At 46.1% G+C, this 111,482-nt stretch carries 88 protein-coding genes, 2 tRNA genes, 6 pseudogenes and 1 riboswitch; of the genes and pseudogenes, 63 read left to right on the forward strand and 33 right to left on the reverse strand.

The window, feature by feature from the left end; all coding sequences use genetic code 11:
• Positions 1-72: 72 nt before the first annotated feature.
• Both ACTTKA_RS02855 and ACTTKA_RS02860 read right to left on the reverse strand, forming a co-directional pair.
• Positions 73-3,330 (reverse strand): TonB-dependent receptor, encoded by a 3,258-nt coding sequence (locus ACTTKA_RS02855; protein ID WP_442723895.1) that lies wholly within the window; start codon positions 3,328-3,330, stop codon positions 73-75.
• Between the two features lie 95 nt (positions 3,331-3,425).
• A complete protein-coding gene (locus ACTTKA_RS02860) occupies positions 3,426-4,862 on the reverse strand; it encodes a bifunctional metallophosphatase/5'-nucleotidase (protein WP_442723896.1) in 1,437 nt (478 codons plus the stop codon).
• A gap of 145 nt (positions 4,863-5,007) precedes the next feature.
• Between ACTTKA_RS02860 and ACTTKA_RS02865 the strand changes: the two genes are divergently transcribed.
• Entirely contained in the window at positions 5,008-6,018 is a 1,011-nt protein-coding gene (locus tag ACTTKA_RS02865) for an ATP-dependent 6-phosphofructokinase (protein WP_442723897.1), read from the forward strand.
• A gap of 131 nt (positions 6,019-6,149) precedes the next feature.
• On the opposite strand, the pseudogene ACTTKA_RS02870 reads toward ACTTKA_RS02865, so the two are convergent.
• From ACTTKA_RS02870 to ACTTKA_RS02880, 3 genes and pseudogenes are all read right to left on the reverse strand, one after another.
• Positions 6,150-6,411: pseudogene (locus tag ACTTKA_RS02870) on the reverse strand (transposase); the annotation flags it as partial.
• A 142-nt stretch (positions 6,412-6,553) separates the two neighbouring features.
• The gene (locus ACTTKA_RS02875; RefSeq protein ID WP_442723898.1) at positions 6,554-7,855 is read right to left on the reverse strand and encodes a retropepsin-like aspartic protease; all 1,302 of its coding nucleotides are present in this window, start codon (positions 7,853-7,855) and stop codon (positions 6,554-6,556) included.
• A gap of 184 nt (positions 7,856-8,039) precedes the next feature.
• A tRNA-Lys gene (locus ACTTKA_RS02880) sits at positions 8,040-8,112 on the reverse strand.
• Between the two features lie 127 nt (positions 8,113-8,239).
• Here ACTTKA_RS02880 and dacB point away from each other — a divergent pair.
• From dacB to ACTTKA_RS03020, 28 genes and pseudogenes are all read left to right on the forward strand, one after another.
• Entirely contained in the window at positions 8,240-9,733 is a 1,494-nt protein-coding gene (gene dacB / locus ACTTKA_RS02885) for a D-alanyl-D-alanine carboxypeptidase/D-alanyl-D-alanine endopeptidase (RefSeq protein ID WP_442723899.1), read from the forward strand.
• A gap of 59 nt (positions 9,734-9,792) precedes the next feature.
• A complete protein-coding gene (locus tag ACTTKA_RS02890; protein WP_442714896.1) occupies positions 9,793-10,923 on the forward strand; it encodes a hypothetical protein in 1,131 nt (376 codons plus the stop codon).
• Positions 10,924-10,926: 3 nt separating this feature from the next.
• Entirely contained in the window at positions 10,927-12,792 is a 1,866-nt protein-coding gene (locus tag ACTTKA_RS02895; protein WP_442723900.1) for a DNA topoisomerase IV subunit B, read from the forward strand.
• Between the two features lie 10 nt (positions 12,793-12,802).
• The gene (coaD, locus tag ACTTKA_RS02900; protein WP_442714894.1) at positions 12,803-13,282 is read left to right on the forward strand and encodes a pantetheine-phosphate adenylyltransferase; all 480 of its coding nucleotides are present in this window, start codon (positions 12,803-12,805) and stop codon (positions 13,280-13,282) included.
• Positions 13,279-14,877 carry a S41 family peptidase gene (locus ACTTKA_RS02905; protein ID WP_442723901.1) on the forward strand — a complete coding sequence of 533 codons (1,599 nt, stop codon included), beginning with the start codon at positions 13,279-13,281 and terminating at the stop codon, positions 14,875-14,877. The genes coaD and ACTTKA_RS02905 overlap by 4 nt, the downstream gene beginning before the upstream one ends.
• 38 nt (positions 14,878-14,915) lie before the next feature.
• On the forward strand, positions 14,916-16,172 hold the full coding sequence (locus tag ACTTKA_RS02910; protein WP_060827582.1) for an SO_0444 family Cu/Zn efflux transporter: 1,257 nt from the start codon (positions 14,916-14,918) through the stop codon (positions 16,170-16,172).
• 202 nt (positions 16,173-16,374) lie between these two features.
• Positions 16,375-17,418, forward strand: a complete 1,044-nt coding sequence (locus ACTTKA_RS02915) for a Gfo/Idh/MocA family protein (RefSeq protein WP_442723961.1) — start codon at positions 16,375-16,377, stop codon at positions 17,416-17,418.
• A 19-nt stretch (positions 17,419-17,437) separates the two neighbouring features.
• Positions 17,438-18,412 (forward strand): hypothetical protein, encoded by a 975-nt coding sequence (locus tag ACTTKA_RS02920; protein WP_442723902.1) that lies wholly within the window; start codon positions 17,438-17,440, stop codon positions 18,410-18,412.
• A gap of 9 nt (positions 18,413-18,421) precedes the next feature.
• Positions 18,422-19,873, forward strand: coding sequence for a lipopolysaccharide biosynthesis protein (locus ACTTKA_RS02925; RefSeq protein ID WP_442723903.1), 1,452 nt, complete (start codon positions 18,422-18,424; stop codon positions 19,871-19,873).
• Positions 19,870-20,850, forward strand: coding sequence for an NAD-dependent 4,6-dehydratase LegB (locus ACTTKA_RS02930; protein WP_442723904.1), 981 nt, complete (start codon positions 19,870-19,872; stop codon positions 20,848-20,850). The genes ACTTKA_RS02925 and ACTTKA_RS02930 overlap by 4 nt, the downstream gene beginning before the upstream one ends.
• 5 nt (positions 20,851-20,855) lie before the next feature.
• Entirely contained in the window at positions 20,856-22,007 is a 1,152-nt protein-coding gene (locus tag ACTTKA_RS02935) for a LegC family aminotransferase (protein WP_442723905.1), read from the forward strand.
• Positions 22,004-22,645: an acetyltransferase gene (locus ACTTKA_RS02940; protein WP_442713533.1), complete on the forward strand. Its 642-nt coding sequence runs from the start codon at positions 22,004-22,006 to the stop codon at positions 22,643-22,645. The genes ACTTKA_RS02935 and ACTTKA_RS02940 overlap by 4 nt, the downstream gene beginning before the upstream one ends.
• Positions 22,642-23,652 carry an N-acetylneuraminate synthase gene (gene neuB, locus ACTTKA_RS02945; protein WP_442723906.1) on the forward strand — a complete coding sequence of 337 codons (1,011 nt, stop codon included), beginning with the start codon at positions 22,642-22,644 and terminating at the stop codon, positions 23,650-23,652. Before ACTTKA_RS02940 ends, neuB begins: the two co-directional genes overlap by 4 nt.
• Positions 23,649-24,803: a UDP-N-acetylglucosamine 2-epimerase gene (gene neuC / locus ACTTKA_RS02950; protein ID WP_442723907.1), complete on the forward strand. Its 1,155-nt coding sequence runs from the start codon at positions 23,649-23,651 to the stop codon at positions 24,801-24,803. Before neuB ends, neuC begins: the two co-directional genes overlap by 4 nt.
• 1 nt (position 24,804) lies before the next feature.
• Positions 24,805-25,842, forward strand: a complete 1,038-nt coding sequence (locus tag ACTTKA_RS02955; RefSeq protein WP_442723908.1) for a nucleotidyltransferase family protein — start codon at positions 24,805-24,807, stop codon at positions 25,840-25,842.
• Positions 25,839-26,531, forward strand: a complete 693-nt coding sequence (locus ACTTKA_RS02960) for an acylneuraminate cytidylyltransferase family protein (RefSeq protein WP_442723909.1) — start codon at positions 25,839-25,841, stop codon at positions 26,529-26,531. Before ACTTKA_RS02955 ends, ACTTKA_RS02960 begins: the two co-directional genes overlap by 4 nt.
• Positions 26,521-27,852 carry a hypothetical protein gene (locus tag ACTTKA_RS02965; protein WP_442723910.1) on the forward strand — a complete coding sequence of 444 codons (1,332 nt, stop codon included), beginning with the start codon at positions 26,521-26,523 and terminating at the stop codon, positions 27,850-27,852. Before ACTTKA_RS02960 ends, ACTTKA_RS02965 begins: the two co-directional genes overlap by 11 nt.
• A gap of 19 nt (positions 27,853-27,871) precedes the next feature.
• A complete protein-coding gene (locus ACTTKA_RS02970) occupies positions 27,872-28,696 on the forward strand; it encodes a class I SAM-dependent methyltransferase (protein ID WP_442713527.1) in 825 nt (274 codons plus the stop codon).
• Positions 28,686-29,993 carry a BFO_1060 family glycosyltransferase gene (locus tag ACTTKA_RS02975; RefSeq protein WP_442723911.1) on the forward strand — a complete coding sequence of 436 codons (1,308 nt, stop codon included), beginning with the start codon at positions 28,686-28,688 and terminating at the stop codon, positions 29,991-29,993. The genes ACTTKA_RS02970 and ACTTKA_RS02975 overlap by 11 nt, the downstream gene beginning before the upstream one ends.
• A gap of 4 nt (positions 29,994-29,997) precedes the next feature.
• Positions 29,998-30,684, forward strand: a complete 687-nt coding sequence (locus ACTTKA_RS02980) for a class I SAM-dependent methyltransferase (RefSeq protein ID WP_442723912.1) — start codon at positions 29,998-30,000, stop codon at positions 30,682-30,684.
• Between the two features lie 2 nt (positions 30,685-30,686).
• Entirely contained in the window at positions 30,687-31,892 is a 1,206-nt protein-coding gene (gene wecC / locus ACTTKA_RS02985) for a UDP-N-acetyl-D-mannosamine dehydrogenase (RefSeq protein WP_442723913.1), read from the forward strand.
• Positions 31,893-31,896: 4 nt separating this feature from the next.
• Positions 31,897-33,054, forward strand: a complete 1,158-nt coding sequence (gene wecB / locus ACTTKA_RS02990; protein ID WP_442723962.1) for a non-hydrolyzing UDP-N-acetylglucosamine 2-epimerase — start codon at positions 31,897-31,899, stop codon at positions 33,052-33,054.
• Entirely contained in the window at positions 33,051-34,253 is a 1,203-nt protein-coding gene (locus tag ACTTKA_RS02995; RefSeq protein WP_442723914.1) for a glycosyltransferase family 4 protein, read from the forward strand. Before wecB ends, ACTTKA_RS02995 begins: the two co-directional genes overlap by 4 nt.
• A gap of 427 nt (positions 34,254-34,680) precedes the next feature.
• Positions 34,681-34,839, forward strand: a pseudogene (locus ACTTKA_RS03000) (DapH/DapD/GlmU-related protein); the annotation flags it as partial.
• A gap of 42 nt (positions 34,840-34,881) precedes the next feature.
• The gene (locus ACTTKA_RS03005) at positions 34,882-35,604 is read left to right on the forward strand and encodes a class I SAM-dependent methyltransferase (protein WP_442723915.1); all 723 of its coding nucleotides are present in this window, start codon (positions 34,882-34,884) and stop codon (positions 35,602-35,604) included.
• A gap of 1 nt (position 35,605) precedes the next feature.
• The gene (locus ACTTKA_RS03010; RefSeq protein ID WP_442723916.1) at positions 35,606-36,868 is read left to right on the forward strand and encodes a glycosyltransferase family 4 protein; all 1,263 of its coding nucleotides are present in this window, start codon (positions 35,606-35,608) and stop codon (positions 36,866-36,868) included.
• Positions 36,869-36,871: 3 nt separating this feature from the next.
• Positions 36,872-37,639 carry a glycosyltransferase family 2 protein gene (locus ACTTKA_RS03015; RefSeq protein WP_442723917.1) on the forward strand — a complete coding sequence of 256 codons (768 nt, stop codon included), beginning with the start codon at positions 36,872-36,874 and terminating at the stop codon, positions 37,637-37,639.
• A 42-nt stretch (positions 37,640-37,681) separates the two neighbouring features.
• A complete protein-coding gene (locus tag ACTTKA_RS03020; RefSeq protein ID WP_442723918.1) occupies positions 37,682-40,144 on the forward strand; it encodes a hypothetical protein in 2,463 nt (820 codons plus the stop codon).
• A gap of 827 nt (positions 40,145-40,971) precedes the next feature.
• On the opposite strand, the gene ACTTKA_RS03025 is transcribed toward ACTTKA_RS03020, so the two are convergent.
• Complete coding sequence (locus tag ACTTKA_RS03025) at positions 40,972-43,197, reverse strand: polyribonucleotide nucleotidyltransferase (RefSeq protein WP_442723919.1); 2,226 nt, start codon at positions 43,195-43,197, stop codon at positions 40,972-40,974.
• A gap of 268 nt (positions 43,198-43,465) precedes the next feature.
• On the opposite strand from ACTTKA_RS03025, the gene ACTTKA_RS03030 reads away from it, so the two are divergent.
• Both ACTTKA_RS03030 and uvrA read left to right on the forward strand, forming a co-directional pair.
• Positions 43,466-44,935, forward strand: a complete 1,470-nt coding sequence (locus ACTTKA_RS03030) for an aminoacyl-histidine dipeptidase (protein WP_442723920.1) — start codon at positions 43,466-43,468, stop codon at positions 44,933-44,935.
• A 69-nt stretch (positions 44,936-45,004) separates the two neighbouring features.
• A complete protein-coding gene (gene uvrA, locus ACTTKA_RS03035; protein WP_442723921.1) occupies positions 45,005-47,821 on the forward strand; it encodes an excinuclease ABC subunit UvrA in 2,817 nt (938 codons plus the stop codon).
• 31 nt (positions 47,822-47,852) lie between these two features.
• Here the strand turns inward: uvrA and ACTTKA_RS03040 are convergent, their stop codons facing one another.
• The gene (locus ACTTKA_RS03040; protein ID WP_442723922.1) at positions 47,853-48,779 is read right to left on the reverse strand and encodes a carbohydrate kinase family protein; all 927 of its coding nucleotides are present in this window, start codon (positions 48,777-48,779) and stop codon (positions 47,853-47,855) included.
• Positions 48,767-49,399, reverse strand: a complete 633-nt coding sequence (locus ACTTKA_RS03045) for an SIS domain-containing protein (RefSeq protein WP_442713515.1) — start codon at positions 49,397-49,399, stop codon at positions 48,767-48,769. Before ACTTKA_RS03045 ends, ACTTKA_RS03040 begins: the two co-directional genes overlap by 13 nt.
• A gap of 84 nt (positions 49,400-49,483) precedes the next feature.
• Here ACTTKA_RS03045 and ACTTKA_RS03050 point away from each other — a divergent pair, with 84 nt between their 5' ends.
• The 11 genes and pseudogenes from ACTTKA_RS03050 to ACTTKA_RS03100 all read left to right on the forward strand — a co-directional run.
• The gene (locus tag ACTTKA_RS03050; RefSeq protein WP_442723923.1) at positions 49,484-50,644 is read left to right on the forward strand and encodes a DUF4369 domain-containing protein; all 1,161 of its coding nucleotides are present in this window, start codon (positions 49,484-49,486) and stop codon (positions 50,642-50,644) included.
• 180 nt (positions 50,645-50,824) lie between these two features.
• Positions 50,825-51,295: a transcription elongation factor GreA gene (greA, locus tag ACTTKA_RS03055; protein ID WP_442723924.1), complete on the forward strand. Its 471-nt coding sequence runs from the start codon at positions 50,825-50,827 to the stop codon at positions 51,293-51,295.
• Between the two features lie 13 nt (positions 51,296-51,308).
• On the forward strand, positions 51,309-51,710 hold the full coding sequence (locus ACTTKA_RS03060; RefSeq protein ID WP_442723925.1) for an HIT family protein: 402 nt from the start codon (positions 51,309-51,311) through the stop codon (positions 51,708-51,710).
• Positions 51,711-51,980: 270 nt separating this feature from the next.
• A riboswitch (cobalamin riboswitch) is annotated at positions 51,981-52,186 on the forward strand.
• Positions 52,187-52,261: 75 nt separating this feature from the next.
• A complete protein-coding gene (gene nrdD, locus ACTTKA_RS03065) occupies positions 52,262-54,397 on the forward strand; it encodes an anaerobic ribonucleoside-triphosphate reductase (RefSeq protein ID WP_442723926.1) in 2,136 nt (711 codons plus the stop codon).
• Positions 54,391-54,849 (forward strand): anaerobic ribonucleoside-triphosphate reductase activating protein, encoded by a 459-nt coding sequence (gene nrdG / locus ACTTKA_RS03070; protein ID WP_442723927.1) that lies wholly within the window; start codon positions 54,391-54,393, stop codon positions 54,847-54,849. The genes nrdD and nrdG overlap by 7 nt, the downstream gene beginning before the upstream one ends.
• Before the next feature lie 386 nt (positions 54,850-55,235).
• Entirely contained in the window at positions 55,236-56,345 is a 1,110-nt protein-coding gene (locus ACTTKA_RS03075) for a DUF4434 domain-containing protein (RefSeq protein ID WP_442723928.1), read from the forward strand.
• Between the two features lie 3 nt (positions 56,346-56,348).
• A complete protein-coding gene (locus ACTTKA_RS03080; protein WP_442723929.1) occupies positions 56,349-57,752 on the forward strand; it encodes a sugar porter family MFS transporter in 1,404 nt (467 codons plus the stop codon).
• Positions 57,753-57,765: 13 nt separating this feature from the next.
• Entirely contained in the window at positions 57,766-59,484 is a 1,719-nt protein-coding gene (locus ACTTKA_RS03085; protein ID WP_442723930.1) for an FAD-dependent oxidoreductase, read from the forward strand.
• A gap of 284 nt (positions 59,485-59,768) precedes the next feature.
• Positions 59,769-62,843, forward strand: a complete 3,075-nt coding sequence (locus tag ACTTKA_RS03090; RefSeq protein ID WP_442723931.1) for a SusC/RagA family TonB-linked outer membrane protein — start codon at positions 59,769-59,771, stop codon at positions 62,841-62,843.
• A 14-nt stretch (positions 62,844-62,857) separates the two neighbouring features.
• Positions 62,858-64,507: a SusD/RagB family nutrient-binding outer membrane lipoprotein gene (locus ACTTKA_RS03095; protein WP_442723932.1), complete on the forward strand. Its 1,650-nt coding sequence runs from the start codon at positions 62,858-62,860 to the stop codon at positions 64,505-64,507.
• Between the two features lie 96 nt (positions 64,508-64,603).
• Positions 64,604-64,729 (forward strand): annotated as a pseudogene (locus ACTTKA_RS03100) (transposase); the annotation flags it as partial.
• A gap of 278 nt (positions 64,730-65,007) precedes the next feature.
• On the opposite strand, the gene ACTTKA_RS03105 reads toward ACTTKA_RS03100, so the two are convergent.
• Positions 65,008-65,715 (reverse strand): DNA alkylation repair protein, encoded by a 708-nt coding sequence (locus ACTTKA_RS03105; protein WP_442723933.1) that lies wholly within the window; start codon positions 65,713-65,715, stop codon positions 65,008-65,010.
• Positions 65,712-66,677 (reverse strand): 2-hydroxyacid dehydrogenase family protein, encoded by a 966-nt coding sequence (locus ACTTKA_RS03110; protein WP_442723934.1) that lies wholly within the window; start codon positions 66,675-66,677, stop codon positions 65,712-65,714. Before ACTTKA_RS03110 ends, ACTTKA_RS03105 begins: the two co-directional genes overlap by 4 nt.
• A 97-nt stretch (positions 66,678-66,774) precedes the next feature.
• On the opposite strand from ACTTKA_RS03110, the gene ACTTKA_RS03115 reads away from it, so the two are divergent.
• On the forward strand, positions 66,775-68,010 hold the full coding sequence (locus ACTTKA_RS03115; RefSeq protein WP_442723935.1) for a nucleoside recognition domain-containing protein: 1,236 nt from the start codon (positions 66,775-66,777) through the stop codon (positions 68,008-68,010).
• On the forward strand, positions 68,007-68,435 hold the full coding sequence (gene ybeY / locus ACTTKA_RS03120; protein ID WP_442713503.1) for an rRNA maturation RNase YbeY: 429 nt from the start codon (positions 68,007-68,009) through the stop codon (positions 68,433-68,435). The genes ACTTKA_RS03115 and ybeY overlap by 4 nt, the downstream gene beginning before the upstream one ends.
• Here the strand turns inward: ybeY and ACTTKA_RS03125 are convergent.
• Positions 68,428-68,985 carry a hypothetical protein gene (locus tag ACTTKA_RS03125; protein ID WP_442723936.1) on the reverse strand — a complete coding sequence of 186 codons (558 nt, stop codon included), beginning with the start codon at positions 68,983-68,985 and terminating at the stop codon, positions 68,428-68,430. The genes ybeY and ACTTKA_RS03125 overlap by 8 nt on opposite strands.
• 514 nt (positions 68,986-69,499) lie before the next feature.
• Between ACTTKA_RS03125 and leuS the strand changes: the two genes are divergently transcribed.
• The 6 genes from leuS to ACTTKA_RS03155 all read left to right on the forward strand — a co-directional run bounded on the left by leuS (position 69,500) and on the right by ACTTKA_RS03155 (position 79,198).
• Positions 69,500-72,337 carry a leucine--tRNA ligase gene (gene leuS, locus ACTTKA_RS03130; protein WP_442723937.1) on the forward strand — a complete coding sequence of 946 codons (2,838 nt, stop codon included), beginning with the start codon at positions 69,500-69,502 and terminating at the stop codon, positions 72,335-72,337.
• Positions 72,334-73,209, forward strand: coding sequence for a YitT family protein (locus ACTTKA_RS03135; protein WP_442713500.1), 876 nt, complete (start codon positions 72,334-72,336; stop codon positions 73,207-73,209). The genes leuS and ACTTKA_RS03135 overlap by 4 nt, the downstream gene beginning before the upstream one ends.
• A gap of 95 nt (positions 73,210-73,304) precedes the next feature.
• A complete protein-coding gene (locus ACTTKA_RS03140) occupies positions 73,305-73,883 on the forward strand; it encodes a non-canonical purine NTP diphosphatase (RefSeq protein WP_442713499.1) in 579 nt (192 codons plus the stop codon).
• A 73-nt stretch (positions 73,884-73,956) separates the two neighbouring features.
• On the forward strand, positions 73,957-76,260 hold the full coding sequence (gene porZ, locus ACTTKA_RS03145; RefSeq protein ID WP_442723938.1) for a type IX secretion system anionic LPS delivery protein PorZ: 2,304 nt from the start codon (positions 73,957-73,959) through the stop codon (positions 76,258-76,260).
• Between the two features lie 408 nt (positions 76,261-76,668).
• Positions 76,669-78,489, forward strand: a complete 1,821-nt coding sequence (locus ACTTKA_RS03150) for an AMP-dependent synthetase/ligase (protein ID WP_442723939.1) — start codon at positions 76,669-76,671, stop codon at positions 78,487-78,489.
• Positions 78,490-78,577: 88 nt separating this feature from the next.
• Positions 78,578-79,198, forward strand: a complete 621-nt coding sequence (locus ACTTKA_RS03155) for a LysE family translocator (RefSeq protein ID WP_442723940.1) — start codon at positions 78,578-78,580, stop codon at positions 79,196-79,198.
• A 164-nt stretch (positions 79,199-79,362) separates the two neighbouring features.
• On the opposite strand, the pseudogene ACTTKA_RS03160 reads toward ACTTKA_RS03155, so the two are convergent.
• The 4 genes and pseudogenes from ACTTKA_RS03160 to porQ all read right to left on the reverse strand — a co-directional run.
• Positions 79,363-79,570, reverse strand: a pseudogene (locus tag ACTTKA_RS03160) (hypothetical protein); the annotation flags it as partial.
• 880 nt (positions 79,571-80,450) lie between these two features.
• Positions 80,451-81,317, reverse strand: a complete 867-nt coding sequence (locus ACTTKA_RS03165) for a 4-hydroxy-3-methylbut-2-enyl diphosphate reductase (protein WP_442723941.1) — start codon at positions 81,315-81,317, stop codon at positions 80,451-80,453.
• A gap of 3 nt (positions 81,318-81,320) precedes the next feature.
• The gene (gene cmk / locus ACTTKA_RS03170; protein WP_442723942.1) at positions 81,321-82,010 is read right to left on the reverse strand and encodes a (d)CMP kinase; all 690 of its coding nucleotides are present in this window, start codon (positions 82,008-82,010) and stop codon (positions 81,321-81,323) included.
• A gap of 28 nt (positions 82,011-82,038) precedes the next feature.
• Entirely contained in the window at positions 82,039-83,052 is a 1,014-nt protein-coding gene (gene porQ, locus ACTTKA_RS03175; RefSeq protein WP_442723943.1) for a type IX secretion system protein PorQ, read from the reverse strand.
• A gap of 239 nt (positions 83,053-83,291) precedes the next feature.
• On the opposite strand from porQ, the gene ACTTKA_RS03180 reads away from it, so the two are divergent.
• The 9 genes from ACTTKA_RS03180 to ACTTKA_RS03220 all read left to right on the forward strand — a co-directional run bounded on the left by ACTTKA_RS03180 (position 83,292) and on the right by ACTTKA_RS03220 (position 89,233).
• Entirely contained in the window at positions 83,292-83,990 is a 699-nt protein-coding gene (locus tag ACTTKA_RS03180) for an energy transducer TonB (protein WP_442713491.1), read from the forward strand.
• A gap of 90 nt (positions 83,991-84,080) precedes the next feature.
• Entirely contained in the window at positions 84,081-85,064 is a 984-nt protein-coding gene (locus tag ACTTKA_RS03185; RefSeq protein WP_442723963.1) for a polyprenyl synthetase family protein, read from the forward strand.
• A gap of 16 nt (positions 85,065-85,080) precedes the next feature.
• Positions 85,081-85,902 carry a TatD family hydrolase gene (locus tag ACTTKA_RS03190; RefSeq protein ID WP_442723964.1) on the forward strand — a complete coding sequence of 274 codons (822 nt, stop codon included), beginning with the start codon at positions 85,081-85,083 and terminating at the stop codon, positions 85,900-85,902.
• Positions 85,903-86,012: 110 nt separating this feature from the next.
• Positions 86,013-86,100 (forward strand) — tRNA-Ser (locus ACTTKA_RS03195).
• 138 nt (positions 86,101-86,238) lie between these two features.
• The gene (locus ACTTKA_RS03200; RefSeq protein ID WP_314749039.1) at positions 86,239-86,982 is read left to right on the forward strand and encodes a MotA/TolQ/ExbB proton channel family protein; all 744 of its coding nucleotides are present in this window, start codon (positions 86,239-86,241) and stop codon (positions 86,980-86,982) included.
• 9 nt (positions 86,983-86,991) lie between these two features.
• Positions 86,992-87,465: a hypothetical protein gene (locus ACTTKA_RS03205; protein ID WP_442723944.1), complete on the forward strand. Its 474-nt coding sequence runs from the start codon at positions 86,992-86,994 to the stop codon at positions 87,463-87,465.
• A 21-nt stretch (positions 87,466-87,486) separates the two neighbouring features.
• Entirely contained in the window at positions 87,487-88,080 is a 594-nt protein-coding gene (locus ACTTKA_RS03210) for a biopolymer transporter ExbD (protein ID WP_442723945.1), read from the forward strand.
• A gap of 14 nt (positions 88,081-88,094) precedes the next feature.
• Positions 88,095-88,562, forward strand: a complete 468-nt coding sequence (locus ACTTKA_RS03215; RefSeq protein ID WP_442628722.1) for an ExbD/TolR family protein — start codon at positions 88,095-88,097, stop codon at positions 88,560-88,562.
• A gap of 179 nt (positions 88,563-88,741) precedes the next feature.
• Positions 88,742-89,233, forward strand: a complete 492-nt coding sequence (locus ACTTKA_RS03220; RefSeq protein ID WP_442723946.1) for an Lrp/AsnC family transcriptional regulator — start codon at positions 88,742-88,744, stop codon at positions 89,231-89,233.
• 117 nt (positions 89,234-89,350) lie between these two features.
• On the opposite strand, the gene ACTTKA_RS03225 is transcribed toward ACTTKA_RS03220, so the two are convergent.
• From ACTTKA_RS03225 to ACTTKA_RS03265, 9 genes are all read right to left on the reverse strand, one after another.
• Positions 89,351-90,514 carry a sodium ion-translocating decarboxylase subunit beta gene (locus tag ACTTKA_RS03225; RefSeq protein WP_442713488.1) on the reverse strand — a complete coding sequence of 388 codons (1,164 nt, stop codon included), beginning with the start codon at positions 90,512-90,514 and terminating at the stop codon, positions 89,351-89,353.
• Positions 90,515-90,522: 8 nt separating this feature from the next.
• Positions 90,523-90,954, reverse strand: coding sequence for an acetyl-CoA carboxylase biotin carboxyl carrier protein (locus tag ACTTKA_RS03230; protein ID WP_442713487.1), 432 nt, complete (start codon positions 90,952-90,954; stop codon positions 90,523-90,525).
• A 44-nt stretch (positions 90,955-90,998) separates the two neighbouring features.
• The gene (locus ACTTKA_RS03235; protein WP_442723947.1) at positions 90,999-91,883 is read right to left on the reverse strand and encodes an OadG family transporter subunit; all 885 of its coding nucleotides are present in this window, start codon (positions 91,881-91,883) and stop codon (positions 90,999-91,001) included.
• A gap of 21 nt (positions 91,884-91,904) precedes the next feature.
• Complete coding sequence (locus ACTTKA_RS03240) at positions 91,905-93,458, reverse strand: acyl-CoA carboxylase subunit beta (RefSeq protein WP_442723948.1); 1,554 nt, start codon at positions 93,456-93,458, stop codon at positions 91,905-91,907.
• Between the two features lie 36 nt (positions 93,459-93,494).
• Positions 93,495-93,896 (reverse strand): methylmalonyl-CoA epimerase, encoded by a 402-nt coding sequence (gene mce / locus ACTTKA_RS03245; RefSeq protein ID WP_124750501.1) that lies wholly within the window; start codon positions 93,894-93,896, stop codon positions 93,495-93,497.
• 281 nt (positions 93,897-94,177) lie between these two features.
• The gene (pyrH, locus tag ACTTKA_RS03250) at positions 94,178-94,885 is read right to left on the reverse strand and encodes a UMP kinase (RefSeq protein WP_442723949.1); all 708 of its coding nucleotides are present in this window, start codon (positions 94,883-94,885) and stop codon (positions 94,178-94,180) included.
• Between the two features lie 196 nt (positions 94,886-95,081).
• Positions 95,082-96,440 (reverse strand): sodium-dependent transporter, encoded by a 1,359-nt coding sequence (locus tag ACTTKA_RS03255; RefSeq protein WP_442723950.1) that lies wholly within the window; start codon positions 96,438-96,440, stop codon positions 95,082-95,084.
• Entirely contained in the window at positions 96,437-97,084 is a 648-nt protein-coding gene (locus ACTTKA_RS03260; protein ID WP_442713481.1) for an ABC transporter ATP-binding protein, read from the reverse strand. The genes ACTTKA_RS03255 and ACTTKA_RS03260 overlap by 4 nt, the downstream gene beginning before the upstream one ends.
• Before the next feature lie 125 nt (positions 97,085-97,209).
• Positions 97,210-97,716 (reverse strand): TraB/GumN family protein, encoded by a 507-nt coding sequence (locus ACTTKA_RS03265; protein ID WP_442723965.1) that lies wholly within the window; start codon positions 97,714-97,716, stop codon positions 97,210-97,212.
• Between the two features lie 29 nt (positions 97,717-97,745).
• On the opposite strand from ACTTKA_RS03265, the pseudogene ACTTKA_RS03270 reads away from it, so the two are divergent.
• Positions 97,746-97,904, forward strand: a pseudogene (locus tag ACTTKA_RS03270) (transposase); the annotation flags it as partial.
• Here ACTTKA_RS03270 and ACTTKA_RS03275 read toward each other — a convergent pair.
• Positions 97,896-98,396 (reverse strand): TraB/GumN family protein, encoded by a 501-nt coding sequence (locus ACTTKA_RS03275; protein ID WP_442723951.1) that lies wholly within the window; start codon positions 98,394-98,396, stop codon positions 97,896-97,898. The pseudogene ACTTKA_RS03270 and the gene ACTTKA_RS03275 sit on opposite strands and share 9 nt — an antisense overlap.
• A gap of 266 nt (positions 98,397-98,662) precedes the next feature.
• On the opposite strand from ACTTKA_RS03275, the gene ACTTKA_RS03280 reads away from it, so the two are divergent.
• Positions 98,663-99,214, forward strand: a complete 552-nt coding sequence (locus ACTTKA_RS03280; RefSeq protein ID WP_442723952.1) for a DUF2179 domain-containing protein — start codon at positions 98,663-98,665, stop codon at positions 99,212-99,214.
• A gap of 3 nt (positions 99,215-99,217) precedes the next feature.
• Here ACTTKA_RS03280 and ACTTKA_RS03285 read toward each other — a convergent pair whose 3' ends face one another.
• Genes ACTTKA_RS03285 through ACTTKA_RS03295 form a run of 3 tightly spaced genes read right to left on the reverse strand, consistent with a single transcriptional unit; the run spans position 99,218 to position 102,493 of the window.
• Positions 99,218-100,504, reverse strand: coding sequence for a histidine-type phosphatase (locus tag ACTTKA_RS03285; protein ID WP_442723953.1), 1,287 nt, complete (start codon positions 100,502-100,504; stop codon positions 99,218-99,220).
• A gap of 48 nt (positions 100,505-100,552) precedes the next feature.
• On the reverse strand, positions 100,553-101,698 hold the full coding sequence (locus ACTTKA_RS03290) for an OprO/OprP family phosphate-selective porin (RefSeq protein ID WP_442723954.1): 1,146 nt from the start codon (positions 101,696-101,698) through the stop codon (positions 100,553-100,555).
• A 15-nt stretch (positions 101,699-101,713) separates the two neighbouring features.
• Entirely contained in the window at positions 101,714-102,493 is a 780-nt protein-coding gene (locus ACTTKA_RS03295; protein ID WP_442723955.1) for an acid phosphatase, read from the reverse strand.
• A gap of 282 nt (positions 102,494-102,775) precedes the next feature.
• Between ACTTKA_RS03295 and ACTTKA_RS03300 the strand changes: the two genes are divergently transcribed.
• A complete protein-coding gene (locus tag ACTTKA_RS03300) occupies positions 102,776-103,768 on the forward strand; it encodes a hypothetical protein (RefSeq protein ID WP_442723956.1) in 993 nt (330 codons plus the stop codon).
• Positions 103,768-106,101: a hypothetical protein gene (locus tag ACTTKA_RS03305; protein WP_442723957.1), complete on the forward strand. Its 2,334-nt coding sequence runs from the start codon at positions 103,768-103,770 to the stop codon at positions 106,099-106,101. The genes ACTTKA_RS03300 and ACTTKA_RS03305 overlap by 1 nt, the downstream gene beginning before the upstream one ends.
• A 77-nt stretch (positions 106,102-106,178) precedes the next feature.
• Here ACTTKA_RS03305 and ACTTKA_RS03310 read toward each other — a convergent pair whose 3' ends face one another.
• From ACTTKA_RS03310 to ACTTKA_RS03330, 5 genes and pseudogenes are all read right to left on the reverse strand, one after another.
• Positions 106,179-106,940, reverse strand: coding sequence for a TIGR03915 family putative DNA repair protein (locus ACTTKA_RS03310; RefSeq protein WP_442723958.1), 762 nt, complete (start codon positions 106,938-106,940; stop codon positions 106,179-106,181).
• A 10-nt stretch (positions 106,941-106,950) separates the two neighbouring features.
• Entirely contained in the window at positions 106,951-108,219 is a 1,269-nt protein-coding gene (locus ACTTKA_RS03315) for a putative DNA modification/repair radical SAM protein (protein WP_442723959.1), read from the reverse strand.
• Positions 108,220-108,328: 109 nt separating this feature from the next.
• Positions 108,329-109,339: a peptide-methionine (R)-S-oxide reductase MsrB gene (gene msrB / locus ACTTKA_RS03320; protein ID WP_442723966.1), complete on the reverse strand. Its 1,011-nt coding sequence runs from the start codon at positions 109,337-109,339 to the stop codon at positions 108,329-108,331.
• 127 nt (positions 109,340-109,466) lie between these two features.
• Positions 109,467-110,174 carry a tRNA (5-methylaminomethyl-2-thiouridine)(34)-methyltransferase MnmD gene (mnmD, locus tag ACTTKA_RS03325; protein ID WP_442723960.1) on the reverse strand — a complete coding sequence of 236 codons (708 nt, stop codon included), beginning with the start codon at positions 110,172-110,174 and terminating at the stop codon, positions 109,467-109,469.
• Between the two features lie 628 nt (positions 110,175-110,802).
• A pseudogene (locus tag ACTTKA_RS03330) lies at positions 110,803-110,961 on the reverse strand (transposase); the annotation flags it as partial.
• Positions 110,962-111,482: the final 521 nt, after the last annotated feature.

Genomic DNA, 111,482 nt, shown 5'->3' on the forward strand with positions numbered 1-111,482 from the left:
AATACAAAAATATACCAATAACCCCTACTTTTCAATAACGTTGCAACAAAGTCCTGTAAATTTATAAGACAATCAATTAAATATATAACGTAAACTTAGTTGCATATAATATGTTGAAGCATATCCTATATTAGGTGTATACGTTTCTTTAAGTGTTTCCTTTCCGTTTTTAAGAAAGTTAAAGGTTGGTTTTACTGACCCATTTCCTTCTGTAACTTCTTTCATATTTGCTACTTCTAAGATGTTATTTTTATTTACGCTATGATGGATTCCCCATTTACTGTTTAAAAGATTTCCCACATTTATGATATCTAAACCTATTTGTATTGTATTACGTTTTCCTCCGGCATGTATAAAGAAATCCTGTAAAATTTTTATATCGAAAGTATTTACCCAAGGCATGAGTGCACCGTTACGCATCGCATATTTTCCTTTGTGATTTCTTAAATAAGCATCTTGTTCGACATAATTCCAAAAGTCAGTTTCTTGTTGTGAAGCTGTATAGATGACCTTACCGTAATTGGGACTTTTTTTATTTGTGTCTAATATATCGGTAAATGTTATTTCAGATTTATCTTTCGGAATATAAAGCATAGCATTGCCTCCTCCGTCATTATTTAAGTTGTTAGCATATAAATAAGAAAAACGACCTGATTCACCACCTTCATAAAATAAGGATACAGTTGTAGCAAAATATTTAGCATACTCTTTTCTGTACGAGACAGAAGCTATTAAGCGATTGGGTAAAATATAGTTCATATAACCTATATCATGAGAGTTTGAACCATAAGTACGAGGATCATTGAACCAAGCAGAACCTAATTGATCACCGATTCCATCGCCTGAGCTTTTTCCATAACTATGTGTGTAGGCTATTGAAGCATCAAAGCCATTTTCAAATGATTTCTGTAATTTTGCCGTAATAGACCAATACTTGTTTTCTCCTGCATTATTAAGTAAATATACATTTTTTAATTTGGATTGATAATATTGTTTTTTGGAAATAGGACGTTGATCCGGATATCCTTCTATTTGGAAAGCGTCAGGTTTTAATCCGACATTAGTTACAGCTACTGAATGAATATCTTTACTATAAATACCTTCTAATGAAGCATTCATATTCCATGGCAACTTAATGTCAATGGCAAGACTACTTTTCCAGTTCTGCGGTAATTTTAAATTATTATCTATTTTTACTATTGCTGAGGGTAATGCTGGTTCTGCTTTTAGTCCACTCGGATAGATTTCATTTAAAATTTCAGAAGTTGTCGGTTTAAATGATGGAATTGATTTACCTGAATAAGTTGTTTGTAATACTCCTGCATCACTTGCTTGAGCTACAATCCAAACAAAAGGAATTGTTCCTGTAAAAAGACCTGTACCTCCTCGTAAAACAATAGAACGATCGCCTTTTATATCGTAATTGAATCCTAAACGAGGAGAAAATAAAACTTTGGCTGACGGTAATTCTCCCGTATCGAATTTTTTACCATCAAAGTCTAATTCTGCAACTTTGGGATTGTATGTATCTATTTTCGGATAAAAAGGTAAATCAGTCCGTATTCCGGCTAATATTTTTAATCGTTCGGATATATTTATTTCATCTTGTGCATATAAGGTGAATTGATTAAATTTAAAAGAAGGAAATACTTGTGAAACAGAAAGATCGTTAGGATGTGTAATTGCAAATGATTTTGCAGGTTTATTTGAAATAAAATCTTCCCATGAATCAAAAGCATAGTATCCTGTTCCAAAACGCTGAAAACCATTTTTTGTATGATTATATTCAAATTGTAATCCGGCGGTAATAGTATGTTTATTTACACCGAATGTAACATCATCATTTAAAGTAAAGGATTCAACTTTTCGTAAATTTCCGTATGAAAAAAGTTCTGTACCGAAACTTACGAATGGAGTTTTATCTTTTAATATATCTACAAAAGGAAATGCTTTGCCAGAAGTAGAACGAGGTTCGTCTTGATTTGTATAAGTAAATCTGAATAAATTGCTTAATTTTCCAAATGAAGAATTTAATTCGGCAGCAACAGATGAAAAATTTTGTTCTTGAAAATATCCGGTATTTTTATACCACATTGCATACATTCCCCTTCTATTATAACTTCTGTCATAAGGTGAGGGGAAAATTTGGGATGATGAAGCGCTTGGGTACAAAGGTTCTTTACTTTTTGTGATGTTATATCGGATATTTAAACGGTGATTATTGTTTATATTCCAATCTACACGAGCTAAAAATTTCATTCCCGGACTTTCGTTTGAGTAGTTTTGATAGGGTCCTGTTTCATAACCGTATTTTTCCGAAAGATATTTACTGATCATATCCATTTCACTGACAAGCGGACGAGCTATATTATTCGATCCGTCAGTATAAGGATCGCTATCTGTTGCAGCTATTCTTGATGGACCGGGAACAATCGTTTTTTCTGTTTCAAAATTAATAAAAAAGAATAATTTATTTTTGATAATAGGACCTCCGAGACGTATACCATATAGATTATATCTACTTTCTGTGCGCTTAAAAGTTTTATCTTTTACTTTATTTCCTTTAAATTTTTCATTGTTCAAATAAGTATAAACTGATCCTCTGAATTCATTATCGCCTGAACGAGTCACCGCATTAATAGAAGCTCCGAGAAATCCGCTTTGTCGAACATCATAAGGAGTTACGCTTACCGATATCTGATCAATCGCATCTAAGGAAATCGGTGAACCGTTTGCAGGCATACTTTGTCCAATACCGAACTTATTGTTAAAAGAAGCTCCATCAATTGTAATATTGTTTTGTCGGTAAGTACCTCCTCCAATAGCTGCTCCATTTGCTTGAGGAGTAAGTTTCGTAAAGTCGGTCAAACTTCTGCTAACAGAAGGTAATGTGCTAATAATTCTTGTATTAATATTGGTTACTGCACCGGCCCTGTCGCTGTTCATATTTGAACCTCCTCCTTTTGCTACAATTTGAATTTCATCTAATCCGACAGCTTCTTCCATAAGTTGAGTGTTTAATACATAATTTTCACTTAATGAAAGTGTTATACTGGTTGTTACTGATTTTTTGTATCCGATATATGATACTTCTACTTTATATGGACCACCTACACGCATTCCATTCAGGTTATATCGTCCATCTACGTTGGTAATTGTTCCATACGTTGTTCCCGAAGGTTCGTGTGTAGCTACAATAGTTGCACCTATCACTGCTCCTCCTTTATCCGTCACGTGTCCGCTCATACTTGCGGTCGTTACTTGCGCTTGTATTGCAGTAGTTGTCATAAGAAGAAATATTACTGCAAGAAATTGAATTTTTTTTACCATAAGTGCTTATATTAATTAGTTAAATAAATTTCTTTTTGATTCTGATAATAATGTTGCTTATACTGTTATTTATTTAATAATTGAGTGATTTATCGTTATTTTTCAATGATTTGCGTACGAGGATGTTGTGGAATTATTTGTTTTTTATTTCGAATATACTCCACAATTGTTTCCTCCGATGTTTTGTCGGTGAATTGCGGCGCTTTTTTATGATCGTATGTATAAGCCGATGCAAGGTAATCATTAATCCCAACGCGGTAATATTTGTTTTCGTCGAGCGGTTTTCCGTTTGTCATTTTCATTTCAATGAGTTCTACTTTATCGTCTTTTGTAAAAATCTTATATGTCATCCCCGAAACGAACAGATCAGCACGTTTGTTTTTGCGTTTATATGAGTTTTTGATAAGCGAACGGATTTCGTCCGGTTTCATTTCGATAATGACGATACGGTTGTTAAACGGGTCCAATTCATAAATTTTACCCATGGTAAGATCACCTTTTTCGATTCTTCCAATGCGTACTCCACCAGCATTTTGAAAGGCGAAATCCGTTTGATGTACGTTTACGATGGCATCAGTCATCAGGTTGCCGAGCGCTTCCTTTCCGTCAAATTGTTTTCCTACTTCTCCAATGATTTCGTTCATCGGTGATTCGTCTTTGTATTTGGTGATTAATGCTTTGATGGATTCATCCTCGTCACGCAGTTTAGCCAGATTAATCAATTCGTTTTTTTTATCGACTACTTTACCATTTCTGACCGTAATTGTTGTTTTGCCGATGTATTTCAAATATTCGTTTGCCTGTGTGATCAGGACATTGTTTACGATGATTCCCGTGTCGAGTTTCGTATGCGTATGTCCTCCTACGATTAAATCAAGTTCGGGCATACGTTCGGCAATTTCTTTATCTGTATCGATACCTATATGTGTCAAAGCGATAAGTATGTTACATTGATTTCGTATCTCACGCAATGCGCAGAGTGCTTCCACAGGATTTGTAAACGTGATACCTTTTACCTTGTCGGGATGTGTAGCAGGAATGAGCTGACCGTTTACGTTTTCGATCTGAATGGCTGAGATGATGCCTATTTTCACCCCATCGATTTCGATCATGGCCGAAGGTTCGGGCTGTTTGATACAAAGGCTGTCGCTCACCGTCATATTGGCGCATAGGAACGGAAATTCGGCTTGGGCTATACGATCGCATAGGATATGCTGACCGTAGTCGAATTCATGGTTCCCGAATACCGTAAAACGATATCCGATACGGTTCATTAGGTCGATTATGGGGAAGCCATTACCGTATTTGGGACAGTAATCGACGATCGGATTGCCCGAGAATAAATCACCTGCGCTTAATACCAATACATTCGGATTTCTTTGTCGTTCTTGTTCGATGTAAGCCGCTACTTTCGCATAATCATCAATATGTGCGTGCATATCGTTTGTTGAAAGTATGACAATCTGCTTGTCCTGTTGTCCGCATGCTACGCAACAGAACAAAATGATCCATGTAGTGAGTTTCTTCAACATAAATTCTGTTTTTTTTGTCTTTGGTGCAAAGGTAATATATTTTATATTACATTAGTGTTGGTTTGCTGTTTTTTGTTGTTTTTGTTTCGTATACTTCCCAAAAAACTTATCTTTGTACAAAGTAGTTTGTTAATGAATAAATTTTATGAAAATCGGTATTCTTTCGTCGGGCGGAGATTGTCCCGGCATCAATGCGACGATTCGCGGAGTAGGTAAAACGGCCATTATGCATTATGGCATGGAGGTGATAGGTATCCATAACGGCTTTACGGGCTTGCTTAATAGAGATACGGAAGTCTTTACGGAACGAGCGCTTTCGGGTATTCTGAATCTGGGAGGCACAATTCTCGGGACTTCGCGTGAGAAACCTTTCAAAAAGATTATTCAGTCTGGTGACAACAAAAAGCCAGAGATCATCTGTCAGAACTATATGGATATGGGACTTGACTGTCTCATCTGCATCGGCGGAAACGGTACGCAGAAGACGGCGAACAAACTTTCTCAAATCGGACTGAATGTAATTGGCGTGCCCAAAACAATCGATAATGATATTTATGGTACAGACATCACGTTCGGGTTTGATACAGCGGTCAATATTGCGACCGAAGCTATTGATCGTCTGCACTCGACGGCCAGTTCGCACAAGCGTGTGATGGTAGTCGAAGTGATGGGACATAGCGCCGGATGGATTGCACTTTATGCCGGTATGGCAGGCGGTGCAGATATTATTCTTATTCCGGAGCTGGGTTTTGATATTCGCAAAGTCAATGAAAAGATATTGCATCGTTTGCATCTTGGCAAACCGTATTCGATTATTGTGACGGCAGAAGGACTGAAGACGGATCTTCCCAGTCCGGCTGATTATATTTCACATGCCGTGGGAGAGGCGACGGGCATTGAGGTGCGTCAGACAGTGCTTGGATATATTCAGCGCGGTGGAAATCCCTCTCCTTTCGACCGCAATTTGGCTACGCTTCTTGGCGGTCATGCGACTGAACTTGTGGCCCAAAAGCAGTTCGGGCGTATGGTTTGTTTTAAAGACGGAAAAATCGGATCCGTGCCGCTCGCCGAAATTGCGGGCAAGACGAAACGCGTATCACCCGATAATGACCTTATTAAACAAGGAGAGCGTATGGGCATTTCGTTCGGAATATAGAAAATTTTCTTAGCATGATTCTATCCCATAAGAGCACGAGTCTGTTCTTCATGTTTGACTCCGGTTACAAGATGTATATCACGTTATTTCGTGTAAGACAGAATGTATGAAGCTTTAAATCCGTGACATCATCCCATGGAATCTTTTCCGTTGGTGGCTATGCCTTTAAACAGTTTGTAGGCATTAACGTCTTTCGGATTGTGACAAATAGGAATCATGGTGCTGTTTACAAAGCTGATACCCGTACATCTTTCGAAGGCGTATAGTTTGAGAGAGCATGAGTTTGAAGAATACACGGCTTTCAAGTTCCACGAATGGATTGGAAGATACAGCCGAAGGAAACTTTGTGCGCAAATGCACTTTGATAAAATGCAAATAATAATACTTGAAATTAGCTTCCTTTGTCCGATAAAATCAATCCTTATTCAGTTGCATTAATAAATAGTTACATTTGCTATTTGAATTTACGATGCCTCTAAACTCCATTTTGAGCGTTGCAAGCATATTTGCAAATCATAGAAAGTTTATGAAATTACTATTCACCTTTAATGAACATATTCTCATAATTGATTGTCAAACGTTTGAACGATGCTACAAAGTCTGCTCCCAATGAACCTGAAAAAAGTTGACTTTTTTCATTCGATTTTATGACTTCCGTATTATAAAGTGTTACAGGGACTTCGGATATTACAAAACGAAATTCAGGCAGTGTTACTCCTTTGGCTTGAGATATGCCATTAAATCCTCCCCTTTTGGTAGTATGTTCAGCCAAATCGGATAAGGCTTCGGGAAACATTTGCGCAAACTTATTTCCAAGGGTTGATTTCACATTGCCTGTGTCAAAAATTACATTGAATGGCTGAGCGTCATATTCAATTTGCACCTTAGGAGTATTGGAAGAAAGGAACATATTGGGTGCTCCGTTTGATATCTGATAAGGAAATATAAATGAATTAGATTCATTGTCAATGATAATCTCTTTGACATCCCTGATAAAATGATATCCCAATACCCCGTCAAACGTAAAAACGGAGTCAATTTCTTTGTTAGGCGGTGCAACCATGAAAACGGGGTTGTGATAGACAATTTCACCGACTTTGAGTGAATCAGCTGTGGCTAATTTTATAAATCCTATATTCATTCCGGACAAAGGTACTGAATCGGCAATAATTCTCAGACCTACTTTTTCTGCATATTTTTCTGAAACGAAATTGCCAAATGAACAACCGGTATCAAGAATGTAATCTTTTGTTGTTCCGTTCACTTCAACAGGTATATAAATATGAAATCCTCGACCAACGGTATCACATTTCATTGGTACTATAATATTATGTGAAGGCCTTTCTAAATAGGGAACGGGTGTATTTGAAAGAGCCTTACCTACTCGCGCTATAAAAACAAAACTGTAAAGATATTCAAATGGAATGGTATCTTTTAGTAAATTTACCAAGTCTTCGCCGGCTTTTCCAGCGTGTGGATATAACCCCAGATTCAAAAGGTTCATAGCCCGAAGTGCCGCCATTTTGATGAAAGTTTCTGTTCCCAGTTCTTCTTGATAAAATTGTAACAAGCTATCCAATGCTGTTGCTGCACTCTCTAAACGATTAAAGCCTATGCCAAGTTGTGCTTCAGCTACAAGATTTAACATTTCTATACTGACTGAATCTTTCAACAGTGGATATTGATCTCTTAATTGAAACAAGTCACCACCGTTTAAGATTTCACCCATTTTTATATCCGCCTGCGTCTGCGAATAGATATAATTGTATCCGAACAGAATAGCAATAATGACAAAAGAGAATCTGTAAATAATCTTCATATCAATGATAAATTTCATATTGACACTGCACAAATATACTAAAAAAGGGCAATCCCCCTAAAAATGACGCGAGCCTTTTTACACTTATGATTTACCACCGTCTCTCTTTGCCATTGGTTGAGAATCACACAGTGCCCTGAATAGAGATTAAATGATTTATTTAGAAAAAGAAAAGATCTTCATTTCTGAAGACCTTTTTGAGTGATCCGCCTGGGGCTCGAACCCAGGACCCCATCCTTAAAAGGGATGTGCTCTACCTGCTGAGCTAGCGAATCTACCTTGAAGTACTTTTTTAATGCGAGTGCAAAGGTAATGCTTTTTTTTAGAAAAACAATTAATGCAGCAATTTTTCCATATTTCTTTTTTCATTTTCATATCTTTGCCTCTAAATATGTATATAAAATGAGAAAAATCATAATTTATCAGCGGATCATCATTTTGGCCGCATATCTCTGCTTCGGTACACAGACAATCTTCTCCCAGTCCGTTCCTGCTCCATTGAAACGTTTCTTGGATAAACCGATGGTTCGAGGAGCATCCGTCGCATTGATGGTGAAAGAAGTAAGGAAAGGTACGGTTATATACGAGTATGAAAGTGAACGCCAGCTGACACCCGCCTCAGTCATGAAAACCGTCACGGCAGCCACAGCTCTCGAAATACTTGGTGAAGACTTCCGTTTCGAGACATCTGTTTCATACGACGGAAAGATTCGCGACGGCATTCTGTACGGCAACTTATACCTCTGCGGAAGTGGAGACCCTACGCTTAACTCGTCTGAACTTGATACCCCGAAAGACAGTGTGCTGATGCTTTGGGCAGCCGGTATCCGCAAGGCCGGCATCCGCGAAGTTGCGGGAGCGCTGATTGCGGACGAAAGCATTTTCGATACCGAAGGCGTATCGATGAAATGGATGCGTGAAGACCTCGGAAGTGAATACGGGCAGGGAAGCTATGGGCTGAACATCTTCGATAATCAGCTCCGTCTGTACCTTGAGAGCGGAGTGGCCGGCACAACTCCAACGATTAAATACTGTGAACCGGACATACCGTCTCTCACGTTTCACAACTATCTCAAAGCTCTTCCCGCATCTACCGACAGTTGCTTTATCACAGGATTTCCCTTCTCCGAAGAACGTTATCTTTACGGTGCGATCCCCACGCGCCGCTCTCACTTCAAGTTGATTGGCGATATCCCTGACCCTGCGCTTTTTTCGGCCCGTTACGTCCATGCTTTTCTTCAGCGCGAAGGCATTCGCATCAAAGAAGCTCCTTCGTGCCATCGCATCCTTTCGCAGACCGGACAGTGGAAAGAGACACAACGTAAAACCCTGATCACAACTTATTCACCACCGCTTAAGGAGCTCACTCGCATATTTTGTTTCGTCAGCCATAACCTGTATGCCGACGCCGTGTTCAAAACGCTCGGGTTGCGTTATGCTCCTTCCTCGAAAGAGGCGATCTCTTCATTCGGGAGGGGAGCACAGGTCATCACACAGTATTGGAAGCAAAAAGGGATCGACACCTCTTCGCTCTGGATGTTCGACGGGAGTGGTCTGGCCATTACCAACAAAGTAACGGCCGAATTCCTGTGCGACGTATATGCCTATATGGCTGTGCGTTCGAAAGCATCGGAGGTCTTCGTGCATTCGTTGCCGCAAGCAGGGATAGACGGTACATTACGAAATATGATGAAAGGTAGTGTGTTGCAAGGTAAAGCACGATTAAAAAGCGGCAGCATGAGTCGTGTCCTGTGTTATGGCGGATACATCGATCACGACGGGAAGCGTTATGCCGTTGTGATCTTAGTCAATAACTTCACCGGAAAGAGTCGCAGGGTGAAAGCCTCTATCGAGGAGTTACTGCTCTCCCTTTTCAAAGAAACAACACAGGTCTAAATTAAAATCACTACATTTGTCGCTTAAAAAACCGAAGAACGTTTACAGCAGGTGCGAATATGAGTGTATCAATTAAAGAAGTAACGACAAAAAAGGATCTGAAGAACTTCGTCAAGTTCAATATTGATTTATACAAAGGTAACCCATATCATGTTCCCGGACTTATCGAGGAAGAAATGATTACCTTATCGAAAGAGAAGAATCCGGCTTTCGAAAACAGCGAAGCGATCTATTTCCTTGCGTATAAGAATGACAAGATCGTGGGACGGATTGCCGGGATGATTGTTCATGCCAGTAACAAGACATGGGGACAGAAGCATGCACGCTTCGGGTTTGTCGACTTTATCGACGATCCGGAAGTCGTCGATGCGCTGTTTCATGCCGTGGAAGCATGGGCCAAGACCAAAGGCATGGATGCCATTCACGGACCGATGGGTTTTACGGATATGGATCACGAGGGGATGCTGATCGAAGGGTTCGACCAGCTCGGCACGATGGCAACGATCTACAACTATCCGTATTATCCCCGACAGATGGAACGGATGGGCTACGTGAAAGATCAGGACTGGCACGAGTTTAAAATTTATATCCCGGACGCGATTCCCGAAAAACATTTGCGCATCGCCGAAATCGTGAAAAAGAAATACGGCCTCAAAGTATTGAAGTTCAAGAAACGAAAAGACATTCAGCCGTATGCGCGCAAAGTCTTCGAAACGCTAAATGCGTCGTTCGCTCCGCTTTACGGGTTTGCCGAACTGACCCCGAAGCAGATTGATTACTATGTAAGGATATATATTCCGATGTTACGTCTTAACCTGATCACGTTGATCGTACGCGAAGAAGACGATACGGTAGTCGGCTTCGGTATCTCGCTCCCCAGCCTTTCGCATGCCTTGCAAAAGGCCAAAGGGCGACTCTTCCCGTTCGGTTTCATTCCGCTGCTCAAAGCGATGCACTCGAAAACGAAGATTGTCGATCTGTATCTGATGGGTATACTTCCCGAATATCAGAACAAAGGCGTGAATGCGCTTCTTTTCTGCGACCTTATCCCCGAATATATCAAGCTGGGAGCGGAGTACGCGGAGAGCAACATCGAGTTGGAGACAAATACGGCCGTACAGGCGCAGTGGGATTATTTCAAGCGTGAGCATCATAAAACACGAAGGGCTTTCATCAAAAAACTGAGTTGATTTATGGACGAATACACGAACCTTTCACAAACGACAGCTTATGACGATAAGGATATCGTTACGCTCGAAGGACTTGACGCCGTTCGTAAGCGTCCTGGTATGTATATCGGCAATACGCACGGTGGCGAAGACCGGCACGACGGTATTTACGTTCTTCTGAAAGAGGTTATCGATAACTCTATCGACGAGTTTCGCATGAAAGCCGGTACCCGGATCGATATCACCATCGACGAAGGGAACGTGTCGGTACGTGATTATGGACGTGGTATTCCGCAAGGCAATCTGGCTAAAACGGTCTCGACGCTTCATACCAGCGGTAAGTTCGGATCCGAGGCATTCAAGAAGTCCATCGGTCTGAACGGAGTCGGTATCAAGGCGGTCAATGCGCTGTCTACCGATTTTACCGTCGTATCGTATCGTGATCAGGTAGAGAAAAAGGTCGAGTTTCAGTGCGGAAAACTTGTTCACGACTGTGAGGCTATTGAAACGAAGGAGAAGAACGGAACACTCATCCAATTCACTCCAGACCCCTCGATTTTTGAGAATTACGCATACCGTCACGAGTTTGTAGAGACATTGATTCGCAACTATTGCTACCTGAACTCAGGACTGTCCATTTATTACAATGGAGAAAAATATATTTCGGAAAAAGGTCTTGAAGATTTGCTCAATGAAAACATCACCGACGAGATTCTCTACCCTATCGTACATCTCAAAGCGAACGATATAGAGATTGCCTTTACGCATGTCAACCAGTCGCGCGACGATTATTATTCGTTTGTGAACGGACAGTACACTTCGCAGGGAGGTACGCATCAGGCTGCATTCAAAGAGTCTTTTGCACGCACGGTGAAGGAGTTTTACAATAAGAACCTCGAAGTGGCCGATATCCGTAGCGGCCTCGTGGCTGCCATATATATCGGTGTGGAGGAGCCGGAGTTCGAATCGCAAACAAAGATCAAGTTAGGCTCGCGAAATATGAGTCCGAAAGGCGATCTGTCGGTGGCCAAATTTATCGGCGATTTTATTAAGAAGGAGGTCGACAATTACCTTCACAAGAATCTGGAAACAGCCGATGCGCTCTATAAAAAGATACAGGAATCTGAAAAGGAGCGGAAGGCCATCGCCGGAGTGGCGAAATTAGCACGGGAGCGGGCTAAGAAGGTGAACCTTCACAACCGTAAACTGCGCGATTGCCGTATCCACCTCAACGACGGGAAGAGCGACAACAAGACCGAGAGCAGTATCTTCATCACCGAGGGCGACTCGGCCAGCGGCTCGATCACGAAAAGCCGTGATCCGAACTTACAGGCCGTATTCAGTCTGCGTGGAAAACCGCTGAACTGTTTCGGTCTGACTAAAAAAGTCGTGTATGAGAACGAAGAATTCAACCTGCTGCAAGCCGCCTTGAACATTGAAGACGGGCTGGACGGATTACGCTATAACCGGGTTATCATCGCCACGGATGCCGATGTGGACGGTATGCATATCCGGCTCTTGCTGATCACGTTCTTTCTCCAGTTCTTCCCCGACTTGGTGAAACAAAAGCATGTATTTATCCTTCAAACCCCGCTCTTCCGGGTCCGTAATAAGCAGAAAACCATCTATTGCTACAACGAAGAAGAGAAAAACGCGGCAATTAATGAACTGGGAAAGAATCCGGAGATTACGCGCTTCAAAGGATTAGGTGAAATTTCTCCCGACGAATTTAAACATTTTATCGGGAAAGAGATGCGCTTGGATCCTGTTTCCATCAAAAAAGAAGACGCGATCAAGGAGATGCTCGAGTTCTATATGGGAAAAAATACGATGGAGAGACAAAATTTTATTATTGACAATCTTGTGGTAGAGGAAGACCTCACCGCCTGAATGCAAACACATGGAAAAAAGAAGAGCTATTTTCCCGGGAACCTTCGATCCTTTCACCATCGGCCATCAGTCGTTGGTCGATCGTGCATTAACGTTAGTCGACGAAATCGTCATTTCCATCGGAATCAATTCGGCCAAAAAAACGTGTTTCTCATTAGAGGAGCGAGTGGCATCCATTGAACAACTCTATCGCAACGAGCCTCGTGTTAAAGTCATGTTGTATGACTCGTTGACCGTCGATTTTGCGAAACGCATAGATGCCCGGTTTATTCTGCGCGGTATCCGCACCATAAGCGATTTTGAGTATGAGAAGTATATGGCGGATGTCAACCGTGAACTCACCGGTATCGAAACGTTCATTCTTTTCACTGAGCCCGAATATACACATATCAGTTCCAGTATCGTGCGCGAGTTGTTACAATATGGCAAAGATATTTCACGATTTGTTCCTCAAGAAGTTCAACACACATTAAAACAACAAAAATCATGAACAGAATTTTATCGATCCTTATAGTCTGTATATTGCTTTATTCATCGGCTCATGCACAGCAGCGATCCGACATGGAAGCCCGGAAGCTCTCCATGGCATTGTATGCCATCAGCAACTTATACGTGGATAAGACGGACGAAAAGAAGCTGGTAGAAGACGCAATCGTCGGGATGCTTGAAAAGTTAGACCCTCACTCCGACTATTCGGATCCGGAGGAAACGAAAGAGCTGACGGAGCCGTTGGACAGTAACTTCGACGGCATCGGTATCCAGTTCAATATGCTTACCGACACGCTCTACGTGATTCAGGTCATCTCCGGAGGTCCTTCGGAGAAAGTGGGACTGATGGCCGGCGACCGGATCATCATGGTAGACGATTCGCTGATTGCCGGTGTGAAGATGAAAACGAGCGACATCATGAAACGGCTGAAAGGTCCGAAAGGTACCGAAGTGCGCGTGAAAGTGAAGCGCGGCATCTCTAACGAGCTACTCGAATTTAAAATTATCCGTGGCAAAATACCCGTTTACAGTTTAGACGCTGCTTATATGGCCGATGCAACGACCGGATACATCCGCTTGAACCGTTTTGCCGCCTCTTCGAACGAAGAATTTAACAAAGCGCTGGACAAACTTCGCAAACAGGGAATGAAGCATCTGATTCTGGACTTGCAGGGCAACGGCGGAGGCTATCTCCATGTGGCATGTGCCTTAGCCGACGAATTTCTCGGAAAAGACAGGCTGATTGTCTATACAAAAGGGAACAGACAGCCACGCGAGGAGGCTGACGCCACCGAAAAAGGTGGATTCGAGAACGGACGACTGATCATCATGGTCGACGAGTCGTCGGCTTCGGCGAGTGAGATTGTTTCCGGGGCTGTGCAGGATTGGGACAGAGGCATCATTCTCGGACGCCGCACGTTCGGCAAGGGACTTGTACAAAAACCGATCCCCATGCCCGACGGATCGATGATTCGCCTCACTATCGCACGTTATTACACGCCTTCGGGACGATATATTCAAAAACCTTATAAGAACGGTCAGGCCAAAGAATATAATCGCGACCTGATCGAACGGTATAACCGTGGTGAGCTGATGAATGCCGACAGTATCCATTTTCCGGATTCTTTGAAATTCAACACTCTGCTGAACAAACGTACGGTCTACGGCGGCGGCGGAATTATGCCCGATATTTTTATTCCTTTCGATTCGACGCGTTACACGGACTATCACCGGAAAGTAGCCGGGATGGGAATCGTGAACCGCGTAGCAATGAACTATCTTGACAGGAACCGCAAGGAAATGAGCAGAAAATATCCGGCATTCAAAACATACAGGGCGAAGTTTGAAGTGACGGACGAAATGCTTCAAGAGCTTCAGAAACTTGCGGCCGACGAGAAGATCGAATTTAACGAGGAGCAATATCATCGGTCCAAGCCGCTGATTTCGCTTCAACTTAAGGCGCTTATCGCACGCGACTTGTTCAATATGAACGAATACTTTCAAACGATCAACGACGACAACGAGAGCCTGAAAGAGGCCCTGCGTATCATCAACGACGAGGCTGCCTATCGCAAGGTGCTCGGACAAAGTCAATGACATGAAGGGAATGATCGGTTAATAAAAGAAATTATCTTATGGAATCATGGAATGCATTTATCAGCCTGTTGAATGAGATGTCGCCCTACCTCTTGCTGGGCTTTCTCTTTGCGGGACTGCTGCACGTGTATGTACCGCGGGGAATTTACATGCGCTATCTTTCGCAGAATGATTTCCGGTCGGTACTGTGGGCGGCCTTATTCGGTATTCCATTGCCTCTGTGCTCCTGCGGAGTGATACCGACAGCCATGTCGTTACGCAACGAAGGGGCAAGTAAGGGAGCAACCACCTCCTTTCTGATCGCTACGCCACAAACAGGGGTCGACTCTATCATGGCAACTTATTCGCTTCTGGGACTTCCGTTTGCTGTTATCCGTCCGTTCGTGGCGTTAGTGACCGCATTTGTTGGCGGAATGGCGGTGAACCGCTTCGCCGTCGGCAGTGAGAAAGAGTCGAACGGATCTTCTCCTTCTCCATGTGAGACCGGATGCTTTGACAATAACGATTCTTCCCGTCCGAGACAACCCAACCGTTTGATTGAAGCGCTGCGCTACGGATATGTGGAAATGCTTCAAGATATCGGCAAATGGTTAGTGATCGGGTTGGTGATTGCGGGACTGATTACCGTCTTCGTGCCTACAACCTTTTTCGAGCAGTACGCTGACACCCCGATAAAGAACATGTTACTCGTACTACTCTTTTCTGTCCCCATGTATCTTTGTGCCACGGGGTCTATCCCGATTGCTGCGGCACTGATGCTGAAAGGCATGTCGCCCGGTGCGGCGCTCGTCCTGCTGATGGCGGGGCCGGCCACGAACATGGCGGCTATTCTCGTTATACGCAAAGTGATGGGCGCAAAGACCCTTATCACTTATCTTGCAGCCATCATGATTGGTGCAGTCGGCTTCGGGCTGGTAATCGATTATCTACTGCCTGCCGAATGGTTTGCGGCTCCGCTCACCGTCACGGCTGCGGCCTGTTGCCAGCCGGATACACCCTGGTTCAAGACCTCGTGCAGCATCCTGCTTGTGCTACTGCTTGTTTATGCTTTTTTCTTGAAATACAAACAAAAACCTGTACAAACAAACGATATGACAGCAAAATATAAAATTACCGGCATGAGTTGCAACCATTGCAAAGAAAGTGTGGAGAAAGGCCTTGGCAAGTTGGCGGGCGTCACTTCCGTAAGCGTTGATTTGAACAGTGGGACGGCCTTTGTCGAAGGCACCGCTACGGAAGCCGAAGTTAAGGCGGTGATCGATGATCTCGGCTTCGGGTACGGCGGAAAAGCATAAGACAGAACGGGCGCAACGTATCATATACAAGCGCCTGTCGGGCGAAGAGAAAGCATACTTTGCCGGGCACGGATGCCGCTTGCAATAAATACTTTTACGACACGTTGTATAGAATAAGTTTTGTATCTTTGCAACGCTTTTTAGGTTGCCCCGCACGATGGGAGTGACGTGGACTTGTTGTATGGAGAAGACAACAAAAGAGATGATCAAACCGGTTCGTTTTGCCGTGGTAGGTTGTGGACATATCGGCAAACGCCACGCGGAAATGATCGCCCGTGAAGAGGGAGCGGAGTTGGTGGCCCTCTGCGATATCCGACCCGAACTCGTATTGGGTATCGAGGCATATAAAGTACCTTTCTTCCGCAGTTTGGATGCTTTATTAGAAAGCGGTATTCCGTTCGACGTATTAAATATCTGCGTGCCGAACGGTCTTCATGCCTCGATGGCTATCCGGGCGATGGAAGCAGGCTGTCACGTGGTTATCGAAAAGCCGATGGCGCTCTCTGTAGCCGATGCCGAGAAGGTCATCTACACCGGTCTGAAACACCATCGACAAGTCTTCTGTGTGATGCAAAACCGCTATTCTCCGCCTTCGGTCTGGATCAAAGAGATGATCGAGTCGGGACGTCTGGGACAGATTTACATGGTGCAGCTCAATTGTTACTGGAATCGCGATGAACGCTATTACAAACCCGGCGGGTGGCACGGAACGGCCGACTTGGACGGCGGCACACTCTTTACACAATTTTCGCATTTTATTGACGTGATGTACTGGCTTTTCGGCGACATTACCGACATACAGGCTCGATTCGATGATTTCAATCACCATGACACAACCGTGTTCGAAGACTCGGGCGTCGTTCACTTCCGTTTTACGAACGGAGGAGGCATGGGCTCGTTGAACTACTCGACTGCTGTTTGGGATAAAAACCTCGAAAGCAGTATGCTGATTGTGGCGGAAAACGGAAGTGTGAAAATCGGCGGACAGTATATGAACGAAGTCGAGTATTGCCATATCCGGGACTACGAGATGCCTGTCCTGCCGCCTACGAATCCGGGCAACGACTACGGCGCCTACAAAGGCTCGGCACAGAACCATCACCTCGTGATCCGCAACGTGGTGAATGTGCTTTCCGGTAACACCTCCGATACGATAACGACGAATGTACTTGAAGGCATGAAAGTCGTCGATATCATCGAGCGGATTTATGCGTTGAAAATATCCGGACAAAAAATGATTAAATAACAAATTAACATTAATAATTATGGCAACCGTCGTATCATCCAAAAACACCAAGACAGAGATTCTCGAAGCATACGAAAATCTTTTGGAAGAAGTGCAGAAAGCCAAAGCCAATCATCCTAAACTGCAACAGGAAGAAAAGCAAAATAAAGAAATAAGTGATCGTGTTTCCGACTTGTCAAAAGACAATATCGGAAAAAGTATCGAAAACCTGAAAGTGACTTTAAACGGTTCGTTAAACGAATTATTGGAAGGTCTTTCCATCGAATATAAGAAATTATCCGATATAAAAACGGCCATTGCAGTTGAGGAGAAGAAACTCGAAGACATGTACTCGCTCACGGCCAATACTGACTCGTTAGCCACAATGCTTCTTGTACAGAAAGAAAAGAAAGAAGCCTTCGAAAAAGAAATGACTGAAGCGAGACTTTTATGGGAGACGGAGAAGCAGAAACACAAAACGGCAGAGGAGGAGTATGTCAACGAGGTAGCCAAGCGACGTAAGCGTGAAGAAGAAGAGTATACGTACCATCTGAAAACAGCAAGGCAAAAGGATACGGACGAGTATAAGTCCAAAGTGCAGCAACTCGAAAGAGAGCTTCAAGAGAGGAAAGCGCAATTCGAGCAGGAAATGATGGAACGTGAAACGAACCTCAAAGCTGCAGAAGCAGAGTTGGTGGAATTGCGCAAATATCACGCCGAGTATCCTCAGATGTTGGAAAAGGCGCTGACGGATAAGGAGACGGAGATCACAAAGAGTTTAAAGACGGAGTATGAGTTTAAAAACAGACTCTCCGAACAGCAGAATGAGGCAGAGATTCGCCTGAAGGATCAGCAATTAACCTCTCTGCAGGAAAAGATAAAAGAACTTCAGGCACAGGTGAAAGAGTATGCCGATAAGGCTCTTCGTGCTGAAACCAGTGTAAAAGATATTGCATTGAAAGCGATTCAGAACTCTTCAATACCTCGCTACATAAAAGAAAAAGAAGGGGAATAGTACTTTTAAATGCCTGAAGCGACACTGAAAGAGAAAACAGCCAAGGGCTTGTTCTGGGGCGGAATCAGCAATTTCGTCCAGCAAGTGATTGGTATGGCTTTTGGTATAGCCATCGCCCGGATCCTTTCGCCCGACGATTACGGATTAGTGGCGATGCTGGCCATCTTCACAGCTGTAGCGAACACCATTATGGACAGTGGCTTTACCACAGCGCTGGTCAATCGAAAAACCATCGAATATAAGGACTACAATGCCGTCTTCTGGTTCAACGTGTTCGTAGCTGTCGGGATATACGTTATCCTTTTCTTTGCCGCGCCATGGATTGCCCGGTTTTATAATCAGCCGGTGCTGATCTCCCTCTCTCGCGTCTTGTTTCTGACATTTATTATTTCGGCGACAGGTGTAGCGCATAACGCACTGCTGCTAAAAAAAATCATGGCCAAGCAACGCGGAATCATCGATATGGCTGCCGTTTTCGGATCGGGGGCTATAGGGTTAATTCTGGCGTTAAACGGCTTGGCCTTTTGGGGGCTGGTCATCCAGCAACTTTCTCAAGTATTGATTGCTGTCTTACTGCGCTGGTATTTCTCCCCGTGGAGGCCGACATTTAAATTTGACTGGGCTCCGCTCAGAGATATGTTCGGATTTTCAGTCAAGGTTTTTTTAGGAGCTATTGTGGGAATGATCTCTGCAAACCTTTTCTCCGTTGTTTTAGGACGTTATTATAGGGAAACAGAAACCGGGTATTACAGTCAAGGGAGAAAATGGGCGATTCTCGGTATTTCCATTTTATCGGGAATGTTTGTGGGCGTAGTGCAGTCGGTTTTAGTGGAAGCGTCTGACAGCCGAGAGCGCCTTGTGAATGTAGTTCGCAGATTATTACGATTTGGCTCTCTAGTCACATTCCCTTTGATGTTAGGTTTGGCATTTGTTGCGAAAGAGTTTATTTTATTGACGATCGGTGCTAAATGGACGGGAAGTATCGTCTATCTGCAATTGTTTTGTTTATGGGGATGCTTTAGTTTCTTGGAAATAATTTATGTATATTTGTTATTATCTATCGAGAAATCGACAGAAAATCTTTATATTGATATCGCAATGTGCATTTTCCAGATAGCGGGTATTATCATTGTATCCCAATTCGGAATACTCGCCATGATCATAACCTATATTTTGATTCGTATACTCAGTATTTGGGCAAGACATTATTTTGCTTATAAATCAATTAAGATACAACTAAGCACAGTTATAAAAGATATATTCCCGTATGCGGCCACCGCTATCTTCTCGATTCTGGTCACCTGGTTTATTACAAAAGGGACAGAAAACATATACCTGTCATTCGGAATAAAGATAGCCCTTGTTGCTCTACTTTATACCGGAATATTATGGATGGCAAACTCCGCGATTCTAAAGGAAAGCGCTAGTTTCATATTCAAAAAAGTCAAACCATTGTCATGAAAAAGAATATATTAGTTACCGGTGCGGATGGATTTATCGGTTCTCACTTAACAGAAATGTTATTGGAGCAAGGCCATCACGTAAAAGCTTTATCCTATTATAACTCATTTAATGACTGGGGATGGCTTGAAGGACTGAATCATCGTGATTTGGAGGTTGTAACGGGTGATGTACGCGACCCGTACTTTTGTAAACACCTATCGAAAGATGTGGACACGATCTTCCATTTGGCAGCGCTCATCGCAATCCCTTATTCGTATATAGCTCCCGACAGCTACGTAGATACAAATATCAAAGGGACATTGAATATCTGTCAGGCAGCAAAAGAAAATGGAGTGAAGAAGGTGCTAATAACTTCGACTTCCGAAACGTACGGCACAGCGCAATATGTGCCGATCGATGAGAAGCATCCGAAGCAACCGCAATCGCCCTATTCGGCAACGAAGATTGCGGCCGATGCCATGGCGATGAGCTTTTACAATACGTTCGAACTGCCGGTGATCGTTGTGCGCCCTTTCAATACGTATGGGCCTCGCCAATCGGCACGAGCCATCATCCCTACTATCATAACGCAGATTATGAGTGGAATGAAAGAGATACGACTGGGTGATCTAAGCCCTACTCGTGACTTTAATTATGTCAAAGATACTTGCAGAGGGTTTATCGAACTTTCGAATTGTGACCAGGCTATCGGACAGGAAATCAATATTTGCAGCAACTATGAGATATCCATGCGTGATACATTTGAGCTGGTAGCCCGACTCATGTTGGCAGATGTAAAATTCATTGAAGATGCACAACGTCTGCGTCCCGCAGGTTCTGAAGTCTTCCGTTTATGGGGAGACAATACGAAATTAAAGTCTCTTACCGGATTTACCCCTTCATACTCGATTGAAGAAGGACTTAAAGAAACGATCGAGTGGTTTAAGAATGACAAGAACTTAGCGAAATATAAATCCGGGATATACAACGTGTAGCGTCTATGGAGAGCAGCTATAAGAAAATAACAGATTTTATTCATGATTTATACGGAGCTCCGGAAGTTCCTCTTCATGCACCTTGTTTTATTGGAAATGAAAAAAAATATTTGGCCGAATGTGTTGACACGACATTTGTATCCAGTGTAGGTCAATTTGTTGATAGATTTGAGGAAAAGATGGCCCAATATACCGGAGCGGCAAGGGCTGTTACTTGTGTGAACGGCACCAATGCCTTGCATCTGGCGCTGTTGCTTGTCGGAGTAGCGCGAGGAGACGAAGTCTTGACTCAAGCGCTTACGTTTATTGCCACATGTAATGCCATACGTTATATCGACGCACATCCGGTCTTTTTAGATGTTGATCAATCGACTATGGGACTTTCGCCGGATGCGATGCGTGAGTGGCTCTCCAGAAACGCGGAGGTAAAGGATTCGCAGTGCTTTAACAAAAACACCCAATGTCGGATAAAAGCCTGCGTGCCGATGCATACATTCGGGCATCCTGCAAGAATCGATGAAATTGCGGATGTTTGTGAAGAGTATCATATCGAATTAGTTGAAGATGCGGCAGAAAGCCTTGGTAGTCTATATAAAGGACAGCATACCGGACTTTTCGGGCGTGTCGGCGTGATTAGTTTTAACGGAAACAAGACGATCACGACCGGTGGTGGCGGAATGTTATTATTGAATAACGAAGAATTGGGAGCTCAAGCCAAGCATCTTACGACACAGGCAAAAGTGCCTCATCGTTGGGAGTTTATTCACGACAGGGTCGGCTATAATTATCGTATGCCTAATATCAATGCGGCATTGGGATGTGCGCAATTAGAGCATTTGGAAGAATTCGTCCTGAATAAACGTGAAACGGCCGAAAAATATCACGCGTTTTTTGCGACAATAGATGATATGGATTATTTCCTCGAACCTGAAAACTGTCGATCGAATTATTGGTTAAACACCATCCTGTTGAAAGACAGACAAGCTCAACAGGATTTTTTGCAGTATACGAACGCCCATGGCATCATGACACGCCCTGCATGGCAGCTTATGAATCGATTAGAAATGTTTAAAGGATGCGAAACCGATGGCTTGAAACATACACAATGGCTCGAAGAACGAATCGTAAATATCCCTAGTAGTGTAAGACGAAAATGAAACGGAACCGGAGCCTAATTCTTATAGGAGGTGGAGGCCATTGCAAATCTGTGATAAATGTTGCTGAATCTGCTGGTTATACTATTTTGGGGATTTTAGATACGGCAGAACATATAGGAAAAGAAGTGTTGAATTATAAAGTTATCGGTACGGACGAAGATATTTGCAGATACATCGATTATGCTTCTTTTATTGTTACTGTCGGTCATATAAAAGATGCTTCTTTGCGGATAAAGTTACATGAAAAGATTATCTGCAAAAATGGAATATTAGCTACCCTCATCTCTCCTACGGCAATTGTCTCTCGGTATGCCGATGTAGGGGAAGGCTCCGTAATAATGCACCAAGCGGTAGTAAATGCAGATGTCTGCATTGGGAAAGGATGTATTATAAATACATTTGCAAACATAGAGCATGATTCTGTAATAGGAGATTACACTCATGTGTCTACGGGAACAATGGTCAATGGAAATTGTTGTGTAGGAAATGCCTCTTTTTTGGGCAGCCAATCAGTAATGGTGAATGGGACAAGTATTACGGATGGATGCGTGATTGCTGCAGGATCTGTCGTGAGAAAAGATATAAAAATAAGAGGTATTTACTCAGGAAATCCCGCTTTATTGAAAGTCAGACTATGAATAAAACGATCATCATTGCAGAAGCTGGTGTAAATCATAATGGCGATATACGGATCGCGAAACAGCTGGTTGATGCCGCAGCAATGGCGGGAGCTGATTATGTAAAGTTCCAGACATTTAAGACTGAGGAACTCGTTTCAAAAGATGCCCGAAAAGCAGCCTATCAACAACGAAATATGTCTTCAACTGAAGATACTTCGCAATATTCGATGTTGAAGAAGTTGGAATTGTCCAGAGAGCATCATTGTGAGTTAGTCACATATTGTAACCGGAAAAGAATAAAATTTCTTTCCACCCCTTTCGATTTGTCAAGTATCGATTTCTTGGCTTCGCTGCATTTAGGTTTATGGAAAATCCCGTCTGGAGAAATAACGAATTATCCGTATTTAAAGAGGATTGCCTTGCGGCATGAACCTGTGATTTTTTCTACAGGTATGTGCGAAATGACAGATATAGAAGAGGCTATGAAGGTCTTATTACGAAACGGATTGACGAAAGAACAACTAACCGTGTTGCATTGTAATACGGAATATCCCACGCCGATGCGCGATGTGCATTTGCACGCAATGAAAACAATCGCGGATCAATTAGGAGTTAAAGTAGGATATTCGGATCATACCTTGGGGATTGAGATACCCATTGCGGCCGTTGCACTTGGAGCATGTGTCGTCGAGAAACATTTTACACTCGACCGAGAGATGGATGGGCCGGATCACAAAGCATCCTTGGAACCGAAAGAACTTGCCCAAATGGTGTCGGCCATTCGGAATGTAGAGAAAGCGTTAGGAGGCACAGAAAAGAAGATCAGTGCGTCGGAAGAGAAAAACAGATGTATTGTTAGAAAGAGCATCGTTGCGGCATGCGACATTAAAAAAGGAGATGTCTTTACAGAAGAGAATCTCACGGTGAAGCGTCCGGGAGACGGCATTTCGCCGATGCAATGGGAGCATGTATTAGGTAAAGAAGCGAAGCAAGACTTTGCGACGGATGATCTAATCGTATTATGAGGAAGGTTTGCGTTGTTACAGGAACCCGTGCCGAATATGGCTTGTTAAGCCGCTTGATGCATCTTATCCAAGCGGATCATGATTTAACGCTTCAGATCATTGCGACCAATATGCATCTGTCTCCGGAGTTTGGCCTAACCTATAAGGAAATAGAAGCTGATGGTTTTACTATTGATAAAAAGGTGCCGATGCCCAAGCTTGCTGACACGAGTAATGGTATTGTAAAGTCTATGGCAGTAGAACTTTCAAGTATCGCAGATGCTTATGAAGAGTTGAGACCTGATTTAATCGTCATACTTGGTGATCGATACGAAATGTTGATTGCGGCTACGGCAGCCTTAGTCTACAAGATACCGATTGCTCATATCCATGGAGGAGAAATTACGGAAGGTGCTTTCGATGATGCTATTCGTCATGCGATTACGAAGATGAGTCATTTGCATTTTACTTCTACGGAGGAATATTGCAGACGTGTCATTCAACTTGGTGAGCAGCCGGATCGTGTCTTTTATGTCGGTTCCCTTGGTGTTGAAAACATCAAGAAGATAACTTTGATGGGTAAAGATGAAATCGAAAAATCATTAGGTTTTGAATTGAATAAAAAGACTGTTATTGCGACGTATCATCCTGTAACAGTAACAAAAGGGAACAATCGAATAGAAATGGACGAATTTCTTACGGCATTGGATGAAGAAAAAAACATACGTATTCTTTTTACAATGCCGAATTCCGACACGGGAGGTGCATACATCTCAGAGAAGATCAATGAGTTTGTTGCCAGAAATAAAGAACGCGCTATCGCTTTCACTTCATTGGGAGTAAAACGATACCTGTCTGCGATGTCCCATGTCGCAGCCGTTATTGGAAACTCATCGAGTGGAATTATTGAAGTTCCTTCATTGGGAATCCCTACGCTGAATATTGGTGACCGTCAGAAAGGTCGGGTGATTTGCGATAGCATTATAAGCTGCCATAGCAATAAAGACTCTATAAGAAATGGACTTAAAAAAGTTTTATCGGAAGAGATGGCTGAAATTGCGAAAGAGGTTCGTAATCCGTATGAGAAAGAAAATACGGCACAATCGATTTTTAATGTGATTAAAAGTTATTCATTAAATAATTTAACCCAAAAATCTTTTTACAATCTTTGAAATGGAAAGATTTGCAAAGTATCTGATTGAAGATACCGCAACAATAAAAGATGCGTTGGTCGCATTGAACAAACTTTCTATTGATCCCCTGACCTTATTTGTTATCAATAACAATAAAGTTATGACCGGGACATTAACTGATGGGGATATTCGCAGGTGGTTAGTTGCAGGCGGCTCTTTAGAGGATTGTGTGCGGGAAGCAATGGAGAAAAAATTCCATTTTCTTGAGAAAAAAATAGATGTCAATCAGGTTAAGTATTTAAGGGAAAATCAAATCACATTAGTCCCATATTTGGATTCTGAAGGAAAGGTCGTAAAAATATATGATCTAAAAATAAAAAGATCAATTTTGCCGATTGACGCTGTGCTTATGGCAGGAGGGAAAGGCGAACGATTGCGCCCTTTAACGGAAAAAGTGCCGAAGCCTCTTCTTCCCGTTGGTGACAAAACCATTATCGACTATAATGTTGAACGTCTTCTTTCTTATGGCGTAGAACATATCTCTATCACTGTAAACTATCTGAGAGAACAAATAGAGTCTCATTTTAAGGAAAAACGAGGGAACATACAGGTGGAATGTGTACGAGAACCAACCTATTTGGGAACGATTGGTTCGGTGAAATTTGTTCCGACTTTTCACCATGATACCATCTTAGTCATGAATTCGGACTTATTCACGAACATCGATTATGAAGAGTTTTATCTGCATTTTCGTAAATATAATGCCGACATGTCTGTTGCAGCCGTTCCGTATTCACATTCCGTCCCTTATGGCGTGTTTGAGTTGGATGGCCATGATATTCTGGGAATAAAAGAGAAACCGGTTTTTAATTACTATGCCAATGCTGGTATATATTTAATCAAGAGATCTCTTATCGGATTAATACCGGATAATGTATACTGTGATGCAACTGATTTGATGGATTTATTGATAAAAAGAAGAAAGAAAATTATCCGTTTTCCTTTAATGGGTTTTTGGGTTGATATTGGTAAAAAAGAAGATTACGCGAAAGTACGAGAGATCGCTAAATATCTATGATAAATACGGATAAAAAGATTTTGGCTGTAATTCCGGCAAGAGGGGGGAGCAAAGGACTACCCGGTAAAAACATCAAACTTTTGCACGGAAAACCTTTGATTTGTTATTCTATTGATGCTGCAAGAGGAGTTTTATCGGATGAGCATATCTGTGTCTCTACGGACGATAAAGAGATCATTCAGATTGTAGAAAATTATGGTTTATCCGTTCCTTTTATTCGTCCGGACGAATTAGCAACTGACAGGTCTTCCGTTAATGATGTGCTCTTACATGCTCTTGATTTTTATAAACAGAGAAGTATCGACTACGATGTTGTTTTATTGCTTCAACCGACTTCTCCTCTAAGAACATCTCAAGATATAGAAAAGGCGTTCAGCTTGTACGACGACTCTATCGATATGGTCGTATCCGTTAGCATATCACACGCTCCTTCTGTTTTATGTAAAGAGAACCAATCTGGTTTTGTGGAGTTGATGCTGAATCCTACCGCAGGCAGACGTCAGAACGTTCCTGTTTATTACGAATATAACGGAGCAATCTATATCATCAATCCGAAGTCTTTACGAGAAAAAAGGATTTCAAACTTTGAAAAAAAAATAAAGTACATTATGCCCAAGCATCGATCTATTGATATTGACGATCAATATGATTTTATGTATGCAGAAACAATTTTAGCTTATGAACGTTAGTCAGAAGAATCCGATCGTATACGTTGTCCATCATGTTGACACTGAGGGTCCTTTGTATGAATCAGTCTCGGAAACATTTAAACGGATAGAAGAAATTATAGGTATCAGTATTCCTCTTTCTCCTACAAAAAACAACCTGATAAAATTACAGAAAGGAGAGGTTGATTTTCTCCGTCCGGATGAAATAGAAAAAATGAAAGTCATCATTTCTCCACATCTGCTTGAATATAAAAGCTCATGGAAAGAGATCGATGAAATGCTTTTTAGAATCCTGACGTCTGATTTCAGGAATAAATATAAGGATAGCTTTGGCAACGGATGGATTTATAATTGGCATATATTGGATCATGCGGGGTTTGAAACAAACCCGAGACATAGAGATATGGGATATCTGAATATCTATGACCATTATATGGAAATATTCAGCCAATTGGAAAATTGTCAGGTTGATGCTGTAGAATGGCATTTTCATCCGATACATTATAAGAAGCAAGCAAACATAAGTGCGACTTCTTATAACAATAATTCGAAAGTATTATATCAGATATTATGTCGTCGATTAATAGAACGAAATTATTTTCCAAGGGTGAACAGGGCCGGATTTCATACAGAGCGTCCTGATTCAAACTGGTTCCTCGAGCAATGGCTTCCATTCGATGCATCCAACCAGTCTGTAGAAAACGATGATTACTACTCCAATGCTCGTTTTGGAGATTGGGCAGGGGCTCCTCACGATTGGAGTATATATCATCCGGATATTTATGATTGGAGGAAAATAGGGAGGTGTAACCGATATATTGCGCGTGTTCTGAATTTAAAGACAAGATTTCGGAATATTACAATTGATGAGATACGGAAGGCCTTTTCAAAAGCCCGAAGAGAACAATGTGATGTATATCTGGGAGTCACAGATCATGATTTTAGAGAAATATCGGTAGAAATTGATGAGTTTTACAAAATGTTACTTGAAGTTTCAAAAGAGTATGGCGATGTTGATTTCTCCTTTGCCCGTTCTACCGATGCGTTTAGAAATGTGATCGGCATTACAGGGCAAGAGGAGAAGATCGATTTGGATTTCAAAATCGAAGAAAATCTGTTGCAATTAGATATTGTTTCAGGAGAGCCTTTTGGCCCTCAACCTTTTCTAGCTATTAAAACCAAAAGCGGAAAATATCTCCATGATAATCTCGACTTCGGAAAATTCAAGCAACAGTACTATTATACATTTGATGTTTATACTGTACCGTTAGATGAAATAGCATCCGTAAAAATAGCATGCAATGATAAATATGGGAATCAATGCATAAAAACAATTATTTAAATAATAAGCAATAGGTGTTATGGATCAATTTAAGTTTGATACATCCTATAATCAGTATTGGAAAGATCGTGTAAAGCATGCTTCTGATGGGACAAAAGTACCTGGATTGGATGTTATAGAAGAGCTTATTGCCGAGCTGAAGATATCCTCTAAAGATAAAGTGTTGGATTTAGGGTGTGGACAAGGTCGTATATTCCCGGTGATAAAACATTATACAAATATTATATTTGGTATTGATATAGACTTATCGATGATTAATGACGCAACGTTATATGATTATACATCATTGCATGTTGCCGCAGCAGAAGATAGTAGATACCCTGATAATTATTTCGATAAAATAATTATGTTAGGGACATTTGATGTAGTAGAACAGGAAAAAAGTTTGGCAGAAATAAACAGGATACTTAAAATTGGAGGAACATGTCTTATTACGGGTAAAAATGATACTTATTGTAAAGACGATGAAAAGGCTTTTATTGCGGAAAGAAATGCCAAACTAAAAAACTTTCCCAATCGTTTTACCGATGTGAAAAAATTAATCGAGCATCTTCCTGTTTTAGGGTATTCATGTGAAAAGCTAAATGTATTTATTCGGAGAGGAGACTTTGGGGATAATAAGAAAGTAGAAGTTGTAGAAGATTGGGTGCCTGAATTTTATGAATATTTTTTTATACTCAAAAAGATTTGTAATGCTTCGCAAACTGATATTCGTTTTGCAAGCGAGTTTTCTAAAACGGTTAAAGATATGGCAAAAGAACAAAAAGAAGATAATATACTTGCCTTCTTTAACGCAAACAAAAATCATCTATTTGTAAATAGAAATTTGGTCAATGATGCATAGGGTGGATATTTTAGATTTAGAATATAGTAGTAAAGGACGTGATGTAGATATAGCAGAACCGATTTTGTCCTATTTAGAACTAAAGTACAATTTAAAGATTGTACGCAAATGTTGCTTCTCAAATTGGCAATACTATTTGTTAAAATATCGGCCTAAAGTAGTCTTTATTGCAAATGGAGTTGGTTCTATACCTCAGTTCTATATTGTGAAAATAGCTCATTTTTTGGGTTGTAAAGTTGTTACGCATTGCTCGGAGGGAGATTATCAAGAAACAAAAAAGGGAGTGATCGACTTTTTTTGGGGATGGAATAAAGATGGAATTTTATACGAAGATTTGCATTTAGAATGGTCACAACGAAATATCGACTTGGTGGAAAAATATATCGGAGATTTTCCTAATATAAAGTTGTCAGGCGCTGTTGGGTTTGACAAGTATAAACTTCTATCAAAAAGATTCTTAAAAAAAACGGAATTCTCAAAGAAATACAAAAAAAACGCATATACTAAAATAGTAGGAATTGCCGGATGGGGGTTCGACCTACTTACGAATAATGAAATAAAAAACAGTATCTCCGATAGGATCTCAGAAGAAGAACGATCTAAAATATTATTATCTAAAGATCGGGTCAAAAAAATATTGGAACAAATAATACAAGCCAACCCCAGTATTCTATTCATCTTGAAATATCATCCATTAGCCGTTAATAAACAAGCATCGGAATTTTATGGTTTACCAGAACTCCCCAATGTTCTTATATTGCAAACGGAAGAAACTATTTTTGATTTGATTAATGTCTGTGATGTTTGGGGGGCTTACGAAAGTACGACGGCGATGGAAGCATGGCTGATAGGCAATAAACCTACTTTTTTAATACAGCCTGTCGACAATGACTTTGTCCGTTCTAAAATATCAGAAGGCAGTTTCAGGGTTAAAAATGCAGAAGATTTACAAGGTTTCTTAGATGAGTATTTCACAACGGGCGAATCTACCTCTTTTAATCAGTTAGAATCCAAACGACAGATGATTATAGAACGTATCATTCAATGGTCTGACGGACGAAACCATCAACGAGCTGCTGAATACATTTATGAACTTTATAAGAATAAAGAAGAGAGGCCTGTAAGAATCAATCGATTTGTATTATATGTCTATTTCAGATTTATTTATAAAAAGATAACCCGACAGATCAGAAGGTTATTAAGATTGCCATTATATGTGGATAGACGTTTTACAGATAAAGAGAGAGAGGAATGGCATCAAATATATTATAAGGCAGTAAAAAAATTTCACGAATAACGATATGGATAAAAAAGGTATTTATCTCAAACTATTAGGTTTCTATGGAAAACAAACCGAGAAAAGAGAAGATAGAGCAATTCTCGATTTCTTGCACAAAATAGACGACAAAGAAAAACTTTATATCGAAATTGGGGCCGGATTGGGACGTTTTATTCGCTTAGTAAAAGAACGATATCAGTTTCAATATTATGCGGTGGAAATCAACAAAGATTTGGCGAATAAGGTAGAGCAGATGGGGATTCAAACATATAATATTAATTTCTTAGACAATAAGTTCCCAGAGAATCACTTTGATGTTGTACATTGCTCTCATGTAATAGAACACGTCGCCTATCCCCAAATTATTCAGTTTTTAGACGAACTTATTCGCATTACTAAACCTGGTGGACATATCATTATCCGAAGCCCATTATTAACCGCAGATTTTTTTACTTGTATTGATCATATCAGGCCTTATCCACCTAAAGCTATTCTTGATTACTATTCGAATCCACAACAACAAGTTACAGGAAAATATTCTATCTCTTCTGTAAAAATAAGGCTGAGACGTGGGGCATATCAAGTCAATCCCTACTCTTATAGTCCATTATTTAGGGCTATTAACTTGCTTTTTAAGCTATCATGGAGTCTTTTCAGATTTCCATTTTCAAAGCCGAATGGCTATACAGCTATTTTTGTAAAAAAATAACAATGAACAAAATTATTTGCATCGGTTTAGGGTATATCGGTTTTCCGACGGCGGCGATGCTGGCCGGAAAGGGACTGACGGTGGTCGGTGTCGATATCAATGAACGGGTGGTCGAATCGGTGAATAAGGGTGAAACGCACATTGTTGAGCCGGGATTGTCGGAAGTGGTTGAACAGGTCGTGCGAAGCGGACATTTGCGTGCAACGATGCGGCCGGAAGAGGGCGACGTATACCTGATTGTCGTTCCGACACCTTTCAGAGGCAATCATGAGCCGGATATTTCGTATGTCGAAACGGCGATACGTTCGGTTATTCCCTTGTTGAAGAAAGGCAGTCTACTGATTATCGAGTCGACCTCACCGGTAGGGACGACCGATAAAATGAAACAGCTCGTTTACGCCGAACGCCCGGAATTGGAAGGAGCTGTTTACATGGCTTATTGTCCGGAAAGAGTACTGCCCGGCAATCTCCTTTATGAGCTGGAATATAACGACCGGGTGATCGGGGGGATTGATGAGGCTTCGACACAAAAGGCCATGGAGTTTTATACGCTCTTCGTGAAAGGTAATCTGCATCAAACGAATGCCAAGACGGCCGAGATGTGTAAGCTGACGGAAAACTCGTCGCGCGATGTACAGATCGCTTTTGCCAACGAACTGTCTCTGATTTGTGACAAGGCCGGAATCAATGTTTGGGAGCTGATCGAGCTGGCCAATAAACATCCTCGGGTGAATATCCTGCAGCCGGGTTGCGGTGTCGGCGGACATTGTATAGCGGTCGATCCGTACTTTCTGACTTCGGAATTTCCGGTAGAGTCACAGTTAATCGCCAAATCGCGCGAGCTCAATAACTATAAAGCTTTCTGGTGTGCGGAAAAAATCAAAAGCACCATGTTGGAATATGAGATGAAACGATCGCGTAAGCCTGTCGTGGCGATTATGGGACTGGCTTTTAAACCGAATATCGACGACCTGCGGGAAAGTCCGGCAAAGTATATTACTCAAAAAGTCATGCAATCCGAGCCGGAAAATCTGCTGATTGTAGAACCCAACATACACGAACACCCGATCTTTAAGCTGACGGACTACCAAGCGGCTTATGAGCGGGCGGACATTGTCGTTTTCCTTGTTGCGCACAAAGAATTCAAGACGTTGTCATGGAACGAAGAGAAAGTGATACTTGATTTCTGCGGGATATTCAAAAAGTAAGATGATGAAAAGAATAATGTTAGTTTTCGGGACACGTCCCGAGGCGATCAAGATGGCTCCGCTTGTGCAGGAGTTCCGAAAACATCCCGATCAATATGAAACGTTGGTCTGCGTAACGGGCCAACATCGGGAGATGCTGGATCAGGTGCTGAACATCTTCGGGATTGTTCCGGACTACGACTTGAACATCATGAAGCCGGGGCAGGATTTGTATGATGTCACAGCCCGAATCCTTTCCGGTATGCGTGATATCTTAACCCGGACCCGACCGGATATGGTGTTGGTACATGGCGATACAACCACTTCGATGGCTGTTGCTTTAGCAGCATTCTATCAGCAAATACCGGTAGGGCATGTGGAAGCAGGACTGCGGACACATAACATTTACAGTCCGTGGCCCGAAGAGATGAACCGGCAGATTACGGGCCGGATTGCAACATACCACTTCTCTCCTACACCGTTAAGCCGGGAGAATTTGCTGCGCGAAGGCATCGACAAGAGCCGTATTCTCGTCACCGGTAATACCGTGATTGATGCGCTCTATGCCGTAGTCAATAAGATGAAAGACGATGTTCCTTTACAATTATCACTCGAGAAAGAGCTGAAGGCCGCAGGCTATGATACAGGCCGATTGGTGACGGAAGAAGGGCGTCGCCTTGTGCTTATCACCGGGCACCGGCGCGAAAACTTCGGTGATGGGTTTCTACATATCTGTCGAGCGATTAAAACGTTGAGCGAGAAATATCCGGATGTCGATTTCGTTTATCCGATGCATCTGAATCCGAATGTTCGGAAACCGATTAAAGAGGTTTTCGGAGAGAATTGTCAATCCAACTTATTCTTTATCGAGCCGCTGGAATACTTGTCGTTCGTATATCTGATGGAGAAAAGCCATATCGTCCTGACCGACAGTGGAGGCATACAGGAGGAAGCCCCCGGGCTGGGTAAACCGGTACTCGTTATGCGCAATACGACGGAGCGTCCTGAAGCGCTGGAAGCCGGAACAGTCAAGTTGGTTGGAACGGATTATGATAAGATTGTCTCGGAAGTTTCGTCTTTGCTGGATGATGCCCAATATTACGGAAAAATGAGTCAGGCTGTCAATCCGTATGGCGACGGAAAGGCTTGTGAGCGGATTGCTCAGTATATTCAAACTTTATGAGAGTATTGTTTGTTAACCCCGGCATAACAAACTATAATCATCCGGTCTTTGAGCGATTGGCAAACGAAGGTTGTGAATTGATCATGATGTTGCCCAAAGACGATGACGGTACTATTGGAGCCGGAGTAGAACGGGCTAAAAATCAGCATCAAAGTTATCGGTTAATCCTTAGTCCGGTCGTGCGAAAGTGGTATGGAAAATCCGCTCTCGTTGATCTTAAAAACACTCTGATTCAAATTGAGCCAAATATTTTGGTTATTTGCTGGCCATATTTCCTTCAACTCTATTTTGATAGAGTATTCATGAGACTATTGAAAGAGAAACATATCCGGCTTATACTCCATGAAATACCATTTCAAGTAGCCCCTTTTAAACAATTGAGCTACTACAAAACTCATCCGATGTACAATGAGAATATGGAGCTTCAAAGTGTTGGGTTGGCATTCAAACTTCGGGCTTTATGGACGATGCATATCCGAAAATTCATTTATAGTCGAGCTACTGCATCATTGAATTATACTACTTTAGCTTATGATATTCTTCCTTCTTACGGGATAAAGAAAGAATCTATCTTTGTAAGATATAATTCGACCGACACAGATACTCTCTTTGCAATCAGGGAAAAAATTGCTCTACTTCCCCCTGTCTTGCCTCCCAAAATACGTCTTTTGCACATCGGAAGACTCGTCAGATGGAAGCGTGTAGATTTACTCCTTGAAGCATACAGGAAAGTTGCAGACCGATATCCGGAGAGCGAACTGGTCATTATTGGGAATGGCCCGGAAAAGGAAAACCTGATCCGGCAATCGGCAGCATTAGGCTTAACTGATAGAACGATCTTTACCGGAGCAATCTATGACCCTCTAACATTAGGGCAATACATGAACGAGTCGACCGTATATGTATTGGCAGGCATGGGGGGGCTGTCGATTAATGACGCCATGTGCTTCTCCCTGCCTGTGATCTGTTCAGTCTGTGATGGAACGGAAAAAGATCTGGTCACTGATGGTGTCAATGGATATTTTTTCAAGGAAGGGGATGCCAACGATCTTGCAGACAAGATCAGCCTTATTCTTTCAGATACGGATGCCGCAAAAAGGATGGGAGTTGCCGGAAGTGAGGTGATTCAACAGAAAATCAACATTCATACCGTTACTCGGCGCTATATGGATGCTTTTAACTACGCGATGCAACAATAGGTAATTCTTCGTCATGATATTCGCTGTTTTCTGTAGAAAGGTATCAAAAATATTCGAGCCTTTACTTCGATTGATTCTTATCATAAAGATCATGCGTCGTAACAAAGGGTCGTATATTGCGATCCGAACAAAACTGCACCTTAAAAGCATCGATGCCATCAAGATTGGAAAAGGAAGTTGTATTAGTGAGTTCTCAACCATCATTATCAATGATGATCAGAATAATTCTTTTCGCGGATCGGAGTTAATTATCGGAGAGAATACGTATATCGGAGAATATAATAATATTAGAGCCGGAGGAGGTAGAATTATCATTGGTGATAAATGTTTGATATCCCAGCACATTACAATTACGGCTGCGAATCATTCCATCCGTCAAGGAATATACATTGCCGATCAGCCCTGGTCGACAGTCAACAATTACGTAATCATCGGGAATGATGTTTGGATTGGTGCCAACGCCATTGTTTTGCCCGGAGTAAACATTGGAGATGGGGCTGTCATCGGCGGGGGGAGTGTGGTGACCAAAGATATTCCCGCTAATGCCATTGCTGTAGGTAACCCGGCTAAAGTGATTAAATACAGGCCAAATTAAATAAAAACTGAGAGATATAAAAACGAAGAAAATATGGAAGTAAACAATCTGACCGATCGTTCTTTTTGGAAAACATACTGGAAAAACTATCAATACGGAAAAGTACCGCGGAAGATGTTTTTTGACCGTTTTCTTCCCAAAGATTTAAACCGTAAGTCCTTTATTGAGATCGGAGGTTTTCCGGGAACGATGTCCGCATATTTTCATCAAAAATACGGATGTTCGGTATCGCTGTTGGATTTCTATATTGATGAAGAGATGGTCCGTGAAACGGAGCGTGTCAATGACATAAAACCCGATACGATTGCCTGTATCGAACAGGATTTTTTTAACTTTTCTACGGATGGAAAATATGATATTGTTTTCTCTTTGGGATTTATCGAGCATTTCAACGATACGCGGGATGTGATCCTGCGGCATGTAGACTTACTCGCTCCCGGCGGACTTTTGCTTATTGTCTTGCCCAACTTGTTAGGGCTAAACGGATGGATACAGCGCCGGTTTGATAAAGAGAATTATGATGCGCATAATTTAAAGTCGATGGAGATCGATCGATTGAAGAAGATTATGGCGACATTCTCTTTGAAAGATTTACGTGTTGAATACACAAGAAAACCGATCGTATGGTTAGAGCCTAAGGCTAAAACGTCTTTAATGATCCGGCGGATGGTAAAGATGATAAGTTATGCAATCAAGTTGTTTCCCGTCAAAGGGAAGTTTCTGTCACCCTATATTGTGATTGCAGCGAGAAAATAAGATGAAGATACTCCTGCTCAGTACGTTTGAGTTACAAGGGGGGGCCGCCATCGCTTGCAAGCGTTTGCAGCAAGCGTTAGAAAAGCAGGGTATATCTGCTAAGATGCTGGTACGTGATAAGCAGACGGACGACGAACAGGTTTGCAGTATTTACGAGAAACGTCCTAAGTGGTTCGGTAGGTTCCGATTTTTATGGGAGCGTCTTGTTATCTGGTTAAATAACGGTTTTTCGCGCCATAACTTATTTGCCGTATCGATTGCCAATACGGGATATCGTATTGACCGGCATCCTTTCGTAAAATGGGCGGATGTTATTCACTTGCATTGGGTCAATCAGGGTTTTCTATCCTTGAAGAGCATTGCAAAATTATCCTCATTGGGTAAACCTGTTGTTTGGACGATGCATGACCAGTGGGCATATACCGGAATATGTCACTATACCGGGGGATGTTTGAAATATTACACACAATGTCAGGCGTGTGCCAAACTAAAGCATGCCTGTAAGAAGGATTTATCTCGACGTATTTTTAAGAAAAAGGCAGAAATCTATCGTTCCGGAAAAATCACGTTTCTCGGTTGCAGCCAATGGATCGCTGATGAGGCACGAAAAAGCGCACTGTGTCATGAGTCGAGGATCTGTTCCATCCCTAATGCGATTGATTGTACGGTTTATGGGAAAAAAAACAAAGCAGAAGTTCGCCAATCGCTCCATCTGCCGACAGATAAGAAATTGCTTTTATTCGGGGCTTGCAAGGTGACGGATGATCGGAAAGGTTTTAACTATTTGAAGGAGGCTTGCGAATATTTATCCCGACGGGAAAAAATATCGAAAGATGAGCTTTTGATTGTTGTTTTCGGCGGAAATTCGGAAGAAATTGCAGCCTTATTGCCTTATCCGGTATATCATGTCGGTTATATTCGTGATGCGGAGAAGATGATCGATTTATATAATGCGGTCGATCTGTTCGTTATTCCTTCGATGGAAGATAACCTTCCGAACACCATTATGGAAGCTATGGCATGCGGTACTCCTTGCGTCGGATTCGATGTGGGAGGAATTCCCGAAATGATCGATCATCGGCAGAACGGATATGTGGCAGAATATAAGAATGCAGACGATTTAGCTAATGGTATCCACTGGATTTTGGAAGAAGCTGATCCGGAAATACTTTCGACGAATGCACGTAAGAAGGTTGAGCAAAGCTATAGCAAAGAGATCGTAGCCAAACAGCACATAACATTATATCACAGTCTATTGTCATAATATATGCCACCTCTGTTTTCCATTATCACCGTCACTTACAACGCAGAGAACGTGTTGGAGCGGACGTTGCGAAGCGTTGCGGAACAATCGTATGCAAGGATCGAATATATCGTGATCGACGGAGCATCGACGGACGGGACGATGGAGATGGTAACAAGTTACAAGTCACAAAGTCCGGGATTGGTTCGGTTTGAAGTGATATCCGAGCCGGACAAGGGACTTTATGACGCAATGAACAAAGGACTTCGGATGGCGACAGGCGATTACGTGTGGTTTCTCAATGCGGGTGATACGTTGCAGTCGCCGGAGACGGTGGCTCGGTTGGCCGAGGTGGCCGAACGGAACGGAATGCCGGATATCCTTTACGGAGAGACGGACGTGGTGGATGAACAGGGGAAGTTCTTGGCGGCGCGTAGGCTGAAAGCGCCGGAGCATTTGACATGGAAGAGTTTTCGTACGGGTATGCTGGTCTGTCATCAGGCCTTCGTGATGAAGCGGGAGGCGGCACCGGAGTACGATTTGCAATACCGTTTCTCTGCCGATTTTGACTGGTGTGTCCGTTGCATGAAACAATCTGCGACGATTGTCCATTCGCATCTGCGTCTCATCCATTATCTCTCGGAGGGGATGACAACCCGGAACCGCAAGGCATCGTTGAAAGAGCGCTACCGGATCATGTGTAACTATTACGGCACGTTCCCGACGCAGATACGACACCTTTGGTTTGCCCTTCGTTTCTATTGGGCGAAGCTTTTCGGGAACAATTATTAGCGAATCGATATTATAATGTAAGAATTGAAAAGATAGAACATCATGAGCGATACATTGAAAAAAAGTTTGCCGCATATCTTGGCGGTATTGTTGTTTTTAGGGCTGTCCGTCATTTACTTCGCGCCGGAAGTATTCGACAATAAAGGGCTGATGCAGGGCGATGTGACGAGCGCACAAGGTTGGGGAAAAGACCTTGTCGATCACTATAAAGAAACGGGAGAGCACGCTTTCTGGTCGAATCGTATGTTTTCGGGGATGCCGCACAATTACGCGTATAGCGCACCGATCTTTAACATCTTCAGTTATGTGAGCCGTGTGTTCTCGCTCTACTTCCTCTCCGGAAACGCCTTTGTGGTTTTCCTTTCTCTCATCGGTTTCTACATTTTTATGATCGCTTTGGGGTGCAGACACTGGTTAAGTATTATCGGGGCGATCGCTTATGCGTTCGCGTCGTTCAATCTGATCAGCATCTATGCCGGACATGTGAATAAATGCCTTGTGATGGCCACGATGGCGCCGGTTATCGGAGGAATTATTTTCTGCTATCGCAAGAAATATCTCTGGGGAAGCATCGTCACGCTTGTTTTTACGGGCCTGAACGTACTTTGGAGTCATCAACAGATCAGCTACTATCTGTTGATGATGATTCTTGTGCTGGCTGTGGTCTATTTGGTCTACGCCATCCGTGAACACACGTTGCCCGATTATTTCAAATCGTCTGCTATTCTCCTGGTCGTTGGTTTGCTGGCTATTGCTCCGGCGTTAGGATCGTTGATGAACTCGGCCGATTACGTAAAAGAGACGATGCGCGGTGGCGCCGTGCTGAAAGCCGATCCCGACGGGAAGAAAGAAAGCTCCGGACTGGATATCGACTATGCGTTCAACTGGAGCTATGGCAAAGGAGAAACGATGACACTGCTGATACCTAACTTCTACGGAGCCAGCTCGCATTACGACATCGGCACGGATTCGGAGTGTTACCATTTCTTCAGCCGTAACGGACAGGCCGCACAAGGAAAACAATTCTGTCAGTACGCTCCGGCTTATTGGGGCGACCAGCCTTTTACGGCCGGACCGGTTTATGTGGGAGCCGTCGTCTGCTTCCTGTTTGTGCTGGGGCTGCTTATCGTGCAAGGGCCCGAACGATGGTGGCTGCTTGCCGTGACCCTGATTTCGTTCGTCCTTTCGTGGGGGAAAAACGCAGGGATCAATGAGTTTCTGTTCCATCACCTGCCGCTGTACAACAAGTTCCGTACCCCTTCGATGGCGCTCGTCATCGCTGAAGTATCGATGGTCGCATTGGCCGTGCTTGCCGTCAAAACGTTTCTTGAATACAAAGACGACCGGAAGAAGCTGCTTCGTCCATTATATATCTCTGCAGGTATTACGGGAGGACTGTGTCTGCTCTACGCTTTGTTCGGCGGCAGTGTGATGAACTTTACAAGTCAGGCCGACACGCAGAATTTCGGTCAGTATCCCGATCTGCTGATGGCTTTGATCTCCGACCGTCAGAGCCTGCTATCGGCTGACGCGTGGCGTTCGTTTGTGTTTATCGCACTGGCGGCCGCGGCGTTGTGGCTGTATATAAGAACATCGTATAAAACAGGGTATCTGCTGGCCATCTTCGGCATACTGATTTTTATCGATGCGTGGACCGTCGATAAGCGTTTCCTGAATCACGACAGCTTTGTGCCGAAGAAGAAATCGCGCGAGATCGTGGCGACGGAAGCCGACAAACTCATCTTGCAGGACAAAGACCCGAACTATCGGGTATTGAACTTGACGAAAAGCACGTTCAACGAGTCGGAGACGTCGTACTTCCATAAATCCATTGGCGGATACAGCCCGGCCAAGTTGCGACGTTATCAGGACATTATTGATTATCATTTCTCGCAACAGGGCATCAACCCGAAGGTGCTGAACATGCTCAATACACGTTATATCATCGTTCCGACTCAGCAAGGGCCGCAGGTGCAGAAGAACGACCGGGCGCTGGGTAATGTATGGTTCGTGAACGAGATTCAGTGGGTAAACTCGCCCGACGAAGAAATCGTTGCCTTAAACGACTTCGATCCGTCGCAGAAAGCAGTGATCGACATGGTCTGGAAAGAAAAGCTGGCCGACTGGGAGCAGTTACAACATGCGACGGACAGCGCGGCTTCGATCCGTCTGACCGACTACGTCAATCCGGGTCATCTGCTCTACGAGAGCAACAGTACGCAACCTCGTCTGGCCGTCTTCTCCGAAGTGTTTTACAAAACATGGCGTGCGTATATCGACGGGCAGGAAGTGTCGCCGGTTCGGGTGAATTATATCCTGCGGGGATTGAGGGTACCTGCGGGTCAGCATAAGATCGAGTTCAAGTGCATCGACGAGGTTTATCTTCGCAGTGCGAAAATCTCCATGACCGGCTCAATCATTGTGGGGATCGTCCTGATAGGACTGCTCGGTTTCGCGCTTTGGGATGCTATCCGGAAGAAAAAGCCGGCCATCGCCGAAACTTGACGCGCAAAAATATAACGAAATCTTTTTTAAGCCAAAGTGAGGCTGTCTCAAAAGCAAAGACAGCCTTTTTCTTTTTGTTCGCCCGGCACAAACATCCTCTAATCCGTGCAAGTCCGTAACATGTCACCAAAAAGGTTCGATGTCGAACCAAAAAGGCTACAAATCGTTAGCTGTTTGTCCGGCGTAAGCCGGTTGAAAAGTATTAAATCCAAATTACGCGATACACTGTTCGGTGTTTACCGTTAATAATGGACGTACGAATGTACGACAATGGCTACGTCAGGCTTACAGCCCTTCGCCGAGATGCGATGTCTTTTTCCCCAACGCTCCGCATTGGGCTGAATTAATGCTCCCTTTCAGGGCTGTTTTTCAATTGTTAATGGTTATTTGCCAGGTACATGATTCGGCGTGTATCACGCATAACCATTAACCATTGTCCGAAAGGGCTGAAAGCCCGACATATTTCAGCCCCATCCCGAAAGGGTGGGGTATCGATATCCGGACCTTGTTCGGAGGGCTGAAGGCCTGAATCAAATTCATTCTTATTTTTTCTATTGCGGAATCCGGGTTAAACCCGGAAGCCCGATCAGAGGAGAATCAGCCTCTGCCGCTTGATCTAAAAAAAGAGGCGGTGTGTCATAACGGGCGAACTGCTTCATTGCTTACGGAATGCGAGCTCGGTTACATACCTTGGTTCGCCTCATTGTTTTCATCCTTAGCGCCTTGCATTTTACCCATGCTTACATACCTAAAGAGGGTGTGCCCAAACATTGCGTTTTGACACACCCTCCTTCTTCTTTTTTTAATTTGCAGGAAAACAATCGCGATTATTGTTCGCCACTGCGATGGTTTTCGCGATGCGGGCGGCCTCCATTGTCACGGCGGCCTCCGTTGTTGTTTTGACGCGGCTGGCGCGCGGGACGCTCCGCTTCCTTATACCCCTCAGGTTTCGGCATCAATGCTTTGCGCGAGAGTTTGAATTTGCCTGTCTTCGGATCGATATCGACCAGTTTCACGGTGATGCTGTCGCCTTCACGCAGCCCTGTTTCTTCGACCGTTTCCAGACGTTTCCAGTCGATCTCCGAGATGTGCAGCAGACCGTCTTTGCCCTGCATAAATTCGACAAAAGCGCCATAAGGCATGATGGATGAAATCTTACCTTCATACACTTCTCCTACTTCGGGTACGGCAACGATGGCCTTGATGGCACGCATTGCGGTATCGATCGATTCTTTATTCGTCGCCGAGACCTCAACGATGCCCTGATTGTCGACCTCTTCGATCGAGATTGTCGCTCCGCTCTTCTCCTGAATCCCTTGAATAATCTTCCCTCCCGGGCCGATTACCGCACCGATAAATTCTTTTCCGATAATCAGCGTCTCGATGCGTGGCGCATGAGGCTTAAGTTCGGCACGCGCTTCGGGCTGAGCATCGGTAATCTTTCCGAGGATATGCATACGTCCTTCTTTGGCTTGTGCAAGGGCCTTTTCAAGGATTTCGTACGAGAGGCCGTCCACCTTGATATCCATCTGAGTCGCTGTAATACCGTCCTTCGTACCGGTCACTTTAAAGTCCATGTCGCCGAGATGGTCTTCATCGCCGAGGATATCGGAAAGAATCGCATAGTTCGTTCCTTTGTTTTCCGAGATCAACCCCATGGCAATCCCCGATACGGGCTTTTTGAGAGGCACACCGGCATCCCGTAAGGCCAGCGTTCCGGCGCAGACGGTTGCCATCGACGACGAACCGTTGGACTCGAGAATGTCTGAAACGACACGCACAACGTATGGATAGTCACTCGGGATCATCCGCTTGAGTGCACGGTGGGCAAGGTTTCCGTGTCCTACCTCGCGACGTCCCACACCGCGTTGCGGTCTGGCCTCGCCGGTCGAGAAAGGCGGGAAATTATAGTGCAACAGGAAACGGTCACGTCCCTGATTCAACACATCATCAACAATTTTCTCGTCATTCTTCGTACCCAGTGTAACGGTTGTGAGCGACTGCGTTTCACCGCGTGTAAAGATTGCAGCTCCGTGAGGCCCGGCCAGACAGTCGGTTTCGATCCAGATGGAGCGGATATCGGTTGTTTTCCGACCGTCGAGGCGTTTGCCTTCGTCGAGGATAGCCCGACGCATGGCTTCTTTTTCCACGTCGTGATAGTAACGGTCGATCAGCGCCCCTTTCGTCTCCAATTCTTCTTCCGTATACTGAGCTTTGAATTCTTCTACGATCTTTTCAAAAGTCTCGGAACGCTCCTGTTTGCCCTGTCCCGAAACGGAGATCGCATACGCCTTGGCATAGAGGTCGTCGTGTACTTTCTTGCGCAGGTCTTCGTCGTTCTCCTCATGGCAATATTCACGTTTAACTGTTTTGCCGCATGCGGCTTCGAGCTCTTTTTGAACGAGGCAGTGCTTTTTGATGGCTTCATGCGCCACCTTGATGGCTTCGAGCATCTCGCTCTCCTGCACTTCGCTCATCTCGCCTTCTACCATCATGATATTGTCATACGTGGCGCCGACCATGATGTCGATATCGGCCTTTTTGAGTTGCGTAAAGGTCGGGTTGATGATAAATTGGCCGTCGACACGTGCCACACGCACTTCCGAGATCGGCCCTCCGAAAGGGATGTCGGAAACGGCGAGGGCTGCCGAGGCGGCCAGTCCGGCCAATGCGTCCGGCATATCTTCACCGTCGGCAGAGAAAAGTATGATGTTTACAAATACTTCGGCATGATAATCGTCCGGGAACAACGGACGGAGTACGCGGTCGACTAATCGCGAGGTGAGCACTTCATAGTCGGAGGCTTTCCCTTCTCTGCGCGTAAAACCGCCGGGAAAACGGCCGAATGCCGCAAATTTCTCCTTATAATCTACCTGAAGCGGCATAAAGTCCGTACCGGGCACCGCGTCTTTTGCAGCACAAACCGTGGCCAACAGCACCGTGTTTCCCATTCGGACAGTTACGGAACCATCAGCCTGCTTGGCCAACTTCCCGGTTTCGATGGTGATGATCCTTCCATCACCTAAATCAATCGTCTTTTCAATTACATTCATCTTTGTTTCTTTCGTTACGTCTAAAAACATCTAACTTCTTAAAATTCGGACAAAGGTAGAAAATTATTGACAATTAATCGTGAACGCATCGTTTTTTTCGGAGAAAGAGTCGTTGAGGGCCTTCTTCTCCCTCCTTGAAACAAGAAGAATGATATGAAGTGAAAAGACTATCAGACAGACCAATGACAACCTTTATCAAGACTTCGTTAGCATATATCAGATTTTTTGTCTACGTTTGCGGAGAAATATATCATTCATATCTAAAATCATGGCAAAAGAAATCAAATTACTTTCACCGCAAGCCGTTTGGGGATATTTTTATGACCTGACGCAAATCCCGCGTCCGACAGGACATACCCAACAAGTGACGGAATATCTGAAAACGTTCGGCAAAGAACAGGGTCTGGAAACGCTTCAGGATGCGACAGGCAATGTGTTGATACGCAAGCCGGCCACGGCGGGATATGAAGACCGTGAAACCGTCATCATGCAATCACATGTCGATATGGTGCCGCAGAAGAATGCGTCGGTAGCGCATGATTTTCTGACGGATCCGATCGATGCGTATATCGATGGCGAATGGGTGACGGCCCGTGAGACGACACTCGGCGCCGACAACGGCATAGGGATGGCGTTAGCCATGGCGGTATTGTCGGACAAAACGTTGAAGCACGGCCCGCTCGAAGCTCTGTTCACGATCGATGAAGAAGTAGGGATGGATGGCGCTTCCGGCTTGAAACCTGATTTTCTGAAAGGACGCATTCTGCTCAATGGCGACTCGGAAGAGGAGGGGAGGTTATTTGTGGGCTGTGCCGGCGGTATAGACTTGAATATTTCTTTTCGTTATCAGGATGGAGCGCCACCCATCGAAGGGGATGTGGCCGTAAAAATTCTGCTTACGGGACTGAAAGGCGGCCATTCGGGTGTTGATATTCACCTTGGTCGCGCAAATGCCAATAAGCTGATGTTCCGCTTGCTGAAAGTGGCTGTGTGTGAATATGGCGCACGGTTAGCCACAATCGACGGCGGCTCGCTGCGTAATGCGATCCCTCGCGAAGCAACGGCCGTGATCACCCTTCCCGCCGACAATATCGAAGCTCTGTGGGAATTTATTGCCGACTATCAAGATTTATACCGCTCCGAATATAAGGGAATCGAGGAAAGCCTCTGTCTTACGGCCGAGATGACCGAAGCGCCGTCGTCGTTAATCCCTGAAGAGATGCAGGATGATCTGATCAATGCCGTAGAAGGTTGCCAGAATGGGGTCATCAGTATGTTAAACGATTTTCCGGGGACGGTAGAATCGTCATCGAATCTGGCTGTCGTGAAGGCGGAAAACGGGGCGATCGATGTGAAGATTCTTGTGCGAAGCTCATCGGAGAGCCGTAGGGAGTCTGTTTGCTCGTCGCTCGAAAGTGTCTTCTCGATGGCCGGCGCCAAAGTAGAATACGACAACGTCTACGGTGGCTGGCAACCGAACATCGATTCACCGATTCTGCGGACGATGGAAGCGACGTACGAAAAACTTTTCCGGCAAAAGCCGGTCGTATCGGTGATGCATGCGGGTCTCGAATGCGGAATCATTCAGGAGGCATATCCTGACATGGATATGATTTCTTTCGGGCCGGACATCCGGTTCCCGCATTCTCCCGACGAAGCCGTTCGTATCGATTCGGTCGAAAAGGTATGGAAGCTGCTGACGGCTACTCTTGAAGATGCACCGCGTGCGTCTTCGTAAGAGGCCTGAAAGGCGCGCCCCTGTTTCTTGAAAAATCGTTACCTTTGCCGGTTCAATTTGAATGATTGCATGATGGCGAAGAAGACGGTGAAAGAAAAAGAAGAAGACGGGTACATCCTGATCAAGGGGGCGCGTGTCAACAATTTGAAAAATATCGATGTCAAGATTCCGCGCGATAAGTTCGTAGTGATTACCGGACTGTCAGGCAGCGGCAAGTCGTCGTTAGCATTCGATACGTTGTATGCCGAAGGCCAGCGACGCTATGTGGAGAGCCTCTCGGCTTACGCCCGTCAGTTTCTGGGACGCATGAGCAAGCCTGAATGCGATTACATCAAAGGTATTCCGCCGGCAATTGCCATCGAGCAGAAGGTCAGTGTCCGTAACCCGCGCTCGACAGTCGGTACATCGACCGAGATTTACGAATATCTCCGCTTGCTGTATGCCCGGCTGGGACAAACGATTTCGCCCGTTTCGGGGCAGAAAGTGAAGAAGCATCAAGTCTCCGATGTGGTGAAAAAGGCGTTGTCCTACCCTACCGGTATACGTTTTGCCGTTTATGCTCCGGTCGTTCTGCCTGAAGGGCGGACGCTCAAAGAACAGCTTGAAATCCTCCGGAAAGAAGGCTATACACGACTTGAAATCGATGGGAAAATCTATCGTATACAGGAAGTACTCGATGATGCCGGACTGACGGACACGAAGGATGCCGAGATTTTGATCGACCGGTTAGAGGTCTCGGACGACAAACTGCTGAAAAACCGTTTAGCCGACTCCGTTGAGACTGCTTTTTACGAAGGGCATGGCATTTGTCGGCTGAAAGTCTATCGGACGGAATCGCCCGAAGTGTTCGAGTTCTCAAAACGTTTCGAGGCTGACGGGATAGTTTTCGAGGAGCCGACCGAGATGATGTTCAACTTTAACAATCCGCTGGGCGCCTGTCCCACATGCGAAGGATTCGGGAAGGTGCTGGGCATCGATGAAGATCTGGTAGTACCGGATAAAAGCCTGTCGATCTACGAGGGCGCTGTCGTCTGCTGGAAAGGCGAAGTGATGGGCGAGTGGTTGCGCGATTTTATCCATGCTGCGGTTAAACACGATTTCCCGATACACCGGCCTTACTTCGAGCTGACAGCGAAGGAGAAGGAACTGCTGTGGCACGGCGCACGAGGTGTCCATGGCATTGACGACTTTTTCAAGTTTGTCGAAAGCAATCAGTACAAGATACAGTACCGTGTCATGTTGGCTCGATATCGGGGCAAAACGACATGCCCGGCCTGCAAGGGCAGCCGGCTGAAACCTTCGGCGCTTCATGTACAGGTCGGCGGGAAGAATATGGCCGAACTGGTCACGATGCCGGTAAATGAAGTAAAGACATTCTTCGACCGGCTGGTACTGAGCGAAGCCGATACAATCATTGCCAAACGTCTGCTGACGGAGATTAATAACCGGCTGCAATTCCTGCTCGATGTCGGGCTGGGCTATCTGACGCTCGACCGTTTGTCGGCCACCCTTTCGGGAGGCGAGAGCCAGCGCATCAGCTTAGCTACTTCGTTGGGGAGCAGTCTCGTCGGGTCGCTCTATATCCTCGACGAGCCGAGTATCGGGCTGCACTCGCGTGATACCGATATGCTAATCAAGGTGCTTCGCCAATTACAGGCGCTGGGCAATACGGTCATCGTCGTAGAGCATGACGAGGAGATCATCCGTGCGGCAGACTATATCATCGACATCGGTCCGGCGGCGGGAAGGTTAGGGGGCGAGGTCGTCTATCAGGGTGCCGTAAACGGATTACGGCAACAGACCGACAGCCATACCGTACGTTATCTGACGGGGGAGGAGCAGATCGAAACGTCTCCTTATACACGTCCGTGGAATGAATATATTGAGATTAAAGGGGCGCGTAAGAATAATCTGAAACAGGTAGATGTAAAGTTTCCGCTGCATGTGATGACTGTTGTTACGGGTGTCAGCGGGTCGGGTAAGAGTTCGCTTGTACGCGACATTCTTTACGAAGGTGTGAAGCGTTTACTCGACGATGCGCCGGCATCGGTCGAATGTGCGTCGATCACAGGAGATATCCGCCGGATCAAAGCCATCGAATTTGTAGATCAGAACTCGATCGGCAAGAGTTCACGTTCCAATCCGGTGACTTACATCGGAGCCTACGACGAGATACGCAAGCTGTTTGCCGAACAGCCTTTAGCCCGTCAGATGGGCTATCAGGCGGCACATTTCTCTTTCAATAAAGAGGGCGGTCGCTGCGAAGAGTGCAAGGGGGAAGGACGGATCACGGTCGAGATGCAGTTTATGGCCGATATCATGCTTGAATGCGAGGCCTGCCACGGCAGACGGTTCAATGCCGATACCTTGGAGGTCGAATACCACGGAGCGAGTATCTACGATGTGCTTGAGATGACGGTAAGTCAGGCGATTGAATTTTTCGGAGCGCAAAAAGATGCGCAGGCCAAGAAAGTGGTGAAGAAGTTAAAACCTCTGCAAGAGGTAGGGCTCGGATATATCAAGTTAGGACAGACTTCTTCGACTCTTTCGGGAGGCGAGAACCAGCGTGTCAAGCTCGCGTATTACCTGAGTCAGGAAAAGCAGGCGCCTACCATGTTCGTGTTTGACGAACCGACGACGGGGCTTCATTTCCACGATATCAAGACGCTGCTCAAAGCGTTTAACGCCCTGATCGACCGGGGGCACACGGCCGTGATCATCGAGCATCACCCCGACGTCATCAAATGTGCCGATTATATCATCGATTTAGGGCCCGAAGGAGGGAAAGCGGGCGGGCAAGTAGTCTGTGCCGGTACGCCTCACGATATTGCCGCCTGCGAACAGTCATATACAGGAAAATACCTGAAAGAAAAGCTGAAAAAATAATGTCGGGAAAGGCTTGATGAGCAAAAACATCTTAATCAAGCCTTCTCTCCTTCGCAAATTCGGGAGAAATATAATTGGAAAAACTCCCGCATACGTCGGCCGCGAACTCCATACCGCAACGAATGATTTTGCCCCATGCCATCTCACTCAGCTGTGGCAGATCGTGATAACCGATGCCGTATTTGATGAGGCCGTAGACGATGCCGGCATTGAAATTATCGCCGGCGCCAATTGTACTGACCGGTGTCAGAGGTTGTACGTCATAATGTATTTTCCCATCTTCCGTGTATAGATTTACACCATCTTTTCCATGCGTCGTAATCAGTCGTTTGGAGTAGAATTTCACCTCATTCCGATAAATATCGTCCGTGTCCGATTTCCGGTATAAATTCAAAAAGTCTTCGTCCGATCCTCTGACGATATCCGCAAATTCATAATTGTCCATTACCGTCGGACGGAGTTGAATGGCCTCGTGCGCATGCGCTTTACGGAAGTTCAGATCATAATAGATGATAGCCCGTTGCGCTTTGGCGTATTCAACGATCTCCGTTACCCGTTCGCGCATAGCCGGATTCAGCGCATAGTAAGAGCCGAAAATCAGAATATCATCCGGACGAATGGTCGGGAGATGACCATTCAGACGTTTGGACGAATGCTGGGTATAAAAAAGATACTCAGCATCTTTATTGTCAGACAGGAAGGCCAAGGAGACCGGACTTTTCGTATCCGGAGAGCAATCCATGAAGTCGGTAGTCATCCCGTTTGATCTCATAAAATCGCATATCATTTCCCCGACCCGGTCTTCGCCCAATTCACTCATGAACGAAACGGGAATCCCTACCCGACTCAATGAAACCATCGAATTAAATGTCGAGCCACCCGGTACTGCAACATGCGGCTGGTTATTCTGAAAAATTATATCCAGAATCGTTTCGCCGATACCAATCACCTGTCGCATGACTCCTCCTGTTCCATTCTACTTTGCCGACGACTCTTCGAGCCCAGATACCCCCCGTGATGCCGTTTGGCATAATCGGTATTCGTGAATCCGATACGTTTCATGGTTCCGACAACCAGCACATCGCCGATCACCGTCATGACGGTGGTTGACGTTGTGGGCGTCAATCCCAGCGCACACACCTCTTTCGGCGCTCCGGTCGGGAGGCATACAGCGGCCTCTTGGGCTAACCGGCTCTTCGGATCGGACGTGATTACGATAAACGGCATATCTTCTACCAGCCCCCGTGTCAATTGTACCAGTTCCAGCAGTTCGCGTGTTTTCCCCGAATTTGAAATCAGCAGCATCACGTCGTTCGGACAGACAATGCCCAGATCGCCATGCTGCGCTTCGCTGGGATGCAAAAAGAATGCCGGCGTTCCTGTCGAGCTGAACGTCGTTGCGATATTCATCGCAATCTGTCCCGCTTTCCCCATACCGCTCGTGATCAGCTTGCCTCCCTGTTCGTGAACATGCTTTACAATCAAGTCTACCGCTTCCGTATAATATTCTGTTACAGGAATACGGCGGACAGCATCCGCCTCCTGTTCAATAATCGATTGTATCTCTTTCGTCATCATAATTGCAAAAGTAAGTGAATATTTTTTTTCGGCAACTATAAAATAACGTATATTTGCATCCGTTGAATAAAAAAATACCCCTATATGAGAATAGATAAAATACGCTATTGGGCTGTCGTATCTGGTTTTCTGTTCACTTTGGCAGCCTGTCGAGAGAGCACACCCGAATTTACGGTCACCGGAATCGTCGCCGGAGCTGACGGGCAAACCATGTATATCGAAAACATCGGTCTCTCGGATATCCAACTGATCGACTCCGTCAGACTCAACTCATCAGGTAAATTCACGTTCAAAATTGAACAGCCTAAATATCCTGATTTTTATCGTCTGAGACTGGGCAGACAATGGATTAATTTCGCCATCGACTCTACCGAGACCGTCACCTTTACTGCTGATGCTAAAACGTTCGCTACCTCCTACACTGTGGAGGGATCCGAAAACAGCGCGGCGATCAAAGAGATTACGCTCGCCCAGTTGGATGCTGATCAGGAAGTGAATCGCATACGCAGCGAGTATCGTTCCGGCGTCCTTTCGGATACGGCGTATCAGCGGCGAACCCTTGCCATGGCCGAAGCCTATAAACAGGTGGCGCGCAAATATATTTACGCCCAACCCATGTCTACCGCAGCATATTATGCCTTGTTTCAACAAGTCGACGGCCTGCTGTTTTTCGATCTTTACGATAAAGCCGACTCTCGCTCGTTCGGTGCTGTGGCAACAAGCTATAATCACCTCTATCCCGAAAGTCCTCGTGCCAAACATCTTTATAATCTTGCATTACAGTCTCTCAAAGTTATTCGTAGCCGGCAGACGATCGATTTTAATCAGATCGAAAAGCAGGAAATCGACATGTTGGACATCGAACTGCCCGACCTGCGCGGTGTTGCCGTAAAACTCTCCGACATGGCAAAAGACAAAGTGACGATTCTCAATTTCACGGCTTATGAGACGGAATGGGCGCCTTCGCTTAACCTGACACTCGGTTCACTCTACGAAAAATATCACGGCCGGGGATTGGAGATTTATCAGGTTTCGTTAGATACGGATCTTCATCACTGGAAAAACGTGGCATCGAATATGGCCTGGATATGCGTACGCGATCCTCAGTCTGTTTATTCGCAGGCTGCCGCACTTTATAATGTCAAACAACTTCCGGCCATCTTTTTGCTCAACCGGCGAGGCATTCTGGTTAAACGTATCGATGATCTGAATGCTCTTGAGAAAGAAATCGAAGCCCTCTTGTAAAGAAAAGAAACAGGGTATGATGTTATAAAGCAGTATTTCAGAATTTGGATATATGTAAAATATCCCTTACTTTTGCATTCGAATAATAGATGATAAACAGTTGGATTCCGGTCGAAACTTTTTTTCTTGACCGGGATTCTTTTTTTATTTTTTAATTAAACGACGAGGGAGGACATATAAATGGGTGTTACGTACATGACAGAAGAAGGCTACAATAAGATTTTGGCCGAAATCAATTATCTCGAAAGCGTCAAACGTCCTGAGATATCAGCACAGATCGCAGAGGCACGCGATAAAGGCGACTTGTCCGAGAATGCGGAGTACGATGCGGCTAAAGAAGCGCAAGGTATTCTGGAAGGAAAGATTGCACAACTGAAAGGGCTGATCTCCAACGCACGGCTCATTGATGAAGCACAGATCAAGACGGATGTTGTACAGATTATGAACAAGGTAAAAATCAAAAATCTGCAGAACAAAGCCGTCATGACTTATACGCTCGTGTCCGACTCGGAAGCTAATCTGAAAGAGAACAAAATCGCAGTCAGCACTCCGATTGCACAGGGACTGATGGGGAAAAAAGTAGGCGATATCGCCGAAATCCAGGTCCCTTCGGGCATGATGAAGTTTGAAATCATGGAAATATCAATCTAATCAAATATCGACCATGGCTACTATTTTCAGTAAAATCGTCAACGGAGAAATTCCTTGTCATAAGGTTGCGGAAAACGATGAATTTTTCGCATTTCTTGATATTCGTCCTTTGGCCGAAGGACATATACTCGTCATTCCCAAAGAAGAGATCGATTATCTTTTCGATATCGACGACGAGCGGTTGGGACGCATGATGGCCTTCGCCAAGAAAATTGCATCTGCACAGAAACAGGCGATTCCCTGCAATCGCATCGGAGTGACCGTTATCGGGCTGGAAGTGCCGCATGCACACATTCATCTGGTGCCTATACAGAAGGAATCCGATATGCACTTCGGGAAGGAGAAGCTCGAACCGACATCCGAGCAGTTAGCAGAAGTGGCTACACGAATCTGCTCGAAGTTGAGCGGAATATAACACCCCTGAAAACTTACACGTGCCCGCTTGTCAGGCGCGAGAAAACATTCCTGTCTAAATCCTTCGAAGGATTTAGGGCGGGAATTGTTATTTTTAGTGCCTTTGGCGAAGAATACCCGTGATTTACTTATTCTTTGCTTACAAAAACCTTCCGTCTGCTTCGCTTTATTTTCTGAAAAATCGTTAGATGCTGCATCAATACATTGATTGCGGATTTGTTGAAAACTTTTTCGGCAGCTGCCGGAAAGGAACTATTGGTAATTTCCTATCTTTGTACACGTAAACGGTTTCCGCGTTGCACTGCGCAACAAGGAATGAAAATGGGAATCCGGTGCAAGTCCGGAACTATCCCCGTAGCTGTAAGTTCCGCCATACGCGGGAGGCACCATCTATAGCCACTGCTTCTGTCTGCGACGGAGTGGGAAGGCGTGCCGCCCGGAACAAGTCAGAAGACCTGCCGTGATACACGAAATAAGAATTTGGAAGTTCTCGGGTGGAAGAACTTCCAAAGAGGAACAGATTTTTCATACACTATCATAATACAGAAACAGATGGAAACATTTATCACGAAACGTGATGGGAAAAAAGAACTTTTTTCTATCGACAAGATCAAGAATGCTGTGACCAAGGCCTTCCTCTCGGTCGGCTGTTTCCCGTCGGATGAAGACTTGACATCAATCCTCGGACATGTACAGATCAAAGATGGTATGTCGGTTGAAGAGATCCAAAATCAAGTCGAAACGGCGCTTATGTGTGAACGCTACTACAAAGTAGCCAAATCGTATATCCTTTATCGACAGAAACACCTTGAAGACCGTGAGGTGCGTGACAAGCTGGCCTTCCTGATGAACTACTGCGACGCGAAGAACGCCGCCACGGGAAGCAAGTTCGACGCCAACGCTAATGTGGAGCACAAGAACATCGCCACGCTGATCGGCGAACTGCCCAAACAGAACTTCATCCGTCTGAATCGCCGCCTGCTGACCGACCGTCTCAAGGAGATGTACGGCAAAGAACTGTCCGATAAATACCTCTCGCTGCTCAACCGTCATTTCATCTATAAGAACGACGAAACAAGTCTTGCCAACTACTGCGCGAGCATCACGATGTATCCGTGGCTGATCGGCGGCACAAAATCGATCGACGGAAATTCAACGGCACCGAGCAACCTGAAATCGTTTTGCGGAGGCTTCGTGAATATGGTTTTCATCGTTTCAAGCATGCTCTCCGGAGCGTGTGCCACACCCGAGTTCCTGATGTATATGAACTATTTCATTCAGAAGGAATATGGTGAAGATTATTACCTGCACCCCGACCGCGATGCCGATTTGTCGCTCAAACGGCGCAGCATCGACAAAGTGATCACCGATTGCTTCGAACAAGTAGTCTATTCGATCAATCAACCGACGGGAGCGCGTAACTTTCAGGCTGTCTTCTGGAACGTGGCTTACTACGACCGCTACTATTTCGAGAGCCTCTTCGGTGAGTTCGTCTTTCCCGATGGAAGTCGCCCGCATTGGGAATCGCTCAGTTGGTTACAAAAGCGCTTCATGAAATGGTTCAACAAAGAACGCACCAAGACCGTGTTGACGTTCCCGGTTGAAACGATGGCATTACTTACCGAAAAAGGCGATGTAAAAGATAAGGAATACGGCGATTTCACGGCCGAGATGTATGCCGAAGGACACTCGTTTTTCACGTATATCAGCGACAATGCCGATTCGCTTTCGAGCTGCTGCCGGCTGCGCAACGAGATACAGGACAACGGGTTCAGCTATACGCTCGGGGCGGGAGGTGTCTCAACCGGCTCGAAAAGCGTGTTGACCATTAACCTCAACCGTTGCATACAGTATGCACACCAACGGAGCATCCCCTACATGATGTATCTCGAAGACATTGTCGATCTGGTACACAAGGTACAGCTTGGCTATAACGAAAACCTCAAGATGTTACACTCCAAAGGTATGTTGCCTCTCTTCGATGCCGGCTACATCAATATGAACCGGCAATACCTGACCATCGGCGTGAACGGACTCGTCGAAGCGGCCGAATACCTTGGCATCGAGATCAGCGACAATCCGCAATACACGGCTTTCGTGCAGGAAGTACTCGGGCTTATCGAACGTTACAATAAGAAGTACCGTACGAACGAAGTGATGTTTAACTGCGAGATGATCCCGGCCGAGAATGTAGGCGTCAAGCATGCCAAGTGGGACAAAGAAGACGGCTTCGTCGTTCCGCGCGACTGCTATAACAGCTATTTCTATATTGTTGAAGACGAGTCGCTGAACCTGATCGATAAATTCCGTCTGCACGGACGCAAATATATCGAGCATCTGACCGGTGGCTCGGCACTCCATGCCAATCTGGACGAACATCTCTCACAAACGCAATATCGCCAGCTCCTGCGTGTTGCCGCAGCCGAAGGATGTAATTATTTTACATTTAACATTCCGAACACGCTGTGCAAAGAATGCGGTCATATCGACAAGCGTCATCTTAAAGCCTGTCCGGTCTGCCATAGCCAGCAAGTCGACTACTTGACGCGCGTCATCGGCTATATGAAACGTGTGAGCAACTTTTCACTCGCCCGGCAGAAAGAAGCTGCGAAGCGATATTACGAGAATGTCAATGCCCCGAAGCCGTCGACGGAAAAGAAGGCGGTTGTCCATGAGATGTCATGTTGAAATACGTCAGCTACGATATCGTTTTTCGTGAAATACCCGATGAGACGACACTCGCCCTGAATCTTTCCAACTGCCCGAACGGCTGTCCGGGTTGCCATAGTTTGTGGCTGCAGGAAGATCAGGGTGAACCGCTGACGGAAGAAGTATTGGCCGGGCTGCTCGGTTGCTACGGAAACGCAGTGACCTGCCTATGCTTTATGGGAGGGGATGCAGATCCGTACGAAGTAGCACGGCTGGCCGCATTCGTGAAACAAACAGCAACAATCAAAGTCGGATGGTATTCGGGACGACCCGCACTGCCGTCCGGCTTTCCCGTTCACCACTTTCAATACATTAAGTTAGGCCCATACATTGAGTGCTTAGGGCCGCTTTCTTCACCGACAACGAACCAGAAACTTTATCGGATCACCGACAACGGAGAAATGATTCCCATGGTGTATCCGTTACGTTAGAATTCACAAAAACAATCTCTTCTTTTTGTGGAGCCAAATTACGCGATATACGGTTCGGTGTACGCTATGCATAGAGAATAAAAACCATGCAACGATGAACATTCTCTCCACATTTAACTCTTGCCGAAACATTGTGGAGAATATGAAAGGAAAGAGAACAAAACCACAAGATACATGAGCAACGCCAATCCGTGTTACGCCGCAAACAGAGCCTTAACCCGTGCCGGAAAAGTCTTGTTCGTAAAATTGAGAGGTAATACAGCTTAATTATGAAGGATTGCTTAATAAATTATTTTAGTTTTTATCTGGAGAAATAGAAAGACTTTTTATTATTCTATCCGGGATTAATAAAAATGTATTTATATTTGCGCTAAAAACAAAAAGCAATGAAGGTAAATAATCGCAGAGAATTTTTAAAGCAGGCCGCTGTAGCAGGAGTTTCGGCAATGACTGTCCCGGCTTTGTCGGGATGTACGAAACAGTCGCAGAGTGAATCATCTCATGAACATCATGAAGAACAGACGTCAGCGCTTGAGAGCCGTCTGATTGTTCCGAAAGGGCAGGGATTAAAAATTACCGGTACCTTTTTGGACGAGATTTCGCATGACATTCCGCACCAAAATTGGGGAGAGAAAGAATGGGACAGAGATTTCCGCCACATGAAGGAGATAGGAATCGATACGGTTATTCAAATACGTTCCGGTTATCGTAAATTTATTACTTATCCGTCAAAATACTTGTTGGGCAAAGGTTGTTATATGCCTTCGGCCGATCTGGTGGACATGTTCCTGCGCCTTGCGGACAAGTATGGCATGAAGTACTATTTCGGATTATATGACTCCGGGCGGTATTGGGATACGGGTGACCTGAGCTGGGAAATCGAAGACAATAAATATGTGATTGACGAGGTCTGGCAGAACTACGGAAAATATAAAAGTTTCGGCGGCTGGTATATCAGCGGTGAAATTAGTCGTCAGACGAAAGGAGCAATCGACGCGTTTCATGCCATGGGTAAGCAGTGTAAGGATGTTTCCGGTGGGCTGCCGACTTTTATTTCACCGTGGATCGACGGAAAGAAGGCCGTAATGGCGAGCGGAGGTAATCTGACCAAAGCAGATGCCGTTTCGGTACAGAAGCACGAAAAAGAGTGGAGTGAGATTTTCTCCGGCATCTGCGATGTGGTAGACGCATGTGCTTTTCAGGATGGGCATATCGATTACGATGAGCTGGATGCCTTTTTTGAAGTCAATAAAAAGATGGCCGACAAATACGGAATGAAGTGCTGGACAAACGCCGAATCGTTCGACCGTGACATGCCGATCCGTTTCTTACCGATCAAATTCGATAAGTTGCGGATGAAGCTCGAAGCGGCAGCGCGTGCCGGATACGACAAAGCCATTACGTTCGAGTTCTCTCATTTCATGAGTCCGCAGTCGGCCTATCTGCAAGCCGGCCACCTGTATAACCGTTACAAGGAATATTTTGAAATCGGATAAACCATGAGATCGAACGTTCATTTCGGGTATTTGATCTTTTTGTCGGTGGTGGCGGCGCTGGGCGGATTTCTGTTCGGATACGACACAGCCGTGATCTCCGGCACCGTTTCGCAAGTAAGCCTCCAATTTGGACTCGATGCCATTCAGCAGGGCTGGTATGTCGGTTGCGCATTGATCGGTTCGATTACGGGCGTCGCATTCGCGGGTGTATTGGGTGATGCGATCGGCCGGAAAAAAACGATGTTGCTTGCCGCCGTACTCTTTACGGTCTCGGCTATTGGCTGTTCCGTATGTGCCGACTTCAATCAATTGGTGATATACCGGATTATCGGAGGGATTGGCATTGGTGTGGTGTCGATTATTTCACCGTTGTATATTTCGGAACTGGCTGTTGCCGAATACCGCGGGAGGCTCGTCTCACTGTATCAGTTGGCCATCACAGTCGGCTTTTTGGCTGCTTATTTAGTTAACTTCCGACTTCTTGGATATGCAGAAAACCACGTGCAGGTTTCCTCATCTGCGACATTTTTCGATAAGGTTTTCATCGACGAAGTATGGCGTGGGATGTTGGGGATGGAAACTTTTCCCGCCGTACTTTTCTTCCTGATCATTTTCTTAATTCCCGAGAGTCCTCGCTGGCTCATTCTGAAAGGAAATGATGAATGCGCGAATCGCATCTTCCGGAAAGTATACGTTTCGGAAGAAGAGGCGCAGATGCAGGTCTACGAAACGAAACAATCCGTCGCTTCCGAAGGGAAGTCCGAATGGTCGGTGCTGTTTACGCCGGGGATCTTCAGAGCGGTCATGATCGGTGTCGGCATTGCGATTCTGGGACAGTTTATGGGGGTCAATGCCGTGCTGTATTACGGCCCGACCATCTTTGAGAATGCCGGATTGTCCGGCGGTGATTCGTTGTTCTATCAGGTGCTGGTCGGTCTGGTTAATATGTTGACGACCGTGCTGGCTTTAGTGATCATCGACCGGGTAGGACGCAAGAAGCTCGTTTATTATGGTGTATCGGGAATGATCGGTTCGCTCTTGCTTATCGGGCTGTATTTTATCTACGGTGAAGCGCTCGGTGTTTCGAGCCTCTTTCTGCTGACGTTCTTCCTGCTGTATATTTTCTGCTGTGCCGTTTCGATTTGTGCTGTCGTGTGGGTTTTACTCTCCGAGATGTATCCGACGAAGGTACGCGGACTCGCCATGTCGATAGCAGGATTTGCTTTGTGGATCGGTACGTATCTGATCGGGCAGTTGACACCTTGGATGTTACAGAATCTGACACCGGCGGGGACATTCTTCCTCTTCGCCATCATGTGTGTACCTTACATTTTAATTATATGGAAACTGGTTCCGGAAACGACCGGAAAGACACTGGAAGAAATTGAAAAATATTGGAAAAGATAATCGAAACGATTTCATGAAACGCAGACAATTTTTGACTTATGCCGCATTGGCCGGAGGCAGTAGCTTATGGTCTTTATCGAATGCGGGAGTGATGAATTTCAGTAATAAAACCTGTTTTCCGGCTAACGAAGAAGCAAATGAGTTGAGGTCGGATGTCGTCATTATCGGCGGCGGATTCGGAGGGTGTGCCGCGGCGTTGGCCGCATGTCGCAACGGTCTGAATGTGGTTATGACGGAAGAGACCGACTGGATCGGAGGGCAGGTATCGCAGCAAGGCGTTCCTCCCGATGAACATCCGTGGATCGAGACGCACGGCGCACCGGCTTCGTATCGTACTTTCCGAAATAAGGTGCGTGAGTATTACCGGCGTAATTATCCTTTGACCGACGAAGCGAGAGCTCGCGAATTCCTCAATCCGGGCGATGGACTCGTCTCCCGCCTCTGCCATGAACCGATAGTGTCGGTGGCCGTATTGACAGAGATGCTCCTGCCTTATCTGAGCACAGGCAAACTTAAACTCCTGTTGGGATATAAGGCTCGCCATGCCGAAATGAAAGGTGATTCGGTGCGTGCCGTCGAAGTGTATTGCAAGGAGACAGGGCACCCGATGACGTTGTCGGCACCTTATTTTGTCGATGCGACCGAATGCGGCGATTTGCTTCCGTTAACAAAGACAGAATATGTGACCGGTGCGGAGGCGAAGTCGGAAACAAATGAATTACATGCCTCTACCGTAGCGAGGCCGACGAATAATCAGGCATTTACCGTATGTTTCGCGATGGATTATGTGCCGGGGGCCAATCTGACGATCGACAAACCCGCAGACTATGCTTTCTGGCGCGATTATATCCCGTCGCTGAAACCTGCCTGGTCGGGGCGTCTGATCGATCTGAATTATCCCGATCCGATTACGCTGAAAACACGAGAGGCTGGCTTTCATCCCGAAGGCAAAAAACTCAGTGTGTTTAATCTCTGGAACTACCGGAAAATCATTTCACGTAAAAACTTTACGCCGGGATTGTACAGTGGAGATATAACGATTGTCAACTGGCCTCAGAATGACTATCTGCTCGGAAATCTTCTCGATGTTCCCGGGGTGGAGTTTGAGAAACAAGTAGCTCAGGCAAAGAAGCTGAACTTGTCGTTATTCTATTGGTTGCAGACGGAAGCTCCGCGTCCTGACGGCGGCACGGGATGGCCCGGGTTACGCCTGCGCGGCGACGTGCTCGGCACCGGCGACGGGATGGCTAAATATCCGTACATACGTGAAGCACGACGTATCAAGGCCATGTTTACGGTTACGGAAGAGCATGTCGGGAAGGAAAATCGCAAGCTCGCTACGGGAGAGACTAAAGCTGCTGAATTCTACGACAGTGTCGGCATCGGTTACTATCGTATCGATCTTCACCCGTCGTTCGGTGGAGATAATTACATTGATGTGGATTCGTTGCCGTTCCAGATACCGTTGGGCGCCTTGATCCCGCAACGGGTCGATAACGTATTGCCGGCCTGCAAGAATATCGGGACGACTCATATCACAAACGGTTGTTACCGTCTGCATCCGGTTGAATGGAGTATCGGCGAAGCGGTCGGAATGCTCCTTGCCTATGCTAAGGAAAAGAATGTGCTTCCGCGCACCGTGCGTGAAAACAGAACGCTTCTCTCTGACTTTCAACAACGGATACAAGCGCAGGGCGCGGAAATCGGATGGAAGGACAGTAATAATAAGTAAGACGATAGGTAAAAAATCTTCTGATATAAGGGCGTTTATGTATGAGTGAAAAGCAAGGAGTTAAGGGTAAGAACAAGAGTGTTTCCTAACGTATAGGATCCAACCCGCATCCCACAAGCAAGGCAGCAGTGTACCTGTTATGATACACCTCCAATATTTTGTATGTCAATAAGAAGGCCGGACAAATAATCTGACTGGCATAAAATAAACCAATTACGAATAAAAAAAGAATTGAAAATGAATGTGAACGTAAAAAAGCGATTATCGAGCGTATTACTCCTATCGTGTTTGATGGGGGCCCTGTTTCGATATTGCATGCGGAAAAGTTTGCTGGAGTAACGGTCGTAACTCAGCAAAAAGAGATCAAAGGAACGGTAAAAGACCGTTCGGGTGAGCCGATTATCGGTGCGAATGTGTATGTAAAAGGCACGACGAATGGTGTCGTAACGGGCATGGATGGCGATTTTTCCATTCAAGTATCTTCAAGCGACATACTGGTTATCTCTTTTATCGGTTTTAAGAATGTTGAAGTTCCGGTAAAAGATCAACTTGTTATACATGTATCGTTGGCTGAAGATTCGGAGTTACTCGATGAAGTCGTTGTGACAGCACTGGGTATTAAGCGCGAAAAGAAAGCATTAGGTTATGCGATGCAGGAGATAAAGACGGAAGGGCTCACGGAAAACCGTTCCGTGAGTGTCGCTAACATGTTGCAAGGCAAAGTGGCGGGAGTACAAATTAATCAGTCGGCTACAGGGGGTGGCGGTTCTACCCGTGTAGTTCTTCGCGGTACCACATCGTTGAGTGGAAACAACCAGCCGTTGTGGGTGGTAGACGGAATTCCTGTCAGTGATGATGTAAATCAGCAAGCCGATCAGTGGGGAGGCCGTGATGCCGAAGGTGGTGCCTCCGAAATTAATCCGGAAGACATTGAGTCGATCTCGGTACTCAAAGGAGCAAACGCGGCTGCCATGTATGGTTCACGTGCACAAAATGGTGCTATCATCGTAACGACGAAGAAAGGACAATCCGGCGATCTGAGGATCGAATACAACGGTAACTTGACTTTCTCTGCTGCTTATGACGCATTCAAGTACCAGAACACATACGGACAAGGTTCGGCAGGAAAATATGATCCGGCAGCGGTAGGAGGCTCGTGGGGACCGAAGATGGAAGGCCAGATGGTACAGAATTGGCGAAAAACGCTTTATGGACAAACGAATGCGCCAGATTACGCACTCGAATCGCAAGGCAACTACATCGACAAGTTCTATCGTACGGGTGTAAATTATACGAACTCAATCATTGCATCCGGAGGTACGGAGAAAATGCAGTCCCGTTTTTCATTTACCGACTCACGTAATGAAGGTATCACGCCCAATCATTCGCTAAACCGTCAGTATTATGACCTGAACTCGCAATGGAGCAGCAGGTACATTGACCTGAGCGCCAAAGTAAATTTTATGCGCCAGAAGGCATTAAACCGGCCACGTCTGGGCGAGTATGGGGTGATGCAACAGTTTATTTTTATGCCACGCAATGTCCGGTTACAGGATCTGGAAGATTGCATCATAAAAAACAATGTGGCGAACTGGTCGGGTACGAGTACGACGATTTTCAACCCTTACGCATTGGTGATGCCGGAGAATGGGGCAAAAGAACAGCGTAACCGTTTACTTGGAAAGGTACAGGCCGTAGCAAAGATTACGGATTACCTGAGACTGACCGGCCGCGTGGGATTAGACTGGTATAACGACGAATCAACCAGTCAGACATCCTATAATTACACGATTACAGAGACTGGGTATCATAAAGGTATGATCAACTATGAAGAGTTTAATGCAGACTTGATCCTCAATTTCGACAAGCATTTCGGTGATTTCAGTGTATTGGCAAACTTCGGTGCCGCAACGACGACCCGTAAACTCAGCTCGCTGAACGGTTCGTCCGGATATTACACGTTGCACGGACTGGCTGCTTTGGCCAACGGTAACAATCAGACTACGTCGGAGAATTACTCTAAAAAGCGCGTAAATTCCGTATTAGGAAATGCTACGGTGGGATACAAGAGTATGGCCTATCTCGATGTGACGGCGCGTAACGACTGGTCTTCAACGCTGCCGGCTGATAATCGTTCATACTTCTATCCTTCAGTCAGCCTGTCAGGTATCTTGTCTGAGATGTTCCATCTGCCCGAACCTGTTTCGTATTGGAAGGTGCGTGGATCATGGGCACAGGTAGGTAACGATACGGATCCATACAAATTGGTAAACACTTATGAGCTGAATAAGACGAACGGCAACATCATCAATGCCAATTCTTCTTCTACCTTTCCGCTGTTCAACTTGAAACCCGAAAACACAACATCGTGGGAATTGGGTACCGAACTGCGTATGTTCAATAACCGGTTGGGACTTGATTTAACGTATTATTCGTCGAACACAACCAACCAAATACTCTCCGTTACCATGCCCGGATCGTCGGGGTATACGACGAAGCTGATCAATGCCGGTAAGATGACTAGTAAAGGTTGGGAAATCATGTTGACCGGTACACCCGTACTAACGAAAGACTTTTCATGGGATGTTACGCTGAACTGGGGACAGAATCGTACCGAGTGTGTTGAACTCGCCGATGGGTTAACTCAGTTAGTGATTGGCGAAACACGTATGGGTAAGGTCGTAGCCCGTGAAGGCAGTCGCTACGGCGATATTGTTTCGACTGCGTATAAACGCGATGCAAACGGAAACATCATCGTGAACGAAAAGAGCGGATTACCCCAGAAAGAATCGAATCAGGTAATCGGCAATATGACTCCGGACTGGACGGGATCATTCGCTTCGTTACTGACCTGGAAAGGTTTCTCTCTGAATGCCTTGATTGATGTCAATTACGGAGGCAGCTTTCTTTCGGCCACCAGCTCCTATGCCGATTTCTATGGGAATTCCGAACGTGCAGGACAACGTGATAATGCCTCGGCCGATTTCCCGACAGGACATGTCATCGTAGACGGAGTCAACGAAAACGGAAAAAAGAACACAACGAAGATCGGATTGGAAGAATACTATCAAGGACTGGGTGGATCTTACAGACTGGGTGAAGCGCATCTCTACAGCAAAACCTACGTGAAGTTACGTGAAGTGGCCATCGGCTATACTCTGCCCAAAGCATGGCTTCCGGGATTGCCGCTTTCGAGTGTAAAAATTTCGGCCGTAGGACGCGATTTGTTCTACCTTTACAAAAAGGCTCCGATGAATCCGGAGTTTGCATTCTCTCGTGCTGATTATGCACAAGCATTCGAATATGCTGCGATGCCTCCGACACGCACTTTGGGCTTCTCTCTTAATGTTAAATTTTAATGGTATTTACGATTATGAAACGAATAAAGAATATAGCTTTCATTTGCATACTGACCGGAATGATCGCGGGTTGTACCGGAAACTTCGACAGTATGAACAAAAATCCTTTGGCCGCTACCGAAGTAACTCCGTCCCTACTGCTGACTAAGATGGAAGAATATGGCTTCAATTGCCGCTCATGGGAGTATCAGGTTGGGAATAACCTGTACACCAGCGATTATGCGCAATACGTATCCAATACGGCTACGTATTTCGCCACCGCAAATTATGAATGGAAAGATAACTGGGCGAACGACGGTTTCTGGAAATCCTACTATACGTATTTGGCTAAACCTTTAAATGAGACGAAAGCCATGCTGGATCGACATCCCGAATACAGTAATATTTATCAAATGATGCGTATTATTTCGGCCATGGGAGCGGCACGTACGACCGATATGTTCGGGGATGTGCCTTATTTCAAGGCAGCAACAGGTGAAATCACCCCGAAATATGATTCTCAAAAGGATATCTATTACGATATATTTAAGGAACTGACTGAAGCATCCGGTTTATTGGCAAGTAATACGAACCAAGTGGGTCCGGATGCGAACGACATCATCTACAAAGGTGACGTGAAAAAATGGATCAAGTTGGCCAATGCTTGCCGTCTGCGTCTTGCGATGCGTCTGCGTTATATTGACCCGGAGAAGTCAAAAGCCGAGGCCGAAGCTGCACTAAAAGCGCCCCTGCTTGAAGGAAATCAGGACAATGCCGGAGTAGCACAAGCAAAAACAAACAATGGACATTCGTTGTACACGATTGCTTTCTGGAACGAGTTCCGTGTCAGCAAAACCATGATCGACATGATGCTTTATGAAAGTTCTGTAACCGACCCACGTATCTCACTGTGGTTCGGTAAGACACAAGCCTGGCTCTATGGGACTAAATTTCAGGATTCGGAAAACAAAATACCTGTGGCCGAGTGGCAGGGTGTTCCCAACGGACGTAATACGTTCGTAAATCAGTATCACTACCTGAATAACTCGTGTGTATGGGGGTCGCGCGGATATCCCGGATGGAACAAATCGGAGGCGGGAACGGTGAAGAGCGGAAGTACGGCTGCCGACTTCAACGAAAAATCGCCGACAGTAGTTATACCCATGATCATCTTTAACTACGCCGAAGTATGCTTTCTCAAAGCCGAAGCAGCCTTGTTCGGTTACAACGGCGCAGGCGATGCGAAAGCGAATTACGAAGCCGGAATCCGGGCCTCGTTTGCCGAGGCACGTAGTGGTGTTGATGCGGCTTTCTACTCGAAAGATAAAGACGACGCATACATTGCTGGAGGAGAGGTGAAGTGGGGAGCGGATAAGGAAGATAATTTCCGTAAAATCATTACACAAAAATGGATCGGTATCTATCCCAACTCTATTGAAGCATGGGCAGAGTTCCGTCGTACAGGCTATCCGTTGTATGATGGAAAACGTCAGGGAATCCGTCCGATCGAGGTGAATAACAGCACGACCATCCCGCAGGGACAGTTCGTAAAGCGATTACGTTACCTTGACGATGAAATTAAACTGAACCATCATGCGTCTGATCCTGCACTCAATAACAAACAGAACTCTGACCCAAAGAGTATGAATGTTCGTGTTTGGTGGGATACGGGACGATATAAATAATACGACAAAGCACGGATAAAAAAGAGGTTGTCTATATTTTTGAGACAGCCTCTTTTTTTTATTTCCTTAATTCATAGACTGATAGGGTTGAAAAGATTTAAACTGTATCTGATAATCAACGATAAAGGAGAAATCTTAGATTTTATACTTACTCTTGCAAATGTAGATGACAGAGAACCGCTCAAATCCATGGAGTTTCACAAGCGCATCTTCGGACAGCTTTTATTTATGAGTAAAGCAAACTACCAACGCAATTCGGGGATAAACCAAAATAAAGAGTATCCCGAACTCACGTAAGTATAAAACTTCTCCGGTCAATCAATAAAGTTACAAAAGACGAATTTCGACGTTCGAGCGCGAAACGAAAAGTGAATAGTGAAAGCCCTTTTGGCATTTGATTGTTAAATTGTAGAGCGAACACCGACCTCTGATTGTTGATAACCAATTACTAAGCAGGAAAATATCCAAAATAACGAAACATCGGCAGGGCTGCTCTCTCATCAATTACTTTTGAGTCGAAGAAAATATTGCCGTTGCGGTTCGGGGTAATGTTCTATGGCATATCGCAAAGCGGTACGCGGCATACGGAGTGCGTGTTGTTCGAGGAAACCCGTCAAAGCCTCCCTGTCGCGTTTGCCGACTTCGCGCAGCATCCATCCGACGGCTTTGTGTATCAAATCGTGCGGATGAGAAAGGAGTTTCTCGGCTAACGCGAACGTATCGGCAAATTCACCGTTTCGGATAAACGAGATCGTCGAAACAATCGCGATGCGTTGCTCCCACAGACACTTGCTTTTCGCCATCCGATACAGGATATCACGTTCTTTATCGAGTAAATACATCCCTACGATGGTGGGACAGGTCAGATCTACCAGATCCCAGTTGTTCGCCCGGCCGGCATGCTTCAAGTAAAACCCGTAGATTTCCGAGCGTTCCTTTTCGGAAGCCTTTTTGAATCGTTCCGTCAGGATCAGCAGGGCGCAAAGACGCGCTTCGTGATAATCGCTTCGCAGCAGTTTGCGTAGCTCCGACACGGGTGTCTTGAGATTCGCCTTGGCAATACTGCGGGTATGCGGCACGACGACCCCGATAAACACGTCGCCTTCGCCGTATTGACCGGGGCCTGTCTTAAAGAACCGTTGCAGATGCGCCGCCTTGGCCGGTGTGCCGACAGATTGTAATTCCGCAATGATGAAATCGGCTGTCATGGACGCAATACACGGCTGACGGGACGGTCGTCTTCAAAGAATCCGATGACGTTATCGCTGACGGCGCGCGCCATCTTGATGCGCGAATACGTAGTCTGCGTACCGATATGCGGCGTGAGCACCACATTATCCATAGTCAGCAGCTCGGGAGACGGACGGTCGTTGAACTCGAAGACATCCAACCCGGCTCCGTAGATTTCTTTATTCTGCAATGCTTTGATCAACGCCTTTTCGTCCACCATAGCGCCGCGTGCCGTATTGATCAGGATAGCTGTAGGCTTCATCTTCTTCAATTCCGCCTCGCCGATGATATGGTGTGTTTCGGAGGTGTACGGAGCATTCAGGGAGATAAAATCCGACTGGGTGAGTAGTTCGTCCATCGTAACGTATGTTGCCTCGGCCGTTGTTTCTTCATGAAGGTCGAGCCGGCGACGGTTGTGATAGATCACCTCCATGCCGCAGGCTCTGGCACGTTTGCACAAGGCTTTCCCGATACGTCCCATCCCGATGATGCCGAGCGTCATGTCCGTCACCGGCATCCCTAAGTTTTCGAGCGTTCCTCGTTTCATTTGGTCGCCGAATTGGCGCACTTTACGGTCGCATTCGGAAATGCGGCGAGCCGTATCGAGCAGGAGTACGAGCGCGAGGTTGGCTGTCGGCTCGGTTGTCGGCGCCGGCGTATTGGTCACCGTAATCCCTTTCTCCAACGCATACGCAACATCGATGTTATTGTATCCCACGGCATAATTAGCCACCAACTTCAGGTTGGTCGCCCGATCGATCAATTCCTTATTGACGGGAAAATCCAACATGGAACAGAGCACATCGTACTCCGGAATCATCTCCATCACCTCATCATACGTAAAATCTTCGCCTTTCGGCGGGAAGGTCACATCATACCTGCTTTCCAGCTCCGCGAATCCCTCGCGGAACATGTCATACGTAATTAATATCTTCTTCATGATCATTCAAAAAAACGGTTTACTGCCGGACAAAAATACGCAACATCCGTTGAATCCCATGAAGTTTTACTAATTTTGTGCCCTAAAGAAAGAAAAAATGGCATTGAACTACATTTGGATCGGATTTATCTTAGTGGCTTTCGTGGTTGCTTTGTGTAAACTGATTTTTCTTCAGGACACCGATGTTTTTACGCAGATTATCTCTTCGACTTTCGATTCGGCACGAATGGGGTTCGATGTATCCATCGGATTGACGGGCATTCTCTCTCTCTGGCTCGGACTGATGAAGATTGGCGAAAAAGCGGGTCTGATACATGCTTTTGCGCGGATCGCCTCACCCGTTTTCGGGAAACTGTTTCCGGAGATACCGAAAGATCACCCGGCCGCGGGGTCTATTTTTATGAATATCTCGGCCAATATGTTGGGACTTGACAACGCCGCCACGCCGATCGGACTGCGTGCCATGCAGCAGTTGCAGGAACTGAACCCGAAGAAGGATACGGCCAGCAATGCCATGATCATGTTTTTGAACATCAATGCTTCCGGCCTGACGGTCATCCCGATTACGATCATGATGTATCGTGCCCAGTACGGCGCAGCCAATCCGTCGGATATCTTTCTGCCGATTCTGCTTACTACATTCGTCTCTACGCTCGTGGCTATTATAGCTGTCGGCATTGTTCAAAAAATCAACCTTTTCCAACGTAATTTATTACTTTTCTTTCTGGGCGCTTTCACCTTTATCGGCAGTCTGGTATGGTTCTTTCGCTCACTCCCGCAAGAGAAAGTATCGCTATACTCGACGCTGTTCGCTAACGCGCTGCTTTTTTCCATCATCTGCGGATTCATCATTTGCGGAGTACGGAAAAAATTGAATGTTTATGACGCTTTTATCGAAGGCGCGAAAGAGGGTTTCCTCACCGCAGTAAAAATCATTCCCTACTTAGTCGCGATTTTAGTGGCCATCGGGGTGTTCCGGGCATCGGGAGCAATGGATTATCTCGTCGAAGGGCTTCGCTGGTGCGTAACGTCAGCGGGCTTGGATGCCACGTTTGTAGGAGGCGTGCCGACCATGCTGATGAAGCCGTTAAGCGGCAGCGGAGCACGGGGCATGATGTTGGATGCGATGGGAACATACGGTGCCGATTCGTTTGTGGGGCGGTTGGCCTGCGTGGCGCAAGGCTCGACCGATACGGTCTTCTACGTGGCGGCCGTGTACTACGGCAGCGTTGCCATCCGCAACACACGACATACGATTTCGTGCGCGCTGCTGGCCGATCTGGCAGGGGCGCTCACCGCAATAGCCATGACGTATTTATTCTTTTCAGTATGATTACTTATAATACGGAAGACGTAAAAATGCCTGTATTCCCCAAGCGCAAGACAAGTGCCTGGATTAAACGCGTAGCAGCTCTTCACGGCAAAACGGTAGGAGATATCGCCTATATTTTCTGTTCGGACGAGAAGATCCTCGACGTAAATCGCATGTACTTACAGCACGATTATTATACCGACATCATTACGTTCGATTATTCCGAAGACAACATGATATCCGGCGACCTCTTTATCAGTCTCGATACGGTCCGTACCAATGCCGAAAAATTCGCCGTGACATACGACAGTGAATTGTATCGGGTGATCATCCACGGCGTCCTGCATCTGTGCGGGATCGACGACAAAGCGCCGGGCGCCCGCGCCGTGATGGAACGCTACGAGAACGAGGCGTTGCAACTGCTCGATACGCCGCCGGCTACTTGAACAGTTTATAGAGATCTATCACCGGAGAAATATCGTAAACGGTTTTCCATTTGCTCTCGAACGGATCAAACTCCCGGCAGACTGTGCCATAGATCCCAAAGATCTTGTTGAACATCGCCGTAGCAGAGACTCCGTAGCCGGTCTGAGGAACGAAAGGCGAAAGCAGCATAGAACCGTGCTGCGCATTGTAGTTCGCCCCCATCGAGTATCGGCCGTAAGCTCCAACGGTAAGCCATGAGTTTACCTGATACGATGCCATAAGGTAACTCACGCCGTCATAATACGGGCGATGACCGAAATTATGGGTATATCGCATCGCGTAAAAACCGCTCTGAAGAAGGAACGACTCGTTGATATGGGCTTGAACGGCGCCACCGGCCTTATATACATCACTCATCCCCGGCGACAATTCTCTGCTGTTATACAGAAGAAGCCGGAGTTTCTGATCTACGGGATACGAAGTCACATTTAAATAGTCCGATAGATTCATTGTACTTAGCAGAGGATAACGAGAGGACTCCCATCGATCAGCGGGCAGATCGAGTGTCATCTTTATCTCTCGTTTTCTTTCTATCTCCGGCAAAACCGGTAGTCTCAGATTCAGCTTGCTTTCATTCTCTTGCGCATGTGCGGTAGGAAGCAGGAGAAAACACAAACTCCCTATGCCCCAAAACCTCCTTAGCATCCCGACGAACCGCGGCATTCGGCTTTCGTGTTGCCTTGTAATCTTCGTGATCGTAAACATGGTCTTATTCTTTAATACGCCAAAAGTAGAAAAAATATCTGATCTTGCATGAGTTCAAAAATTTATTTCCGGTTTTGTCACAACGGCGTGTTCTACGGTACACACCGTTTCCAAGACTTCGATAAGACTTTATTCCTTCGGTACTGCTTTCGCGGCTCTTTAATGCGCTATCTCTGTTTTTAAAAGCCTCTGTGCGGAGTTTAAAGAAAATCATATAAATTTGCAGCAAAATTAAGAATTATATAAAAACGTTTAATGGTCGGTTATGCGCCGTATGAGTTCATACGGCAGACGGTTAACCGAATCAAACAGTGAAAGTATGGATTATACATTCAGGGAAATCGAGAAGAAATGGCAGGCACGGTGGGTCGCAGATAAGACTTACGAAGTAAAGGAAGATGATCGTAAGCCTAAATATTATGTATTGGATATGTTCCCTTACCCTTCGGGGGCGGGATTGCACGTAGGACACCCGCTGGGATACATCGCCTCGGATATCTACGCGCGTTATAAACGTCTTCAGGGATTTAACGTACTTCATCCTATGGGGTATGACGCATACGGGCTCCCGGCCGAACAATACGCCATTCAGACCGGTCAACATCCGGAAGTGACAACGGTGAATAACATCAACCGTTACCGTGAACAACTGGACAAGATCGGGTTTTCGTTCGATTGGAGCCGCGAAGTGCGCACTTGTGCCCCCGGCTATTACCACTGGACACAATGGGCTTTCCTGAAGATGTTCGGCAGCTACTATTGTAACCGCACCCAGCAGGCACGTCCCATCGAAGACCTTGTGAAAGCGTTTGAAACGAGCGGTACGGAAGATCTGGATGTAGCCTGTACGGAAGTGCTGACGTTCACAGCCGGCGATTGGAAGGCGATGAGCCGGAAAGAACAACAGGAGACCTTGATGAATTATCGTCTGGCTTACCTTGGAGATACGATGGTCAACTGGTGTCCGAAGCTCGGTACGGTATTGGCTAATGATGAGGTAAGCGAAGGTCTTTCGATACGCGGCGGCTATCCGGTCGAACAGAAGGTGATGCGTCAATGGTGCCTGCGCGTGTCTGCCTATGCGCAACGCCTGCTCGAAGGATTGGAGCGGATCGATTGGACCGAATCGCTGAAGGAGACGCAACGAAACTGGATCGGACGAAGCGAAGGTGCTCAAATGTATTTTTCCATTGCAGAAAGTGACAAAAAGATAGAAATTTTTACGACGCGCGCCGATACGGTCTTCGGAGTCACCTTTATGGTCCTTGCCCCCGAAAGCGAATACGTGTCTGTACTTACGACCGACGAACAGAAAGCAGAAGTAGAAGCCTATCTCGAGTCCGTCAAACGACGCACCGAACGCGAACGCATCTCCGACCGGCGTATGACGGGTGTCTTCTCCGGTTCATACGCCATCCATCCGATGACGAATGAACCTATTCCTGTATGGATCAGTGATTATGTGCTCGCCGGATACGGTACCGGAGCTATCATGGCCGTTCCTGCGCACGACAGCCGCGACTATACCTTTGCCAAACAGTTCAATCTCCCGATTATCCCGTTGATCGAAGGGTGCGATGTCTCCGAAGAGAGCTTCGACGCCAAGGAAGGTCAAATGATGAACTCGCCGATGGCAGGTAAGGAACAGCCCGAGGGTTTGGTGCTCAACGGACTGAATGTGCCTGATGCCATCGCAAAGACAAAACGGTATATCGAAGACAAAAAATTGGGTTATGTCAAAATCAACTACCGTCTGCGCGACGCGATCTTCAGTCGCCAGCGTTACTGGGGTGAGCCGTTCCCGATCTATTACGATGCCGAGGGTATGCCGCAACCGATCCCCGAAGAGTGTTTACCGCTCAGACTGCCCGATGTCGATAAGTTCCTGCCGACCGAGACGGGCGAACCTCCGCTCGGACGGGCAACGACATGGGCTTGGGATTGCGAAAAGCGGCAAGTCGTAGAAAATACGAAAATAGACCGCCATACCGTATTTCCGCTCGAACTGTGCACCATGCCGGGGTTCGCAGGCTCATCAGCCTACTATCTCCGTTATATGGATCCACACAACGACAAGGCGCTCGTCTCACGGCAAGCGGGCGAATACTGGCGCAATGTCGACCTCTATATCGGAGGAACGGAACATGCTACGGGACATCTTATTTACAGCCGCTTCTGGAATAAATTCCTGTACGATCTCGGCGTTTCGTGCGAGGAGGAACCGTATAAAAAATTGATCAATCAGGGAATGATACAGGGACGATCCAACTTCGTATATCGCATTGTCGGTACAAATCAATTCGTTTCACTCCATCTGAAAGACAATTACGAAGTGACGCCGATCCATGTAGACGTGAACATCGTCGAAAACGATCAACTCGATATCGAAGCTTTCCGCAACTGGAATCCCGAATATAAAGATGCTGAATTTGTGCTCGAAGACGGCCGGTACATCTGCGGATGGGCGATTGAAAAGATGTCGAAATCGATGTTTAACGTCGTCAACCCCGATGTTATCGTCGAGAAGTTCGGCGCCGACACGCTGCGTCTTTACGAAATGTTCCTTGGTCCTCTCGAACAGTCGAAACCGTGGGACACGAACGGTATTGATGGTGTCCATCGCTTCCTGAAAAGACTGTGGGGGCTCTTTTACTGCCAAGTCGGCGAATGGGGTGTTACCAGCGACGAACCGACGGCCGACGAGCTGAAAGCGCTCCATAAACTGATCAAAAAGGTAACATACGACATCGAACATTTCTCATACAACACCTCCGTCAGCGCGTTTATGATTTGCCTCAACGAGTTGACGAGCCTGAAATGTCACAAACGTGCCATCCTTGAACCGCTGTTGATCGTGCTCGCCCCGTTTGCCCCGCATATCACCGAAGAGCTCTGGCATGCCCTTGGCAACACGACGAGCATCTGTGATGCGGTATGGCCGTCGCACGACGAGCAGTATCTGGTCGAAAGCTCGGTGACATACGCGATTTCATTCAACGGAAAGACGCGGTTCAGCCTCGAACTGTCGGCCGATTTGTCGCGCGAAGAAGTGGAGAAAGCTGCTTTAACACATGAGAACTCCGCCCGATGGATCGAAGGAAAAACACCCAAAAAGATCATTGTCGTACCTCATAAAATTGTAAATATCGTATTATGAAAGATTCGATTCGAAAAGTTTATTACCCTTTGAAGGACTATCTCCTGATCTGTCTCGGTACCGCCATGTATGGATTCGGATTCAATGGTTTCATCCTTTCAAACCAGGTGGTTACCGGAGGATTAAGCGGTATAGGCGCCTTAATTTTCTTTGCGACGGGTATACCGGTCTCCATCTCTTATTTCGTGATCAATCTTCTGCTGCTCGCTATCGCATTCAAAGTACTGGGAATGAAATTTTTGCTAAAAACGATCTTCGGTGTCGTAGCCTTGTCGTTCTGGTTCTGGTTCTTCGAGCAGTTGCTGGGTGGTAAACCCATCATGGAGAGTGGCGAAGTTTTTATGTCGATCATCATCGGCGCTTTGATATGCGGTACCGGTATGGGACTTGTGTTTTCGGCCGGCGGCAGTACGGGAGGCACCGATATCATTGCGGCTATCATCAACAAATATAAGCACGTATCTATTGGGGCGGGGATGGTTTTATTAGACCTTATCATTGTGAGTTGTTCGTATTTTATCTTCCATAATGTCGATAAGATTGTACTCGGGTTAGTGGAGATGGGAATCAACTCGTACATGCTTGACCGCATTCTCAATGCCAATACCCAATCGGTACAGTTCCTGATCTTTTCACGCAAATATGATGAGATCGTGGAGCGCATCATCAAAGACCTCGGACGCGGATGTACTATCCTCAACGGTGAAGGCGGCTATTCGCATAAACCGATGAAAGTAATCGTGCTTATCGCCAAACGGCGTGAGAGCGTAACCATCTTTCGTCTGATCAAGTCAATCGATAGTCAGGCATTCATCTCGCAAAGTGTCGTGCGTGGGGTGTATGGCGAAGGGTTTGACCCCATAAAAGCATAGCCATACAATTTTACGGCTTTAATTGCGTTCTTTTAACAGGTGAACATTTTCCGAAGATCGAATGTTTAGAAAGAAAAAGAAAAGAAGGAAATGTAGTGAAAACATTGGTATTTGCGACGAATAACGAACATAAGCTCAGGGAGGTGCGCGCCATGATGCCACCGGACATTGAGGTGCTTGGCCTCTCGGATTTGAAATGCTCCGACGAACTGCCCGAAACGTCTTCTTCGCTCGAAGGCAATGCGATGCAGAAAGCACGCTACGTGAAATTGAAGTTCGGATACGATTGCTTCGCCGACGATACAGGGCTGGAAGTCGATGCGTTGCGCGGTGAGCCGGGTGTCTACTCGGCACGCTACGCCGGACCGGAGTGCGACAGCACCGCCAACATTCGTAAGCTCCTTGGTAACCTCTCCGGAAAATCCAACCGCAACGCACGGTTCCGTACCGTGATCGCGCTGATCATCGAAGGCAGTGAGTACCTGTTCGAAGGAATGATTTACGGACGCATCACGCAGGCCATGCGCGGATCGAACGGCTTCGGATACGACCCGGTTTTTGTACCGGACGGATACAAACAGACGTTTGCTGAACTCGACGAAAACGTGAAGAACGGTATTAGTCACCGGGCGCGTGCCGTACGCAAACTGACCGGTTTCTTGAGTGGAATGTAAAACGGCAAGCCGTTATTGCACGAAAGAAAGAGCGAAACCAACCCATTTAACAAGCAAAAAACAATCAACAGCTATGAACATCCGATATTTGATTATTTGCCTGCTGGTTATCAGCACCTCCATCCGCTCACAACAGCATGAGAGATGGCGCACCCATCTGGCGAGTTACAACACGACGGCCGTAGCCGAAGCGGAAAACGACGTGTACGCCATGGCCGACGGTACGATTTACAGCTATGGCAAGAACGACAACAATGTCAAGATGTACACAAAGTTGAACGGGTTGAGCGATTCCGACGTCAAACTGATCCGTTACAACATGGCCGTTCACATGCTGGTGGTCGTCTATTCAAACGGCAACATCGACCTGATGAGCCGCGACGGAATGTATAACCTGCCTTATCTCAAGAATGCGGGCAATATTCAGGATAAAACCCCGAACGAAATCAACTTTGTCGGAGAGAGGGCGTATCTGTCGACCCACTTTGGGATCGTAGTGATTGACCTGAAGAAAAAAGAGGTCTCCGAGACGTATAAACTGGGCATGAAAGTGTATTCTTCATGCCTGCACGGAGAGATGATCTACGCCTCTACCGAACGAGGCCTTTACACCGCTTCCACAAAAGACAATCTGATGGATTTCAATAACTGGAAGCAACTCCCGGCTCATGGTGCGGATTTTGACAGCAAGAAAATCGTTCGCATCGGTATCTTTCAGAACAAACTCTGCCTCTGTATTCCCGGTGCCGGTCTCTACTACCGAAACGATGGCGGACAATTCATACCGTTGGTGAAACAGATTTATATAGAAGGGATGACTATTCAGGGCGACCACCTGCTGGCTCATACGGGCGGAAACCTTTATATCTACACGTCGCTCGAAAGCCCTCCCGAGATCGTCTCGCCCGGGGTTGTCAAAGATGTATCCACGCTCAAGAATACAAATACATACTGGGTGGCATCCGGCACAAAAGGATTGATCGGTATCCGGCGTAAGAATGCGAATGCGTTCGAAACGTTTGTTTCCGGACTGAATATCGAGGGGCCTAAACGAAACTTCTGCACCTTCATGACGGTACAAAGCGGCAAACTGCTGGTTACCGGCGGTGATCGTTGGACAGACCGCTTCAACCGTCCCGGAACATTGATGACATACGAAGGAGGAAAATGGACGAACTTTGACGAGACGACCGTCAATAAAGCTGCCGGATACGCTTGCCGCGACTATACCGGAGTAGCCGTCGACCCCGACGATGCCGGTCATTATTTTGTCTCCACCTTTGGGGAAGGTGTCATCGAAATAAAAGACAATACGTATGCACAATTGTATAATCATACGAATACGCCACTCGCTTCGGCATACAATTCTTCACCCAATTATGTGCGTGTGGGAGGTATCTCCTTCGACAAACAGAAGAATTTATGGATGACGAATTCCGGCGTCCAGAACGGTATTGTTGTACGGACAGCCGACGGGAAATGGAAATCTCTCTTTTATAAAGGAGTGAGTGGTGTCCCGCTGGTCGATAAAATTTTAATTACCTCGAAAGGACATAAATGGGTCAATGTGCCGCGCGGCACACCGGGACTTCTGGTATTTGACGATAACGGTACGCCGACAGACAATGCAGACGATAAATCCCACTTCTTTACCCAGCTCAGGAATGCTCGTGGCGATGCGCTTAACGTCAGCGCATTCTACTGCATGGCCGAAGACCTGAACGGTGAAGTATGGGTCGGCACAGACCATGGGCCGGTGATCTGTTCAACACCCGAAGCAGCGATCAAAGACCCGCAAAAGTTCTTCGGAAGTGTTATTGTACGTCCTAATGACGACGGATCGAATGGTATTTTTCTGGATAGCGAACAAATCAAAGCCATCGCCGTAGACGGTGGGAACCGCAAATGGATCGGCACCGGGAGTTCCGGTATCTTCCTCGTTAATCCTTCCGGTACCGAAACCATCGAACATTTTACGACCGAGAATTCCCCGCTCCTGTCGAACCATATCCAGAGCATTGCCATCGATCATAAAACGGGCGAAGTCTTTATAGGCACCGATAAAGGCATCATTTCCTACCTTGGCGATGCCACGGAAGGCAGCCTCGACTATTCCGATGTCTATGCTTTCCCAAACCCTGTCCGCCCCGACTTCGACGGCAGCGTAACGATTACCGGCCTGATCGCCGACTCGAACGTGAAAATTACCGATCTGAACGGGAACCTGATTTATCAGGCAAAATCGGCCGGAGGGCAGGTGACGTGGAACTGTCGCTCACACAAAGGACAACGTGTGGCTACCGGTATCTACCTCGTTCTGGTCTCCACCGCGCAGGGAGCCGAAAGTGTGGTCACAAAAATCGCGGTTGTCAAATAGATCGTAGTATAATCGTACGACGGCAGCATCGGAGTCTTCCGCGGCCTCCGTGGAGATACGCTGTTTCAAAATGTAAGGAAAGCTGTTAAGCCATCTGATAACCATCGTTAAGCAGGCGAAATACATCCGTTTATTAAACCACAACTGTGATCCAATTGGACGACAGTTGTGAAACAAGTCAAGGATACGTACCGAAAGGCTTAATAAGAACGATCCGCAGACTTAGTCAGCGCCATCGAATGGCTTCGATACTTCATCCAAATTCCTCCGCGAAACGCGAGATTTTCATTATCTTCACGTACGTTGCTTGACTCTTCGGGTAACAGCCGGGAGGAAAGTTATCATCTTCTTTTTTATGAAAAGAGCGATTTTTTGTGTAGATTTGTCCGTTTCAAAAGCAAGAATAAAATGATGAAAGCAGCGAATTACCATTTTGCGGAAATGATTTACCGTCAGGCCGAGAAGTATAACGATCGGACGGAATTACTTCATCGTGAGCCGAAGAGCGGGAAATGGATCAAAATTTCATGGGCGGAGCTTGCCGATAAAGTTCGTTTGACTTCACAGGCCATGATTGAATACGGGATCGGTGTACAAGAGAATGTCGGCATCTATGCGCAAAACATGCCGGAATGTTTCTTTACTTCATTCGGCGCTTACGGTATCCGTGCGGCTGAAGTACCGATGTATCCGACGAATTCACCTGATCAGATCGCATATATTATCCGCGAAGCCGAGATACGTCTTCTCTTTGTCGGAGAGCAGCAGCAATATAACAACGCCTTCAAGGTGCAGCAAGAAATAGGCGATACGCTGAAGAAACTCGTTATCTTCGACCGAAACGTGGTACGCTACCCCGAAGACCGGACATCAATTTACTTCGATGAGTTCATCCGTCTCGGCGATAATGCGCATGCCGAGACCAGCGCCAAAATTCGCCGCAACGAAGCCATTGATGGTGATATTGCCATGATTGTCTATACTTCCGGCACGACGGGCGAACCGAAAGGCGTCATCCTCACCCACGCTAACCTGCGCGAAACGATGCGCATTCACGACATCCGTCTGCCGATGGTCAACGATCATGATCTGTCGATGTGCTTTCTTCCGCTTGTACATATCTTCGAAAAAGGCTGGGCTTGCTTCTGTCTCTACAAAGGAGTACGGATGGCGATCAACCAATATCCGAAAGAGATCCAGAAAACACTGCCCGAAATACGCCCGACCCTGATGTGCAACGTCCCGCGATTCTGGGAGAAAGTATATGGAGGCGTACAGGAAAAGATCGAACAGTCACCGCAAATTATGAAGCGACTGTTTCACGCCGCGATCGAGACGGGACGGCGCTATACGTTCGACTATCGCAATATCGGCCGGAAACCGCCGTTAGGGCTTATGCTGAAATATCATCTCTATGATAAAACGCTCTTCACGATGGTGAAGAAAGCCGTCGGGCTGCAACGTGGAGTACTCTTCCCCGTTGCCGGAGCGCCTCTGGCCGATAACATCGCTGCTTTCCTTCTGTCGATAAACATACCGATCATTTACGGATACGGCCTCTCCGAAACAAGTGCTACCGTATGTTGCTATCCGACGAAGGAATACATCATCGGCTCTATTGGAAAAATTATGCCCGGCCTCGATGTACGAATTGATGAGGCCACGAATGAAATCCTCGTCAGGGGCAAGACCGTCACGACAGGATATTACAAAAAACCGGAGGAAACGAAAAAAGCTTTTACCGACGACGGTTTCTTCCGTACCGGCGATGCCGGCCGGCTCGAAGGCGAAACACTTTACTTCCTCGAACGAATCAAGGATCTGTTCAAGACGTCGAACGGGAAATACATCGCTCCGCAGGCCATAGAAATGAGCCTGAGCGGTAACATCTACATCGAGCAGTGCGCCGTTATCGCCGACGAACACAAGTTTGTCAGCGCTCTTATCGTACCGGCTTTTCCGGCACTCGAAGACTATGCTCGAAAAAAAGGAATCACCTACAGCGATCATCACGAACTGATCGGGAAAGAAGAAATCGTACGTCTCTTTCAATCGAATATCGAAGAGTGCCAGAAACATTTTGCTTCGTTCGAGAAGATCAAACGCTTTACGCTTCTACCTCGGCCTTTCTCGATGGAGGAGGGCGAGTTGACCGATACGCTCAAGCTGCGCCGCGGCGTAATAGCTCGTCGCTATGCAGCACAGATCGCCGCGATGTATAAAGAGTAAGCAGAAAAGTGTACCTTTGCAAACAATTGACTTATCCAATAAAACAGGCAGAATGTCGGTGTTGGCAAAGCACCGGCTGTAAAGAACGATGATTGAACTTTTCTATACGGGTGTGATTATCGGTATCCTGGTCTCGGCGCCGATGGGACCTATCGGGATGCTGTGTATCCAGCGAACCCTGTCGAAAGGACGATGGCACGGGTTTGTCAGCGGGCTGGGTGCGGCGCTGTCTGATGTTCTTTACGCAGCCTTTACCGGTTTGTTCATGGGGCTCGTTGTAAACTTTGTGGAAGCTCATCAGCAGCCGCTCCGGATATTCGGAAGCATTATGCTGGGCGTCTTCGGATATTACATATTCCGGAGTAATCCGGTGAAACAGTTGAAGAAGAACCGGGAGCACAAGATGTCGTTCGTTCAGGATTTTGTATCTGCTTTTCTGCTGACATTTAGCAATGTGCTAATTGTGCTCCTGTATATCGGATTGTTTGCACGGTTCGCTTTTGTCTTTTCGGCCAGTGTATGGGATGTACCAAGCGGTTTGGGAGGCATTGCCGCAGGAGCTGTCCTCTGGTGGTTTTTTGTCACCTATATCGTATCCAAACTACAGCGCTGGTTCAACATCCGCAGTATCCGTATTCTGAACCAAATTGTGGGAGGTGTGATCCTCTCGCTCTCAGTCGTCGGAATTATTTATGCTTTTATTGAATAAATAAGAGAATCTTCTTAAAATCAGAATTGTATCAAGTGCTATAAGTGGAAAATACGGATTACGGCTCATATTACATCATGCACTTTTTGACAATATATCGGATAAAATGAAGAGCAGGAGAAAACACTTCTATTCACTTATAAAGAGATTATAAGAGCTCTGAATTAGAATTCGTCATCAAGATTTGTTTGTTGAGGTCTTAATCCGGCTGGTATCTTTTGAATTCGGGGAATTGAAGAGTTAAAAAAATTTTTTTAGTTGCTCGATAATGAAGAAGTTGATCTCTTGGATAATGTCCATAACTTGTGCGATTTGTCCGATCCTCTTACGAGAAGCATCGTGCTTTGAGTAGATATCTAAGCAGTGATGCAATTAGTTTTCAATCACTCAATGCTCTTTTGGGTATAGAGGATCGATTGCATTGGCACCTCCGGATGTCCCTTTTGGAGAGGATGCTTTCCGAGCCGGAAAAGACCACTCTGTCACCAATGTTAATGCGCTTAAAAAGTGTGCTTTAGTCCTTGTATCGAACAAGAAGGACTGGTTGTCTGTCAAAAAGAGACGATTCAAGGCTGCTCTGAATATGAACTACTTCAAAGAACTATTCAGAACTTAATGCGATTGCCCCTAAATAACCCGAACCGATGTCGGGAGAACAGAACGACTCCTCCCTGCTTACCATTGTTATCCTGTTTTTTTACAAGAAGTGGATTTTTCTTTTTCGATTTTTATCGTTGTCTTCCAGACGAAAAGTTGAGAAGAACGCGCAAAAGAAACAAAAAAAAGAACTTTTTGTGAACAATCTTGATATGTCCCTTGTTCTAGGAATACAAACGGATCTTCTTCTCGGGCAAATTGCTACATAAGATAGACGAGAAGATCGCGGGTGTGAAAAATGAAACAGGCGGAACGGACACAGGTAAGGATGAAATAACCTGTCACATCGGTGAGTGCTTTGCTTCGAAACACAGCATCTCCCGGGCAGTCCGAATGCTCCGGAGCCCGAACGAGGGAACTCCGAATTCGAAGAAAAGGCTATGAAGGTCGGTATATCTTATCTTACCGATTTACCATAGATAAATAGTTGTTTGTTTTAGTTGATTTGGAAAAAGGTCAGACTGTGAAGTTCGACCTTTTTTTTGCTATCTACCCGAAACAATGTTTAGCTTATTGCGAAAGGTTGTCTGTCTGTTGGAAAAAAATCCCGTCAGACGAAAAAAACGTATTCCCTAAAAGAGGTAAATCCCGGAATCTACGGATTAAGCGTTTTCACGTGTTCTGCTACTTCTTCCATCAGCCATTTAGGTGTCGATGTTGCGCCACAGATGCCTACGCTATGGATATCCTTCGGAAGCGGCTCGGTAATGTCGGCAGCAGAGGTAATAAATACGGAACGAGGGTTTGCTTGGAGACACTGATCGAACAACATCTGTCCGTTTGAACTTTTCTTTCCGGCAACGAAATAAATCCAGTCATGCCGCAGGGCAAAGTCACGTATGTTCGGTAAGCGATTGGCCACTTGTCGGCAAATCGTGTCGAAATACTGGAAGGTTACGTCGGGCGAAATCCTCGCGCGAATGGCTTCCACCACTTCTCCGAAGCCGTCGAGAGGCTTGGTCGTCTGTGAAAAAAGTACTATATTTCGTTGAAAATCGAGTTTTTCAATGTCTTCGAGCTTTTCAATCACGATGGCCGTTCCTTCCGTCTGTCCGACAAGACCGTTCACTTCGGCATGCCCTTTTTTGCCGTAAATAACCAATTGCGTTCCGTTCTCTTTTGTTTCCTGATAGCAGCGATGGATGCGCTTTTGTAGCTGGAGTACGACCGGGCAGGTGGCGTCGATGATTTTTATCTGGTTCTTTTGGGCAAGTTCATAGGTTGAAGGCGGTTCGCCATGTGCACGGAGCAGTACGGTACGGTTACGCAGATGTGCCAGATCCGCATGTTCGATGGTGTGAAGTCCCAATGCTTTCAGTCGCTCCATCTCGAGGCTGTTATGCACTAGATCGCCCAAGCTGTAAAGTTCGTCGGTTTGCTTCAGTTCGCGTTCGGCACTTTGAATGGCTTTTACGACTCCGAAACAAAAACCCGATCCGCTGTCTATGGTTACTTTTACCATTTTTTATTTTTCTGTTGCCTTACGAAACTCATTCATCAACCATGCCTGCTGTTCAGCGATGGTCATGTCGGTGTTATCTAATTCGATTGCATCGTCTGCTTTGCGAAGCGGACTTTCGGCACGGGCCATATCCAGCCTGTCGCGCTCCTGTACATTTTTCAGCACTTCATCAAACGAAACGGATTCTCCTTTCTCACTCATCTCTTTTACTCGTCTCTGTGCGCGTATCTCGGCCGATGCGGTTACGAAAATCTTGAGTTCTGCTTGTGGGAAAACGACCGTCCCGATGTCGCGGCCGTCCATTACGATCCCTTTTGCTTCTCCCATCGCTTGTTGCTTTGATACCAGTGCACGACGGACGAACCCTAAAGCTGCAATCCGACTGACACGGTTCGATACTTCCATACCACGAATCTCTGCCTCCACCGGCTCACCGTTCAGAAACGTTTCCGACACCCCCGTTTCGGGGTTCGGCCGAAAGGAAATCTCTATGTTATCCATTGCCTGTTGCAATGCCGCCTCGTTCAGCGTGTCGCCATGGAAAAAACCTTGATGTATCGCATATAGTGTCACAGCTCTGTACATCGCGCCGGTGTCGATGTAGGCATACCCGACGGCCCTCGCAAGATCTCTTGCCATCGTACTCTTACCGCACGACGAGAACCCGTCAACGGCCACAATGATTTTTCTCATATTCTCTATGATGACTATACATTATATATTAAGGGTTCATTTCAGAGAGTGACATCGACAAACTCACCATTAGCGAGAGTGCCGACGGATGATAGCGTGCCACCGATGCACCGATATCGAATCGAGATACATGCAAGCCGGCACCAATCGAAAAACCACCCAATCTGTTTCCCCCCTCTTTCAGCTTCATATCCATGTTGGCCTTCGGATTATATCCCAGTCCGACCCAAAAATTGTCGGAAGGCAGAAAATCTACGCCGAACACGAGATGCTTGGCCAGTGTTTGAACAAAACTGTCATTGAGGTCTTTTTCAGTCAGCGTCTCGTCTACATATTTGAACTTCCATTGCTTCAGATGCATGGCTGTTACCGAGACACGAATCGGAGCATGCGCCATTCTTCTGGAGATTCCCATCTGAATGTCCCAAGGTAACCGTCCGCGCTCCGAGTCGTATGCTTTCAGTTGTGCTCCGATATTTTTCAAGACCACTCCGAAAGAGAAATTCTTTTCTTCGTCGTAATAGCTCAACCCTGCATCGACCCCGATCCCGAACGACGAATATTCAGCCAGATGAGAGTATAACATCTTCATTGAGAGGCCACCCCTCCATTTGTCCGAAAGATCGTACGAGTAAAAAGCCTGTAAACTCAGGTCTCTGGCTGAGAACTCTCCTTTGATCGTCCGTGACGCATCGACCTCTTTGAAGTTGCCATAACTGATGAACGAACCTCCGATCCCCCACGCTCCTCGCTCGCGGTGGGCTTTTGTATATATTGCGCTTCCGACATGGATATCAGCAATATAATTCATGTAATTCAGATTCACCATGCCATCCGTTTCTCCACCTAACAAGGCCGGACTGTGAAAAGCAAGCGAGGGGTCAGCTTCGATCAGGGATACCGTATGCCCTCCCAAAGCATTGGCTCGTGCCGAGGTCGGAAAACGTAAAAACGTAAACACTTCGCCACCTTCCTGCGCCGTCAGAAACCAGGGTAAGAGGCATAGTAGCCCTCCGATTAATCGTATATTTCTTTTTCTCATTCTTTCAAAAGCGTGTGCAAAAGTACATAATTTTATCACATTGTGATATTTTCATATCATGATACCATAACGGATAAAAACAAAAAAAGGTATTCGGGTGCCGACTTTTTTTTCTGAGATCAAAAAAAAATTAAAAAAACAAGTTTTTTCCCGCTTTCACATGCAAGCTGTAATTTTTTTGTCTATCTTTGCCTCCACGAGAACAAAATAAGAGTAATCATTACTTAAAGAAGATAGCTATGGAAATCAAGAAATCGCCTAAAGCAGACCTTGAGGGAGGCAAAGGACTAAGTATCCTGATGGGGTTGGTCGTTGGTTTAGCTGTGTTGTTTGTCGGTTTTGAATGGGGTACGCAAGAAAAAACCATTCAGCAGGATGAAGGCATAGCCGATATCATCGCAGAAGAAGAAATTGATATTACAAGACAGGAAGACACGCCTCCGCCGCCTCCGCCACCACCTTCTGTGGAGCAAGTTGCCGAGGTGCTGAATGTGGTGGAAGACAATGTCGAAGTCGCAGATAACAACTTGTTGTCATCAGAAGACGATCAAGCACAAGCACAGACACAAACGTATGTTCCGCCTGCTGTTAAGGTAGAGGAAGAGGAAGAATCTTCTCAACAAATTTTTATGGTTGTAGAAGAGATGCCGGAATTCCCCGGAGGACAAGCGGCTCTGATGAGTTTTATTGCCAAATCGATTAAATATCCGGTTGTTGCGCAGGAGAATGGAATTCAGGGACGTGTGACCTGTTCCTTTGTGGTGAATAAAGACGGTTCGATCGTAGATGCGGAAGTTGTTCGCGGTATTGACCCTTCGCTTGATAAAGAGGCGCTTCGTGTGATCAATACGATGCCCAAGTGGAAACCGGGTAAACAGCGTGGAAAACCGGTGCGTGTGAAATTCACGGTTCCGATTAACTTCCGTTTGAATCAGTAAGAAGCATAAATACAAACAGTAAAATTCTTTTTTCATTTCACAAAAAGGTCGCCCTCTAAAAGAGCGGCCTTTTTTTTCATGTCGAAATATATGCTCTCATTTGAAGATACTTTGCCGATCATTGAACATGCTGTTCGAGAACTCCGGTTTGATGAACCACCGAGAAGCCTTTTTGATCCGATTGTTTATACGCTTTCGTTGGGAGGTAAGCGCATTCGTCCCGCTTTCACCTTGATGGCTTGCAACCTTTATAGTGCCGATGTTGAACAGGCGCTCAAGCCTGCTCTCGGGATTGAAGTGTTTCATAATTTTACATTGCTGCACGATGACTTAATGGATGAAGCCCGGATCCGTCGGGGGCAACCGACGGTGCATGTTAAATGGAACCGGAATACGGCCGTGCTTTCGGGGGATGCCATGCTCATTACGGCTTATCGCCTTATCGGAGAAACTTCGTCGGAACAACTTAAAAAAATTCTTGATTTGTTTACGCAGACGGCTTTGGAAATATGTGAAGGACAGCAATATGACATGGAGTTTGAGTCGCGTTCGGATGTGACGGAGGCCGAATATATCGAAATGATCCGCCTGAAAACGGCCGTCTTGTTGGCTTGCAGTCTTAAAACAGGCGCGCTTGTTGGAGGAGCTTCCGAGCATGAAGCGGATATTCTCTATCGTTTCGGTATTCATATTGGTCTGGCCTTTCAGTTGCAGGACGATTTGCTCGACGTGTATGGCAGTCCGGAAACTTTCGGAAAGAATATCGGCGGAGATATTTTGTGCAACAAGAAGACATTTCTATTGATTCATACTTTGGCAAGCGCTTCGCCTGAACAAAAAGAACAGATTGTCTATTATCAGCGTCCGGATAAGGCGGCATGCTATACGGCCGACGAAAAGATTAAGGCGATTACTTCTATTTATGATCAATTAAACATAAGGGAGCTGACACAAGAGAAGATGAAGCATTATTATAATCTTGCGATGGATGAATTAGCGCTTCTGACAATCCCTCAGGAGCGATTGTCCGAGTTGCATCGCGTATGCCGTAAATTAATGAACCGCGAAAAATAAGTTTCCGGATAGCATGATGAAATGGATTGATACCCATACTCATATTTACGGAGAGGAATTTAACACAGACCGTAAGGAGATGATCGACCGGGCAAAAGAGGCCGGTGTTCTTGCTGCTCTGCTTCCGAATATCGATGCGCAAAGTATTCCTGCTTTGTTTCGTGTCTGTGATGAATATCCGGATTTTGCTTTTCCCATGATGGGGTTGCATCCGACAAGTGTAGATGCTCGTTATGCGTCACAGTTAATGTCGGTTGAGAAGGCTTTGACACAACGTGATTATTGTGGTATCGGGGAGATCGGGATAGATTTGTATTGGGATCGTTCGTTTTTGAAAGAGCAAAAGCAGGTCTTTGAAGAGCAGTTGAGATGGAGCATTGACTTGGGGCTTGCGGTCAGTATTCATACCCGCGAAGCCTATGCGGAAGTCTTTGACAGTATATATAAAGTAGGGTACGAACGTTTGAAAGGTGTGTTTCATTGTTTCTCCGGGACACCCGAAGACCTCGAGGAAATTAAGCGTTTGAAAGGGTTCAAAGTTGGCATCAACGGGGTTATTACGTTTAAAAAATCCACTTTGCCCGAAATGATTCGGACGGTGCCTCTCGAAATGTTGGTGCTCGAAACCGATGCTCCTTACTTGGCGCCGGTTCCTTATCGAGGAAAACGGAACGAAGTCGCTTATTTATGGGAGACGGCTTGCAAGACTGCCGAGATATTCGGAATCGGTATTGAAGAACTTTCGGTTCATACGGAAAAGAATGCGTTAGAATTGTTTAACATTTCGATTAGCACTTCTGGTTTAGAAGGCAAATGGCACAAGTACAGCCTTTTCTGAGCTTTTTTCGGAGTGTATCCGTTTTTTAGATTGTTGCTCTTGCCGACAAAAAAGTTTGCATGTCATATTTTTTTCGTACTTTGCACTCGTTTTTGAAAGGCATAGATTCTGGAGAGATGCTCGAGTGGTTGAAGAGGCACGCCTGGAAAGCGTGTATACGTCAAAAGCGTATCGCGGGTTCGAATCCCGCTTTCTCCGCAGGCCCAATGGGAAAGTCGCCGGAAGAAAAGTATAGTATAATGTTTATAAGAAATAAAAGAATAATAACGAGATTTATTAACAAACAATTTAAAAATAACAAAAAAAGAGAATTATTAATTTTAAATTAGCATCACTATGAAAAAGTTGTTTACAAAAGCAGTCTTAGGCGTTTGCGCCTTGGGAATTTCTACAGTAGCATTCGCTCAAGAAGCCGCAGAAGCTGTGGCTCCTGTTGAAGGGAGCATGCATCAAGCGTTAAAAACCAAGTTTATCGAAGGTGATGCCGGCTTCATGAGTCTGGTAGCGATTGCTTTGATCTTGGGTTTGGCATTTGTTCTGGAACGCATCATTTACCTGAATTTGGCTGACGTGAACCCGAACGGCATGCTGAACGATATCGAAGCTGCTCTCGACCGTGGAGACGTTGAAGGCGCCAAAGCGATTGCACGCGATACCAGAGGCCCGATTGCTTCGATTGCTTATCAAGGCCTGATGAGAATGGATCAGGGAATTGATGTGGTAGAGAAGTCGATCGTATCGTATGGCGGTGTGCAGAGTGGTTTGCTGGAGAAGAACTTGTCGTGGATTACTTTGTTTATTGCGATGGCTCCTTCTTTGGGATTCTTGGGAACGGTAGTCGGTATGATTATGGCGTTCGACAAAATCGAGCGCGTAGGTGATATCAGTCCGACGGTTGTTGCCGGTGGTATGAAGGTGGCCTTGATTACGACTGTGGGTGGTTTGATCGTAGCCCTTATTCTTCAGGTGTTTTATAACTATTTGCTCAGCAAATTGGAAGGTATCCTGAACAAGATGGAAGACGCTTCTATTACGTTGCTCGACATGGTTATCAAATACAATGTAAAATACAAAAAATAAGATTGAACCATGGCAGTAACTAAAATAAGAAAAATGTCAAGCTGGACATTGCTGGGCGTCATGATTGTAAGTGTGATCGTCTTTGCGATGTTCTATCTCGGCGGAGTTGTTGATGCTGCCGCTGAGAAGGCCGAACCGGTCAATACTTCCTTGTTATTGTATTGGTGCTATATTGTGTTTGGCATTGCCGTAGCGCTTTTATTATTGTTCGGTTTGGTACAATTTCTTGCAACGCTTAAGTCGAAGCCTAAAGCGGCTATCAGCTCTTTAGGAGTATTGATCGGATTTTTGGCGATGTTAGGAATTACATATGCAATCGGAGATACGACCCCGTTGCCTGGTATCAATGCAGACTCGGCTCAATATAATGTAGCAAGCTGGTTGAAAATTTCGGACATGTGGATCTATTCCATTTACATTCTGTTGGGATTATCAGTTTTAGCCATCATAGGCGGTTCTGTTAAGAAAGTATTCAGCAAGTAAAACGCATAAACAAGAAAGAAAATGGGTAAAAAAAGAAAAGTTCCGGGAATCAATGGATCTTCTTCTGCCGACATCGCTTTCATGTTGTTGCTGTTCTTCCTTTTGACTACCTCGATGGATACCGATATGGGGTTGGCGCGAAGACTTCCCCCTCCACCTGATAAAGAGCAAGTGGATAAGGAGTTCGATATCAAGAAGAGGAATATGCTTGTAGTATTGATCAGTTCCACTAATCAAGTATTATGTGGAGATGAGTACGTAGATGTGAAACAGGTTAAGGCGAAAGCGAAGGAATTCATTGCTAACGTGAATGATGATCCAAGTTTGCCGGAAAAAGAAGAAGTGGATGTACCGTTCTTCGGGAAAATGATGGTGACGAAATCACATATTATTTCATTAAAGAATGACCGAGGTACACAGTATCAGGCTTATATCAATGTGCAGAACGAATTGGCTGCGGCTTATAATGAATTGCGTGACGAAGTTGCCAAACAGAAATGGGGCAAAACCTTTGCGGAATTAAATACTGAGCAACAAAAGGCAGTTCAGACGATCTATCCGCAGAAGATATCGGAGGCTGAGCCGAAGAATTACGGTGAGAAAAAAACAAATTAAAGAGGAAGAATATAATGGGAAAGTTTAATAAATCGGGAGGACGTGAGATGCCCGAATTGAACACGGCGTCATTGCCTGACTTGGTATTCGCCTTTCTGTTTTTTATCATGATGGTAACGACGATGCGTGAAGTAACGTTGAAAGTTCAGTTTCGCGCACCGCAGGCTACCGAGCTTCAGAAGTTGGAGAAAAAGTCGTTGGTGACATTTATCTATGTCGGGAAGCCGATGCCGGAGTATCAGGCTAAGATGGGTTCGGAAAGCCGTCTTCAGTTGAACGATGCATTTGCAGAAGTCTCTGAAGTGGGAAGTTATATTGGTCAGGAGAAGTCGAGTATGAAAGAAGAAGATCAACCTTTTATGACGGTTTCTATTAAATCCGATTATGACACGAAGATGGGACTTGTTACGGACTTGAAGCAGGCTCTTCGCGAGGCTTACGCACTCAAGATTAGCTATTCGGCGCGAAAGCAAGTCGATTGATAATGAATATTTGAGAATGATTTGACAAAGGGTTGATTTTCTCCTTTTACGGGAGATATTCAACCCTTTATTTATTTTTCTCAGACAGATGATATGAAGAATAGAGAGATATACTTCTACCAATAAAAAATCACTCTGTATTTTAAAGCATTATGCAAAACTCTAATATTGAAAAAACAATGACACCATATGAATTAGACGAATTAGACGAAAAAATACTTAAGCTCATCGTAGGAGATGCGCGAAAGCCGTTTCTTGAGGTGGCGAGAGTCTGCAATGTTTCCGGGGCCGCGATCCATCAGCGGGTGCAGAAATTGATCCATGCAGGAGTTATTAAAAGTTCTGAATTTATGCTTGACAACCGTATGATCGGGTATAAAACATGTGCTTATATGGGACTTTTCCTTCGCGATCCGGGGCAATTTACTTCGATTGTCGATGCATTGAAAGATATTCCGGAGGTCGTGGAATGTTATTATACGACGGGAAAATACGATCTTTTTATTAAAATCTATGCACACGACAACGAGCATTTGCTTAAGATTATTCATGACAGGCTTCAGCCTCTTGGGCTGGCACGTACGGAAACCTTGATCTCCCTTAGAGAAGGCTTCCGCAGGCATTTGCCGATCAACCTTAGCGGAGATGCCGGTAAGAAAAAGATAAAGTAAGATTCTGGATAACCGTTTAAATCGCGCTGTATGTAGCAAAGCGATGGTCATTCAAACAAAAAGCCGTGGTCAAGTAAAATCGACCACGGCTTTTTTATGATAGAATCGGTTGACGAATTATCCGCCGAGGAATCCCAGCAGGATACCAGCTGCAACGGCTGAGCCGATAACGCCTGCCACATTCGGCCCCATGGCGTGCATCAGCAAATAGTTGCTCGGATCATACTCCAAGCCGATTGTTTGCGAGATACGCGCTGAGTCCGGTACGGCCGATACCCCTGAGTTTCCGATCAAGGGGTTGATCTTGTTACCCTCTTTCAGAAAAATATTGAAGAACTTCACGAACAGGATTCCTGCACACGTAGCAATCACGAATGACAAGGCTCCCAGCATAAAGATCTTAATCGAGTCCCAAGTAAGGAATTGGGTCGCTTGTGTAGAGGCGCCGACAGTTACTCCCAACAGAATCGTGATTGTATCGATTAGCGGCCCGCGGGCGGTCTCTGCCAAACGACGAGTTACTCCACTTTCTTTTAACAAATTCCCAAAGAAGAGCATACCTAAGAGCGGTAAGCCTGAAGGAACGAGAAAACACGTGAGCAAAAGGCCGATGATCGGGAAGATAATCTTCTCGGTCTGTGATACGGCACGCGGAGGTTTCATTCGGATCAGCCGCTCCTTTTTCGTCGTTAATATACGCATAAACGGCGGCTGAATGATCGGTACGAGCGCCATATACGAATAGGCTGACACCGCGATGGCTCCCATTAGGTTAGGGGCTAACTTGGATGAGAGGAAGATGGCCGTGGGGCCGTCTGCGCCGCCGATGATTCCGATAGCTCCTGCCTGACTCGGTTCGAATCCCATTTGCAATGCGATGATATAGGCGCCGAAAATACCGAATTGAGCAGCTGCTCCGATCAACATCAGCTTTGGGTTCGAGATCAGTGCCGAGAAGTCCGTCATCGCACCGATTCCTAAAAAGATCAGTGGGGGATACCATCCTTGCACCACACCTTGATACAAGATGTTGAGTACGGATCCTTCTTCATAAATGCCTATCTGCAATCCCGCATCTTTGAACGGAATGTTTCCGATCAGGATACCGAAACCGATCGGAATCAGCAGCATAGGTTCGAACTCATATCTGATTGCCAAAAAGATAAACAGGAGTCCGACCAGAATCATGATCAGGTGCCCCCCGGTTGCATTGGCGAATCCTGTATAGGAGAGAAATGTCTGCATGTTCTCTCCCAAAAATGATAAGAAGCTTTCCTGCATGACTTTTCTTATTTGAGAATGATCAAATCGGTACCTTCCAGCACAGAATCGCCTTTGTTTACTTTAATTTCAGCAACTTCCCCTTCGCGGTCGGCCGGGATGGTATTTTCCATCTTCATCGCTTCGAGAACGAGCAATTTCTGACCTTTCTTAACGGTATCACCCACCTTGCAGTCGATGCTCAGGATTACTCCCGGTAGCGGTGATTTAATAGCCCCTTTTCCTCCGCCGCTTGACGGACGCGCTACGACCGGTGCGCCGGTCGATGTCGTGGGGGCTTGTGCCGGTCGCTTAACGGCGGCTACCGTCTTTTTCGCCGGTTTGTCCATCACTACCTTGTACGGCGTACCATTCACTTCCACTTCTGCGATGTCATCTTCTACACGGTTTACCGTCACGTTATAGATGTTGCCGTTGATTGTATATTTAAATTGTTTCATTGATTTAATTTTTAGTAATTATAAAATAAGACCTTTTTTCTCGTTCACTTCTTATCCGGCAAACTGCGTAATCCGTAAATTTTTGAATTCCAGGGCGAATAATTTCGTGCGACCCTGTGAATCGTCAGTACCGTATTCTCAAAGTCATGCGCATCTTCAGCCACCTCGTAGAGTGCCGTAGTTATGGCGGCGAATACAGCTCCGGGTTCGTTGGCACTGTGGGTTACCGGAGCTCCCCCGCTGACTTTCTCTGCTCTGCGGCGGCTCATCTTAATCGCACTGTTCCCCACCTGTTTGAATATGAGGTAAAGTAAGATCAAGCCGAGGAATACGACCGTCATAGCCGTGAGTGTCATGCCGACTCCGAACGAGTCGTTACGCTGAAAGTTTTCGATCTTTTCGTTCGAATCGAGCGTTTTGTTGTTCGTGTCGGGGGTGACTTTCGTAAGTGCTTCCCAAGTGCCCACTCCGTCGAGGGTCAGACCGTAACTGACGTCGGGCTTCTGACCGGTAGGAATGGTAACCTGGTCAATCAAGGTCTTTCCATCCGAGTCGAAGAAAAAGAGACGGTTCTCTTTTTGGGGATCGAGTACAAAGTTCAAATGAAACGTTCCGTGAAACGGTCTGTTATCAGCCCAGAATAACACATGCTGACGGGGAGGGATTTTGGTTTTAACGTCTCCTTTCGGGATCATGTATTTTTTTGGGTCGTTCGGATCGTTCGAGATGTAACATCCTCTGATATCGACTGTTCCGGGCGAATTGTTGTACAATTCAATCCATCCGCTTCGTGAACCGTATTCATCGACGAAATTATCGACATTGATGACGAGCACTTCGTTCAGGCGTATGGATGAGGTTGACTGCCCGTTGGCATAGAAACCGCCGATCAGCATCAGTATGGCTAAAAATATTCCTGTTTTCTTCATTTTTCAAATTCTGATAATAAATTACAAAGGAATATTTCCGTGTTTCTTTGCCGGGTTCGTCAGCTTTTTCGTATGAAGTTGCTGCAATGCGCGAATGATGCGGAAACGGGTGTTACGCGGTTCGATCACATCGTCGATATAGCCGTATTTCGCTGCGTTATACGGGTTGGCGAAGAGTTTATTGTATTCCTCTACTTTTTCGGTCATCAAGGCCGCGGGATCAGCTGCTTCTTTCAGTTCTTTGGCATACAGTACTTCGGCTGCACCCGATCCGCCCATGACGGCGATTTCGGCTGTCGGCCATGCGTAGTTCATGTCGCCGCGCAGCTGTTTACAGCTCATTACAATATGCGAACCGCCATACGATTTGCGCAACGTAACAGTAACTTTGGGTACGGTTGCCTCGCCGTATGCGTAAAGCAGCTTGGCTCCGTGCAGGATGACCGCATTGTATTCCTGCCCTGTTCCGGGAAGGAAGCCGGGTACGTCGACGAGTGTGACGATCGGAATGTTGAAAGCATCGCAGAAACGTACGAAGCGTGCGCCTTTGCGTGATGCGTTGCAATCCAGTACTCCTGCCAGGAATTTGGGCTGGTTGGCTACGATGCCGACGGACTGACCGTTGAATCGAGCAAAGCCGATGATGATATTTTTGGCGTAGCTGGGCTGTATTTCGAAAAATTCGTTGTTATCGACGATGGTTCGGATCACTTCGTACATATCGTAGGCCTGATTGGCGCTGTCGGGGATGATCTCGTTCAGGTTGTCGTCAAGCCGGTCGATCGGGTCATTGCATTCCACATAGGGAGCTTCTTCCAGATTGTTTTGCGGGATATAGCTGAGCAACTGGCGAATCATAGCAAGTCCTTCTTCTTCGGTGGCAGCCGTAAAGTGGGTAACACCCGATTTCGTAGAGTGAACGCTTGCTCCACCCAGATTTTCCTGTGTCACGTCTTCGCCTGTTACGGTTTTCACCACTTTCGGTCCGGTGAGGAACATGTACGATGTGCCTTCGGTCATCAGAGTGAAGTCGGTCAATGCCGGCGAGTAGACGGCTCCTCCAGCGCACGGTCCGAAGATTCCGGAGATCTGCGGGATGACTCCCGACGCGAGAATGTTGCGTTGGAAGATTTCCGAATAACCTGCCAATGCGTTGATGCCTTCCTGAATACGGGCGCCTCCCGAGTCATTGATTCCGATACAGGGCGCTCCCATCTTCATGGCCATATCCATAACTTTACAAATCTTCTGGGCCATCGTTTCCGACAGAGAACCACCGAACACGGTGAAATCCTGTGCAAAAACATAGACGAGTCGTCCGCTGATCGTACCGCAACCGGTCACCACGCCGTCGCCGAGGATTTTCTTTTTATCTTGTCCGAAGTTCACACAGCGGTGTTCGACAAACATATCCATTTCTTCAAAGCTACCTTCATCCAGCAGCATGTTAATACGTTCGCGGGCTGTATATTTCCCTCTTTCGTGCTGCTTCTCGATCGCTTTCTCACCGCCACCCAAACGTGCTTTCTCACGCAAGGCGATCAGTTCTTTTATCTTTTCAAGTTGGTTACTCATTGTTTTTGATGTTAGTAGTTAATATTCGTGGCAAAATTATTTCATGCACAATTCGGTGAGTACGCCTCGTGTCGATTTGGGGTGCAGGAAAGCAATCTGAAGTCCTTCGGCGCCGGGACGTGGGGCTTTATCGATGAGTTGTACGCCTTTCGAGGCTGCTTCATCGAGCGACTGCTGTACGTCCGGAACGGCAAATGCGATGTGATGAATTCCTTCGCCTCGCTTTTCGATAAATTTTGCGATGGTACTGTCGGGGCTGGTAGGCTCCAATAATTCGATTTTCGTCTGTCCGACTTTGAAAAACGCCGTTTTCACTTTTTGGTCGGGTACTTCTTCAATACTGTAACATGTAAGTCCTAATACCTGTTCATAGTAAGGACGATGCTCCTCAATGCTGTTGACGGCAATGCCAAGATGCTCAATGTGCGAAATTTCCATAGTAAATCTTTATTTATATGTTATTAATTATCGGACAAAGGTATAAAATAAAATTGAGAAATAGTCGAAGGGACGGCGTGTGAAATCGATATTTTTTTACATCCTCTCGGAAATGGGAGAATCGCTGGTTTTGAGAGGTGGAGTGGGGCAGGGAAGAGGCTGTCCTGAAGAATGTTTTCCTCCCCTGAAAAATGCCGGATGCGGAAGGAGGATGCGGGAGGGAAAGCACCCTGCTTCATGCTGATCATCCGGCACAAAGGATAGTGTAGACGTTTCGGCCGTCAGTCATGTACACGGGTGCCGATCGGTTCACCGAGCATAACCTTCTTCAGGTTTCCAACGGTATCCATATCGAATACGATGAGCGGGAGGCTGTTTTCTTTGCACAGGGTCGTGGCCGTCAGGTCCATCACCTTCAGGTTGCGACGATAAATTTCATCGAACGTAATTTCGTCGAATTTGACGGCCGAGGGGTCTTTCTCCGGGTCGGCCGTATAGATACCGTCTACGCGTGTACCCTTGAGCATCACGTCAGCTTCTACTTCGATGCCGCGCAGCGAGGAGGCCGTGTCGGTAGTGAAGAACGGGTTACCCGTGCCGCCGGCGATAATCACGACCTGTCCGGCTTCGAGGCATTCGATGGCGCGTGTCTTGCTGTAATATTCGCCGATCGGCTCCATGCGAATGGCGGTCATGACGTGAGCCTTTACTCCTTCGGCATGAAGCGCCGAGCTTAGCGCCAAGCTGTTGATGACAGTGGCCAGCATCCCCATTTGATCGCCTTTGACACGGTCGAAGCCTTTCGCCGCGCCGCTCAGTCCACGAAAAATATTCCCTCCGCCAATCACGATCGCGATCTGAACCCCCATATCGGCAACTTCTTTGATCTGTGTCGCATATTCTGCGAGGCGCACTTCGTCGATGCCGTATCCTGCGTTACCCATCAACGACTCGCCACTCAATTTCAGTAAGATTCTTTTGTATCTCATTCTAATCATTGTTTTGAATGGCCACAAATGTAGGTAAAAACCTCGATATTTTACGCCGGCAAAGAAAAAAGGAGGATGCTTCCGCCGATTCTCCGCTTTTGAACCGCGCGACTTCGTGCGGGAGCAGATAAAAGTTACTGTCACGTTGTGTTAACTCTGGTTTTTAGGTGTTGTTGTACAACAACGCCCTTCAATGTTAACCGGCGATATTGAAGACGCCAAACTGATAAAGCAGAATCAATCCGATACCTGCCGGTGCGATATATTGCACGAGGAAACGATAGGTTCGGAAGAAATAGAACGGCACGCTGCCTTCGTTCGTCAGTTCGGCTTTCAGGATTTTTCGGTCGATGCGATGCCCGACAAAGATGCAGGTGAGCATACCTCCGAGGGGCAGCATGATTTTAGCGGTCAGAAAATCGAGGCATTCAAAGAAAGTCATCCCGAAAAGCGTACAGTCTTTCATCAGTCCGAACGAGAGGGAACTGAACACCGCCAGAATACAGGTGCCGAGCGATACGTAGATGGTTGCCCGCTTGCGTTTGATGCCATGTTCTTCGTGAATGTAGGCTGTGGCTACTTCGTGCAGCGAGATGGTAGACGTCAGCGCCGCTACGCCCAAAAGGAGGTAGAAGCTGAAAGCCCATACGTTTCCGAAAGGCATCTGGGCGAAGATATTGGGCAGTGTGATAAACACGAGGGCGACTTTCTCGGTTGGTTCGACACCGAAATGAAAGACGGCCGGAAAAATCATTACTCCGGCCAGCAGCGCCACGACCGTATCGAGTACCACGACCTCGATCGCCGTACGTTGCAAGTCGGTTTTTTTATCGAAGTAAGAACTGTACGTAATCAGGCATCCCATGCCGATGCTGAGCGAAAAGAAGGCCTGTCCCATGGCGCTGAACACGACGGACGAGTTGATTTTCCCGAAATCGGGTTTGAAAAGAAACTCCAACCCTTCGCGAGCGCCCGAAAACATCAGGCTGCGTACGCACAGTATGAGCATGATGACGAAGAGTAGCGGCATCAGAAATTTCGAGGCTCGCTCGATTCCGTTCTTCACACCGACCGCCACGATGAAATGTGTAAGCCCGATGAAGAGTACGGTCCAGAAGATAGGACGGAAAACCTCGGAAGAGAAGGCGAAAAATTCCGCTTCGAAATCGGCCGTCGTTTTACCGGTTAACGGTTCGGTCACGGATTGAAAAAGGTATTCGAAAGTCCATCCGGCAATGACGAAATAGAAGCCGAGAATGAGGAACGCGATCAGGACCCCGTTGTAACCGACCAGTCCCCATGCCGTGCCGGGCGCCATGGCTTTGAAAGCTCCGGCCGCGTTGCGTTGCGTGTGTCGGCCGATGAAGAACTCGGCGATGACGGCCGGCAGTCCGAGAAGCAACACGCAGAGGATATAAATCAGCAGAAACGCGCCGCCCCCATTGGTGCCCAGCATATAGGGGAAACGCCAGATATTGCCTAACCCGACGGCGCTCCCGATGGTAGCAAGCACCACGCCCAATCGGCCGAAAGTGGTTCGTGTGGTCGTACTCATATCTGTCCGTCTTTCATGTGAATGATACGGTCGGCTTGCGTTGCCAGCTGCTCATCGTGCGTGACGATGACGAAGGTCTGTCCCATTTCGTTCCGCAAGTCGAAGAACAGCGCGTGCAACTCTTCCTTGTTCTGTGTGTCCAGACTGCCCGAAGGCTCGTCGGCCAGAATCACGGAAGGCCGGTTGACAAGCGCGCGTGCCACAGCGACCCGTTGTTTCTCGCCGCCCGACAGTTCGGCGGGTTTGTGCGTCATCCGGTCGGAAAGTTTGAGAAAATCCAGCAGCTCCTTTGCCCTTTTTTCGGCGGCAGAGGTGGGTTGGCGGGCAATCAGCGCGGGGATCATCACGTTTTCGAGCGCGGTGAACTCCGGCAGCAACTGATGAAACTGAAAGACGAAACCGATATGGCGGTTGCGGAAATCAGCCATCTGTTTTTCGTTGAGCCGGAAGGGTTCGATGTCTTCGATCAGGAGTGTGCCGCTGTCGGGCTTGTCTAACGTTCCGATAATTTGCAGCAGGGTCGTTTTACCGGCACCGCTCGGCCCGACGATGGCTACGATTTCTCCGGCGTCGATCGTCAAATCAATACCTTTCAGAATCTCCAGCTTGTCGAAGCGTTTTCTTATTCCTCGCGCTTGTATCATTGTTAAAAGTTAAAATAACCTGTCCGATGGGATGAAGTCGCGAAAGTAGATAAAAATCCGCCATCGGACAAGAAAAAGAGGAGAAATAAGTTCCTTATCGTTGCGTTTGATAAGGATATAGCCGTTTATCTCATTGGCTCAACCATGTATCCACGATCTCTTAACTTGGCAATTAATCCGTCGGGGCCAATCAGATGTGCTGCTCCGACCGCGATTAGTGAAGAATCTTCATGAATCATTGGAATAATATTACTCATCCATTGTTCATTGCGTCTGGAGCCTAATATTTCAAAAAAGTGTTCCATCATTTTTTTGAAATGTTGTTTCTCTTCATTTTGAATGTTTTCGAGCTCTGAAAAATTCATGTTCTGTTTATTCAGCGAATCAATAGCCATCAAGCTGCTCATGCTTTGCTCTTTATATAATTTGGATGCAAGATTCATCGAAGCAGAAAACGTTTCAGGATATTGCAATATTGCTTTTAAAGAGGCGGCTTGGTATTTCAGATTGATCGAATATCTAAGAGAATCCAAATAAACGGTTCTCTTATTTACTTCCTCTAAGGTTTCCATAAAGAGTGTCTTTTTGTAATTTTGCTCCCCGATTAGTAAAATAAAGGGTCTGTGTTGAATCGTGTGGGTAACCCATAAATCAGCATCGGGAAGGAACTATCACAAATGGGGTATTGGAAAGTCTTAACGCTAAAGTGCAATTGGCCAAAAGAAGAGCTAGAGGATACGCAAATGTGAATAACTTTATGGATATGGTATACTACATAAACGGAGGAAGGAATTTCCATTACCCACTCAAATCAACATAGAGCCAAAATAAATCGATCCATATCCGTCTCTTTTCCTCTAATATTTTGATAGGCTATCATACTCATAAAGAACGAACACCAGAACATTGGTTTGTATTTGAAATATTCAGGATTCCCATCTCTTAGTATTGAATCGACAAACTGAAAGTCACTATCGCTATATAATGTTGCATAAGTACTGTCTTGGGGCATGTAAACATATTCAGCAAGATCCATTCCCTGATTATCCAAAGCATAAGCATCACATTCAATTGCCACCTGTTTAGCCGCCTTAAAAGCTTTTCTGAATCCCGAAATACTATCCAAGAACGTGCGACCAACATTGTGCATCGTTCCCAAAAGATATGAATCATGTTGTAAACCGTTGCCCGAAATTCTCCAGAGCAAGCTGTTTTCATTGTTTTTCAATTCGGCCTCTTGTGTCGATTGAGCCGAACAAATCCCTATTGAAAAGGACGAAAGTAAAAATAGGGCAATTAAGATTCTCTTCATTTTTTCTATGTTTTTATAATTGGTATTCTTAACTGTTGCATGCAGTTTCCAAGTTCAAAATTAAGAAAAGATTTTAGGGAGGAATAAAAATGGAACATATATTTTGCTTCGTCGTTGAAAAAGCTCAAGCCCGAACATTTGTTTATTGGCTTGTTTGCTGCGTTCTCTGCGTATCATTCGCATAATCCGTTGGAAAAACGTTATCTTTGTCGCGTATTATCAATATCGCCGTTGCGGCAAACAACGCGAAAAACTTTTATACGTTTATGTTTGAATTTTTAGAGATTTATCCATGGTTGACGCCGATGATTATTTTCTTTGGTCGTATCTGCGATGTGACCTTGGGAACCTTGCGCATCATCTTTGTCTCGAAAGGGGAAAAGAAGAAGGCGCCGGTTGTCGGCTTCTTTGAGGTGTTTATCTGGGTGATTGTGATTTCGCAAATATTTTCCAACGCCAACGATATCGTAGCTTATCTCTCGTACGCCGGTGGTTATGCGGCCGGTAATTTCGTGGGGATTATGGTGGAGAATAAGATTGCCATCGGCTTTCTGTTGTTCCGCATTTATACGAAGAGGGACGGTGCCGAGCTGACCCGCCTCCTCAACGATAACGGATTCGGCTCTACGTGCCTTAAGGGCGAAGGAGCGATCTCCGAGGTCTCGGTTATCGAGACCGTCGTTAGTCGTAAGTCGGAGAAGAAAGTCGTTCGTCTGGTGAATATGTTCGATCCGGATGCTTTTTATCTGGTCGAAGATGTTCGCTCCAAGCAGCGAGGCATTTTTTCGGCTGCCGGCGCGCCCCGTTTGGGGAAATAATATCTATTTTATTTCTTCATATTCACGAATTGCGCGATTAAAACGTGATTGAACATCTTCGAAGGAATAAAGTCCCTCATCATTCGCTTGTAAACCTTCCAGCTTTAACGGATAAACCATCGGAGGATGTTCGAGTGTGAGCATCTGTAGCTCGCGTAATTGCCGGGTGCTTTGATAAACGAGGTTCACGGCAATATAGGACTTACCTTCATGGTTCTCCCATTTTTCGAACACGAGTTTACAGCCTATCGGCGTTTTCTTTTCGATAGAATGAGGAAGTTCGTAATCTTCTATTCCGAGTGCAGCATTGACACTGGCGATATTCGAGTCGTGTCCGCAGAGAAAGGTGAACTTACGCGCGGATGCATTCAACTCGTCCTGCAAATACACAAGTAACGGATGAGCTACATTGACAGCCACAATCGGCGCCGCAAAGAGTACATCACCATACACATCCTTGACCTTTGCAATCTTTTCCCAATCACTCTTCGTGATCGAATGGCAGAAAGCGGCCTTGACCGTGTCAGGTTCTTCGTAATATTGAAGAATAAATGCGTCGGATGCGGAGTTTGCCAACTTTAACGATCCCGTCATATTGGGTTCTTGGTCTTTGACAAGTGAGATCTGTGTGTTGTAATCATCGAATGCGCATGTCTCCCCCTCTTTGCAGGCAGGAGAATTTTTCAGATCAAGCACTTTAGCGATTACTTTATATGAATCTTCCAGCTTCTCATTGATCCCGACAATTCCTTTTTTGCCTCCCATGGCTGCAATCTCTTTCAGCGCCTGTGTCTGAAAAGCGTCGCTCACTTTGGTCAGGCGAGGGAAGAAAACGGGATCCATCTTGCTCGGAGAAAAGCGATGGTTGACTCTGATATTTGCCACCGGCATAAATCCGGATGAAAAGTACTGTGCCGTAGCAATAGTACGTTGCATGCTGTTGGCGTAAAAATTCAGCTCATCTGCTGTCGGTACATGATTCTCCTCAAAAAGACCCTCCTCAACAAGCCATTTGCGAAAAAACTGCCCCATCATTGTTTCAAGTATTCCTCCGCGCAGTGTCAGTTCGCTCGGAGCTGACGACCACTCCGTCCATTTGTGTGGTGTCAGACGACTAAGTGCGCTGCCGTTCGAAGATAGTGGTGAGCGAATATTATGGCGACTGAGAATAACCACTTCTTTCAATTTATATTCGCTTCTGAATTCCTGCGAACGTTCCAGTTGTGCCATCATTACAGCCGGGCACAACAGAAGCAGAAGAATCCGGAATGTTTTTTTTCTTTTTATCATGTTTTGAAATGATTAAATTGAAATGATTGTGTTGTTTTTCTGACGGATTCAAAACTTCACCTGAAAACGCGTCTCGATCAGACTCAGATGGGTATCGTCATAGCCGGCTCTGTCGGTCGCTTTTGTCAGCGAACCTCTGACACGCCAAATCATGTATTTGTTCGGATAATAGTTGAAGGTGAGCGACCAGTCGTTCACCCGTCCTCCGAGAATTTGGGCCTTATGATCGGACAAATCGGTGTAGTTGTATCCTAATACAAGCTCCATCGAGCCCGGATCAGGTGTACGGATACCGCTGTCTCCATCGGAGTAAACGTAGCCATTACCTTTTACAAGTCCTCTTAAAAGGGCATACGCACCGCTTGCCTGATAACGAGGTAATCCATTTTCACGATTTACCGTCACGAAAAAATACTGCGATTCGATAGCCAAACGACCGATAGCCGCCGTTACTTCGGGCGTAAACTTGTAAAGCATCTTCGCCTCGGTGATGTCGGCCTGCTGAGCCGTCACACGCGCGATACGGGTCGGAAATTCCGACTTCAACGCATACGAGCGATGATTATCTTCAGGTTTGGCATTGTATCGAGGCGATTCGAAAGCTCCTGAAAGACCTATATGAAAGATCTTACCCGGATCGCGCAGGGGACGGTAGACGAGTCGGCTCATCATACCGTAACCTTCATTGCCGAGTTTATCCGTGCTTTGTTTCATCGCTTCACCTTCCGCAAAGAGGCTCAGTGTACCGAAAAACTTCTCTTTATTATGAAGGAACATCAGGCCGACTAAGCGGGAGTTGAAAAAGGCTTGGTTGCTGGCCGGTTCCTCCATTGTGATCTTGAAAGAAGAGCTTGTTGCGCTCTGCAGTCCGAACTGATGCACGAAATATCCTCCGCGAAGCAGATTCTCCTTATTGAAGACGTATTCCATAAAGATGTCTTTCAGCGAGATTTTTGCATAAGCAAACCCCACATCGACCTTACTCTTCCATTTGCCGTATTGCGCTCCAAACCCGATGCGTACATCGGGAATGGCAACTCCATCGTTGAATTTATCGTTGTAATGGTCGGCATGGAAGGCACCCGCATCCATCAGGATACGCCCCGAAGGCTTCACCGTTAATTTCTCTTCCTCCTGACTATAGGTTGTCCCAATCAACATGAGGCCGAGAAGTATGAGAATAAATTGTTTCATCACGCGTCACCTGTTTCAGTTGGCCTGGATCTCGCTTTTCTTCACTTTGCCTTCCTTAACGAGTTTGGCAAACTCCTGCTTGGCTTTGCCGAGCTGCACCATAAAATTCTCGTTGGCATGCAGACGTGCGACAACTGCGCTGGCGACCAAACGTGCGGCATCGACGTCGCTTTGGAAATGATACCCACAGATAACACGGCTCTGTCCCATTTCAAATCCTCTTTTAAGGATCTCGTTCTGACGATCCACATTGATCTCTGCCAGTACGAGCGCCGTAGCCCAACCGATGGCGGTGTGTCCCGAGGGATAGGAACCGTTGGTCGAAAGCTCCTGTTGTTGCTTAGGATTACACGTTTCTTCCTGATAAAAAGCAAACGGACGCATGCGCATGTAATGCTCCTTGGCGCCGCGTGTGGCCAGATCTCCCGCGTCTTCGCGCATATTCAAGACCAACTTGTGAATTTCGGGGGTTGTCTCCTTCGAGATACGGACTCCGAATGCTTCTGAAAAGGCTTGTGGCACACCATCCCCATCTACGTTGGCATCCGAAAAAGCCTGCTCGCCGCGTGGCGTGTTTCGCTGCATCTTTCCCCATTGATACTGCGCTTGATCATGAAGAAAAAGAATGCTGCCCGGTTGCGGAGGAGGAGCTAGAAGGTCGAGGCTTCTTGCTACGTCTCCGATCTGTAAGAAATAAAGCGTAGGATTCGTCCGCACGTCTTTGATCTTTTCCTGTCCGAATACAGCAACCGAAATAATGCTCAGTACAACTGCAATAAAATTGTTCTTTTTCATGTTACATAAAATTTAAATAAGGTTTGTAAAAATAGTCAATGAATCTAATATATAGTTTGATTTTTGAGAAAATGTTTCCGTTTTACTGCTTAGTAGTTATTTTTGAAAAGAATAACTGCTTTTGTGCTAAGTCAAGTTGATCTATTTTGAGCATATTCTTGATTCTTTTTTGTGATAATGCGTTATATTTTATAAACAGATTTGAGACAAAAAGGTTCATAAAATTACTATTCCAAGATAATTTTAATATTTATCTTTGCACAACCAAAATATGATATTGAAATGAATAATAGGGATTTGGTGTGCTTGTTTTTATTTGTTGTCTTGACGATTGGTTGCCGCCATGAACATAAGCATCCGGTCGATTTTTATTATTGGAAAGCCGATGTGCATATCGGCGAGACAGAAAGGAATTATTTCGACTCGCTGGCTTGTGAGAGGCTTTTTATCCGACTTTTCGATATTGATCTGCAAGAAGGTAATCCGGTACCCGTAGCTAAAATTAAACGGTTCGACGCGACGATTTTTCCGGCGGAATACGTGCCGGTCGTGTTTATTACGAATCGTACGTTTGCCGATATGACGGATGATAAGATCGCCGAACTTGCCGAACATACCTTAAAACTGATTCGGGACATCGCCACCGTCAACCGTTTTCCGGAAATACGCGAAATTAAGATCGACTGTGACTGGACGACACGTACCCGAAACGCGTACTTCCGTTTCCTCGAAATTCTGAAAGAGCGCTCGGCCAAGAAAATATCGTGCACGTTGCGCCTGCATCAGATCAAGGACAAGAAACAGACAGGCGTGCCGCCTGTCGACAAAGGTTACCTGATGTGCTACGCGACCTCCGATCCCACCGGGGACGATTCAGCCAACTCGATCCTTGATATCTCACTCCTCAAGGCTTATACCCGAACTATCAACGATTATCCGTTGACATTCGATGTAGCTCTTCCGCTTTACTCGTGGGGGATTGTTACGAACCATCTGGGCCAGAAGAAGCTCGTTAACGGACTTTCGGCCGACGATATGCAGCTGCCTTTCTTTCGCCGGACCGGCGAATATACGTTCGAAGTAGAGCAGGATTGTTTTTTGCACGGATTGTATATTAACAAAGGGTTCACGGTGAAGCTCGAGGAAATTACGCCTTCGTTGTTGACTGAGGCGAAACAATATTTACATCGCACGATAGACCATAATTACCGTATTGTCTATTTTCACCTGAGCGAAGGATTCTTAAAACGATTTACCATTCAAGAATTAAAATAATGATGAAAGCAAAAACATGTCTCTTTTTCCTGATTTTTATGTCAGTTGTGCAGCAGGCCCTCGGATGTGCGGGCGGTTATGAGCCCGATGCCGACTATTGCAACGTCTTTTCGCAGGAACTGATCAAAGACCCCCGTTATGCTCCTTTTCTGTTAAGCTACGGCAGTCCTTTTTACGAAAGTGCCGACCCGCAATGGAAAGCGCGCAATGCCAATATCGAGGAATGGCAGAAATACCTCGGACTGAACTATGATCAGGCATATTATTTAGTGATGAAAACTACCCGCGCCGATATACAGGCGCTCACGAAAGGCGGCCAAACGACCGATCCGGAGCTGGCCTTCCTTACGCCCGACTTCGTGCGGCGTCACAAACAAGCCTTGCTCTATCTGGCTTATGCCAAATACCTGGAGCCTTATATGCACATCGTCCGCCAGTCCGAAAGCTGGAACTACTATTCCGAATACAGCGACCTCGGAGAAGCGTCCGGACTGGATGAACAGAAAGTGACCAACGTTCTGGTACGTAGCTGGAATGCCGAGACGGATCGGGAACTGAAACTGCGCTACGGCTATCAGCTCGTGCGGTTCGCACATTACAACCGGAAATACAACGATGCCCTGACGCTGTTCGACAAATACGTCGAAACGCTCGATTATAAACCCGAGATGTATTACTATGCGCTCAGTCAGAAGGCAGGCGCACTCTACGGGCTCGGCCGGACACAAGAAGCCATCTCCGACTTTATCAAAGTCTTTACGTATTCCGTCGATCTGAAAAAATCGGCTTATGCCTCCGTTTTCCTCATCCATAACAATGACTATAATGAGAATCCGCAAACCGATTGGGACACGCAGCGGCTGCTGTCGTCCGTTCAGACGGACGCGGAACGCAGGTCGCTTTACTTTATGCTCGGATACAAGGCTTTCAATAACCCGCTGAATGAATTGGAAAAGATCGTCGCGTCCGACCCCGACGCCATCGAGGCGAAGGTGCTGATGGTACGCGCCATCAACGCCATCGAACGCGATGTGTTGGCCGACCGGTATTCCTATTCGCTGAAAGCGGCCGACAAACGGTATCCGTTACTCGCAGAGAAAGAAATCACAGACTTCTTGGGAGCATCGTACAAGCTATCTGCCGGGATGATCCGTTTGGCACACGAAAAAGATTTCTGGAACTTGACGACGGCTTACCTCTGCTTCCTGCGTAAAGACTTCGCACAAGCCCGTAACCACCTCGCGCAGGTAACGGCAGCCGATGCAACTTACGCACGTCAGAAAGACATCATCGCCGCCCATCTTTACGTCGCCGAACAGACGCAGATCAGCCCGGAGACCGAACGCACCCTCCAAGCTCAGTACGCGCCGTGGCTCGACCGCAACAATCCCTCGAACCGGACGTTCCTCAATATCCTTGCCAACCGTTACTATCTGCAAAAGGAATATGCCAAGGCTTTCCTGATCAGTAATACGCTCGCATCGGTGCAAAACAATCTCCAGCAATCGCTCCTCGACGAACTTGCCGCATTTCACAGCAAGAAGAACAAAAACGAATTGGAAACGTGGCTCGATGAAAACCTTCGGGACGATTCGTTCAACCTCCTCTACGGAACTTTTTTCCTGACGGAGGGCAACCTCGAAGCTGCCCATCGATATTTTCAGGCCGAGAAGCAAGCCAGAATATACGTCTCCGCGCGTATCTTCGGATATAATATCCGGGAGTGGTACAGCGGCGACGAGAAAGACGTGATGCGCAACGATTATCTGGCCGACTTCCCCTTTATCAAAGAGCGGATGAGTGAAAAAGACGTGACCGACGCATTGCTGAAGCTACGGAAGGCCGGCGAAAAAAACGACGCCGAGGCAGCCAAAGCCAATTTCCTGATTGGAAACTTCTTCTATAACGTCACGACAACGGGGTATTTCCGCCATTACCTCCGCTTCGATACCGACAATAGCTATTTCTCGGAGAAATATTCGGATTATAACGAAGAGAAAGCACAAAAGAACTATATGGCCGATCCCGAACAGACGTTCTATGTGATCTACGGCGACGCGTATTATCGCAATACGACCGACTTGGCCGGACAGTACCTGCAAAAGGCGCTCCGGCAGGTGAAAGACGACGAACTGAAAGCGCGGATTCTTTTCGCGCTGGCCAAGAACGAACTCGAACGTTCTTATAAAGGACAGTATTATTTCACGGGTGTCGGGGATTTACCTGCCGAAACGGTGAATTATTTCAATCAGCTTGTGCAGTATAAAGAAACAGCCTTCTACAAAGATGCCTGTACATACTGCAAATACTTCGACGACTATGTGAGCCGCTAAACCGATACGGCACGATACAGACCGGGCGGATACCGTTACTGTATCGTGCCGTCGATAAGGTGGAAGGGGAAAAATACTTATTGTTTTTCCGTCAGGTATTGCCAGAAGCGAACGGGCATATCCTGACGCTGTTTCCGCAGGTTGATGCGTTCTTTGATGGACATTGCCTTGAAGTAGCCGCGCCACAATTCTTGAAACAGCTTCTCGTCTTCGGCCATCAGCGATTCGTCGAGCCGTCCGCCCAACAGCCGGTCGTCGTCCGTAAATGTGATTTCGCGTGCCGTTTGCAGGTCGTAATAGTAGCCGTACCTGCGACGCAAGTCATAGATCACCCAAGGCTGGTCGGCAAAGCGGTCGGTGAAATGGTCGATGGTCAGGGGTAGCGCGTTATATATCGGTCGGACGGGGGCGAAGAACAGATCGTCGGCCGCTTTCTGAAACCGTACGAACTGCTTGAGGTAAAGAGCTTCATGGCCTACTTTGCGGGCAATCTTACCGACTTCCAACACATCGGCATCACCGAAGTTCAGGGAGATGTCGTGCTTCGTATCGAATGTTTTGCAGATATAGCGGAACAGCAGCTCGTCGCTTCCCGCAAGTTCCGACAGCCAAACGTGCATCAGCATGTTACAGGCTTCTTTTTTCAACTTGCGCTCGAGTGCCTTCCACACGCGTTCGGCCGATGTTTTTTGGGTCCACACCGTATAGACTTCATCCGTAAACAGAGGAGGCGTTTCGCCTGTTTTCATCAGGCGTTGCGGAAATGTTTTCCGGTTATATGCATCGAAAACGGCAGTCAGCAGCCCTTCGAAGGTTTTGTCGTAGAAGAAAATCACCATACGTCTTCTCCTATTCCGGCCACGGGATGGTCAGTTGGCGTTCGTCGGTCGCCATTTTGCGTTTCTTTGGTTCGGTCAGGATACGGCGCACGTATTCGGGCGTCACCTCATGCACCGTATTCACCGGTAACTCACGACAGGTGATGAAGTATTGCGCTTTCTTCATCACGATGCCGATCTTTTTCAGTTGTGCCGATGTGAGCCGGCCATAGCGGCGTGCGGCTACGATCAGCTTAGCTGACTTCACGCCGATGCCCGGCACCCGCAGAATCATCGAATAGTCGGCCGTGTTCACATCTACCGGGAAATGTTCGGGATGCCGCAAGGCCCATGCCAGCTTCGGATCAATCTCCGGATCGAGGTTCGGGAAACGATCATCGACGATCTCGTCCGCCCTGAACTCATAAAAGCGCATGAGCCAGTCGGCCTGATAGAGCCGGTTCTCACGTATCAAAGGAGCTTGCCTCAGGGCAGGCAGGCGTTTATCGTATGTATTCACCGGTATGTATCCCGAATAATAGACGCGTTTCATACTTGGTCGGCGGTACAGGGCGGACGAGATGGAGAGGATTTCCTTATCAGTCTCGGAGGTAGCGCCCACGATCATCTGCGTGCTTTGTCCGGCGGGAACAAAACGCGGAGCATGCCGGAACTTGCGCCGGTCTTCGAGGCTTTGCAACATGCCCTGCTGAATGTAGCGCATCGGTGTGAAGACGCTTTGAAAATCTTTCTCCGGCGCAAGGAGTTTCAGGTTTTGCTCTGTCGGGATTTCGAGGTTGACGCTCATACGGTCGGCATAAAGCCCTCCTTCGTTGACCAGTTCCCGACTGCATCCGGGGATGCTCTTCAAGTGAATATACCCGTTGAAACGATGCACCGTGCGAAGGTCTTTGACGACACGCACCATGCGTTCCATCGTATAGTCGGGGCTGCGCATGACGCCGGAGCTGAGAAACAGCCCCTCGATATAGTTGCGACGGTAAAACTCGATGGTCAGTTCTACCAGCTCACCGACTGAGAACGTGGCTCGCGGATGATCGTTGCTGCGACGGTTGATGCAGTAAGCGCAGTCGTACATGCAATGGTTCGTGAGCATGATTTTAAGGAGGGATACGCAGCGTCCGTCGTCCGTGAAGCTATGGCAGATGCCCATCCCTCCGACGGTATTGCCTAATCCGCCGGACGTATTTCTGCGCACCGTGCCGCTCGAAGCGCACGAGACATCGTATTTGGCCGACTCGGCCAGTATCTTCAGTTTCTCTAAAATCCCCTCGTTCATTGCCTCGCAAAGGAAGACATTCCGGGCGAAACAAGAAAAAACTTTAGCCCCGAAAATCTTCTTTTGTTGAAAAAAAACTTTGGTATGGCTATGGAGGTGTGCCGAAGATTTATTTGACCATCCCGATGTAGCTTCCGTACCCTTCGGCTTCCATCTTTTCTTTCGGAATGAACCGCAGTGAAGCGCTGTTGATGCAGTAACGCAGTCCTCCTTTGTCTTTCGGGCCGTCGTCGAAGACGTGTCCCAGATGCGCATCGCCCGTCGAGCTGCGCACTTCTTTGCGGATCATTCCGTGCGAGGTATCTTTTTTCTCTACCACTGACTTGCGATTGATCGGTTTCGAGAAACTGGGCCATCCGCATCCGGAGTCGAACTTATCGGTCGAGACGAACAGCGGTTCGCCCGTGGTAATATCGACGTAAATGCCCGGACGGTGTTCGTTCCAGTAAGCATTCCGGAAAGGGCGTTCGGTCGCATTCTCCTGAGTTACGGCATACTGTTCGGGCGTAAGCTGTTCGCGCAGGACGCTGTCGTCCGGCTTGACGTAGGATCGGGGTTTCTCCATCCGTGCGTTGCGTGCCAGTTTGAACAGCGACGGATCGATGTGGCAATAACCGCCGGGATTCTTGTCGAGGTAATCCTGATGGTAATCTTCGGCCGCATAGAAGTTGACCAACGGCTTTATCTCTACGGCTAACGGACGTTTATACGCCGATGCCAACCGGTTAACGGTTTGCTGAATGACCGGCAGGTCGGCCGGATCGGTGTAATAAATCCCCGTCCGGTATTGCGTGCCCCGGTCATTCCCCTGCTTGTTGAGGCTCGTAGGATCGATTGTTTTAAAGAACAGCTCGATAAGGAAAGGCAACTCCGCCGTGGCAGGGTTGTATTCCACCTTTACCGTCTCCGCAAAATCGGTCGTACCCGTACATACTTCCTGATAAGTCGGATTCTTTTTGTTGCCGTTAGCATATCCGACTTGCGTTGTTTTTACACCTTCGATCTGCTTCAGAAAATGTTCTGTTCCCCAGAAACATCCTCCGGCCAGATAGATTTCTTTCTCTTGTTGCTTATCTTTGGGGTTGGTCTGCGGATTCTCTCCGCCCGACAGTCCCATCATACATGTTGCCATCATTATTATCCAGTTCGTGATCATTTTTTACAGGTTTTAGTGTAGTTGATTTTCGCTTTCTTTTGAAGAACGGACTGCTGCTTTGTTTTATTGTGTCGCCGGTTTTGCAGGAACGTCATCGTTCGATGTTTTCTCTTTTTCTGATGGCCTTCAGCATGTGATGCTTGCTGCCGGCGCCCGGTAAGCGCAGCACTTCAAATCCGGCCTCGCGCAGAGCCTGCTTGACCGTTCCCTTAGCCGAGTAGGTGAGGAGAATGCCGCCGGGATGCAAGAGGCGAGAGACATGCTCGAAGATTTCGCGCGTCCATAGCTCCGGTTGGGCATCGGGCGAGAAGGCGTCGTAATAGACGACGTCGAACAGCCTGTCGGTTCGGTACGTTTCGATGCGGGTCTGTCTTTTTACGAAGCGGAATGAGGGAAACGCGATCTGTTGATCGTCGGCCGAGCGGTGCAGCGTAAGAAAGACTTCTCGTCCCGTTCCCAGCATGTCGGGGTAGTTTAGTCGCGTGTAAACAGACTCGGGAACAGGGTCAGGTTCGAGGGTTTCATAGTAGACGGTGTGGTTTGTTTTTTCTGCTTCGAGCATGGTCAGGAGCGCGTTCAGGCCCGTCCCAAACCCGATTTCGAGCACGTCGAGCTGAGGCTTGTCGCGGAAATGAGCAAAAGCCGGCGAGACGTATACATGCAGAGACTCCATGATGGCACCTTCGGCAGAGTGGTAGGTCTGTCCGGCTTTCGTGCTGAAGAGCGTATGCGACCGGTCGGAAGTAAGTTGAAGGCGCCTGTATTCCGGTTGTCGGTATGGTTCACTGTTGTTATTCATCGTCTGTTAGCTGTTAGGATATCCATCGCAAAAGTAGACATTAATCCCCAATTACACGATACACGGTGCGGAGCGTACAATATCATCAGAGACGCAAAAATTGGATGTCTCTACAACAAGCACTATTATAACAATTGACAATTAACCATTAAACTATATCAGGCTTACAGCCTTCCGCAGGAGTGGGTATTCTTTTTCCCCCAACGCTTCGCTACACATTGGGCTGAATTAATGTGCCCCTGCGGAGCTGTTACAGCGGTCAGCCAACAACATTCAGCGTTCGGTGTGCCGTGTAGGGGCGAACCATCTGTTCGCCCTTTTTTTGTGTGGTGTCGGGTTATCCGAACGCAAATAACGCAAATGGCGCGAATGGACGCAAATAACCGCCTTTGTCATTCCGAACACAGTGAGGAATCCCGCGGGGAAAAGGAAAAGAGATTCTTCGCTTCGCTCTGAATGACAAATGACCGAACGCAAATTTCGCGAATGGGCGCGAATACACGTAAATGAACGAAAAGTGAAAAACGAAAAGTGAAAAACGAAAAGTGAAAAACGAAAAGTGAAAAATGAAAAGTGAAAAATGAAAAGTGAAAAGTGAAAAGTGAATACCCGATGTATATTTTCGGCTCTATGTTGATTTGAGTGGGTAATGGAAATTCCTTCCTCCGTTTATGTAGTATACCATATCCATAAAGTTATTCACATTTGCGTATCCTCTAGCTCTTCTTTTGGCCAATTGCACTTTAGCGTTAAGACTTTCCAATACCCCATTTGTGATAGTTCCTTCCCGATGCTGATTTATGGGTTACCCACACGATTCAACACAGACCCATATTTTCATGCTTTCAGAAGGTCCTGAAACCTTGCCCAAGTACTTTTTCATACTTTCAGAAGGTTCTGAAACCTTCCCGACGAACATTTTCTGCTTTCAGAAGGTTCTGAAACCTTGCCCGAGTACTTTTTCATACTTTCAGAAGGTTCTGAAACCTTGCCCAAGTACTTTTTCATACTTTCAGAAGGTTCTGAAACCTTCCCGACGAACATTTTCTGCTTTCAGAAGGTTCTGAAACCTTGCCCAAGTACTTTTTCATGCTTTCAGAAAGTTCCGACACCTTGCCCAAGTACTTTTTTATGCTTTCGCAACCTTGCGACACTTTTTCGGCAATATACACTATATATAATGTATGGAAAAAAGAGCGGGGCAGGGAAGATATTCGTTATCTTCGCGTCATTATTCATTCATAAAAAATCACTACTGACCGACAAAAGTTTAGAATAAAAATAAGGGGCTCCACCGAAGCATTGCCC

Source organism: Tannerella sp., assembly GCF_052170195.1.
Classification (GTDB): Bacteria; Bacteroidota; Bacteroidia; order Bacteroidales; family Tannerellaceae; genus Tannerella.

Bases quoted from the DNA above. Each gene is read 5' to 3' on its own strand.
- ACTTKA_RS02965 (WP_442723910.1), top strand. From the start codon at position 26,521: ATGAACGTTAGTCAGAAGAATCCGATCGTATACGTTGTCCATCATGTT.
- nrdD (WP_442723926.1), top strand. From the start codon at position 52,262: ATGGAAACATTTATCACGAAACGTGATGGGAAAAAAGAACTTTTTTCT.
- ACTTKA_RS03310 (WP_442723958.1), bottom strand. From the start codon at position 106,940: ATGGTGATTTTCTTCTACGACAAAACCTTCGAAGGGCTGCTGACTGCC.
- ACTTKA_RS03300 (WP_442723956.1), top strand. From the start codon at position 102,776: ATGAATAATAGGGATTTGGTGTGCTTGTTTTTATTTGTTGTCTTGACG.
- leuS (WP_442723937.1), top strand. From the start codon at position 69,500: ATGGATTATACATTCAGGGAAATCGAGAAGAAATGGCAGGCACGGTGG.
- ACTTKA_RS03060 (WP_442723925.1), top strand. From the start codon at position 51,309: ATGGCTACTATTTTCAGTAAAATCGTCAACGGAGAAATTCCTTGTCAT.
- ACTTKA_RS02995 (WP_442723914.1), top strand. From the start codon at position 33,051: ATGAGAGTATTGTTTGTTAACCCCGGCATAACAAACTATAATCATCCG.
- ACTTKA_RS03015 (WP_442723917.1), top strand. From the start codon at position 36,872: ATGCCACCTCTGTTTTCCATTATCACCGTCACTTACAACGCAGAGAAC.
- ACTTKA_RS03045 (WP_442713515.1), bottom strand. From the start codon at position 49,399: ATGATGACGAAAGAGATACAATCGATTATTGAACAGGAGGCGGATGCT.
- ACTTKA_RS03215 (WP_442628722.1), top strand. From the start codon at position 88,095: ATGGGAAAGTTTAATAAATCGGGAGGACGTGAGATGCCCGAATTGAAC.
- ACTTKA_RS02910 (WP_060827582.1), top strand. From the start codon at position 14,916: ATGGAATCATGGAATGCATTTATCAGCCTGTTGAATGAGATGTCGCCC.
- ACTTKA_RS03255 (WP_442723950.1), bottom strand. From the start codon at position 96,440: ATGAGTACGACCACACGAACCACTTTCGGCCGATTGGGCGTGGTGCTT.
- ACTTKA_RS03095 (WP_442723932.1), top strand. From the start codon at position 62,858: ATGAAACGAATAAAGAATATAGCTTTCATTTGCATACTGACCGGAATG.
- neuB (WP_442723906.1), top strand. From the start codon at position 22,642: ATGAATAAAACGATCATCATTGCAGAAGCTGGTGTAAATCATAATGGC.
- ACTTKA_RS03155 (WP_442723940.1), top strand. From the start codon at position 78,578: ATGATTGAACTTTTCTATACGGGTGTGATTATCGGTATCCTGGTCTCG.
- ACTTKA_RS03110 (WP_442723934.1), bottom strand. From the start codon at position 66,677: ATGAAGAAGATATTAATTACGTATGACATGTTCCGCGAGGGATTCGCG.
- ACTTKA_RS02955 (WP_442723908.1), top strand. From the start codon at position 24,805: ATGGAAAGATTTGCAAAGTATCTGATTGAAGATACCGCAACAATAAAA.
- ACTTKA_RS02915 (WP_442723961.1), top strand. From the start codon at position 16,375: ATGATCAAACCGGTTCGTTTTGCCGTGGTAGGTTGTGGACATATCGGC.
- mnmD (WP_442723960.1), bottom strand. From the start codon at position 110,174: ATGAATAACAACAGTGAACCATACCGACAACCGGAATACAGGCGCCTT.
- ACTTKA_RS03205 (WP_442723944.1), top strand. From the start codon at position 86,992: ATGGCAGTAACTAAAATAAGAAAAATGTCAAGCTGGACATTGCTGGGC.
- wecC (WP_442723913.1), top strand. From the start codon at position 30,687: ATGAACAAAATTATTTGCATCGGTTTAGGGTATATCGGTTTTCCGACG.
- ACTTKA_RS02905 (WP_442723901.1), top strand. From the start codon at position 13,279: ATGAACAGAATTTTATCGATCCTTATAGTCTGTATATTGCTTTATTCA.
- ACTTKA_RS03125 (WP_442723936.1), bottom strand. From the start codon at position 68,985: ATGACACTCGATCTGCCCGCTGATCGATGGGAGTCCTCTCGTTATCCT.
- ACTTKA_RS02865 (WP_442723897.1), top strand. From the start codon at position 5,008: ATGAAAATCGGTATTCTTTCGTCGGGCGGAGATTGTCCCGGCATCAAT.
- ACTTKA_RS02890 (WP_442714896.1), top strand. From the start codon at position 9,793: ATGAGTGTATCAATTAAAGAAGTAACGACAAAAAAGGATCTGAAGAAC.
- ACTTKA_RS03230 (WP_442713487.1), bottom strand. From the start codon at position 90,954: ATGAAACAATTTAAATATACAATCAACGGCAACATCTATAACGTGACG.
- ACTTKA_RS02930 (WP_442723904.1), top strand. From the start codon at position 19,870: ATGAAAAAGAATATATTAGTTACCGGTGCGGATGGATTTATCGGTTCT.
- ybeY (WP_442713503.1), top strand. From the start codon at position 68,007: ATGATTACTTATAATACGGAAGACGTAAAAATGCCTGTATTCCCCAAG.
- nrdG (WP_442723927.1), top strand. From the start codon at position 54,391: ATGTTGAAATACGTCAGCTACGATATCGTTTTTCGTGAAATACCCGAT.
- msrB (WP_442723966.1), bottom strand. From the start codon at position 109,339: ATGATGGGACTGTCGGGCGGAGAGAATCCGCAGACCAACCCCAAAGAT.
- ACTTKA_RS03165 (WP_442723941.1), bottom strand. From the start codon at position 81,317: ATGGTAAAAGTAACCATAGACAGCGGATCGGGTTTTTGTTTCGGAGTC.
- porZ (WP_442723938.1), top strand. From the start codon at position 73,957: ATGAACATCCGATATTTGATTATTTGCCTGCTGGTTATCAGCACCTCC.
- ACTTKA_RS03025 (WP_442723919.1), bottom strand. From the start codon at position 43,197: ATGAATGTAATTGAAAAGACGATTGATTTAGGTGATGGAAGGATCATC.
- ACTTKA_RS02980 (WP_442723912.1), top strand. From the start codon at position 29,998: ATGGATAAAAAAGGTATTTATCTCAAACTATTAGGTTTCTATGGAAAA.
- coaD (WP_442714894.1), top strand. From the start codon at position 12,803: ATGGAAAAAAGAAGAGCTATTTTCCCGGGAACCTTCGATCCTTTCACC.
- mce (WP_124750501.1), bottom strand. From the start codon at position 93,896: ATGGAAATTTCGCACATTGAGCATCTTGGCATTGCCGTCAACAGCATT.
- ACTTKA_RS02970 (WP_442713527.1), top strand. From the start codon at position 27,872: ATGGATCAATTTAAGTTTGATACATCCTATAATCAGTATTGGAAAGAT.
- ACTTKA_RS03235 (WP_442723947.1), bottom strand. From the start codon at position 91,883: ATGAAGAAAACAGGAATATTTTTAGCCATACTGATGCTGATCGGCGGT.
- ACTTKA_RS03285 (WP_442723953.1), bottom strand. From the start codon at position 100,504: ATGATAAAAAGAAAAAAAACATTCCGGATTCTTCTGCTTCTGTTGTGC.
- ACTTKA_RS03190 (WP_442723964.1), top strand. From the start codon at position 85,081: ATGAAATGGATTGATACCCATACTCATATTTACGGAGAGGAATTTAAC.
- ACTTKA_RS02925 (WP_442723903.1), top strand. From the start codon at position 18,422: ATGCCTGAAGCGACACTGAAAGAGAAAACAGCCAAGGGCTTGTTCTGG.
- ACTTKA_RS03305 (WP_442723957.1), top strand. From the start codon at position 103,768: ATGATGAAAGCAAAAACATGTCTCTTTTTCCTGATTTTTATGTCAGTT.
- ACTTKA_RS03040 (WP_442723922.1), bottom strand. From the start codon at position 48,779: ATGCGACAGGTGATTGGTATCGGCGAAACGATTCTGGATATAATTTTT.
- ACTTKA_RS03150 (WP_442723939.1), top strand. From the start codon at position 76,669: ATGATGAAAGCAGCGAATTACCATTTTGCGGAAATGATTTACCGTCAG.
- neuC (WP_442723907.1), top strand. From the start codon at position 23,649: ATGAGGAAGGTTTGCGTTGTTACAGGAACCCGTGCCGAATATGGCTTG.
- ACTTKA_RS03005 (WP_442723915.1), top strand. From the start codon at position 34,882: ATGGAAGTAAACAATCTGACCGATCGTTCTTTTTGGAAAACATACTGG.
- ACTTKA_RS03020 (WP_442723918.1), top strand. From the start codon at position 37,682: ATGAGCGATACATTGAAAAAAAGTTTGCCGCATATCTTGGCGGTATTG.
- ACTTKA_RS03185 (WP_442723963.1), top strand. From the start codon at position 84,081: ATGCTCTCATTTGAAGATACTTTGCCGATCATTGAACATGCTGTTCGA.
- ACTTKA_RS03210 (WP_442723945.1), top strand. From the start codon at position 87,487: ATGGGTAAAAAAAGAAAAGTTCCGGGAATCAATGGATCTTCTTCTGCC.
- ACTTKA_RS03200 (WP_314749039.1), top strand. From the start codon at position 86,239: ATGAAAAAGTTGTTTACAAAAGCAGTCTTAGGCGTTTGCGCCTTGGGA.
- ACTTKA_RS03275 (WP_442723951.1), bottom strand. From the start codon at position 98,396: ATGAAGAGAATCTTAATTGCCCTATTTTTACTTTCGTCCTTTTCAATA.
- ACTTKA_RS02960 (WP_442723909.1), top strand. From the start codon at position 25,839: ATGATAAATACGGATAAAAAGATTTTGGCTGTAATTCCGGCAAGAGGG.
- uvrA (WP_442723921.1), top strand. From the start codon at position 45,005: ATGATGGCGAAGAAGACGGTGAAAGAAAAAGAAGAAGACGGGTACATC.
- ACTTKA_RS02875 (WP_442723898.1), bottom strand. From the start codon at position 7,855: ATGAAATTTATCATTGATATGAAGATTATTTACAGATTCTCTTTTGTC.
- ACTTKA_RS03280 (WP_442723952.1), top strand. From the start codon at position 98,663: ATGTTTGAATTTTTAGAGATTTATCCATGGTTGACGCCGATGATTATT.
- ACTTKA_RS03080 (WP_442723929.1), top strand. From the start codon at position 56,349: ATGAGATCGAACGTTCATTTCGGGTATTTGATCTTTTTGTCGGTGGTG.
- ACTTKA_RS02855 (WP_442723895.1), bottom strand. From the start codon at position 3,330: ATGGTAAAAAAAATTCAATTTCTTGCAGTAATATTTCTTCTTATGACA.
- ACTTKA_RS02895 (WP_442723900.1), top strand. From the start codon at position 10,927: ATGGACGAATACACGAACCTTTCACAAACGACAGCTTATGACGATAAG.
- ACTTKA_RS03050 (WP_442723923.1), top strand. From the start codon at position 49,484: ATGAGAATAGATAAAATACGCTATTGGGCTGTCGTATCTGGTTTTCTG.
- ACTTKA_RS03135 (WP_442713500.1), top strand. From the start codon at position 72,334: ATGAAAGATTCGATTCGAAAAGTTTATTACCCTTTGAAGGACTATCTC.
- dacB (WP_442723899.1), top strand. From the start codon at position 8,240: ATGAGAAAAATCATAATTTATCAGCGGATCATCATTTTGGCCGCATAT.
- ACTTKA_RS02975 (WP_442723911.1), top strand. From the start codon at position 28,686: ATGATGCATAGGGTGGATATTTTAGATTTAGAATATAGTAGTAAAGGA.
- ACTTKA_RS03315 (WP_442723959.1), bottom strand. From the start codon at position 108,219: ATGAACGAGGGGATTTTAGAGAAACTGAAGATACTGGCCGAGTCGGCC.
- ACTTKA_RS03180 (WP_442713491.1), top strand. From the start codon at position 83,292: ATGGAAATCAAGAAATCGCCTAAAGCAGACCTTGAGGGAGGCAAAGGA.
- ACTTKA_RS02860 (WP_442723896.1), bottom strand. From the start codon at position 4,862: ATGTTGAAGAAACTCACTACATGGATCATTTTGTTCTGTTGCGTAGCA.
- ACTTKA_RS03115 (WP_442723935.1), top strand. From the start codon at position 66,775: ATGGCATTGAACTACATTTGGATCGGATTTATCTTAGTGGCTTTCGTG.
- ACTTKA_RS03075 (WP_442723928.1), top strand. From the start codon at position 55,236: ATGAAGGTAAATAATCGCAGAGAATTTTTAAAGCAGGCCGCTGTAGCA.
- ACTTKA_RS02935 (WP_442723905.1), top strand. From the start codon at position 20,856: ATGGAGAGCAGCTATAAGAAAATAACAGATTTTATTCATGATTTATAC.
- ACTTKA_RS03295 (WP_442723955.1), bottom strand. From the start codon at position 102,493: ATGAAAAAGAACAATTTTATTGCAGTTGTACTGAGCATTATTTCGGTT.
- ACTTKA_RS03030 (WP_442723920.1), top strand. From the start codon at position 43,466: ATGGCAAAAGAAATCAAATTACTTTCACCGCAAGCCGTTTGGGGATAT.
- porQ (WP_442723943.1), bottom strand. From the start codon at position 83,052: ATGAGAAAAAGAAATATACGATTAATCGGAGGGCTACTATGCCTCTTA.
- ACTTKA_RS03225 (WP_442713488.1), bottom strand. From the start codon at position 90,514: ATGCAGGAAAGCTTCTTATCATTTTTGGGAGAGAACATGCAGACATTT.
- cmk (WP_442723942.1), bottom strand. From the start codon at position 82,010: ATGAGAAAAATCATTGTGGCCGTTGACGGGTTCTCGTCGTGCGGTAAG.
- ACTTKA_RS03260 (WP_442713481.1), bottom strand. From the start codon at position 97,084: ATGATACAAGCGCGAGGAATAAGAAAACGCTTCGACAAGCTGGAGATT.
- ACTTKA_RS03105 (WP_442723933.1), bottom strand. From the start codon at position 65,715: ATGACAGCCGATTTCATCATTGCGGAATTACAATCTGTCGGCACACCG.
- ACTTKA_RS03240 (WP_442723948.1), bottom strand. From the start codon at position 93,458: ATGAGTAACCAACTTGAAAAGATAAAAGAACTGATCGCCTTGCGTGAG.
- wecB (WP_442723962.1), top strand. From the start codon at position 31,897: ATGAAAAGAATAATGTTAGTTTTCGGGACACGTCCCGAGGCGATCAAG.
- ACTTKA_RS02940 (WP_442713533.1), top strand. From the start codon at position 22,004: ATGAAACGGAACCGGAGCCTAATTCTTATAGGAGGTGGAGGCCATTGC.
- greA (WP_442723924.1), top strand. From the start codon at position 50,825: ATGGGTGTTACGTACATGACAGAAGAAGGCTACAATAAGATTTTGGCC.
- ACTTKA_RS03220 (WP_442723946.1), top strand. From the start codon at position 88,742: ATGACACCATATGAATTAGACGAATTAGACGAAAAAATACTTAAGCTC.
- ACTTKA_RS03085 (WP_442723930.1), top strand. From the start codon at position 57,766: ATGAAACGCAGACAATTTTTGACTTATGCCGCATTGGCCGGAGGCAGT.
- ACTTKA_RS03010 (WP_442723916.1), top strand. From the start codon at position 35,606: ATGAAGATACTCCTGCTCAGTACGTTTGAGTTACAAGGGGGGGCCGCC.
- ACTTKA_RS03290 (WP_442723954.1), bottom strand. From the start codon at position 101,698: ATGAAACAATTTATTCTCATACTTCTCGGCCTCATGTTGATTGGGACA.
- ACTTKA_RS02920 (WP_442723902.1), top strand. From the start codon at position 17,438: ATGGCAACCGTCGTATCATCCAAAAACACCAAGACAGAGATTCTCGAA.
- pyrH (WP_442723949.1), bottom strand. From the start codon at position 94,885: ATGAGATACAAAAGAATCTTACTGAAATTGAGTGGCGAGTCGTTGATG.